Origin of the sequence: Brevibacterium limosum (assembly GCF_011617705.1) — a bacterium.
Taxonomy (GTDB): Bacteria; Actinomycetota; Actinomycetes; order Actinomycetales; family Brevibacteriaceae; genus Brevibacterium; species Brevibacterium limosum.
Window position 1 is genome coordinate 3,629,971 of sequence record NZ_CP050154.1, and the last position, 115,343, is coordinate 3,745,313.

91 protein-coding genes (2 of these 91 only partly in view) are annotated in these 115,343 nt (G+C 63.3%); 32 read left to right on the top strand and 59 right to left on the bottom strand.

Annotation, left to right across the window (positions count from 1 at the left end; translation table 11 throughout):
* The 4 genes in view from GUY37_RS16350 to GUY37_RS16365 are tightly spaced (each overlapping or abutting the next) and all read right to left on the bottom strand, a layout consistent with a single transcriptional unit that may run on beyond the window.
* Positions 1 to 633 carry the start of a glycosyltransferase family 4 protein gene (locus GUY37_RS16350; protein WP_166827765.1) on the bottom strand. The gene continues 1,110 nt to the left of window position 1, outside the view, so the window shows 633 of its 1,743 coding nt (coding positions 1-633); it begins with the start codon at positions 631 to 633; its stop codon lies off the left edge, out of view.
* Complete coding sequence (locus GUY37_RS16355) at positions 630 to 1,991, bottom strand: glycosyltransferase family 4 protein (RefSeq protein WP_166827770.1); 1,362 nt, start codon at positions 1,989 to 1,991, stop codon at positions 630 to 632. The genes GUY37_RS16350 and GUY37_RS16355 overlap by 4 nt, the downstream gene beginning before the upstream one ends.
* Positions 1,988 to 3,025 (bottom strand): MraY family glycosyltransferase, encoded by a 1,038-nt coding sequence (locus tag GUY37_RS16360; protein ID WP_166827773.1) that lies wholly within the window; start codon positions 3,023 to 3,025, stop codon positions 1,988 to 1,990. The genes GUY37_RS16355 and GUY37_RS16360 overlap by 4 nt, the downstream gene beginning before the upstream one ends.
* Positions 3,025 to 4,944, bottom strand: a complete 1,920-nt coding sequence (locus tag GUY37_RS16365) for a polysaccharide biosynthesis protein (protein ID WP_166827775.1) — start codon at positions 4,942 to 4,944, stop codon at positions 3,025 to 3,027. Before GUY37_RS16365 ends, GUY37_RS16360 begins: the two co-directional genes overlap by 1 nt.
* A gap of 272 nt (positions 4,945 to 5,216) precedes the next feature.
* Here GUY37_RS16365 and GUY37_RS16370 point away from each other — a divergent pair, with 272 nt between their 5' ends.
* On the top strand, positions 5,217 to 7,085 hold the full coding sequence (locus GUY37_RS16370; protein ID WP_228278222.1) for a glycosyltransferase family protein: 1,869 nt from the start codon (positions 5,217 to 5,219) through the stop codon (positions 7,083 to 7,085).
* Here the strand turns inward: GUY37_RS16370 and wecB are convergent.
* Complete coding sequence (gene wecB / locus GUY37_RS16375; RefSeq protein ID WP_228278223.1) at positions 7,073 to 8,251, bottom strand: non-hydrolyzing UDP-N-acetylglucosamine 2-epimerase; 1,179 nt, start codon at positions 8,249 to 8,251, stop codon at positions 7,073 to 7,075. The genes GUY37_RS16370 and wecB overlap by 13 nt on opposite strands.
* Before the next feature lie 177 nt (positions 8,252 to 8,428).
* Here wecB and wecC point away from each other — a divergent pair, with 177 nt between their 5' ends.
* The gene (wecC, locus tag GUY37_RS16380; protein ID WP_166827778.1) at positions 8,429 to 9,688 is read left to right on the top strand and encodes a UDP-N-acetyl-D-mannosamine dehydrogenase; all 1,260 of its coding nucleotides are present in this window, start codon (positions 8,429 to 8,431) and stop codon (positions 9,686 to 9,688) included.
* Positions 9,689 to 9,856: 168 nt separating this feature from the next.
* Positions 9,857 to 11,377, top strand: a complete 1,521-nt coding sequence (locus GUY37_RS16385) for a hypothetical protein (protein WP_166827780.1) — start codon at positions 9,857 to 9,859, stop codon at positions 11,375 to 11,377.
* Positions 11,378 to 11,453: 76 nt separating this feature from the next.
* On the opposite strand, the gene GUY37_RS16390 is transcribed toward GUY37_RS16385, so the two are convergent.
* The 3 genes from GUY37_RS16390 to GUY37_RS16400 form a co-directional block, all read right to left on the bottom strand.
* On the bottom strand, positions 11,454 to 15,275 hold the full coding sequence (locus GUY37_RS16390) for a glycosyltransferase (RefSeq protein WP_166827783.1): 3,822 nt from the start codon (positions 15,273 to 15,275) through the stop codon (positions 11,454 to 11,456).
* A 96-nt stretch (positions 15,276 to 15,371) separates the two neighbouring features.
* Positions 15,372 to 17,519, bottom strand: a complete 2,148-nt coding sequence (locus tag GUY37_RS16395) for a glycosyltransferase (protein WP_166827786.1) — start codon at positions 17,517 to 17,519, stop codon at positions 15,372 to 15,374.
* 251 nt (positions 17,520 to 17,770) lie between these two features.
* Entirely contained in the window at positions 17,771 to 18,337 is a 567-nt protein-coding gene (locus GUY37_RS16400; protein WP_166827789.1) for a hypothetical protein, read from the bottom strand.
* Between the two features lie 245 nt (positions 18,338 to 18,582).
* On the opposite strand from GUY37_RS16400, the gene GUY37_RS16405 reads away from it, so the two are divergent.
* Positions 18,583 to 20,556, top strand: a complete 1,974-nt coding sequence (locus GUY37_RS16405) for an acetoacetate--CoA ligase (protein ID WP_166827792.1) — start codon at positions 18,583 to 18,585, stop codon at positions 20,554 to 20,556.
* A 135-nt stretch (positions 20,557 to 20,691) separates the two neighbouring features.
* On the opposite strand, the gene GUY37_RS16410 is transcribed toward GUY37_RS16405, so the two are convergent.
* From GUY37_RS16410 to GUY37_RS16455, 10 genes are all read right to left on the bottom strand, one after another.
* Positions 20,692 to 21,939, bottom strand: a complete 1,248-nt coding sequence (locus GUY37_RS16410; protein ID WP_166827795.1) for an MFS transporter — start codon at positions 21,937 to 21,939, stop codon at positions 20,692 to 20,694.
* A gap of 547 nt (positions 21,940 to 22,486) precedes the next feature.
* The gene (locus GUY37_RS16415; protein WP_166827798.1) at positions 22,487 to 23,476 is read right to left on the bottom strand and encodes an NADPH:quinone reductase; all 990 of its coding nucleotides are present in this window, start codon (positions 23,474 to 23,476) and stop codon (positions 22,487 to 22,489) included.
* A gap of 4 nt (positions 23,477 to 23,480) precedes the next feature.
* A complete protein-coding gene (locus GUY37_RS16420) occupies positions 23,481 to 24,752 on the bottom strand; it encodes an amidohydrolase family protein (protein WP_208094704.1) in 1,272 nt (423 codons plus the stop codon).
* A 12-nt stretch (positions 24,753 to 24,764) separates the two neighbouring features.
* On the bottom strand, positions 24,765 to 25,757 hold the full coding sequence (locus GUY37_RS16425) for a YihY/virulence factor BrkB family protein (protein WP_208094705.1): 993 nt from the start codon (positions 25,755 to 25,757) through the stop codon (positions 24,765 to 24,767).
* Positions 25,700 to 26,452: an OBAP family protein gene (locus tag GUY37_RS16430; protein ID WP_166827800.1), complete on the bottom strand. Its 753-nt coding sequence runs from the start codon at positions 26,450 to 26,452 to the stop codon at positions 25,700 to 25,702. Before GUY37_RS16430 ends, GUY37_RS16425 begins: the two co-directional genes overlap by 58 nt.
* Positions 26,453 to 27,008: 556 nt before the next feature.
* A complete protein-coding gene (locus tag GUY37_RS16435; protein WP_208094706.1) occupies positions 27,009 to 28,637 on the bottom strand; it encodes an APC family permease in 1,629 nt (542 codons plus the stop codon).
* Positions 28,638 to 29,048: 411 nt separating this feature from the next.
* A complete protein-coding gene (locus GUY37_RS16440; RefSeq protein WP_166827803.1) occupies positions 29,049 to 29,945 on the bottom strand; it encodes a polysaccharide deacetylase family protein in 897 nt (298 codons plus the stop codon).
* A gap of 25 nt (positions 29,946 to 29,970) precedes the next feature.
* Positions 29,971 to 31,383, bottom strand: coding sequence for an MFS transporter (locus tag GUY37_RS16445; RefSeq protein ID WP_166827806.1), 1,413 nt, complete (start codon positions 31,381 to 31,383; stop codon positions 29,971 to 29,973).
* Between the two features lie 231 nt (positions 31,384 to 31,614).
* On the bottom strand, positions 31,615 to 31,992 hold the full coding sequence (locus GUY37_RS16450) for a cupin domain-containing protein (RefSeq protein ID WP_166827809.1): 378 nt from the start codon (positions 31,990 to 31,992) through the stop codon (positions 31,615 to 31,617).
* Positions 31,993 to 32,020: 28 nt separating this feature from the next.
* On the bottom strand, positions 32,021 to 32,734 hold the full coding sequence (locus GUY37_RS16455; RefSeq protein WP_166827813.1) for a FadR/GntR family transcriptional regulator: 714 nt from the start codon (positions 32,732 to 32,734) through the stop codon (positions 32,021 to 32,023).
* Between the two features lie 518 nt (positions 32,735 to 33,252).
* On the opposite strand from GUY37_RS16455, the gene GUY37_RS16460 reads away from it, so the two are divergent.
* Positions 33,253 to 35,046, top strand: coding sequence for an ATP-binding protein (locus tag GUY37_RS16460; protein WP_166827816.1), 1,794 nt, complete (start codon positions 33,253 to 33,255; stop codon positions 35,044 to 35,046).
* 92 nt (positions 35,047 to 35,138) lie between these two features.
* Here GUY37_RS16460 and GUY37_RS16465 read toward each other — a convergent pair whose 3' ends face one another.
* The 8 genes from GUY37_RS16465 to GUY37_RS16500 all read right to left on the bottom strand — a co-directional run bounded on the left by GUY37_RS16465 (position 35,139) and on the right by GUY37_RS16500 (position 43,631).
* Positions 35,139 to 36,548, bottom strand: a complete 1,410-nt coding sequence (locus GUY37_RS16465; protein WP_208094707.1) for an FAD-dependent oxidoreductase — start codon at positions 36,546 to 36,548, stop codon at positions 35,139 to 35,141.
* Between the two features lie 12 nt (positions 36,549 to 36,560).
* Positions 36,561 to 36,887, bottom strand: a complete 327-nt coding sequence (gene fdxA / locus GUY37_RS16470) for a ferredoxin (protein ID WP_166827819.1) — start codon at positions 36,885 to 36,887, stop codon at positions 36,561 to 36,563.
* Positions 36,884 to 37,693, bottom strand: a complete 810-nt coding sequence (gene cobA, locus GUY37_RS16475; protein ID WP_166827822.1) for a uroporphyrinogen-III C-methyltransferase — start codon at positions 37,691 to 37,693, stop codon at positions 36,884 to 36,886. The genes fdxA (GUY37_RS16470) and cobA overlap by 4 nt, the downstream gene beginning before the upstream one ends.
* Complete coding sequence (locus tag GUY37_RS16480; RefSeq protein ID WP_166827825.1) at positions 37,690 to 39,090, bottom strand: sulfate adenylyltransferase subunit 1; 1,401 nt, start codon at positions 39,088 to 39,090, stop codon at positions 37,690 to 37,692. The genes cobA and GUY37_RS16480 overlap by 4 nt, the downstream gene beginning before the upstream one ends.
* Positions 39,090 to 40,034 (bottom strand): sulfate adenylyltransferase subunit CysD, encoded by a 945-nt coding sequence (gene cysD / locus GUY37_RS16485; RefSeq protein ID WP_166827828.1) that lies wholly within the window; start codon positions 40,032 to 40,034, stop codon positions 39,090 to 39,092. The genes GUY37_RS16480 and cysD overlap by 1 nt, the downstream gene beginning before the upstream one ends.
* Positions 40,031 to 40,816, bottom strand: a complete 786-nt coding sequence (locus GUY37_RS16490) for a phosphoadenylyl-sulfate reductase (protein WP_166827831.1) — start codon at positions 40,814 to 40,816, stop codon at positions 40,031 to 40,033. Before GUY37_RS16490 ends, cysD begins: the two co-directional genes overlap by 4 nt.
* Positions 40,813 to 42,537: a nitrite/sulfite reductase gene (locus GUY37_RS16495; RefSeq protein ID WP_166827834.1), complete on the bottom strand. Its 1,725-nt coding sequence runs from the start codon at positions 42,535 to 42,537 to the stop codon at positions 40,813 to 40,815. The genes GUY37_RS16490 and GUY37_RS16495 overlap by 4 nt, the downstream gene beginning before the upstream one ends.
* A gap of 128 nt (positions 42,538 to 42,665) precedes the next feature.
* Entirely contained in the window at positions 42,666 to 43,631 is a 966-nt protein-coding gene (locus GUY37_RS16500; RefSeq protein ID WP_166827837.1) for a sirohydrochlorin chelatase, read from the bottom strand.
* A 429-nt stretch (positions 43,632 to 44,060) separates the two neighbouring features.
* Here GUY37_RS16500 and GUY37_RS16505 point away from each other — a divergent pair, with 429 nt between their 5' ends.
* Both GUY37_RS16505 and GUY37_RS16510 read left to right on the top strand, forming a co-directional pair.
* Positions 44,061 to 44,981 (top strand): sulfite exporter TauE/SafE family protein, encoded by a 921-nt coding sequence (locus GUY37_RS16505; RefSeq protein WP_166827840.1) that lies wholly within the window; start codon positions 44,061 to 44,063, stop codon positions 44,979 to 44,981.
* A gap of 498 nt (positions 44,982 to 45,479) precedes the next feature.
* Positions 45,480 to 47,321 (top strand): DUF5635 domain-containing protein, encoded by a 1,842-nt coding sequence (locus GUY37_RS16510; protein ID WP_166827843.1) that lies wholly within the window; start codon positions 45,480 to 45,482, stop codon positions 47,319 to 47,321.
* A gap of 301 nt (positions 47,322 to 47,622) precedes the next feature.
* On the opposite strand, the gene GUY37_RS16515 is transcribed toward GUY37_RS16510, so the two are convergent.
* Entirely contained in the window at positions 47,623 to 48,894 is a 1,272-nt protein-coding gene (locus GUY37_RS16515; protein WP_166827846.1) for an MFS transporter, read from the bottom strand.
* Positions 48,895 to 49,317: 423 nt separating this feature from the next.
* Between GUY37_RS16515 and GUY37_RS16520 the strand changes: the two genes are divergently transcribed.
* Positions 49,318 to 51,846, top strand: coding sequence for an excinuclease ABC subunit UvrA (locus tag GUY37_RS16520; protein WP_166827849.1), 2,529 nt, complete (start codon positions 49,318 to 49,320; stop codon positions 51,844 to 51,846).
* Between the two features lie 71 nt (positions 51,847 to 51,917).
* On the opposite strand, the gene GUY37_RS16525 is transcribed toward GUY37_RS16520, so the two are convergent.
* From GUY37_RS16525 to GUY37_RS16540, 5 genes are all read right to left on the bottom strand, one after another.
* On the bottom strand, positions 51,918 to 52,262 hold the full coding sequence (locus GUY37_RS16525) for a hypothetical protein (protein WP_166827852.1): 345 nt from the start codon (positions 52,260 to 52,262) through the stop codon (positions 51,918 to 51,920).
* A gap of 50 nt (positions 52,263 to 52,312) precedes the next feature.
* The gene (locus tag GUY37_RS16530; protein ID WP_166827855.1) at positions 52,313 to 53,143 is read right to left on the bottom strand and encodes an ABC transporter ATP-binding protein; all 831 of its coding nucleotides are present in this window, start codon (positions 53,141 to 53,143) and stop codon (positions 52,313 to 52,315) included.
* A complete protein-coding gene (locus GUY37_RS16535) occupies positions 53,136 to 53,993 on the bottom strand; it encodes an ABC transporter permease (RefSeq protein WP_166827858.1) in 858 nt (285 codons plus the stop codon). The genes GUY37_RS16530 and GUY37_RS16535 overlap by 8 nt, the downstream gene beginning before the upstream one ends.
* A 71-nt stretch (positions 53,994 to 54,064) precedes the next feature.
* The gene (locus GUY37_RS19275; RefSeq protein ID WP_228278225.1) at positions 54,065 to 54,493 is read right to left on the bottom strand and encodes an oxidoreductase C-terminal domain-containing protein; all 429 of its coding nucleotides are present in this window, start codon (positions 54,491 to 54,493) and stop codon (positions 54,065 to 54,067) included.
* On the bottom strand, positions 54,450 to 55,391 hold the full coding sequence (locus GUY37_RS16540; RefSeq protein ID WP_228278226.1) for an FAD-dependent oxidoreductase: 942 nt from the start codon (positions 55,389 to 55,391) through the stop codon (positions 54,450 to 54,452). The genes GUY37_RS19275 and GUY37_RS16540 overlap by 44 nt, the downstream gene beginning before the upstream one ends.
* 124 nt (positions 55,392 to 55,515) lie before the next feature.
* Between GUY37_RS16540 and GUY37_RS16545 the strand changes: the two genes are divergently transcribed.
* Both GUY37_RS16545 and GUY37_RS16550 read left to right on the top strand, forming a co-directional pair.
* On the top strand, positions 55,516 to 56,667 hold the full coding sequence (locus GUY37_RS16545) for an ImmA/IrrE family metallo-endopeptidase (protein ID WP_166827861.1): 1,152 nt from the start codon (positions 55,516 to 55,518) through the stop codon (positions 56,665 to 56,667).
* Between the two features lie 2 nt (positions 56,668 to 56,669).
* The gene (locus tag GUY37_RS16550) at positions 56,670 to 57,203 is read left to right on the top strand and encodes a DUF4411 family protein (protein ID WP_166827864.1); all 534 of its coding nucleotides are present in this window, start codon (positions 56,670 to 56,672) and stop codon (positions 57,201 to 57,203) included.
* 133 nt (positions 57,204 to 57,336) lie between these two features.
* Here GUY37_RS16550 and GUY37_RS19280 read toward each other — a convergent pair whose 3' ends face one another.
* Positions 57,337 to 58,482: a pyridoxamine 5'-phosphate oxidase family protein gene (locus GUY37_RS19280; protein ID WP_228278227.1), complete on the bottom strand. Its 1,146-nt coding sequence runs from the start codon at positions 58,480 to 58,482 to the stop codon at positions 57,337 to 57,339.
* A gap of 288 nt (positions 58,483 to 58,770) precedes the next feature.
* Here GUY37_RS19280 and GUY37_RS16560 point away from each other — a divergent pair, with 288 nt between their 5' ends.
* Complete coding sequence (locus GUY37_RS16560) at positions 58,771 to 59,100, top strand: rhodanese-like domain-containing protein (RefSeq protein ID WP_152345720.1); 330 nt, start codon at positions 58,771 to 58,773, stop codon at positions 59,098 to 59,100.
* Between the two features lie 477 nt (positions 59,101 to 59,577).
* On the opposite strand, the gene GUY37_RS16565 is transcribed toward GUY37_RS16560, so the two are convergent.
* Both GUY37_RS16565 and glsA read right to left on the bottom strand, forming a co-directional pair.
* Entirely contained in the window at positions 59,578 to 61,206 is a 1,629-nt protein-coding gene (locus GUY37_RS16565) for an MFS transporter (RefSeq protein ID WP_228278228.1), read from the bottom strand.
* The gene (gene glsA, locus GUY37_RS16570) at positions 61,206 to 62,219 is read right to left on the bottom strand and encodes a glutaminase A (RefSeq protein WP_166827868.1); all 1,014 of its coding nucleotides are present in this window, start codon (positions 62,217 to 62,219) and stop codon (positions 61,206 to 61,208) included. The genes GUY37_RS16565 and glsA overlap by 1 nt, the downstream gene beginning before the upstream one ends.
* Positions 62,220 to 62,537: 318 nt before the next feature.
* Here glsA and GUY37_RS16575 point away from each other — a divergent pair, with 318 nt between their 5' ends.
* Positions 62,538 to 62,834: a hypothetical protein gene (locus GUY37_RS16575; protein WP_166827871.1), complete on the top strand. Its 297-nt coding sequence runs from the start codon at positions 62,538 to 62,540 to the stop codon at positions 62,832 to 62,834.
* Between the two features lie 142 nt (positions 62,835 to 62,976).
* Positions 62,977 to 64,617, top strand: coding sequence for a phosphoglucomutase (alpha-D-glucose-1,6-bisphosphate-dependent) (pgm, locus tag GUY37_RS16580; RefSeq protein WP_166827873.1), 1,641 nt, complete (start codon positions 62,977 to 62,979; stop codon positions 64,615 to 64,617).
* A gap of 34 nt (positions 64,618 to 64,651) precedes the next feature.
* On the opposite strand, the gene fdxA (GUY37_RS16585) is transcribed toward pgm, so the two are convergent.
* Entirely contained in the window at positions 64,652 to 64,990 is a 339-nt protein-coding gene (fdxA, locus tag GUY37_RS16585; protein ID WP_166827876.1) for a ferredoxin, read from the bottom strand.
* A 606-nt stretch (positions 64,991 to 65,596) separates the two neighbouring features.
* Between fdxA (GUY37_RS16585) and GUY37_RS16590 the strand changes: the two genes are divergently transcribed.
* Positions 65,597 to 66,067 carry a hypothetical protein gene (locus GUY37_RS16590; protein WP_166827879.1) on the top strand — a complete coding sequence of 157 codons (471 nt, stop codon included), beginning with the start codon at positions 65,597 to 65,599 and terminating at the stop codon, positions 66,065 to 66,067.
* A 223-nt stretch (positions 66,068 to 66,290) separates the two neighbouring features.
* Here GUY37_RS16590 and GUY37_RS16595 read toward each other — a convergent pair whose 3' ends face one another.
* Positions 66,291 to 67,334, bottom strand: a complete 1,044-nt coding sequence (locus tag GUY37_RS16595; protein ID WP_166827882.1) for an LCP family protein — start codon at positions 67,332 to 67,334, stop codon at positions 66,291 to 66,293.
* 191 nt (positions 67,335 to 67,525) lie between these two features.
* On the opposite strand from GUY37_RS16595, the gene GUY37_RS16600 reads away from it, so the two are divergent.
* From GUY37_RS16600 to GUY37_RS16615, 4 genes are all read left to right on the top strand, one after another.
* Positions 67,526 to 68,767 carry an MFS transporter gene (locus tag GUY37_RS16600; protein ID WP_166827885.1) on the top strand — a complete coding sequence of 414 codons (1,242 nt, stop codon included), beginning with the start codon at positions 67,526 to 67,528 and terminating at the stop codon, positions 68,765 to 68,767.
* Positions 68,768 to 69,290: 523 nt separating this feature from the next.
* Positions 69,291 to 69,503: a helix-turn-helix transcriptional regulator gene (locus GUY37_RS16605; protein WP_025776737.1), complete on the top strand. Its 213-nt coding sequence runs from the start codon at positions 69,291 to 69,293 to the stop codon at positions 69,501 to 69,503.
* Positions 69,500 to 70,075 (top strand): hypothetical protein, encoded by a 576-nt coding sequence (locus GUY37_RS16610; RefSeq protein ID WP_166827888.1) that lies wholly within the window; start codon positions 69,500 to 69,502, stop codon positions 70,073 to 70,075. The genes GUY37_RS16605 and GUY37_RS16610 overlap by 4 nt, the downstream gene beginning before the upstream one ends.
* A 287-nt stretch (positions 70,076 to 70,362) precedes the next feature.
* Positions 70,363 to 71,124 (top strand): dienelactone hydrolase family protein, encoded by a 762-nt coding sequence (locus GUY37_RS16615; RefSeq protein ID WP_166827891.1) that lies wholly within the window; start codon positions 70,363 to 70,365, stop codon positions 71,122 to 71,124.
* Positions 71,125 to 71,723: 599 nt separating this feature from the next.
* On the opposite strand, the gene dld is transcribed toward GUY37_RS16615, so the two are convergent.
* From dld to GUY37_RS16650, 8 genes are all read right to left on the bottom strand, one after another.
* Positions 71,724 to 73,430, bottom strand: a complete 1,707-nt coding sequence (gene dld, locus GUY37_RS16620; RefSeq protein WP_166827894.1) for a D-lactate dehydrogenase — start codon at positions 73,428 to 73,430, stop codon at positions 71,724 to 71,726.
* Positions 73,431 to 73,518: 88 nt separating this feature from the next.
* The gene (locus GUY37_RS16625; protein ID WP_166827897.1) at positions 73,519 to 74,844 is read right to left on the bottom strand and encodes a replication-associated recombination protein A; all 1,326 of its coding nucleotides are present in this window, start codon (positions 74,842 to 74,844) and stop codon (positions 73,519 to 73,521) included.
* Between the two features lie 223 nt (positions 74,845 to 75,067).
* Positions 75,068 to 75,190: a hypothetical protein gene (locus tag GUY37_RS19360; protein ID WP_266096646.1), complete on the bottom strand. Its 123-nt coding sequence runs from the start codon at positions 75,188 to 75,190 to the stop codon at positions 75,068 to 75,070.
* Between the two features lie 74 nt (positions 75,191 to 75,264).
* On the bottom strand, positions 75,265 to 76,341 hold the full coding sequence (locus tag GUY37_RS16630) for an IS110 family RNA-guided transposase (protein WP_166824300.1): 1,077 nt from the start codon (positions 76,339 to 76,341) through the stop codon (positions 75,265 to 75,267).
* Between the two features lie 356 nt (positions 76,342 to 76,697).
* The gene (locus GUY37_RS16635; RefSeq protein WP_166827915.1) at positions 76,698 to 77,723 is read right to left on the bottom strand and encodes a CNNM domain-containing protein; all 1,026 of its coding nucleotides are present in this window, start codon (positions 77,721 to 77,723) and stop codon (positions 76,698 to 76,700) included.
* Positions 77,720 to 79,132, bottom strand: coding sequence for a hemolysin family protein (locus GUY37_RS16640; RefSeq protein ID WP_166827918.1), 1,413 nt, complete (start codon positions 79,130 to 79,132; stop codon positions 77,720 to 77,722). Before GUY37_RS16640 ends, GUY37_RS16635 begins: the two co-directional genes overlap by 4 nt.
* Positions 79,133 to 79,454: 322 nt before the next feature.
* On the bottom strand, positions 79,455 to 80,321 hold the full coding sequence (hchA, locus tag GUY37_RS16645; RefSeq protein ID WP_166827921.1) for a glyoxalase III HchA: 867 nt from the start codon (positions 80,319 to 80,321) through the stop codon (positions 79,455 to 79,457).
* A gap of 221 nt (positions 80,322 to 80,542) precedes the next feature.
* Positions 80,543 to 82,300 (bottom strand): L-aspartate oxidase, encoded by a 1,758-nt coding sequence (locus GUY37_RS16650; RefSeq protein ID WP_166827924.1) that lies wholly within the window; start codon positions 82,298 to 82,300, stop codon positions 80,543 to 80,545.
* A gap of 103 nt (positions 82,301 to 82,403) precedes the next feature.
* On the opposite strand from GUY37_RS16650, the gene GUY37_RS16655 reads away from it, so the two are divergent.
* Positions 82,404 to 83,357, top strand: a complete 954-nt coding sequence (locus tag GUY37_RS16655) for a LysR family transcriptional regulator (protein WP_166827927.1) — start codon at positions 82,404 to 82,406, stop codon at positions 83,355 to 83,357.
* Positions 83,358 to 83,403: 46 nt separating this feature from the next.
* Here GUY37_RS16655 and GUY37_RS16660 read toward each other — a convergent pair whose 3' ends face one another.
* The gene (locus GUY37_RS16660) at positions 83,404 to 84,390 is read right to left on the bottom strand and encodes an LLM class flavin-dependent oxidoreductase (protein ID WP_166827930.1); all 987 of its coding nucleotides are present in this window, start codon (positions 84,388 to 84,390) and stop codon (positions 83,404 to 83,406) included.
* Between the two features lie 203 nt (positions 84,391 to 84,593).
* On the opposite strand from GUY37_RS16660, the gene GUY37_RS16665 reads away from it, so the two are divergent.
* The gene (locus GUY37_RS16665; protein ID WP_166827933.1) at positions 84,594 to 85,802 is read left to right on the top strand and encodes a PQQ-dependent sugar dehydrogenase; all 1,209 of its coding nucleotides are present in this window, start codon (positions 84,594 to 84,596) and stop codon (positions 85,800 to 85,802) included.
* Positions 85,803 to 85,839: 37 nt separating this feature from the next.
* Here the strand turns inward: GUY37_RS16665 and GUY37_RS16670 are convergent, their stop codons facing one another.
* The 4 genes from GUY37_RS16670 to GUY37_RS16685 form a co-directional block, all read right to left on the bottom strand.
* A complete protein-coding gene (locus tag GUY37_RS16670) occupies positions 85,840 to 85,992 on the bottom strand; it encodes a hypothetical protein (RefSeq protein ID WP_166827936.1) in 153 nt (50 codons plus the stop codon).
* Positions 85,989 to 86,441, bottom strand: coding sequence for a helix-turn-helix domain-containing protein (locus tag GUY37_RS16675; protein WP_166827939.1), 453 nt, complete (start codon positions 86,439 to 86,441; stop codon positions 85,989 to 85,991). The genes GUY37_RS16670 and GUY37_RS16675 overlap by 4 nt, the downstream gene beginning before the upstream one ends.
* Positions 86,442 to 86,593: 152 nt before the next feature.
* Complete coding sequence (locus GUY37_RS16680) at positions 86,594 to 87,241, bottom strand: copper resistance CopC family protein (protein ID WP_228278229.1); 648 nt, start codon at positions 87,239 to 87,241, stop codon at positions 86,594 to 86,596.
* A 65-nt stretch (positions 87,242 to 87,306) separates the two neighbouring features.
* Complete coding sequence (locus GUY37_RS16685) at positions 87,307 to 87,885, bottom strand: low molecular weight protein-tyrosine-phosphatase (protein ID WP_166827942.1); 579 nt, start codon at positions 87,883 to 87,885, stop codon at positions 87,307 to 87,309.
* A gap of 76 nt (positions 87,886 to 87,961) precedes the next feature.
* On the opposite strand from GUY37_RS16685, the gene GUY37_RS16690 reads away from it, so the two are divergent.
* Positions 87,962 to 89,935 (top strand): M13 family metallopeptidase, encoded by a 1,974-nt coding sequence (locus GUY37_RS16690; RefSeq protein ID WP_166827944.1) that lies wholly within the window; start codon positions 87,962 to 87,964, stop codon positions 89,933 to 89,935.
* A 93-nt stretch (positions 89,936 to 90,028) separates the two neighbouring features.
* Here the strand turns inward: GUY37_RS16690 and GUY37_RS16695 are convergent, their stop codons facing one another.
* Positions 90,029 to 91,675 (bottom strand): DUF1684 domain-containing protein, encoded by a 1,647-nt coding sequence (locus tag GUY37_RS16695; RefSeq protein WP_228278230.1) that lies wholly within the window; start codon positions 91,673 to 91,675, stop codon positions 90,029 to 90,031.
* Between the two features lie 134 nt (positions 91,676 to 91,809).
* Between GUY37_RS16695 and GUY37_RS16705 the strand changes: the two genes are divergently transcribed.
* Entirely contained in the window at positions 91,810 to 93,114 is a 1,305-nt protein-coding gene (locus GUY37_RS16705) for a M18 family aminopeptidase (RefSeq protein ID WP_166827946.1), read from the top strand.
* A 95-nt stretch (positions 93,115 to 93,209) separates the two neighbouring features.
* On the opposite strand, the gene GUY37_RS16710 is transcribed toward GUY37_RS16705, so the two are convergent.
* Both GUY37_RS16710 and GUY37_RS16715 read right to left on the bottom strand, forming a co-directional pair.
* Positions 93,210 to 94,202: a TAXI family TRAP transporter solute-binding subunit gene (locus tag GUY37_RS16710; protein WP_166827949.1), complete on the bottom strand. Its 993-nt coding sequence runs from the start codon at positions 94,200 to 94,202 to the stop codon at positions 93,210 to 93,212.
* 16 nt (positions 94,203 to 94,218) lie between these two features.
* Positions 94,219 to 96,504, bottom strand: coding sequence for a TRAP transporter permease (locus GUY37_RS16715; RefSeq protein ID WP_166827951.1), 2,286 nt, complete (start codon positions 96,502 to 96,504; stop codon positions 94,219 to 94,221).
* Positions 96,505 to 96,738: 234 nt separating this feature from the next.
* On the opposite strand from GUY37_RS16715, the gene GUY37_RS16720 reads away from it, so the two are divergent.
* Both GUY37_RS16720 and GUY37_RS16725 read left to right on the top strand, forming a co-directional pair.
* Positions 96,739 to 97,530 (top strand): amidohydrolase family protein, encoded by a 792-nt coding sequence (locus GUY37_RS16720; protein ID WP_166827954.1) that lies wholly within the window; start codon positions 96,739 to 96,741, stop codon positions 97,528 to 97,530.
* A 31-nt stretch (positions 97,531 to 97,561) separates the two neighbouring features.
* Entirely contained in the window at positions 97,562 to 99,325 is a 1,764-nt protein-coding gene (locus GUY37_RS16725) for an ABC-ATPase domain-containing protein (protein ID WP_166827956.1), read from the top strand.
* A gap of 3 nt (positions 99,326 to 99,328) precedes the next feature.
* Here the strand turns inward: GUY37_RS16725 and GUY37_RS16730 are convergent, their stop codons facing one another.
* The gene (locus tag GUY37_RS16730; RefSeq protein ID WP_166827959.1) at positions 99,329 to 101,788 is read right to left on the bottom strand and encodes a thioredoxin domain-containing protein; all 2,460 of its coding nucleotides are present in this window, start codon (positions 101,786 to 101,788) and stop codon (positions 99,329 to 99,331) included.
* 91 nt (positions 101,789 to 101,879) lie between these two features.
* Here GUY37_RS16730 and GUY37_RS16735 point away from each other — a divergent pair, with 91 nt between their 5' ends.
* Both GUY37_RS16735 and GUY37_RS16740 read left to right on the top strand, forming a co-directional pair.
* A complete protein-coding gene (locus GUY37_RS16735; protein ID WP_166827961.1) occupies positions 101,880 to 102,878 on the top strand; it encodes a hypothetical protein in 999 nt (332 codons plus the stop codon).
* A gap of 190 nt (positions 102,879 to 103,068) precedes the next feature.
* Positions 103,069 to 103,521 (top strand): pyridoxamine 5'-phosphate oxidase family protein, encoded by a 453-nt coding sequence (locus tag GUY37_RS16740; protein ID WP_166827963.1) that lies wholly within the window; start codon positions 103,069 to 103,071, stop codon positions 103,519 to 103,521.
* A 46-nt stretch (positions 103,522 to 103,567) separates the two neighbouring features.
* On the opposite strand, the gene GUY37_RS16745 is transcribed toward GUY37_RS16740, so the two are convergent.
* Positions 103,568 to 104,428: a glycerophosphodiester phosphodiesterase gene (locus tag GUY37_RS16745; RefSeq protein WP_166827966.1), complete on the bottom strand. Its 861-nt coding sequence runs from the start codon at positions 104,426 to 104,428 to the stop codon at positions 103,568 to 103,570.
* 305 nt (positions 104,429 to 104,733) lie between these two features.
* Between GUY37_RS16745 and GUY37_RS16750 the strand changes: the two genes are divergently transcribed.
* The 6 genes from GUY37_RS16750 (at position 104,734) to GUY37_RS16775 (ending at position 111,946) form a co-directional block, all read left to right on the top strand.
* Positions 104,734 to 105,765 carry an Lrp/AsnC family transcriptional regulator gene (locus GUY37_RS16750; RefSeq protein WP_166827969.1) on the top strand — a complete coding sequence of 344 codons (1,032 nt, stop codon included), beginning with the start codon at positions 104,734 to 104,736 and terminating at the stop codon, positions 105,763 to 105,765.
* A gap of 143 nt (positions 105,766 to 105,908) precedes the next feature.
* Complete coding sequence (locus GUY37_RS16755) at positions 105,909 to 106,844, top strand: polysaccharide deacetylase family protein (RefSeq protein ID WP_208094891.1); 936 nt, start codon at positions 105,909 to 105,911, stop codon at positions 106,842 to 106,844.
* Positions 106,845 to 106,904: 60 nt separating this feature from the next.
* Complete coding sequence (locus tag GUY37_RS16760) at positions 106,905 to 108,212, top strand: MFS transporter (protein ID WP_166827971.1); 1,308 nt, start codon at positions 106,905 to 106,907, stop codon at positions 108,210 to 108,212.
* On the top strand, positions 108,209 to 109,081 hold the full coding sequence (locus tag GUY37_RS16765) for an SDR family NAD(P)-dependent oxidoreductase (protein WP_166827973.1): 873 nt from the start codon (positions 108,209 to 108,211) through the stop codon (positions 109,079 to 109,081). The genes GUY37_RS16760 and GUY37_RS16765 overlap by 4 nt, the downstream gene beginning before the upstream one ends.
* Entirely contained in the window at positions 109,081 to 110,169 is a 1,089-nt protein-coding gene (locus GUY37_RS16770; RefSeq protein WP_166827976.1) for a ketopantoate reductase family protein, read from the top strand. Before GUY37_RS16765 ends, GUY37_RS16770 begins: the two co-directional genes overlap by 1 nt.
* Before the next feature lie 283 nt (positions 110,170 to 110,452).
* Positions 110,453 to 111,946: an alanine/glycine:cation symporter family protein gene (locus GUY37_RS16775; RefSeq protein ID WP_166827978.1), complete on the top strand. Its 1,494-nt coding sequence runs from the start codon at positions 110,453 to 110,455 to the stop codon at positions 111,944 to 111,946.
* Positions 111,947 to 112,269: 323 nt separating this feature from the next.
* Here GUY37_RS16775 and thpD read toward each other — a convergent pair whose 3' ends face one another.
* The 4 genes from thpD to ectB all read right to left on the bottom strand — a co-directional run.
* The gene (gene thpD, locus GUY37_RS16780) at positions 112,270 to 113,178 is read right to left on the bottom strand and encodes an ectoine hydroxylase (protein WP_166827981.1); all 909 of its coding nucleotides are present in this window, start codon (positions 113,176 to 113,178) and stop codon (positions 112,270 to 112,272) included.
* Between the two features lie 203 nt (positions 113,179 to 113,381).
* Positions 113,382 to 114,086, bottom strand: coding sequence for a hypothetical protein (locus GUY37_RS16785; RefSeq protein WP_166827984.1), 705 nt, complete (start codon positions 114,084 to 114,086; stop codon positions 113,382 to 113,384).
* Positions 114,087 to 114,349: 263 nt separating this feature from the next.
* Positions 114,350 to 114,757, bottom strand: coding sequence for an ectoine synthase (locus GUY37_RS16790; RefSeq protein WP_135810511.1), 408 nt, complete (start codon positions 114,755 to 114,757; stop codon positions 114,350 to 114,352).
* Between the two features lie 171 nt (positions 114,758 to 114,928).
* Positions 114,929 to 115,343, bottom strand: partial view of a diaminobutyrate--2-oxoglutarate transaminase gene (gene ectB, locus GUY37_RS16795; RefSeq protein ID WP_166827986.1) — the 3' portion only. It continues 890 nt past the right edge of the window; 415 of the gene's 1,305 nt are visible here — the last part of the coding sequence; its start codon lies beyond the right edge, outside the window; it ends in the stop codon at positions 114,929 to 114,931.

Consider the following 115,343-nt stretch of genomic DNA (forward strand, 5'->3'; position numbering starts at 1 on the left):
AGTAGCGGCTGCCACCTGGTGCCCATTGTCTTTGAGAGTGGTGAGGATCAGGTGGCTGCGATAGGCATAGCCGGACCGCGTGTGAGGCAGCGAGTTCGTGAGCACGTGCAGAGCCCCGGCATTTTTTCCATCGTCCGTTCGGGCAGCGGGGCGAGCAATGAGATAGGCGTCGGTGTCGGGCCACCATCCGGGCGACATCGACTTGTATTCCGCACGGAGGCGTCTCTTGCGCCTGTTGTCCGGCAACACATGGATCGCCGCGTTGAGGTTGCCTTCGGTCCAAAGGATGCGCGAGCGCAGTGAGGCCGCGGAGTCGAGCGAGCCAGCAATACGCGCGGCCGTGTCGAGCATGCCGAGGTTGAGTGCGATCTCGCCGAGAAGCCGAGTCGGCTGAGTCGTTTCGGCCGCAGCGATGATGACCCTGGCGCGGCTCTCCTCCCCCAGCAGCCATGCCGAGGCGGCTTCCGCCGCGGCACCGGGAACTTTCCCGAGCAGCCGACCGACCGCCTCAGACGCTGGTTTCGGAAGCCTGCGTGCCAACTGCATCGAGAAGAACACCCGGTCGTCGTTGACGTGGACTGCGGTTGTAGAGACCACGTTTGTGATCTGTCGGGCGAGGAAGCGCAGGTTCACGAGACCACCTGCTTGAGCACGCGTTCGTAGGTGTAGCCCATTGCGGCCGCCGAAGCGTGCCGAATCACCCAGTCGCGCGGGTTCTGACCTGCCGGCGGATTCGCCCCGAATTCCTCTCCGGCTTCGACCCGTGCTCGCATGCGCTCCATCGCTGCTGCCACGGAATCGATGTCGCCTGGGATCGCCACCTCTCCTGCCGCGGTGTGCGTGATGATGTAGGCGGCCTCGCCGGCGACGACGCCGAGGACTGGGATTCGTCGGGCCATCAGAGAATAGAGCTTCGACGGCACTGTCCATTCATAGGATTCGAGTGAGCTGAGACTGACGAGCCCGGCGTCTGCCCATTCCCAGTGAGCGGCGAGTTCGGCACCTGAGATCTGGGGATGGAATTCGACCGGCGCCCCATGTGCAGCCGCTACGGCCTTGAGTTCGGCGGTGTCGACCCCGCCGCCGACAATGCGCAGTCGCACGCCGTCGGTGCGAGCCAAAGCACGGATCGAGGTGCTGAGATCCTGAGAACGACCGACTGTGCCTACATACAGTAAGTTGAGCCCACCGTGTTCGGGAGCCGTCCTGCGGCTGCCCTTGTCCTCGACTGCACCGGTCTCTTCGGCGGGAGGGATGAGTGGAATCGCCCCCGTGGCAGTGAGCCCGGAGGCGCCCTCCAGCTCTGCCGGTGAGACTCCGCTGCGGACGACCTCGGCGGTGACCCCACGCTGTTCTAGGCGACGTTTGAAACCCTCCGTCGTGACGACGACGACCGCTGCACGCCGTTGAGCACGAGTGAGCAGGTCCGGCAGGAGGCGATGTTCGAGGCTCTGTGCCAGCTTCCCTGGAAGATATTTCCCAACAGCACCCGTGACCAGGTTCATCTCCGAGATGAGGTCCGGCCACGCATCGCGCACCTCAGCGATATGCGGCACGCGCAACAGTCGCGACAGGGTGTCACCTGCAAGCAGAAACGGCAGCGCCGGAGTCGTGGAGACGATGACGTCGGGGCGCATTCTGCCCCGCAGTCGGTCGATGACTGCCGACACCGCGCCCGTCGCAGACACCGTCTGGTCGAGCAGCTGACGGGCCATGGACGATCCGCTGTGCAGGTATGGCACGCGGAGGATCCGTTCGCCGTCCACACCTGTGTCCCACGTGCCGCCGAGGCGCACGTCGACTCGGCGGCGTCCCCGTCCGACCTTAGATCCGAAGAATCCGTTCCGGTCGGAATACGGATAATGGGGGTGCGGTGCCACCGTGATGACCTCGTGCCCGACAGCTCGCAGGTGGTCGACGAGGATCCGCCACCGTCGCTGCGGTGCTCCGACCTCGGGATAGTAGTAATGGCTGAGCAGAACGATTCTCATGTTGTCACCGCCTCCGTACGGGCACGACGGTTCAACCACACGGGCAGCAACGCGTAGAGGGCGAGCAATCCGACCCAGAACACATGGGCAGGATAGGTTGTTGCCGTATTTCCGCTGATGAGGGTCGGAACGGCCATGATGCAGGCAAGGACACTCAGTGCGGCGTGGAAGAGTGAGACGAAGCTGTGTGGCCAGCCCGCCTGCTGGATCCGCTGGTAGATATGTTCACGATGAGGCAAGAGGATATTCTCTCCTCTGAACAGGCGCAGGACCAAAGTGAGTCCGACATCGAAGAAGACGAAGATCATCGGTGCGATGATGACGACGATCGGTACGCTTTGGACGAACAGCCAGACCGCGAGAGCGAAAACGGCCGCTCCGATTCCATAGCTTCCGGTGTCCCCAAGGAACGCTTTGGCCCGGCCGAGGTTGAACGGGAGGAACCCGACTGCAGCGCCGGCCAGCGCCAGAGCAAGCAGAGCGATATCGTTCTCGCCCACCCAGGAACTGACGAAGGCGAACCATCCTGCGGTGACGATGGTCCACTCGGTGACATAGCCGTTGAGTCCGTCGACGAAGTTCACGGCGTTGACAGTGGTCACTCCGATGACTGCGAAGGCGATGACGTGGGCGATTCCCTGTGTGGAGAACATCGCGATGATCGCGCTGAACAGCAGCGCCAGAATGACCTGCCCGATGAGTCGCCCGGCGGGACGCAGGGAGTCGAGATCGTCGCTCATCCCGATGGCCGAATAGCACCAGGTCAGCACCAGGAAACCGATGGGCAGGAGGGTGCCGCCGAGCCCGAACACCCCGTCTTCGCTGACGCTCCACACCATGGCGAGAATCGTGGCCAAGGTGATCCCGCAGCCGATGGCGATTCCTCCGCCGCGCACGGTCGACAGAGTATGCGACGAGCGATGAGAGGGGACATCGACGACCCCCGCTCGGCGCAGCAGCGGAAAGGCAATGAGGGCACTGATCGCCGTGACCACAGCGGCCACAACGAGGATCACCAGCGGCTGCAGACCCATCAGAGGCCGGCTCCGGTGTCATGCGGATCTGCTGCGTCGGGTTCGGGGAGCCCTGATGTTGTCGGGGCCGGGTCGAAGCCAGCCGTTGCGTCATCGGTGGCCGGGATCTCCTCGGAATCGAGAAGGCCCGTCAGGTGCTCCTCAAGGCTCGGTCGGTGAGTGAAGACCTGAGGGTCACGGGATTCGGCGACCAAGGCTCCGAGCTTCTCCAGGTCGATCGGGATGATCGGCACCTGAGTGATCAGCGGATGATTGGGCCGGCTGTCGACCTCACCCGGCGACAGAAGTGCTTCAGTGAGCTTTTCCCCGGGCCGCAGACCCGTGTAGACGATCTGCACATCGGGGCGGCCCGACAGCGCGATCACACGTTTGGCGAGGTCATCGATGCGGATCGGCTCGCCCATGTCGAGGACCAAGGTCTCACCGGCGCCACCGATCGCCGCCGCCTGCAGAACGAGTTCACACGCTTCATCGGCGGTCATGAAGTACCGAGTGACCTCGGGATCGGTGACCGTGACGGGATCGCCCGCCGCCACCTGAGCCACAAATGTCTCGAGCACGGACCCCCGGGAACCGAGTACGTTGCCGAAACGCACCGACATGTAACGTCGGCCAGTTGCCGCGGCCACGGAGGCGATCGCCCGTTCGATGGAGAACTTCGTTCGCCCCAGCACCGAGGTCGCTCCGGCGGCTTTATCGGTGGAGATGTGGACGAAGGAATCGACGTCATTGGCCACTGCAGCGTTGAGCAGATCGAGGCTCGCACCGACATTCGTGCGCACTGCTTGCTCGGGGAAGCGCTCGAGGAAAGTCAGGTGCTTGAGCGCCGCGGCGTGGAAGATGATGTCGGGCTCCGCCTCGGCGACGAGGGCATCGATGAATGCCGGATCTCGCAGGTCACCGAGGACGAGATCGTCACTGGTCAGCAGTGCTGAACCTTCGAGACCGAGCTCGGTGGCATGCAGTCCGGACTCGTCCCGGTCGGTCATGATGAGGCGGGCCGGGTCGAAACGGGCGACCTGACGACACAGCTGTGATCCGATGGAGCCGCCCGCCCCAGTGACGAGGACGACCTTGCCGGTGATCGCCGAGGCGATGTCGTCGATATTGGTCGAGATCGGCTGACGTCCAATGAGGTCTTCGAGGCTGACATCCCGGAAGCTGCGATGCCGCAGTGCGGCGACATCATGGGCATCCGGCTCGGGACGCGCCAATGCGGAGTCCGACAGCTTCGGCATGATCTTGATCTCGACGGGCCGGGATTCGAGATTCGATGCGATCCGGGAGAGCTCGTCTGGCGGCAGGTCGGCGATGGCGATGATGACGACCCCGGCACCTGTGCGGTCGACATGGGTCGCGATGTCGGCGATCGGTCCGAGCACTCTGGTGCCGTTGTAGCGCAGGTGTCGTTTGGCGGGATCGTCATCGAGGATACCGACGGCGACGTATTCGCTCATCGAATCCTGGGCGATCATGTCGAGAGCGAGCATCCCCTGGTTTCCGGCACCGACGACGAGGGTGGGGCGCGATGCGCCGGAGGCTGTGAGACTGCGCTGCCGCAGGTTGCGACGCACCCAGTTCTCGAGGCTCTTGACGACGACCATGAGCGCACCCGCGGCGATCGGCACACTGGTGGGAATGAGAAGTCTGCTGGCGAAGGCGAATTCGACGACCCACATGATCCCGACGCCCAGGGCGACGGTGCCGACGATCGCAGCGAATTGGTCGGTCGAACCGCGACGGTACCGTCCCCGGTAGATCGCCAGCGGTCCTCCGATGAGGAAGACGACCATGGCGATGGCCGAACAGACGAACATGCCCAGTGCATTGACGAGATGAGTGTGGAAGTCGTAGCGCACAAGCGTCATCGCCACGACGAGGAACGCGAAGACGAGACCATCGATGAGTGACAGCGCCATTGCTCTGCCGTTCCGCCTCATTGGGGTCCGTGAGGGAATGGGCCCTGAATTGCTTCCCACGGTCCTCTTTTCATCATGGTTCCTCGTCCGGCTGCGCCGAGTCATTTGCAACTTTCCGATTGTACTATTGGTTCTAACAGGTTTCATACAGGATTGACTTTGCGGACATTAGGATTTGGGCGCAGCCGGCCTTCTGCGGTTCGCTTCCCCGTTCCGTGACCCGGCCGCCGTTGAGAGGATTCACCCACGTGCCCCAGACACCGCTTCGCACCATGAGAACCGCCCTGTGGCACCTGCGCAAGGGCGGCTTCTCGCAGATGGCGAAGTGGCAGCGTCGCCGCTCGATCACTCAGGGCACTGCTGAGACTCCCGCCGAGGTCGCCACCGGCAGTCTCTCCGCCGAGGTGCTCGCCGAGATGTTTCCCGCCTTGCCTCTGCCACAGAGAAGGCCGGTGTTCTCCGACCTCGAGGTCGGAGTCATCCTCGATGAGTTCTCCACCGAGAGCTTCGGCTATGAGTGGTCGCTTCGTCCTCTGTCGTTCACGGACTGGTCGGACGAACTCGACGGTCTCGATTTCGTCTTCATCGAATCGGCGTGGAACGGAAACGACGGGGTCTGGAAGTTCAAGCTCACGGGTCCGTCCGGTCCCAGCCCCGAGGTCACCGAGCTGCTCAGCGCCTGCCGTCGACGGGGCATTCCGACGGTGTTCTGGAACAAGGAGGATCCGCCGCACTTCGAGGACTTCCTGCCCCTGGCCGAACTCTGCAACGTCGTGTTCACCAGCGATGTCAGGCTGGTGCCCGAGTACCGGTCCCGCTTGGGTCATGACCGTGTCGCGGCTCTGCCTTTCGCAGCCCAGCCGGCAATTCACAATCCGTCCCGACCGGCGAAGAACGTCGCGGCCCGGGACATCGCGTTCGCCGGCATGTACTTCGCCCACAAGTACCCTGAGCGCAGGGAGCAGATGGATCTGCTGCTCGGCGCCGCAGACGCGGTGTCGCCTCGAATGCGGCATGGATTGGAGATCTTCTCGCGCTTCCTCGGCAATGACGAGCGCTACCAGTTCCCCGGTACGCTGGCGAAGCGGGTGGTCGGTTCCCTGCCGTATCGCAATCTGCTCACGGCCTACAAGCATTACAAGGTCTTCCTCAACGTCAACTCCGTCACCGACTCCCCCAGCATGTGCGCCCGCAGGATCTTCGAGATCAGCGCCGCCGGCACACCCGTCGTCACCACTGCCAGCGCGGCGACCAAAGAGTTCTTCCCCACCGACGAGGTTCCTCAGCCGGAGACGGCCGAAGAGGCCCAATGGGTTCTGCGCGCCTATGTGCGCAGCCCTGAGCTGAGAGACCGCAGCGTCCACCTGGCCCAGCGACGTATCTGGGCCGAGCACACCTACACGCACCGGGCGATGACGGTGATGGAGTCGTTGGGGATCGACCATGCCCAGCCGTTTCCCACCACAGTGTCCGCGGTGGTGTCGACGAATCGGCCCGGCCATCTCGGCGAGGTTCTGCGGACCCACGCCACCCAGTTGCACGCGGATAAGGAGCTCGTGTTGGTGGCCCACGGATTCGAGGCACCCAGTGACCTGCGTGCGCGGGCCGCGAACCTCGGGATCGATCATTTTGAGATCGTCGAGGTCGACGCCGACGAGCCCCTGGGCACATGCCTCAACAGGGGAGTCGAAGCGGCCTCGGGGGAGGTCGTCGCGAAGATGGACGATGATGACATCTACGGTGCCCACTACCTCGGTGACCAGCTCGCTGCTCTGCGGTACTCGGACGCCGAACTCGTCGGCAAGCAGGCCCATTATCTGTACATGCGCGGTGCCGATATCGTCATCTGCCGCTTTCCCGAACGCGAGCACCGTTTCACCGACCTCGTCATGGGGCCGACCCTGATGGCGCGACGCACGACGCTGCTCGACAACCCCTTCGCCGAACGCACGCTGGGAGAGGACACGGAACTGCAGCAGCGCCTCGTCTACTCAGGTGCCCGGATCTACTCGGCCGACCGGTTCAACTTCGTCCAGGTCAGAGGCGACCATGTCCACACGTGGGCCGTCGAGGACAGTCACCTGCTGGCCAACGGAGACGTCCACGCCTTCGGATTCGCCCCGGAGCACTACTGCTTCTGAGCGCTGTGCCAGGGCGAGCGCTCGGGCGTGAAATCGTCGATGCGTTCGCCGACGGCGAGAAGCGCCTCGATGGCGGCGACGGAGCGATCTGCAGCCCGACCGTCACCGTAGGGGTTGACCGCCCGAGCCATCGATTCGTAGCCCCGGTCGTCGTCGAAGAGGCGAGACACCTCGGCGACGATGGCTGACCGCTCAGTGCCGACCAGTGCGACGGAACCAGCTGTGACTGCCTCGGGGCGTTCGGTGTTCTCGCGCATGACGAGCACGGGTTTGCCGAGGCTCGGGGCTTCCTCCTGGATGCCGCCTGAGTCTGTGAGGACCACATCGGACGCGGCCATGACCGTGGTGAACTCGCCATACGACAGAGGTTCGGTGACCAGCACATTGTCGAACTCGGCGACTCTGGGCAGCACGGCTTCGCGAACCAGAGGGTTGCGGTGGGCCGGGAGGAGGATGAGGAGCTCAGGGCGGGCAGCAGCGAGTTCTGCCAGCGCGTCTCCGATGCTCTCCATCGCCGAACCGAGATTCTCCCTCCTGTGGGTGGTCACCAACAGCTTCGGCCGGTCTGTGGTCACGTAGTCGGCAACTTCCGGGTCAGACGGTTGTACCTGCATGTCGACGGCAATGTGCAGGGCATCGATGACGGTGTTGCCGGTCACGACGACATCGGTCGGGTTGATCCCTTCGGCGAGCAAATTGTCCCGTGAGCGCGAGGTCGGAGCGAGATGGAGGCTCGAAACCTGACTCGTGAGTTTCCGGTTCGCCTCCTCAGGGAACGGACTGGCGATATTGCCCGACCGCAGGCCCGCCTCGAGGTGAATGACGGGAATGCCGCGGTTGAATGCGGCGATCGCGGCAGCCATGACCGTGGTGGTGTCGCCTTGGACGAGCACGGCGTCCGGGGCCACCTCGGCGAGGATGGCATCGAGTTCGCCGATGACACGGGAGGCGATCCCGTTCAGAGTCTGTCCGGCGGCCATGATGTTCAGGTCGAAGTCGGGGACGATTCCGAAGAGGTCGTTGACCTGGTCGAGCATCTCCCGGTGCTGGGCAGTGACGAGTGTGCGGAAGCGGAGATTGTCGCTGGCTTCGATGCCGCGGATGAGAGGTGCCACTTTGATGGCTTCCGGACGGGTGCCGAAGACGGTCAGGACTGTGGGTGTCACGGACGAACTCCTAATAGGGAGAATCGGGCTCTCACCGCGGCGGGCACGTTTCTCACATTTGGTATTGGCGCTTACACCAATGGTATGCCTGGTCATCTTTTGTTCACGTGAGATCTCCTGAGCCGCCACTCGGGTAACATCAATAGTTGTTCAGCCAGAGTTTGGAGCACCACTCATATGCCGCCCACTGCCACCGCGCAACGCCCGTCTGTCGCCGTCATCGGCCTCGGTTACATCGGCCTTCCGACCGCAGCCGTCTTAGCCAGCTCCGGAGCGGAGGTGGTCGGAGTCGATGTCAACGCCGATGCTGTGAACACTATCAACGCCGGCCAAGTTCCGTTCGTCGAACCGGACATGGCGACGACGGTGGCGGGTGTCGTCTCGCAGGGCTACCTCCGCGCCACAACAGATACCCCGCACGCTGAGAACTATATCGTCGCGGTGCCCACCCCATTCAAAGACGGACACGAACCGGACCTGTCCTTCATCGAAATCGCTGGCAAGCAGATTGCGCCGTTGCTCGAGGGCAACGAGCTCATCATCTTGGAATCGACCTCGCCTCCCGGGGCCACGGAGTTCCTGGCAGACACGGTCATCAGGGAACGTCCGGATCTCACGCTCAAACCCGGCAGCGCACAGACGGTCTACTTCGCCCACTGCCCGGAGAGGGTTCTGCCGGGTCGGATCATGATCGAGTTGCGCACGAACGACCGCATCGTCGGCACGCTCAACGGCAACGCCGGAGACCGGGCACGGGCTCTGTACGAGCTGTTCTGCGAGGGCGAGTTCCTCATGACCGATGCGCGGACGGCAGAGATGGCGAAACTGACCGAGAACGCCTATCGCGACGTCAACATCGCCTTTGCCAATGAGCTGTCGATGATCGCCGATGGCCTCGACATCAACGTGTGGGAGCTCATCCGGCTCGCGAACCATCATCCGCGTGTGAATATCCTGCAACCGGGTCCGGGCGTCGGCGGGCACTGCATTGCAGTTGACCCTTGGTTCATCGTCGCGACCGCGCCGCAGCAGTCCTCCCTGATCAGGACCGCACGCGAGGTCAACGATGCCAAACCCGGGTATGTGATCGACAAACTTCTCCCCCAGGCGCGGCGAATCCAGGACGTGCGGATCGCGGCCTTGGGTTTGGCTTTCAAACCGAACATCGATGACCTGCGCGAGAGCCCTGCCCGCCGGATCGTCGGCCAGCTGGCCGAGGAACTCCCGCAGGCGACCATCATGGCCGTCGAACCGAATATCGATGCACTGCCCGATGAGCTCGAGGCTCTGGACAATGTCACGCTCGCCGAGGTGAACGAGGCCGTCCGCGCGGCCGACATCGTGCTCCTGCTGGTCGACCACACCGAGTTCACGCGGCTCGATCAGACCCTGCTCACGCAGAAGATCGTCCACGACACCCGTGGCGTGTGGAATTGACCTATGAGTCTCTTTCTGGCCCGAATGCCGGATTCGGAAGAGCGGGAACTGAGGTCCAGATATACTTTTACCGCAAGTTTGACGTCGCTCCGCTCCAGAGGCGATTATCGCTCGGGCCATGGCGTTGGATGAGCGGCGAGGGAACAACCACCGACGATTGGAAGAGTAGTGTCCTACTTCATTGATGCACAGACTGTGTTGGAAGAGGCGACTTCTGCAAGAGCCGAACGTGTGTGCTTTCGTACGGCAGATGACTTCTCTTTTGCCGAGGTCAATCTCAGCTCCATCGAATCGGCGCTGAGCGGTGAAACACCGGAAAAGTACAAACTCCAACGCAGAGTCGATCGCCGCTGGACAGACATCGGCGGGTATGCCAAGGTATTCGATTCCACCAGGATGTTCGCCGATCTCTCACGAAGCGCCGACTCTGTTGCTGACGTCTCTCGAGCTGAACTTCTCACTGCAATCAGATCTTCACCTGGCCGATTTCATCTTTCACTCAAGAAGATCCTGGGCCGCCTCGGAGAGAGGCTGGCGACACGACCGAACGCACAGCTTGTAAGAGAATGGACGTCGTATTTCGCTGGAATCGAGGCCCACATAGACGACGATCATTTCACGTATTTCATCTCCACCATCAAATTGCTCGAAGTGGCCCTTTCCAATGGTCTCGAAGATTTCGTCGCGGAGCCGGACGCCACTTCGTTGAAGACGCTCGTTTCCCGAATCGATGGCTTTGCATCGAACTTCGAGTCTGCCCCTTCGCAGATTGCGGCTCTGAATCTTCTAGGCAAGATCTTCAGCTTAATTGATCGATCTGCAGCCGCGGACTACTTCTCTTTGATCGGGCAAAAGGATGACAATGACCTGATTTCGTACTTCTACACCGATGTGGGTGCGCTGACCTACTATTCTCATGGTCAAGTCGTCTCTCCCCAGACTTCGGCACGCACACGATCAGTCCAAGAGAGCATTCACGAGATCACAGTCAGTCAGACGGGCAATGAGCTGGGCATTCTCGTATCTGTCGACCCCAACTTCTTTCGCATCTACAGCTGGCTGATCTATTACTATGCCCAGCAGCTGCCTCATATTGATTTCAATTTCCTGATCTGCTGCGACCAGGACTCGGCAGAACAACTGATCTCCGACGGTGAGATGTATGCCGAGGCTCTCTCAACTCTGAACAAGTCGGGAATGCCCGAGAACGTCGGCTACTTTCGCATTCCTGTTCCAGACTTCGCCAACCAACAGAAGACGTTCTATGCGTGTGCACGCTTCTATGCCGTCGAACGTCTGCTGAAAGAATATCCCCAGGTCTACAGCATGGACGCGGATCTTATGTTCACAGAGGATCCGACGAAATTCTTCTCACGGGTCAGGAATCTTCGGGTCGCCGCTCCCGAGAGCGTCGGGCTCACCTATCTTTCGCCATGGCGACGGCATCTTGCTGGGAACATTCCTCTCAACAGTTCTGTGCTGAACACGGATTTTCTGTCCGACCTGCAGGACTACATATCCTATGGTCTCGCTGCGAAATCGAGTTGGATGCTCGACCAGAATGCTCTCACCTATTCCATCGAGAAGAACTTCCCGAACTCGTCCGTGTCGCTGAACAAATACAACAGACCGATCTACGGGCCGAAGTTCAGGTCAACATGGGAGCGGAACTATTTCTCCCGGAGCTGAGGTCTGCAGGGCCCAGCGAGGTTGCCCAACGGTCGTTCGTCTCTGAGACTCGGACTCGCTCCCATAGACTGTCCGCTTACCTCCGGAGGCGCAGTACCGTGTCGACGGAGGCCCGAGTCTCAATCGGAAATGCGAAGCCGAGCGACCATACCGGCTCAAGTTCTCGATCTTTTCGGGATCTCCATCCGCGAAGCGGTTCCGTCTGACCGAGAACCGGATCTACCAAACGACCGGGACCTTCGACAGTCAAAGTCAGGGCACCTTTCTCATCCCGCAGTTCGAATTCGACAGTTTCGTCCGCAGAGCTCAATTCGAACTCACCAGGCACGTTGAACCACAAAATGGCTTCTCTCTCCTCAGCCGCCTGAGAGAATATCGAGTCCTTTATGAGCAGCTCGCTGCCCGGTTTGAACACCAACCGTCGACGGTGAGCATAGTCCGAATGTTGAACGCGGCCTGACAGGTCAAACACGCTGCCATCATGAGTGCACAGACCAATTGCGCCGCCGAACGGTTCTCTCGTTCGACGTTCTTGATTGGCTCCATCCATCATCAGGGTGTTGTGCGCCATTGTGCCTTCGACATACTGTCGCTCCGGCGACGAATAGTAGAAACCCTCGCGGCGCAACGGTGAATCGGCAGGCAGCAATTCGCCGTAGCCGAAGCGCCCTGCATCCGTCAGGATCTGATGCCCCGCATCGAACCAGACGACGTTGAGGTCGTCGGCATGCTTATGGGCGCGCGAATGGAAGGCCGCGGCAAATGCGAGATAGCTGCATTCTTCGAGCGACTGGTCGGCTGATGGCTGCGGAGAACGGACGAAAGCGTAACCGCCTTCTTGGAACACCGCGAGCTCCTCTGAGGGGCCCGTCCCTCTCCGACCGCCACTGAGGACATACGCCGTCGCAGGATCGATCGAGTCGGCTTCCGCATCGACAATCATAGTCTCCGGGGAGTCTCCGAACTGCACCAGCGCACCGTCGGGCTGAACCATCCATCCCAGCACATGTGCCGCACGTCGCACCCGATTCTGAATCTCGGCGTCCTCAAGCAACCCGTCTTTGACTGCCTTCTCGAACGAAGACAGCAACATGCGATGATAATCCGGCGAATGTTCTAGATGAACACCATCGACCGCAAACTGCGAGTTCGCCATCTTCGCCAGTCGTTCCTGACCTTCCTTCCTCGCTTCGTCGGCGCCGGGGAACATCCAAGCGTATTTCGCAGCATGAGCTTGAGACACCGCGGTGTAGAAACCATGATTGTTGTTGGGGTTGAAAGCCCGTTCCTTGTGCAGTTCGACAAAATGCCATGCGATCCCGAATGAAAGAACTGCTGTTTCGTCCTTGAGATGAGGTAGACGCGATGCTCTCAGCGCGAGGGCGATCAAACGTGGCATACGAAGAGCCTGCGACATGTCATACCAGGCCATCGGGTCCTCGTATCCCGCATCACGGTGAAGCTCCAGCCAGGAAATCGCGATTTCGACAGCAGTTGTCAACCATTTCTGGTCACCGGTCTCATCGTATTCACGAAGCAGAGGATCCATGAATTCCCAGGCGTGCAGGTGGAATCCCCAGGAACGATGCTCTCTGCCGAACGATGACCAATCACTCAAAGTCGCTACCTTGACGGGAGCGAAGCTTGAGAATTTCCAGCCGGGTTCAACGATTCCTGCCGCTGACTGCCTAATCTCCTGGATACTGAACCAGCCGAAAAGAGAAGGCAATTCAGACGCATTGAGTTCTTCGACAATCTCTCCCGGGTTCGCGCCCATGTCCTCGAGATACAGCTCCGCATCGATCACAGGTCGCACAGATCCGGTGAAACCCAAAGCCTTGTAGACGCGATAGTATTCATTGACGTTGGCGTCCCATGAACGGTGATTGCGCACCCATCGCTGAGCCCGATTCCCGAGGAACCGACGATGGTCCTCATCGTTGATCAATGAGATCAGTACGCAAGCAAGGTCGTCTGAGGATCCAGCACGAAATGTTTCCGCGGCTCCGGACTGTTCGGCGATCTCCCGAAGTGCCGTCACATCGGAGAGTACAACTGCTCGGCCGGTGGAGAATGCTTCGAAAGGCTTCAACGGGGTCACCAGATCCGTCACAGTGCTCTTCTTTCTCGGCACGACGAAGACATCGATCAACCCGTAGAAGCGCAGCACGTCCTCGTGCGGAACACGTCCCGTGAATACAATGTTCTCGGCATTGCCAGCCTGGGCGTGCTTCTTCAATTCCTCAAGATGATCACCATCACCGACCAGAAGCAAACACAGCGGCTTCGCCGTCGATTTCGATACCGCAGTGTAGGCATCGATCAGCGTGTCGATGCCTTCGTATTCCACCATCGACGAAATATAGCCGATGGTGATCGCATCGTGGTGCAGTCCTATCTCGGCTGCCAAGTTCTCGTCACGGGCTTGAACGGGGAAGTTGGTGGCCTCGACGGCATTGGGGACCACACTGACCTTGTCGCTTCGAATGCTGCCACCGGACGAGTCGATGATGTGATCACGCATCACTTCTGCAAGGGTGAAAACATGATCGGGCAGCATGCGAACGCTCTCTTCCGAACGTCGTCTCAGCCGATATGCCGCCGGGGCACCGTACATCGCAAACAGTCGGTCACAGCCATCGTCCCACCCGTTGGCGGAGATCGTCCGAGAGAGCCACGACTCCTCCCAGAAGCCGCGGGCTTCGTAGACAGTCGGTATTCCGTATTGGCGGCCGACGGCAGTGACGATGAGCGCATTGAAGAAGTCAGATTGAGCGTGAAGCACGCTTGGTCGCAGGCCTCGGACCAGCGATCCGAGAGCCTCGATATTCTGGCGAAGCCAATCGTCCAAATGAACTTCGTTCCGTCGCGGGCCGGGCAATATATGGTAGTTGACGCCTTGGAAGGTGTACTCACCGCCGTGGTCGCCATACGTCTCATCGACACCAGACTGCGCAACGATCGCGACGCGAAGCCCCTTGCGTATCTGAGCCATGGCAGTGTACTGCGTCCTCAGGGTATAACCGGTCTGAGTCACCGGCAGTACGCGTCCTACTACGTGCAGAATCGGTCCTGTCGAGTCAAAAGCATTTCCCGCAGGCAGCTCAGCGTATGTAGCCTTCGGTTGCGTGAAAACTTCGATCTCGCAACGCAGCTTCTCCTGCGCCTGCAGATCCGAAACCCGACCAGTCTTGTTGCAGACGGTACTCATAACGAGCAGTGCGAGCTCCCAGTACCCGACACTTCGGAAGTACTTGTACAAGTGGCGCAGCGTCGTCAGACTTTGCGAACCGAGTAGATCGAATTCCTCGATCAAGGGTCTCAGCTGCAACAGTTTGCCTTCTGCGAGGTAGTCGTTGAAGAGCATTTCCGCCTGCTCATCCGAAATCGCCTCATGAGGTTGTCGACCGAGCTGGATAGCCGATTCGAATGCAACGCGAAGAGTCTTCTGCACTCCGTCATTGAGGCCGGCCAAGTCACTTTCAAACCGGTCCAAGAACCCTGCGGGAGCACGGCGACGCAGAATCTGCATGTCTTTGTGCAACAGCTGCGTACGCTCCTTCATTCGCAGCTGCTCACCGGCAAGGGACCTCTGCAGCTCTTGGATCTCAGCTTTGAGTTCACCGGATTCCGCTGTCAGGTTGTTAAGTCTGCTGGCAATGCGGTCGTTGCGTTCAACAGCCCTGTCTGATGCACGAATCGCGAGCCAACCCAGGGCCAGAATCCCCAGTGCCCCGAGGCCCGCAGCCAGCAGGTGAAAGATCATCAGACCTGTTGCGATCGCGATGACGTAGCACAGCAGCACTGCAAGAGCACCAACTGACATCAGCACTGTCAGCCCCACTACTCGTCGGCGAACAGGCCGGTTCATTCCAATGCCCACTGTTGCTCCCATCATCTTCGATTCCTCAGCCGGTCATTACTCGCAAAACAAATACTGGCACCGATCATCGCTCTTCAACGGAGAGCTCCAACGATGTGTCGGCTTGGTGGCTTATCGTGTTCGCAGTCCACCCAGCGATTCATAGATTCGTCCGACTCTCGCGCCCAGGACATCCCATCGTCGCTCGGCCTCCACCCACGAACGTGCCTTCTCCGACAGATCTGTACGAAGACGATCGTCGTCCATCACGCGGCGGAGGGAGTCGGCCAACGAAGAAGCGTCGTTCTTCCGATGGAGAATACCTGTGGTTCCGTCCGACACGATTTCGCCCATCGCCGCCACATCGGACGCGACAACCACCTTTCCCATGGCCATTGCTTCGAACGGCTTCAGCGGCGAGACCATTTCGCAAACGGGTACGGACAGTCTGGGGAAAGGCGTGATATCCACAATCGAGTAATATCTCTCGACCTGGCTATGGGGCACACGTCCAACAAATCGGAAGAATTTGTCGATGTCGAGAAGACGGACCTGCATCTTCAGATTCTCATACTCAGCACCGTCTCCAACGATCAGAACGACGAAGTCGCTCCGTTCCTCCGATAATCTGGCGACCGCCTCGACGAGTAATCCGAGACCTTCATAATCGACGATTGAGCCCACATAGCCGATGACGGTTTCGCTGCCGATGCCCAACTCTCGCGCCAAGGATGAGTCTCGAGTCATCGGTCTGAAGCGGGAGGTGTCCACCCCGTTGGGCACGACAGAGATCTTCTCAGCATCGACCCCTCGGTTGACGAGCTCCGCTTTCAGAGCGTCGGTCAAGGCGATGACCATTGAAGCAGCAGTAGCAGCCTCTGTTTCGAGCTCGGCAGCCAGACGATATTCCATACTCGCAGCCCACATCGGATCACGTGAGGCACGAGTGACCTCCCACAGGCCACGGACCTCATAGATCGAGGGGAGTCCGAGTCGTCGCGCAGCAGACACGGCAGCCAATCCGTTGAGGTGATTCGACGCGCCGTGGACCAGGGTTGCCCGACGATCTTGAGCGAACGCAGCCAGCTCTTCTGTGTAACGCTGGATATACGGAACAATCGGCCGTTTGGGAATTTGACCCGACCGTGTCCCGAGCCGGTGGTAGGGAACACCTTCGACGTAGGTCGATTCGGGCAAGTTTGATAACGTCTTGAACCCTTGGAGGTCCATCGGATAGCCAAGACGTGAAACTCCATCAACTCGCCAGCCCTGATCGCGCAGGGCCGACAGCAGGCCATGAGTGCGGGTGGAGTAGCCCGCCGAGTGGTACGGCAGTGAGTTGTGCACTGCGTAGACGATTTGGGCTCGATCTGCGGTTGCAGCAGGCGTCATCCGTTCCGGCGGAAACGGAAATCCCGTCTTCAACAGGTAATGGGAGGAATCCGACATGTTAAGGCTCGAGCTATGCTCCATTCGCTCCAGTTGCTGCTGGGCCCACCTGTCATTCGGACTGGCTCGAAGATATTCCTCAAGCAGCAAACTCGCGTTCGGGTCTGATTCCCTCATCGCTTGTCGAATTGCGAGTCGAATGCCCAACAGAGGGAGTTGATCTGGTTCGAGTCTGCTGATGGATTGCACCGCACCTGGTCGATCGTCGTTGCAAAGGTTGAAGACCGCAATTGCCAGCCGTGAATCGGCGTCGCTCAATTCGGCGGTGACTTTTCCTCCTTGCTGGAGTTCAACAACGGCTTCTGCAATGGCCGACCCGCCCTCGGCTACGACTGCCACCGCTTCGGAGATCTCATAAGGAATCGAAAAGTACAGGGAATCCAGATGCCGGTGCTGACGATCGGCTAACGCCGACGGAAGGCGTGAAAGAACTCGATTCACTCGGTGCGTCTCATTCCGAGACACCGCCATCTCCAGGAAGTGCTCAAGCGCACCGAAATTCCCCGGATCGATCTCGACAGCGTTGATGAAGCACTCATATGCCTCGGAATATCTGCCCAAAGACTGGAGTCGATAACCATAGGACATCCACAGCAAGCTGTCCCACGGTTGTTTCAACAGATGTCGTCGGAGCAGATCCAACGACTGCCCGACATCGCCTGAAGCCCAAAGTTCTCCTGCTTGGGTTCTAATCGCAAGCGAGTCCGATGGCTGGAATGACAGTCGCCCTTTCACTGTCTCTGCTGCTTGGCGAGGCATAACTGCTCGAGCAATGAACCGGCGTGTGCGCCAGATGGCCCGCCGCAGAGGCATGAAGATCTCGATGTTCATTTATAAGGTGCTCCGTAGCTGACGGAGACGACACGCATTGCTGGCATATTCACTTCGGTCACGAGCAGAAACTTACGAGCGGCTTTTCCATCACGATTCCAGTCAGAGGTCAACTGTCTCGCAACCTCTCAATCCCTGAAGACCTCCAGGCATCCAGCTTGTCATCATGTCCCAATGATACTTGAGCCCGAGATCCGGTACGCCTACGGATGGTACCGGTGACCATAGCCCAGCCACCGTTGGCTCTGATGTCAGAATGACGATGACGGTCTCGCGGATTGCTTCAATTCGTTCACGGCATGTTCGGTGAGCCCGGTACGGCCCTCGGAACCTGCGGTCTCTGCGCGGTGCTGATTCGTCCTGTTGCTGGTCGGCCACACCGAGCTCAACCGCCGCAATCGGACCCTGCTGACGCATGAGATCGACCACGATACGCGTGGGGTGTGAGGATGGAATGTTGGATTTGAGCGCACTCGGGTTGCGGCCCGTACGACGTCTTCGGCTACTCGGTCAGGCCGTCGATAAGCAGAGCATCGACTTCTGCCAATCGCCGCCTGCTGGGTGGTAATCTCCTGATCGCGGCGGAGCAGACTTGCCGATTGTCCTTGACGAAGCCCTTCTGCGGCCCGTTTCAGCACGTCGAACAGTTCTTCCGTCAACTCGACCCTGTCGATCCCGTCAAGTCCGGTCAAGTAGTAACGATCTAAAGCTCCGTCTTCGCGGCGCTGCTTGTGTGCAAGGAAATCCACGACGGCCGCCAGTTTGCCGGACTCGGCAATGTCCTCGGCCGGCGAGACAACAGCATCCGATTCGACCATGATCGCCTCTCCTCTACATCTCGTGACGCTATTCACGTGACGAAAGTCGAAACACAATTGCCGGCGTGCAGTTCGTAGGATGTATCGGCAATACACGAAGTCACCCAATGAGAGCGAGCTCGTCGGTTCAGCAGAACCCGAAAGCGTAAAGTGGACTCGACGCCTCGACTGCAGAATGAGTACACCTCATTCAACCTACTGAGGCCCCTGTCCGCCGCTGCCCACCGAAGTGCTGAGGAGACGACTTGACCGCTGAACCGATCTGGCACCCCGAGTCCGACCAGACCCCGAGACCGCAGATCGCCGACTTCACCGAATTTGCCAACCAGCGCACCGGCCAGACGATGACCGACTTTGACGATCTGTGGCAATGGTCGGTGAACGACCTCGACGGGTTCTGGGGTGCGGTCTGGGACTTCTTCGACGTCATCGCCGACGAGCCCTACACCGAAGTCCTCGCCGATCGGTCTATGCCCGGCGCCGACTGGTTCCCCGGCACCCGCCTCAACTACGCCGAACACGCCCTGCGGACCGGCCTCGACGACAAGCTCGCCGACGAGCCCGCCATCATCACGATCAAAGAAGCCGGTGAACGCACCGAGACCACCTGGCGCGAACTGCGTCGCCAGGTCGGATCCGTCGCCGCCTGGCTGCGCGACCAAGGAGTCGGAGAAGGCGACCGCGTCGTCGGCTACCTGCCGGACACCCACCACAGCCTCATCGCCTTCCTCGCCTCGGCCTCAGTCGGTGCTATCTGGTCCGCCTGCGCCCAGGACTACGCCGCCGAAGGCGCCGCGACGAAACTCGGCCAGCTCGAACCGACCGTGCTCTTCGCCGCCGACGGCTACCTGTGGAACGGTCAGGCCTTCGACCGCCGCGATCAGGTCGCGGATCTCGCCAACCGGATGCCGAGCCTGCGGGCCGTGGTCGGGGTGGGCAACCTCGGCGAGGAATTCATCGATGAACAGCGCCAGCTCACGAGCCTCACCACCTGGGACGATATCGCCTCCGGGGACACTGAGCCCGAGTTCGCGCGCGTCGATTTCGATACCCCGCTGTGGGTGCTGTACTCCTCGGGCACGACGGGGATACCCAAGGGGATCGTGCACAGCCACGGCGGGGTCGTCATCGATCACCTGCGGCTGCTGGGTCTCCACCTCGACATCCGGCCGGGTGACCGGTTCTTCTGGTACACGAACACGAACTGGATGATGTGGAACCTCGTCGCCTCGGCGCTGGTGGGCGGTGCGACCACGGTGTGCTTCGACGGCAGTCCCCTCTATCCGGGGCCGGGCCGGCTGTGGGAGATCGCCGCGGACACGAAAGCCAACGTGCTCGGGGTCAGTCCCGGGATCTTCCTCGCCGGGATGAAGGCCGGGCTTGAACCCGGCAAAGAGTTCGACCTCTCCGCGCTGCGGACGATCGGCGCCACAGGTGCCCCGGTGCCCGCCCACTGCTTCCCGTGGGTGCGCGATGCCGTCGGCGAGCGCGTGCAACTGGCGTCGACGAGTGGCGGCACGGACGTCGTCAGCGGCTTCGCCGGATCCGCACCGAACTGTCCGATCTGGGCCGGGGAACTCTCACGACCCATCCTCGGTGTGGCATTGGAGTCCTGGGACGATACTGGTCAGCCGTTGGTCGGCGAGGTCGGGGAGATGGTCATCACCGCACCGATGCCGTCGATGCCGGTGAAGTTCTGGAACGATCCCGACGGTGAGCGCTACCGCGACACATACTTCTCGATGTTCCCCGGAGTCTGGCGCCACGGCGACTGGATCACCATCACCGACCACGGCAGCGTCATCATCTCCGGCCGCTCGGACGCCACCCTCAACCGGCAGGGCGTGCGCCTGGGCAGCGCCGACATCTACGACGTCGTCGACGGCATCCCCGAGGTGGCCGAATCCCTGGTCATCGGCGCCGAGCAGCCCGACGGCGAGTACTGGATGCCGCTATTCGTGGTGTTGGCATCGGGGGTCTCGCTTGATTCTTCTTTGCGGGAGCGGATTGCTGGGGAGCTGCGTGAGAAGGCGTCGCCGCGGCATGTGCCTGATGACATCATTGCAGTGCCCGCGATCCCCCACACACGCACGGGCAAGAAGCTCGAAGTCCCGGTGAAGCGGCTGATTCAGGGCTACGGCCTGGATCGTGTGGCGAATCCGGATGCTGTGGATTCGTTCGAGGCGCTGGCGTACTTTGGGCGGTTTGCCGCGGAGTAGGTCGACGGCGGGTGGAGAAGGATCGCTTTGAAGGCTGAATAACCGTGCCGAGCTTCACCCCTGCATTGTCTCGAAAAGGAACACCTGCCTATTTGTGAAGCGGACATGGGCTCGGCCCGGTATTGACGAATACTTCTAGGTATTGCCTTCGATGTTCGTGTCCCGAGTCTCCTTTCCGAAGAAGACGAGGACGGCGATGATGACGGCGACACTGCCGGCTATGACCGACATCGGCAAGGAGAAGTTGCCTCCCAGGTGCTCAGCCCAGCTGGCCTGCAGAGTGGAGTTCGGGGAAGCGATGACGTTGCCCACCTGGTAGACGAAGCCGGTCAGCATCGCCCGAGCGCCCAGCGGCATGAGCTCGTTGAGGTAAGCCGGTATGACACCCCAGGCACCTTGGACCATGAACTGGACGATGAACGCGCCGAGGCCGAGCATGACCGCCGTATGACTGTATGCCCACAGAGGAATCGCAGGAAGGACGAGCAGCGACATAACGATCATGACCCAGCGTCGGCCGAACTTCTGTGACAGCGTTCCCGCAAGGATTCCCCCGAGAATCGCTGCGATGTTGTAGAAGATGGCGATGAGAGATTCCACTCCGTTGCCGAATCCGTGCTGTTCCTTGAGGAATGTCGGATACATGTCCTGCGTGCCATGGGAGAAGAAGTTGAACGCCGCCATGAGGACGATGGCGAAGACGATGATCTTCCACGACTGCTTGAAAGTCTCAAGGTAGCGCGGCTTCGAGTCCTTCGAGGTGCCTCTATCCAGCCAGACCGGAGACTCTTTGACGAAGATCCACATGTAGACGGCGAGGAGTATCGGCAGCCCTCCGAGCGCGAACAGACCCCGCCAGCCGATCGCCTCGCCGAGGAGACCGTAGAGAATCGCCGCGATCAGATATCCGGCCGGGTACCCGGCCTGGAAGACACCGGACACCCAACCGCGGGATCGATCCGGCACGGTCTCCATCGTCAGTGCCGAGGCCACACCCCAGATTCCACCCATCATGATGCCGTAGAAGATGCGCGTGACGAGGAAGAAGGCAATCGTCGGCGACAGGGCACTGATGAGCTCGATGACCGAATACAGCACGATGTTGAGTGCGAGGATGTGCTTGCGCCCGAACTTCTCCGCCAATGCACCGAAGACGATCGCGCCGATGGGCCGGAGCAGCAGGGTGAGCGTGATGGCCAACGAGGCAGTCGTCACCGTAGACTTCAGGCCGTTGGCAACATCGGTGAGGACGAAGACGAGGATGAAGTAGTCGAGGCCGTCCAGAGTCCAACTGCCGACACCGGCGAACAGCGCTCGTCGCTGCGGTGCAGTCCACGGAGTGCGATCACGTGACTGAGCCGATGCCGTGTGTTCCCCTGTCATGGGTGCCACTTCCTTCCTGAGACGCCAGCGCCGGAACGGGTTCGCGATTCCCACGCTAAACCCGCACACCTGATCACAACAGGGGTAATGGACGGCAGCGGTGCCTCGTGCAAAGGCCGACCGGCTCAGCGCTTCCGACAGCGGTTCCCGGAGCGGCACAGCCTTCGACCGCCGCAACCAGGTCGCGAACTTCGCGTCACGGTTCCCGTCGTTGCCTGCAGGCAGTCGTCGGGATCGGCAACCTCGGTGTCGGTGCCCTCGATGAGAGCCGTTCGCGTACGGTGAGGCTATGGTTGCTTTCTTCACCATCCCGGCGGCGGATATCCTGCTCGAAGAATTCGCCGCGGAGGCGCGGAGTGCAGGCGTCCGCGCGCGGGGACCGGCCATGGTGGTGCCGACCGGTAAGGGGAGGCAGTAGTTCCGTCGCCGTTCTCCCCGCCAGTCGGCGGTGACCGAACCTGATAGAGATGGCGTAGAGTCAATACTCCCCATGCGGCGCGACCGGAGCATTGGTCACGAGCACGCTGCTGGCGGCTGGCGACGCTGGTCAGGGAAGGATGAGTATCCGGCCGCGCACTCCCCCGGCCTCGAGCATTCGATGAGCTTCGGCCGCCTCGGCGAGGTGGAAACTCGCACCGATCCGGGCCTTCAGACGTCGGGCAGCAAGCATGTGGTTGATCGCCTGGGCCGCCTCGGCGAGGTCAGAGGCCGAGGCGTTGCTGATCGCGAACCCGAGCACGCTGGCGTCGCGGGTGTAGATCTGGCCGATGGGCACCTTCGGCGAGGACTGCATCCCAGCTATGACGACCACCCGCGCGCCGTGGGCGAGGAGGGGAACGGTCTTGTCGAAATCGTCGTCCCCGTTGGGGTCCCACCACACGTCGACACCGTCCGGGGCGGCACGCCCGACCTGGTCATAGAAGTCAGCGGCATGTTTGTCGATGACGATGTCGGCACCACGCTCGGCCACCCATGCTTCGTCACCGGTCGAGGCGCCGGCGATGACGCGGGCACCCATCGTCGCGGCGAGCTCGACGATCGCTGTGCCCACTGCCCCGCTGGCCGAGCCGACAACAATGATCTCTCCCGGTCGCAGCCGGGCCTCTCTGACCAAGCCGATGTGAGCGGTTCCGGCTGAGTGGAGGACAGGGGCAGCCTCGGCGGGGTCGATGCCTTCGGGCAGTCGGTACACACGATCGGCAGGGGCGGTGACGAATTCGGCGAACGAACCCTGTCGACTACCGTGGCCGAGACTGTTCGACCACACACGATCGCCGACTCTGAACTCGTCGATCGCCTCTCCGACGGAGACGACGGTGCCGACGAGGTCGCGGCCGATAACGAACGGGAAGGTCAGTGCAGTGGGGAAGGCGCCGGAGCGGACGAAGAGGTCGACGTGGTTGACCTCGCTGGCCTCCATCCGTATGAGCACTTCGGTGGCACCCGGTTCAGGCACGGGCAGGTCGCCTACACGGATGTTCCCGACCCCGCCTGTGGCCTTGATATAGGCGGCTTTCATCTGTTTCGGGCGCGTCATGTCCTCACCACCGATAGAGTTCGGCGGCGTTGCCGCCGAGGATCGCATCGACGGCTTTCCCATCGATCGCAGCGTTGCGGACATAGTCGAAGGCGCGCACGTACTTCTCGTTTTGGAAGTAGGGATGGTCGGAGCCTGCCATGACCTTGTCGCGACCATAGGCTTCAAGTGCCGAGCGCAGTGCGGGTTCGTAGAAGTTCGCCGCATCGAACCACATCGACCGCAGCGCCGCCTGGGGCGAAGAGGCGAAGGCACCCCAGTCCTCAAAATTGTCTTCGAGACGCTGGAACAGGACCGCGAGATCGCCGCCGAGGTGGGCGATGTGGAAGCGGATGCGCGGAAACCTTCGCGGCACATCGGCCTTGAGCAGGTGCAGAACTGCTGTGGCGTCCTCGACGGGAGCCCCGTTCACCCACGCCAGGCCGGCGTCGGCAATGAGCGACGAACATGCGGCCTGACCGGTCGGGTGAATGTTGACAACGGTTTCCTGCAGGTCGAGCTCGGCCCAGATCTCGTCGAGGCCCGGTTCCGACAGCGCAGTGCCGTTGGGGAACACCGTGGGCACCGAGGCCCCGAGGAAACTGGGCACCTCAAGTATCCGACGTATTTCGGCGATCGATTCTGCCACGTGTGGCAGAGGCAGGTGGGCGTAGGCGAAGAAGCGTCCGGGGTACTCCTCTATCAGCCGTGCATAGATGTCATTGACTGACGCTGCCGCCCCAGCGACCGCCTCGGCGTCGGAACCGAAAGCTCCTTGTGGCATGACCGACAGAACTTGAGCGTCGACACCGGCCCTGTCCATCCATTCGAGTCTCGCGGTCATGTCGGCTGTGGTCGCATCCGCATGCATCCCGCGGGCGATCTTCGTGCTCGCCGGGTCGACGCCCAGAGCTTCGATGGCGTCGAGATGTTCACTGGGGTAGACGTGCGCGTGTGTGTCGACGACTCGGACCATTCTCTCCTCCCTCATTTCTGCAGGCGGACCTCTCCGTGGGCCAGACCCGCAGACGACCGTGACCAGCCCTCCGATTCCCGCGATGACGTTGATCGCTGCGAATGCCGCGACCGATGTTGCGGGAGTCCCTGCTCCTGACACTGCCATGATCGACGCGATGGCCGCAATGCCCACGCTGACGATCGAGGTGCCGCACGCACGGACCAGAGCATTGACGCCATTCGCCTCACCGATCTGGTGCTCGGCACCGAAGACGAGGGATTCGGCCCCCTCGGCGATGACGTCGACGACATCGTCGATAACCGCGTCGCCCAGGCGCACGCCGACCGCGGCCTACTCTTGGCTCTGTCCTGCAGTCTTCCGCAGGTTGCGGGCACGCTCGATGTCCTCCTGGCTCTTCCGCTCCTTCTTGTCGCTGGCCTTGGTGTCGCGCGACGGCAGCTGGAGGTCCTCCTCGGCGGGAAGCCCGGCCTGCAGTTCGCGCCCGCGTTCGAGTTCACTGTCGATCTCGGCACCGAATAGTAGGATGACGTTGACGATGTACGTCCACAGCAGTAGGACGATGACCCCGCCGAGGACGCCGTAGGTCTTGTTGTAGTTGCCGAAGTTCGCGACATAGAAGAAGAAGCCTGCCGAGGCGATGACGATGACGACGATCGCGATGAACGCGCCGAGGCTGATCCAGCGGAACTTCGGCTGTTGGACGTTCGGGGTCGCGTAGTAGAGGAGAGCGAGGACGAAGACGACGATGAAGGCGAGAACGAACCACTTCGCGATGCTCCACACCATAAGCGCGACCGAACCCAGGCCGATCGCACTGCCTACAGCCTCGGCGATCGGACCCGAGAGGACGAAGATCACCAGTGCGACCGCCCCGAGGATGAGGATCAGAGCGGTCAGCAGGTACATCTGGAGGTTGAACTTGATGAATCCGCGTCCTTCGCGGATGTCGTGCAGGATGTTCATCGCCCGGCCGAAAGCCTTGACGTACCCGGAAGCCGACCACAGGGCGGCGAGCAGACCGATGAGGAGTCCGATGCCCGGTGCCGGGGCTCTCAGGCCAGCGACCCCTTGTTTCCTGACGTATGCTGGGTCTACTCCAAAGGTAACGGGGAATTCTCTGACATCGCATGCTCCTCTCGAAGGAAGATTCGGCCTCGCTGCTGCGAATCGTAGAGAAGAAGCTATCACCGGCGTCTGCCCCGGACAGTGAACAGAGGCCGCTCCGAATGGCTCACACGTTTTCGTCGGTTGTGCCGTTCGGCGTTCTACCGTTTGACGCGTGTCTCCTGCAGGGTCGTCTGCATCGCAGTCCCGCTCTCCCACGAGTTCGCGCCCGGGGCGACCTCCGGCATCGGGATGTCTTCGCGGCGTTCGCGGTTGCGCTGCGTCGAGACCCCGACTTCGCGGTCGCGCTCCCGGACCAGCTCGTCGCGGGCTTGCCCATCCTCGGTGAAGCCCATCATCAGCTGCGGGGCACCGTAGGGGAAGTCGTGAACGTCATACTGCCAGGTGTGGAAGGTCTTGCCGTAGGTCTTCACCAAGTCCTCGAAGTAGGCGTGTTCGGCGATCTCCGGAACGCCAGGGGCGGTGAGGATTCCGGACTTGATCTCATAATGGTGGCTGTGCCAGAGCTTCTTCTCCTCTTCGGGCAGGGCGCGGAACCGGTCTTCGCTAATGATGTACTCGATGCCGATCAGACGGGCGTCGTGAGCGTTGCGGTCGAAGATGACGCACTGGTGCAGGTCGTGTTCCAAGTGGATGCAGAAGTGAGCGGCATGGACTTGGCGTCCGGTGTCATCGGCATAGATGTGCAGGCCGTCGAGGTAAGTGCTCATCGCCTCCAGCGGATATTTTCGCTGGAGGAACGCGGAGCCCAGGTCCAACACGCGGTGCTTCCAAGGATGGCCCTTGCTGGTCTTGAGATTGCTGACGGCCCTGCGCCCGGCAAGAGCCGCTGCGACGCCGCCGATGCCGAGAGTCAGTCCGGTAGTGAAGCTCTTCAAATGTGTCAGTTCCATAATTCATCGTAAAGCGGATGATGACACGATTGAACCCCCGGCAGAACGGCTGCGGACTATCGCGGGAGCCAGTTCGTCAAACGACCCCGTCGTGGAACACTCTTCGAACTGCTCGTCCTCCGCCTGGTCAGTGACAGCTTCCCCGGCTTCCGTCTTTTCCTTGTCTTCCCGCGTGTTCCGATCGTCAGGATGCTCCACGGTGTCCGGAACTGCTTCTTTATCTTTCCCATCATCGACCTCCTCGAATCATGCCCCGAAGTATAATCCTTCCGCTCTCAACTGGCGCATGCCACCGAGCCACGACTTGATTTCACCTTGGGCTCCCGGCCGAGCACCGTCAATCACCCCAGAAGACTCAGACAGATTTCGCGTCACCACGCGCTTCACTTCCTTTGGCAGCGCAGAGAACACCACCAATGCTCCGCTGTCCGAAATCTCGGTATCGGACCGGGTTCGCAGGCACGAAACGTGTCGGGGCCGTCACGGGGCAACCAGGGGACATTGGCCGCAGCGTCAGTGAGATCCGACGCTGCGGCCCGTGTGGCTCGGACGACGGTCACTCCCCGTCGATGTGTTCGGCCGCGGTCTCCTTGGTGTTTTCGACGTTGGCAATGACTTCCTCCGACTTCAGGCGGGTCTTGATTCCGACGTAGAAGACGATGGCGGTGAATACAGTGCAGACCAGCTCGCCCCATCCGAACGTGAGCACGCCCATCGCGCCGTCGCCATAGTTGCTCAGCAGGCTGAGCACGGCCAGACCGCCGAGCCACAGGATCATCCACCAGCCGGACTTGAACTGCAGCGGCGGGATCTTGCTGCGGTCGCTGAAAGCGTAGTGCAGACCGAGGACCACGTAGCCGAGCACCATCGCCAGGAACAGCTTCCAGTTCGTGTCCCAGCCGGTCCAGAACACGATGAGGTTCGCGGCGAGGAACCCGAGGAACGGCAGGGTGTCTCCGCCTGGCAGACGGAACGGACGCTCCTGATCGGGCAGCTGACGGCGCAGCGCCGCCACCGTGACCGGGCCGGATCCGAAGGAGATGACGGTGCCGGAGGTGATGAACCCGACCATCTTCGCCCACGACGGGAACGGGAAGAACAGGAAGCAGGCGACGATGAACGTCACCACCAGACCGAACCACGGAATGCCCTTCTTGTTCAGCTTCGTCATCGCACTCGGAGCATTGCCCACGCGAGCCTGCGAGTACGACAGACGCGGGGTGAGCGCGGTGAAGATCAGACCGGTATCGGCAGGGGAGACGACGGCATCGATGTAGAGGATGATCGCCAGCCACATCGCACCGAGCATGATCGCGATCTCTGCCCACGGCCCTGCCGAGTTCGAGAACGACAGTCCGCCCCAGCCGTCCTTGAGCAGGTCGGTGGGGATGGCGCCGATGAACGCAACCTGCAGGAGGATGTAGATGATGCCGGTGAGCACGATCGAGCCGATGACAGCGAAGGGCACATTCTTCTGCGGGTTCTTCGTCTCGCCGGCGAACTCCACGCCCTGGCGGAATCCGAGGTAGGAGAAGACGATGCCCGCCGCAGGCAGGGCCGCGAAGATCGGTGCGATGCCGTTGGGGGCGAAACCGCCGAACTCGGGCATGTGGAAGTGACCGGGGTTGAAGGCCAGCAGCGCGAGTCCCACGAACACGAGGACGATGACGAGCAGCTTCCACCACACGAGCACGTTGTTGAACTGGGCGAAGAACTTCACTCCGAACATGTTGATGACGCAGAAGACTGCGACCATCGCGATGCTCACGAGGATGCCCGGCACCGTGAGGACGAGGACGCCTTCCTTCGACTCCATCAGCCACGGCATATAGCTCGAGGCGTACTGCACGGCCGCGAGCACCTCGATGCCGACAGTGCCCGCCGCCGACAGCCACGTGATCCACCCGCTGGTGTAGCTCGCGAACGAACCGAACGCATAGTGCGGGTAGCGCACGACACCGCCGGCGACGGGGAACATGACACCGAGCTCGGAGTAGTTGAGTGCGACGAAGATGATGAGGATAGCGCCGATGGCCCAGGACAGAATCGCGGCCGGGCCGGCCATGCTCGCGGCGTCGAAGGCACCGAAGAGCCATCCGGAGCCGATGATCGAACCGACGCCGGTGAAGAGCAGCCCGGTCTTGCCGATATCGCGCTTGAGTCCTTTGTCGTGGACGACTGTCACGCTCGTATGCGAGCCCGATGACAGGGAACTGTGTGAGGGCACCTTTGCCTCCGAGGGTTAGACGGCTGTGTTAACGCGGCTAGTTTTCTCCTGTGGCTACGTGATGTCAATTACATAGCCGAGTTATCGGTCGAGATCATGGACGCAGACGACCCCGAACACAGCTTTTGAGTGTCCGGGGTCGAATGGCGGACCTTTTCGGGTCACTATGTGAGGTTTGCGGTTTTTCAGCTGCCGGCGGTCGCCTCGGCGGTGAGGTGGGCACGCGTTTCGGCGCCCATGGCCTCCTGCGTAGTGAGCTTCACCCGCTCACGCCTCTCGGCTTCACCGAGCGCCTTCTCCGCGGCCTGCGCCTGTGACGGAGCATGACCTCGCTCAGTATCTGGGTACAGAAGCGATCGCCCGAGGAAATCATCCGAACTGCTCCATCCACAGGTTCGCAATGTCATCTCGGCGCGCGAACCAGACCTTGCCCTTGGCCTGACAGTGCTCGATGAACTCTCGCAGGGCGTTCGTCCGTCCTGCCTGTCCGATGAGACGCGGATGGAGTCCGACCGACATCATCTTCGGAGCGCCTCGCTCTCCTTCGAGCCACAGCTCATCGAAACCGCGGCGAGCGAACTCGAAGAAGTCGCCTGGCGCTTTCGTCCCCTGGATATCGTTGTAGGTCAACGAGTACGGAACGACGAGATGGCGCTTTCCGTGCACTTCGGTGAAGTACGGAAGGTCATCGTTGTAGGCGTCTGAATCGTAGAGGAAGCCGCCGTGCTCGACGACGAGTTCGCGGGTGTTTATGGAGGGACCGTAGCGGCAGTACCACCCATTGGGAGCTGTCCCCCAGGTGGTCTTAAATGATTCGACAGCATCATGAATGCGCTGCGCTTCTTCCTCGCGCGTCATCCGCCAGTGCTCTTCCCAGCGGTAACCGTGGGAGACGAGGTCGTGGCCGAGCTGACGCGCGGCAGTGGCGACGTCCGGGTTCATTTCGAACGCGCGTGCGCAGGCGAAGAAGGTGGCATTGATGCCGAACTCCTCAAATAGTCTCAGCAGACGCCACACGCCCACTCGAGAACCGTATTCGTACATTGATTCGGTCGCCAGATCACGGACTTCGCGTGGGAACGGGTAGGCGACTTCCGCGATCGAGTCGTTCTCGCCGTCGCCGAGGAAGTGACTGTACTCGGATCCCTCTTCGTAGTTGACGACAAGGTTGACGGCCACATTGGCATCTCCGGGGAACTGGGGATGCGGTGGATTCTCACCGTAGCCGACGAGATCGCGGATCGGGCCATTGGATTCGGTAGCCATGATTTCTCCTTGGAGTTCGGTGTGGTCAGTCGGTGGGGTCGAGCTCTTCGAATGAGCGGTTATGCGTCTCCGTGACAACACGGGAGATGATGAAAATGCCGATATAGATGATGACGACGGTGCCGAAGGTCATGTACTCGTTGACGTTCTCAAACAGCGCTGACGCAGCCAGCGGGATCAGGGCTCCCCCGACGAAGCCGATGTTGACGACGACTGAGGTGCCCAGCCCGCGGATCTTTGTCGGGAAGAGTTCAGGCGACCAGGTCCAGATCGTCGTGTTGACGACCATGACGCTGAAGTTGAACAGGAATCCGAGGAGCATGATGAGGAAGGGGCTCGTGGCGAAGAACGCGAAGAGGATGATCGTTACAGCCGCGAGGACTGAACCGATGGCGATCATACGTTTGCGCGGGAACGAATAGGCACCGATCGAAGCGAGGATCGCGCCGAGCAATCCGCCGATGTTCTGGACCATCGTGAAGGTCAGGCTGCCGCTGATCGAGTAGCCGCGCTCGACGAGGAGCAGTGGCATGACGAGCAGGATGCTGAACTGAGCGCCCCAGGCGAGGAACGCCACGATCGACAGACCGACGGTGCGCTTGCGCTGCCCGGAGATGAATAGATCGGAGACCCGACCGCTTTCCGAGACCTCAGCGGAAGCAGCATCCACTTCCGCGGCGCTGAAGTACTCGACCGCATCGCCTGTAGTCCTCAAACGCATCTTGCCCTGCTCGAGTCGCGTCAGCGATGCGTTGAGGTCTGGCGTCCGGTGCTTTTCCAGCAGAAACCGTGGCGTCTCGGGGAGATAGCGGCGGAAGAAGAAAACGAGCACTGCGGGTATGCCAAGCAGGCCGAATGCCCATCGCCACGCTTCATCTCCAGCTGAGATCATCGCGGCAAACGGTCCCAGAACGAAAATTGTGTAGGCGAACGCGATGAACATGCCGACGCCAGCGGAGATCGTGTTGAACAGAGAGACGAACAGTCCGCGAATGCGGGTGGGCGTCAGCTCTGATAAGTAGGTCAGTCCGACGGCGATCTCACCGCCGACGCCGATCCCTGTGATGATGCGGGCGACGGTGAGCATTTCGTAGTTCATCGAGAAAGCTGCGACGACTGATCCGAAAGAGTAGATGCCGACGCTGACGGCGAGAACCGCACGGCGGCCCACTCGGTCAGCGAGGTATCCCCCAGTGACTCCGCCGACGGCGATCGCCAGCAGGGTCGCGGTCGACAGCAGGGCGATGTCTTGGGCCGACGCGCCGAATGCTTCCTGCAGTGAGGGGCCAAGTGAGGCAAGGATGAGCTGTTCCATGACTTCGAAGAGTCCGCCGGTTACGACCAGCAGCAGCGCGAGGTAATGGACTTTCGTCAGTTTGATTCCATCGACTATGTCGCCTAATCGACTATGATTCTTATCGTGGTATGTCGTGTTCATGAGAACTCCATCGTTCGATTCAGTTGAAAGCGATATATCCTCCCCGGCGGTAACCGGGGTTCCCCGAATAGCGAACTGGCAGGTTCGCTGTTCGGGACCGGTACTTTCTTTCGATGTCCCGGCAGTCTGGGAATTCTGACGACCACTGGCGCAGTGGTCATCAATCGTTGCGATCTCGTGCGGATCCCCCGCACTGATCAGGTATGGTGCTTCTCCGCGGAGGAGAATACTTCAGTGTGGTGTGGTGCTGTCTGCTGGTCTGTTGGGGGCGGGAAAGCTGAAGACCGAGACGAGCACCGTCTCCCCCGTGTTCCGCAGCGCATGTTTAAGGTTTGCCGGGATGTAGATCGCGTCGCCTTTGGAGAACTCGACAGTCCCCTCTGACGTGATCAGTTCACCTCGGCCTTCAGCTACGAACATGACTTCTGCCGTGCTGTGAGCGAGTTCGGCCGTGGCTGGCTCACCTGGCTGCACTGCCGCAACGCCCAGGCATTGGTTGATGTCGGGAACGTTGGTGTCGCTGAGCAGCATCGCAGATTCGCTGACCTGCCCCGAGGCCGGGTCGAGTCTGACAGAAGTCCTGATGGGCTGGTATTGCTGGTTCGTCATCGAACCTCCTCTTGTATTGTGAAATCGATCAGGAGTGAGGCAGGATACGTAACTTGTTCCTGCTCAGGTGGGTTTTCATGGTCGCGTGGGCAAGATCGACATCTCCAGCAGCAACCGTGTCGAGTACCTGCTGATGTTCCTCGTAGAGCCGGTGTCGATGATCGACATCTTGAAGTGAGAGCTGGTTGATCAGCGCCCAGAGAGGCTGATTGTCGATGGAGATGACTTCGTAGGCGAGCTCTCCCAGCAGCTGGTTGTCGAGAGCAGCGGCGAGTTCGAGATGAAACCGGAGCGCGAGTTGAGTGAACTCCGGTACGCTCTCGGCGACCTGGAGGAGCGCTCCGGCGTTTTCGTGAACCTTTCGTGCCTCGTCGAGGGCGGCATGACTGCTCGCGAGTCCTCCGGCGATGCTCGGCTCGATCACTAATCGCGTATCGATGACATGTTCCGGGCGTGCACCGTACTGGAACTGTTCGGATGATTGCAGGCGCTCGACTCTCGTCGAGATGTAGGTGCCGTCCCCGTGACGGACATCGATGACCCCGATCATGTCGAGGGCGAAGATTGCCTCGCGAACAGTGCTCCGGGAGGCGTTATAGCGTTCGGCAAGGTCCCGATCCGATGGCAGCTTCTTTTCCGTCCGGCCGTCTTCGGCCTGAATCTCTCGCAGAAGATCCTGCGCGATCGGAATGTATCGCCGCTTCGGCTGCGCCGCCTTAGGCGAGTGGTCCGATGACTTCATGCTCAAAGGTTAGACCAGTTGCTTACTCGCCGTCAACGGCGGGCACCGAACTAGGTGACCACCTCTTCCAAAGCCCGCCCTATCTCGAGGCGATAGTCGCAGAAGGTTATGATCGGGGACGGCCAACGCCTTTGTCGTCGTCCCCGAACCAACAGCCGCGTCAGCTCCCGGCACCCGCCTCCGCGGTCAGGTGAGCACGCGCCTCGGCGAGCATGGACTCGCGGGTCGCGAGCTTCACGCACTCACGTCCCTCAGCCCCTAAGCCCCTAAGCCCCTAAGCCCCTAAGCCCCTAAGCCCCTAAGCCCCTAAGCCCCTAAGCCAAGCTACTAGGACGACCAGGCGTGCAACTTTGCATATTTGAAGTGATAGTCAGAAGGTCTTGCGCTTGAGCAGACGGCACCGGAAAACTTGCGGTTACTACCGGTCAGACGATTACTCGTGCAACCGATCAGCGAAGTCAAAACTTATACTTATACTTATACTTGCAAACCTACAATCACAAGTATAAGTTTGAAACATGGAATTGACTGTTGACAATCTCGATGCCGTCCTAGCCGACATGAGAAAACATCGGGGCGACACGATTGATGTCGAAGTCAAACGTGCATCTGGAGGGCTGCCTCAAAGCATCGGGACGACGATCAGCGCATTTGCGAATATGCCCGACGGCGGCCTGATCGTGCTGGGGGTCAATGAAGCCGAGGGATTCTCCATCAACGGTGTCACCGACCCTGCTGGGCTTGAGGCCGCTGTAGTCTCTGTAGCTCGGAACTTTGTGGAACCGCCTCCTTATATCGAGGCAGCAACAATCGACTATGAAGGGCTCTCCGTAGTTCTTACCCGAGTCGAGGGACTCCCGCCACGAGAGAAGCCGTCACGATACAAAGGAAAGGCATACTTACGACAGGCGGACGGCGACTATGTCATGAGTTCGGCCGATCTGCACATGTTGGAAGTCGCTAAACTCAACGACACGGAAAGAATCAACGGCGACACACAACAAGTGCCGGGCACAACACTTCAAGACCTGGATCAGGAATTGGTGTCGGCATTCCTCAGACAGATCCGATCCCAATCATCGAGGCTGCGCGACCAAGACGATCAAACCGTGCTGCGACAGCTTGGAGTCATCACACCAGACGAATCCCTCACCGTGGCAGGCATCTATGCTCTGGGAAACTTTCCGCAAGGACTCCTGCCTGCACTCCAAGTGACGGCAGCTGTTCAACTCCCCCGAGACGGTGGAAGCGCCCGAACTCAAAACCTCAGGCATTTCGACGGCCCCTTGCCGGTACTGCTGGACGAACTCATGGACTGGGTGACAGCAAACCTGACCACGCGCCAGCAGTATCAACCGAACGGCCATCTCCGTAACACTCTGGAAATTCCCCCAAGAGCCGTCAGAGAAGCTCTCGTTAATGCGCTTGTCCACCGCGATCTGAGTCCGGACACCCTTGGTCTCGGCAAGTCGGTCCAAGTGAGAATCAATAACCGAGTTCTGACCATCACAAATCCAGGCGGTTTGCGAGGACTGACACTGTCTCAGATCACGAGCAATTCACCCGCACAGGCGGCGGTCAATCAACGACTCTATGGCATCGCGAAGTATCTTCGCACCAGTGACGGAGAAAACGTCATCGAGGGCGAAGGAGGCGGCGTTAAGGAAATTCTGCGTGCGACGGTGGAATCCGATCTGCATCGTCCTCAGCTGGTCGACACCGGAGTCCAATTCACGGCGAATCTTTGGCGTGGGTCAGCATTTTCGCCCGAGGACTCTGCCTGGCTGGCAAGAAACTCGAGTGGACATGAACTCACGCATCTGCAGAAACAAGTGTTGCTGAAGGCTCGAGACGGAGAACATTGGGACATCAACACTCTGCGCCAAGAGTTCTCGCCGCTGTCATCAGTTGAAGCAGAAGATCAGCTCAGCGACCTCGTACGTTGGGGGCTTGTCGAAACCAGCTTCGAACAGAGCAACTCTATTGACTTCACCAACGAAAACGTGCCTGAAGTTTCGAAATTACCGCACGAAAGAGCCCCCAGCAGCAGTCTGTCGCCCAATGTCTCCCAAGCCCTGCCGGTGAAACAGCCTATCGCTGACTCGTCCGACAAGGAGCGAAAACTGTCGAAGAATGCCCCTCAAGTGTTGGCAGCAATTGAGCGGGGTAACGCAACCATTCCCCAGATCGCGGCGGCCGTCGGCTTGAACCACAATCAGGTGAGGTACGCCCTGAAGAGCCTCGAGGCACATCGTCGAGTCTTCATGGACGGCGGCCAGGGCAGAAGGGATACCCGGTACACGCTGCTCTAAAGCCCAACGATGGAGAGCGGTGGTAGGCAATTCAGTCGGAGTCTATCCAATGATGGAAAATCCGATCGGACCGCTCGCCAATTCCACGTCCCTCAGCTCCCGGCGTTCGCGTCCGCGGTCAGGTGGGCCCGCGCCTCGGCGAGCATGGCCTCGCGGGTCGCGAACTTCACGCGCTCACGTCCCTCGGCCTCGCCGAGGCTCTTTTCCGCCGTCTCCAGCCGGTGGTAGCCCTCCCAATCCGTGAAGTCGACGCCCTTGGATTCGAGCAGCTCGACGATCGACTCCTCCCCCGGGTACACGGGTTCGGTCAGCGCACCGGCATCTTGGTCGGTGAGGATGTGCCCGATCGTCTCCAGGGCATCACCCTTCGTGTGCCCGATGAGCCCGACGGGTCCGCGCTTGATCCACCCGGTCGCGTACACGCCGGGGATGACGTCCGCCTCGGCGGCCTGTGACTGATCGTCCGTGTCGACTACACGGCCCTCGTGATTGGGGATGACGCGCTTGGCCTCGTCGAAGGGCAGCTGCGGCAGCTGCGTGCCCGCATATCCGATGGCCCGGTAGACGGCGTCGATGTCCCAGTCGTGGAACTCCCCCGTCCCCGTGACCCCACCGGCCCCGTCGAGTTCCTGACGTTCCGTGCGCAGCCCGGTCACCCGATCCTCACCGAGGATGGCCACCGGTGCGTGGAGGAAGTGCAGGTGCAGGCGCCGCTTGGCTCCCGTCTCCTCGCGCAGCGCGAAGTCCGTGAGCGTCTTCGTCACCTGCTTGACCTGATTGCTCGACTCGATGGACTCGAGCGAACCCTGATCGAACTCAAAGTCCTCCGCATAGACGATGATGTCGACATCGGCGACCTGCCCGAGCTCACGCAGCTCCAGAGGCGTGAACTTCGCCTGCGCGGGACCGCGCCTGCCGAAGATGTGGACGTCGGTGACACGGGAGTCCTTCAGCCCCATATAGACATGGTCGGGGATCTCCGTGGTGTGCAGATCATCGGCCTGCTTCGCAAGCACCCGAGCCACGTCGAGGGCGACGTTGCCGTTGCCGAGGACGGCGACCTTCTCCGCCTCCAGCGGCCACGTCTGCGGCACATCGGGATGTGAGTCGTACCAGTTGACGAAGTCCGCGGCCCCATAGGAGCCGGGCAGGTCGATGCCCGGCAGATCGAGAGGTGCATCGACGAAGCACCCGGTGGAGAAGATCACCGCATCGTAGCGGTCGGTGAGCTCGCCGAGGTTGATGTCGGCTCCGTATTCGACGTTGCCGAACAGGCGGATGTCGCCCCGGTCGAGGACCTTGATGAGCGCGTTGATGATGCCCTTGATCCGGGGATGGTCGGGGGCGACTCCGTAGCGGACGAGTCCGAAGGGTGAGGGCAGGCGTTCGAACAGGTCGATGCTCAAGTCGAGGTCATGTTCGGCCTTCGTCAGCAGGTCGGCGGCGTAGATGCCGGCAGGTCCGGCGCCGATGATGGCGACGCGAAACGGTGTGGTGGTCATTTGTGTCCTCGTTCAGTCGTCGGTGTTCTGCGGGGGTAGGCCCGCGATGAATGAATGGTCTTTGTCGATGACCCCGTGGGCGGCGGCCCCGCCCGGGGAGCCGATGTCGTCGAAGAATTCGACGTTCGCAGCATAGTAGGCCTCCCACTCGTCGGGGACATCGTCTTCGTAGAAGATCGCCTCGACGGGGCAGACGGGTTCGCAGGCCCCGCAGTCGACGCATTCGTCGGGATGGATGTAGAGGGAGCGGGTGCCTTCGTAGATGCAGTCGACCGGGCATTCTTCGATGCAGGCGCGGTCCTTCACGTCCACGCAGGGCTGCGCGATGATGTAGGTCATGGGTTCCTCAGCAGTTCGGCTGTGTGCGTGGCGGGGTCGAGCGCCGAGTTGAACGCACCGTCGGCGTAGGGGCTCAGGGTCACGACGTCCCCTGCGACGATGATCGCCGGTGACCGGACGCCTCGGCGGGCGGCGTGGAAGGCGATCGTGCCCAGCGTCCCGATCGTCACCCGCTGCCGATCACCGAATCCGTCCTCGACGATCGCCACAGGGCAGTCGGTTCCGCGTTCACCGGCGGCGAGCACCCCGGCCGAGTGGATGAGGGTGCCCACGCCCATGAGGATGACGACCGTGTGGTCGCGTCCCCCTCCGATCTCGGCGACCTGGTCGTGACCGGTCGCGACCGTGTACGAGGTGGCCACGCCTCGGTGGGTGAGCGGGATTCCGGCGAGCGCGGTCACGGAGTTCGCGCTGGTCACCCCGGGCACGACGCGCACGTCGATGCCCGCGGCCCGGCAGTGGGCGATCTCCTCTCTCCCACGTCCGAAGACGAAGGGGTCCCCGCCCTTGAGGCGGACGACCCGCAGACCCCTCTGGGCCTGTTCGACGAGGATGTCGTTGATCCGATCCTGCGGCACCGGGTGATGCCCCGGCTGCTTGCCGACATCGATGATCTGGGCCGGCAGGGCCTCGCTGCGTTCGGCCTCGAGTTGGTCGATGACAGAGCGCGCGCCGAGGCGGTCGGCCACGATGACCTCGGCACGTTCCAATGCGCGCAGACCGGCGACGGTGAGCAGCCCGAGGTCTCCGGGACCGGCTCCGATGAGCAGCACGCTGCCCGGGGTCTGCGGTGGGAAATGCGTCATGAGACCGGCTCCTGTGCGTGGGCCTGGTTGTCTGCGGCTTCGCGTGCCTGCGGGTCGCCTGCCCCGGGCGTGTGGATTCCCGCGGCGAGCGTATTCCCCGACTGCGCGTCGATGATGACGAACGCTCCGGCCGAACCGTGAGCGCGGAAGTCCGGGACCGGCAGCTCGGCGGACAACTTCACCTCGGCCAGGCCGATGTCATTGCCGGCGAGCGCCTCGGCGGGTTCGATCCGTGAGGTCTCGAGGTTGCGGCGGGCGGTGACGGTGACGATGGCCTTCACCGTCGTCGTGCCCGTCTTCACGAGCACCCGCTGGCCGGTGCGCAGGCCGTCGGCGGTGAAGGGGAACACCTCGGAGCGCAGCTCCCGCCGCGGTTCGGGCAGGGTACCTGCGGCGGCGATGACGCTGCCGCGTGCCGTATCGACGTCGTCGGCCAACCGCAGCGCCACCGACAGGGGTGCGCTCGCGGTCTCGAGGGGACCGTCGGCGGTGTCGATGCCGATGACCGTCGACGTCACCCCGGCCGGGTGGATCTCGATCTCATCGCCGAGGCGGACCTGACCCGAGGTGATCTGTCCGGCCACGGCCCGGTAGTCGCGGTAGTAGTCGAGGTCGAGTCCCGGTGCCAGTCCCCCTTGCGGGCGCAGCACCGTCTGCACGTCGAGGCGGAAGGGTTCGAAGTCCGCGGTGTCCGCATCCGCGCTCGGCAGGGTCTCGAGGAGGTCGAGCAGCGCCGATCCCTGATACCAGGGGGTGTTGTCCGAGGTGGTGGCGATGTTGTCCCCGGCCAGGGCGGAGATCGGGATGAGGTGCGGGGTGTCGAGGCCGATCTCTGCCGCGAGGTCCTTCACATCGTTTTCGACGCTGTCGATCGCCTGCTGGTCGAAGTCGAGCAGGTCGATCTTGTTGATCGCGATGATGACGTGAGGGATGTTCAGCCGGGAGACGACGGTCAGGTGCCGGCGGGTCTGTTCGGTCGCGCCGGTGCGGGCGTCGATGAGGACGACGACGGCGTCGGCGGTCGAGGCTCCCGTGACCATGTTCCGGGTGTACTGCACGTGCCCGGGGCAGTCGGCGAGGATGAACGAGCGTTTGTCCGTGGCGAAGTAGCGGTAGGCGACGTCGATCGTGATGCCCTGTTCGCGCTCGGCCCGCAGACCGTCGGTGAGCAGGGCGAAGTCGAACTCGCCGCCTAAGAATCCGCGTTCCCGACTGGTCGCTGTGACAGCGCCGAGCTGGTCGGCCAGGATCGCCTTCGCATCGTGGAGGAGTCGGCCGACGAGTGTGGACTTGCCGTCGTCGACGGATCCGGCCGTGGCGAAGCGCAGCAGCGTCTTCGTCGTCGTGTCCACCGAGGCGGCTGTGTCGCTGGTGGTGCTGGTGGGTGTGGTCGTCATCAGAAGTACCCGTCTTTCTTCCGGTCTTCCATGGCCGCGGCCGAGATCCGGTCGTCGGCGCGTGTGGCACCGCGCTCGGTCACGGTGGTGGCGGCCACCTCGGCGAGGATGGATTCGAGGTCACCGGCGGCCGATTCCACGGCCCCGGTGCAGCTCATGTCTCCGACGGTGCGGTAGCGGACCGTCTTGCGGGTGAGCGTCTCGTCGTCGCGCGGGACGGAGAATTCGCCGGTCGCCCACCACATGCCATCGCGGTTGAAGACCTCGCGTTCGTGGGCGAAGTAGAGCTCGGGCAGGGCGATGTCCTCCCGGGCGATGTAGCTCCACACGTCGAGTTCGGTGAAGTTCGAGATCGGGAACACGCGGACGTGTTCGCCGGGCAGGTGGCGGCCGTTGTAGAGGTTCCACAGCTCGGGGCGTTGGCTGCTGGGGTTCCACCCGCCGAATTCGTCGCGCAGTGACAGGATGCGCTCCTTCGCCCGGGCCTTGTCCTCGTCCCGGCGGGCCCCACCGAACACGGCGTCGAATCCGCCGTCGGAGATGGCGTCGAGCAGCGGCTGGGTCTGGAGGGTGTTGCGGGTGCCGTCGGGGCGTTCGCGCAGCCGACCATCGTCGATGTAGTCCTGCACCTTGGCGACCGTGAGGTCGAGTCCGAAACGCTGGGCGGTCTCGTCGCGGAAGCGGATGATCTCGGGGAAGTTGTGTCCGGTGTCGACGTGGAGGAGTCCGAAGGGGATCTTCGCCGGCCAGAAGGCCTTCGCTGCGAGGTGGAGGACGGTCACGGAGTCCTTGCCGCCGGAGAACAGCAGCACGGGGTTGTCGAACTCGGCGGCGACCTCACGGATGATGTGGATCGCCTCGGATTCGAGGATGTCGAGGGTGGACAGGGTGTCTGTGGGTGTCCCTGTTGTCGTCGAGGTGGTCAGTAAGGTGTCGATGGTCATGTGTGGAGTCCGCATTCTGTCTTGTTCGTGCCTGACCAGCGGCCGGCTCGGGGGTCTTCGCCTTCGGCGACGGGGCGGGTGCAGGGTTGGCAGCCGATCGACGGGTAGCCCTGCGACAGCAGAGGGTTGACCGGCACATCGAAGGCACGGGCGTAGTCGGTGAGGTCGTCGAAGGACCATGCGGCCAGAGGGTTGACCTTGACCAGGCCGTTCTTCTCATCGAAGGTGATCAGCGGCGTGTTGATCCGGGTCGGAGCCTCGTCGCGGCGGACCCCGGTGAACCAGAGTTCGTAGCCGTTCAGTGACTTCTTCAGGGGCGCGACCTTGCGGCGGGCGCAGCACAGGCCGGGGTCGCGGGCGAAGAGGTCCTTGCCGAATTCGGCGTCCTGCTCTTCCACGGTCTGCTCCGGGAGGACGTCGACGATGTGGACATCGACCTTCCGGGCCACCTCGTCGCGGGTGTCATAGGTCTCACGAAAGTGGTAGCCGGTGTCGAGGAAGAGGACGTCGACTCCGGGCTGGTACTGGGCGACGTAGTGCGGCAGGGCGGCGTCGGCCATCGAGCAGGCCACGGCGCACGCGGCGGTCTCGAAGTTCCGGGACACCCAGCGGATAACGTCGGCGGGGTTGGCCTCGGGGACCCCGTTCTCCGGGTCACCGCCGAGTTCGCGGGCTCCCGCCTCGGCGAGGGCTTTCAGTTCCTCGATGGGTCGCGGTTCGGGACGCCGGCTCTGACCTGGGGTGTCTGCCCGGGTCGCGGTGGTCGTGTCGGTGCTGCTCATGTCAGTTCCTCCTCGTCGACGCGGTGGGCCCATTCGGAGAATGTCTCGGTCTCTGATCGTCCGGCGAGGAATCGGCGGACGAGTTTCTCGACGTAGTCGGTGAGGTTCTCGGCGGTGACCTTGAGCCCGCGGACGGTGCGGCCGAGTCCGGCTTCGTCCCGGTCCTTCGAGGCCAGGCCGCCGCCGACGTGGACCTGGAAGCCGGGGACCTGCTCCCCGTCGTCGGTGGTGACGATCTGGCCCTTGAGCCCGATGTCGGCGGTCTGGATGCGGGCGCAGGAGTTCGGGCAGCCGTTGAGGTGGAGGCTGATCGGGTGGGGCAGGTCGATGCCGGCGAGGTGCTCTTCGAGCTTCTCGACGGCGTCGGCGGCGGTCTGCTTGGTCTCGACGATGGCGAGTTTGCAGAACTCGATGCCGGTGCACGCGATCGTCGAGCGGCGGAAGAGGTCCTTGCGGCTGGACAGGCCCAGGGCGTCGAGACCGGCGACGACGTCATCGACATCAGCTTCGTCGATGTCGAGCAGCAGGACCTTCTGGTGCGGGGTGGTGCGCAGCCGGGTGGATCCGAACTTCTCGGCGAGGTCGACGAGCTGGCCGAGCAGGGTGCCCGAGGCACGGCCGGCGATGAGGGTGACGCCGATGAAGTAGCGGCCGTCGGCCTGTTTGTGCACGCCGACGTGGTCGCCTGCCGTCAGGGGTTTGGCCGGTGCGGGACCGTCGGCGAGTCTGTACCCGAGGTATTCGGTCTCGAGGATCTCGCGGAGCTTCTCCGGTCCCCAGTCGGCGAGCAGGAACTTCATGCGGGCCTTGTTGCGCAGGCGGCGGTAGCCGTAGTCGCGGAAGATCTGGGTGACACCGAGCCACGTCTCGACGACTTGGTCGGGGGCGACCCAGGTGCCGAGGCGTTCGGCGAAGCGGGGGACGACGGACAGGGCGCCGCCGACCCACAGGTCGTAGCCGATGCCGTGCTCGGGGTGTTCGACGGCGACGAAGGAGCAGTCGTTGATCTCGTGGACGACGTCCTGGCTGGGGTGGCCGGTGATCGCGGTCTTGTATTTGCGCGGCAGGTTCGACAGCGACTCGTCGCCGATGTAGCGCCGCGAGATCTCTTCGATCGCCGGGGTGGGGTCGATGAGCTCGTCGGCGGCGATGCCGGCCACGGGTGAGCCGAGGATGACGCGGGGGACGTCGCCGCAGGCTTCGGTGGTCTGCAGGCCGACGGCTTCGAGGCGCCGCCAGATCTCGGGCATGCTCTCGATCTCGACCCAGTGGAGTTGGATGTTCTGCCGGTCGGTGAGGTCGGCGGTGCCCCGGGCGAACTCGTTGGAGATGTCCGCGATGACCCGCAGCTGTTCGGTGGAGAGCTTGCCGCCGTCGATGCGGATGCGGAGCATGAAGTATTCGTCTTCGAGCTCATGCGGTTCGAGTTTCGCGGTGCGGCCGCCGTCGATGCCGGGTTTGCGCTGCGTGTACAGGCCCCACCAGCGGAAGCGGCCGTGCAGGTCATCAGGATCGATCGAGGAGAATCCGTGCTTCGAGTAGGTCTCTTCGATGCGGGAGCGAACGTTGAGGCCGTTGTCTTCGGCCTTGTCGATCTCGTTTTTGTTCAACGGTTCATGGCCGTCGACCTTCCACTGCCCATTGGACTTCTTCGGGCGCGCGGGCCGCTTTGCGGCTCGTTTACCTGCTGTTTCCTTGTTCTCTTCCACCTGAGTGGACATTGCTGTCTCCAAACGCTGAGGGGAACCAGTGATGAGTCACGCTACATGAATGCCGAATTGCTCAACAACTCTCCGGAGAAATTGTGTCATGGAGTGACATATGACGACACAGACCGCTGAGGGCGCGGTCAGGCGTTGAGCACTTGCGGGACGGGGTCGTGGGTTTGGGTGCGATTGTGAGCCTGGGCGCGATCGTGGGCGTCGCCTTCGGCATGGGCGGCGCCGAGGCTGCCGTCTTGCCCGCGGCCGCGGACGCCTTCGCGGACACGGTCGCGGACGTCTTCGCGCACTCGGTCGCGGACGTGGGGGCCTTCGCGGACGTGGGCGCCTTCGCGGACACGGTCGCGGACGAGATCGACGAGCCGGGGCGGCACGGCGGCAGCACTGCTGCCGCCGGTGAGCAGGGGCGGAGCAAGGACGCCCACCGGGCCACTGCCTGCAGCACCGCTCCTCGCGCCGCCACTCACACCGCCGCCCTCGACGAGTTTGCGTGCGAGGTCGTCGAAGAAGCCCGGGGCCAGCAGATAGTTCGCAAGCACGGGGCGGGCGCCGCGGCTCCGACTCTCCTCGACGAGGTCTTTCAACGGCACTCCCGCGCCGGCGAGGAATCCGACCTCGACGGGACGCTCGAGCTCTGCGGCCAACAGCCTGCCCATCTCACGGCAGGACTCGTTCGCCCGCTCGTCGCTCGAGCCTGCCGCGGCAAGGATCACCTGATCACTTACGCGCAGCGGCGGGAGGCAGTTGGCGAGAACTTCCGCGAGCCGGGGCTCGGGCCCGAGGGTGGGGGCGAGCCGAACGTCGCGGCCGGCACCTTCGGCACGACCGACCGCTTCGGCGAGGTCGACGTGGACGTGATACCCCGGCGAGAGCAGCAGCGGCACGAGGACGACCGGACGATCGTCGGGCAGGCGGGCGATCACCTCGTCGACATCGGGGCTCTGGACGTCCACATGGCCGAGCATCACCTCGCCGGCGAGCCCACGGATGCGCAGGTCCGTGGCGACCTCGGCCGCGAGCACCTCAATGAGGACCTGGCCCGTAGGCGATGAGGTTCCGTGGGAGATCAGGCCCACCGACGGCAGGCCCGTCATCGCCGACGCTCCTGGGCAGTTCCCTGCGCCCGCTCCCCCACGGGCCCCGGCGCCGCCGAGGCCACCGGGGCCCCCGAGGTCACCCAGGTCATCGGGGCCGCCGGGGCTACCGAACAGGCCGATTGCTCAACGACTGAGCGACCAGATCGAGCAGTGATCGTCACGAGTGAATGCATTCGCACAGCGTAACCCATCCACCTCGACACCGCACACAGCCCATTCATCTGCGAAATTTCGCCATTCTCCGTCATTTTTCGACACATCGCTACCGAGTTCGTAGGATTGCGCCCGGCTTTCCATTCTGCTCAACAGTTTCGCTAGTGTGTGCTGTCAACGCGCTTCTGCGTTTCTCACACCGTCCGCACCGTCGACGTCGTTCACATCGTCTGCGCCTCCACATCCTTCGCGTCATCCACGAAAGGCAAGCACATGCGTCAGCTCATCATCCTCGGAATAGTCGGCCTCGTCGCGCAGCTCATCGACGGCTCCCTGGGCATGGCCTATGGGGTCACCTCAACCACGCTGCTGCTCGCTGCGGGTACGGCACCGGCGGCTGCCTCGGCGGCGGTGCACTTCTCTGAGCTGGGCACGACTCTGGTCTCGGGGATCTCCCATCACCGGTTCGGCAATGTCGACTGGAGGACGGTCGGGGTCCTCGCCGGGCCCGGGTTCGTCGGGGCGATCGCCGGATCGACGTTCCTCGCCAGCCTCGACGGGGAGGCCGTGACGCCGTGGATCTCGGGAATCCTGCTCGCGCTCGGGGTCTATGTCATCTGGCGGTTCCTCGCTCTGGGCGGCAGGCGCCCGGAGTTCCGGTCACGGCCGAGCGCGGGGATGCTCGTGCCGGTCGGCTTCGTCGGCGGGGCCCTTGATGCCATCGGCGGTGGCGGCTGGGGTCCGGTCGGGACGACGACGCTGCTGTCATCGGGACGCCTGGAGCCGCGGAAGGTCATCGGGTCGATCGATACGAGCGAGTTCGTCGTCGCCGTCGGCGGTTCGCTCGGGTTCCTCATCGCGCTCGGCTCGCAGGGCATCGAATGGCAGATCGTGGCTGCGCTGCTCGTCGGCGGTGTCATCGCCGCACCCTTCGCCGCGTGGCTGGTGAAGTTGCTGCCGGCGAAGGTGCTGGCCGTCGCTGCGGGAGGCATCATCATCCTCACGAACGTCCGCACCATCCTTCTCACCTTCGGGCTCGAGAGCTCGTCGGTGTGGCTGGCACTCGGAGTCTTGGCTCTCGTGTGGTTCGCGCTGCTCGCTCACGTCGTGCGGGTCGAGCGGACTGCGGCGAAGGCACGGCGGGCGGAGGAGGACGCGGCGGAGGCCGGGTCGGAAGCACCCGTCGGCCGGTGAGGCCTCCGGCGGTGCGGCTTTCTGCCGGTGAGGCCTTCGGCCGGTGAGCGGCCCTCACTCCGCTGCCGCGGCACCCAGTCGCCTCAGCCTCACCGCCGCCTCAGCGCCTCGGGTCAGTTTCGCCCGGATTCCCCGCCGCCAAGCCACCCAACCGCCTCGGGTAACGCGAATCTCGAAAATCACGCCACCAGCGACGCGAAAAACGAGTTTCGCGTTACCCGAGGCCGCCGCGAGGCAACCTAGACCTCGATGCCGTTCGCTACGCATCGACCAACGTTCCACTAGTACTTGTCGACTTCCACGCAGCGAAAGACCGACATACGCGCTGAACGACGCTGAACACGCTTCCCTGCAACAGGTGACAAGTCGGGGATTAGAAAGGGTTTGCGGATGAGGCGCTGTCACTTTCAAGCGCGACCGCCATCATTTCTAAAAGGGAATGTACCATTCGACACGAAGATCTACTTTTCATTTAAGACCCAGTGTAAAGTGAAAGTCATGAGCGGATCGCGAAATGAGTTTCCCTTTGAGCCTGGAACTGAGTTGATGGCAGACCGTGCACGTTCTCGCGAGGCAGTGGAAGCTTGCCTGCGCTCGCTGAGGGCAGGCGTGTTACCAGACAGCGCAGAACGCCAGCGAGTAGATTTCAAAGAGGAAGCTGGTCGCCGAGGAGTTGCCGGAAGCTTACTGCCTGGAGTTTCAGAGAATACGAAGGCCGCCGATCAGCTCGCAGATGAAGTTGCCGCAATGGCCAATACGCCTGGAGGCGGGGCACTGATCATAGGCGTAGAAGATCGCTCAGGAGATCTTCTCGGCACAGATCTGGACATTGAGTGGCTTCGCCAGCAGATTTACAGGCGAGTCGAAGTTGCGCCAGAGATTCAAGAGCACATCGAGCAGGGAATCCGACTGCTTGTGATCTACACAGCCGAAGCACGCGAACCCGTGGACGATACAAGTGGACGTATTCGTTGGAGGGTAGGGGCTGCCTCAATGCCAGTTGACCGAGGCGAATGGTGGGCTCGGCGCCAAGACCGCAGCGGCTGGGATCCTATGGCCAGGCTTACGTCTTTCACCATCGATGACATCAAGCCTGAAGCACTTGCAGTAGCCAGGGACTATTTGGCTAGACGAGACGCCTCGGACGACGCTCAAGCTGACCTGGCGGCAGCCGCAACTGCAGATATGCTAAAACGTATCGGAGTGCTGAGCGTGGACGGCTACCTCACGGAAGCGGGAGCATTGCTGTTTTGCCCTGCGCCGCGCGCATGGCTGACTTGGACCAGACTGGATGTCGAAGGCGGCGACATTCTCGCATTTGACTCTGAGTACGAGGGGTTAAGCCTCCTGGAACAGATAGAGCGAGTCGAAGCACTGTTGGACGCGGCAAATGACAGGATCACACTTCCTGGCGAATTCTCGGAACGCGCGCTTCGGCAACTACCAACTCGTTCGGCTCGAGAGGCCGTGCTCAACGGAGTGGTACATCGGGATTGGAATTTGCAAGAGCCGACGACTGCGACATGGGTCGAAGCCGACGCATCACTGACGGTTCTCTCCCCAGGTGGATTCGTCGGCGGGATTTCATCGGAAAATGTTCTTACCCAGCGCTATAGTCGATATCCCGCTCTGGCCGATGCTTCTCGAGCGCTCGGCCTAGTTGACAAGCAAGGCGTCGGAGTCGACAGAATGTATCGTGAAATGGTGAGCCTTGGACACCGCCCACCATTGCTCGTCGAAGAGCCAGGGCCCCGAGTGCGCGTGCGTCTCGCTGGCGGACAACCACTTCTGCCGATTATTCGACTGACTTCGAAGATCCAACCTGCTGCCCGGCAACGGGACGTCCAGATTGCGCTCATAGTTCATACTCTTCTTCGGTATCCGTTCACCACAGTTCAACGAATGGCGAAAGTGCTACAACGAACTGTCGACGAGGCCAACGAGGCCCTCGAAATAGCGCACAGATGCGTAGTTGACGGGCACCCATTGATTACTCCGCTCAAGAATGTGTGGACGTTGTCGAAGGAAGCTCGACAAATCGTCGGAGGACAAACCACCGATAGAAAAATGCTGCATCGCCAAAGGGTTCTGTGGTTTGTGGCACCCGGCGCCGAAGAGGCTTCAGAGATAGTCAGCCAGTGGTTCGAGGTGCAGGACAGAATCACTTCAGGCGACTATTCCAAGTTGACGAGTATGACCCCGGCAGGCGCGCGAGGTGCGCTAGATCGACTCGTCCAGGAAGAACTTCTGATCCGGGGAGAAGCAGCGGGACGAAACGCTCACTATCTTCCTCCTGTATTCGCCAATCGCGCGTCCGCGAGTTCCTCAGACAGCAGATGAGCGGCTCCCCGACATCGATGGCCCGGCACCCCAAACCGACAGAAAGTTGACTGAAAGCGGATTGCTTTGCATTTAAGACCCATCAGAAAAGCAAAGCAAAATGGACAGTTCGAGAGAGCTTTCCTTTTACAGTTGCCGGTCGCTCATTGGCTGACTGCAAAAGCATCGAAGAGCGCGACCGGCAAGTAGCCCGATGCGGAACAACGGACCCGACTCTGCGAGCGTGCAGGGTCGGGTCCGTTGCATGACGGGGCAGGTCCGCGAGGAGGATGGGCCGTCTCGGCGAGGGTGAGCCGAACGGTCAGCGCTGGCTGTAGAGCTTCCGAGCCATGATCACGCCGATGAGGGAGAGCAGGGACAGCGCGGCGTAGTAGAAGCCGGGGACGGTCAGCAGGCCCGTCGCGCCGAGCAACGCGGTGAGGATGAGCGGGGCGAAGCCGCCGAAGATCGCGACACCGAAGCTGTAGGCGATGGTCATACCGGAGCTGCGGACCTTGACGGGGAACAGTTCGGACAGCAGGGCTGGCATCGGGCCGAAGTAGAAGACCATGAACAGGCCGACGATCGCCTCGCACAGGGTGAGGACGCCGATCGAGGGGTTAGCTTCCAGGAGGATGAACATCGGCCACGCGACGATGATGCCCACGATCGTCGTCGGGATCATCACGGTCGTCGGGCCCACTCGGTCGGCGAGGCGGCCGGCGAACGGTGCGCCGATGAGGGTGATGAGGCCGGCGACGACGGCGCCGGGGAACGCCGCCCACGCGTCGAGGCCGAGGTTGGTGACGGCGAACTGCGGCAGGAATGTGATGAGGTAGACCGAGATCGTGGCCATCGCGATGATGAGGAACGCTGAGAACAGGCGCCCGAAGTGCTCACCGAGGAGCACACGCAGCGGGTTGTCGGTCTTCTCGGCGGCCTTGAACTCGGGGGTGTCGTCCATCTTCGAGCGGATGTACCAGCCGACGGGGCCGATGAGCAGGCCGATGGCGAAGGCCACGCGCCAGCCCCAGGAGTGCAGGGCCTCTTCGCTGAGGGTCGAGCTGAGGATCCATGAGATTCCGGCGGCGAGGAACATCGAGATGCCCTGCGTCGCGGTCTGGAAGGAGGCGTAGTAGGCCTTGCCGCGCTTGGCGTTCTCGGTGAGGAAGGCGGTGGCCGATCCGAATTCTCCGCCGGCGGAGATTCCCTGGATGATGCGGGCGATGATGAGGCCGATCGAGGCCCAGATGCCGATCGTCGCCTCGCCGGGCAGGACGACGATGATGAACACGCCGAGGGTCATCAGACCGATCGTCAGCGACAGGGCCGACTTGCGGCCGTGCTTGTCGGCGTAGCGGCCGATGAGGATGGCGCCCAGCGGTCGGACGACGAAGGTGATGGCGAAGGTCGCCCAGGTCATCAGCTGCGCGGACAGGCCCTCGCCCGGGTAGAAGACCGCGGTGATGGATGTGGCCATGAACCCGAAGAGGATGATGTCATACCATTCAAGGGCGTTGCCCAGTCCGGCCGCGAGTACGGCCTTGCGGGCGCGGGACTTCTCTTCGCGGGACTCGACGGGTGTCTCAGTCATCGTGTGCCTTTGCAGTCGGGAATGTGTTCATTCTATAGAGGATGGGCCTCGTCGCTCGGCTTCCGAGCTCCCGTTACCCGATTGGTCGCGGCTCGGCCCGAGGACGAGCGTAGTACACACGTATCGAACTTAACGTCGCCTCTGTAGGAGCAACCGTGTCCTTACGCCGACAGCGCAGTGATCGATAGACCATCTCTCTCCTCAGAAGTGCGCGAATACGCGGATGGATAGCCGAACTGAACACTTTGCAGGGCTGAAACTGAACAGATTGCAGGAACTGGAATGAACACTTTGCAGGTTTTGAACTGAACAGATTGCAGGTGCTCCGCTGCCTCGACGCTTTCGGTGCGTAGGGAGATCCCGAAGACTCAGGGCGCTGACCGGGTCTGCACTCGTGTCACCCCCGCTTGTTACGATCACGATATGTCGACCGAAGCCCGGAATCCTGCCCCTGCCACAGCGGTCGAGGTCCGCGGTGCCCGCGTGCACAACCTGCGCAGCATCGACATCGACGTGCCCCTGAATACCCTCGTCGCCATCGCCGGCGTCTCCGGGTCGGGCAAGTCTTCGCTGGCCATGGGCGTGCTCTACGCCGAAGGCTCCCGCCGCTATATCGAAGCTCTGTCGACCTATACCCGCCGTCGCATGGCCCAAGCCGCCCGTGCCGATGTCGACACCGTCCGCCACATTCCTGCCGCCCTCGCCCTGCGGCAACGTCCCGGAGTCCCCGGGGTCCGCTCGACCTTCGGCACCTCCACCGAGCTGCTCAACGTCATCCGCCTGATGTTCTCCCGCCTGGCCTCCCACCTCTGCCCGAACGGACACCGGCAGGAACCGACCCTCAACGTCGCCGCCGAGGAACCCTTCGACTGCCCCGAATGCGGTGAGACCGTCCAAGCCCCCGGCGCCGAGGAGCTCGCCTTCAATTCCGGTGGTGCCTGCCCCCGTTGCGAGGGCATCGGCACGATCAGAGAAGTCGATGATGCCTCCCTCATCCGCGACCCCGACATGTCGATCGACGACGGAACGGTCATCCCCTGGCAGATGTTCGGCTTCAACGTCCAACCGCAGATCGCCCGAGAATTCGGGGTCCGCACCGATGTGCCCTGGCGTGACCTCCAGGAGTGGGAACGCGACATCGTCTTCGACGGCCCCGAGGAGAAGAAGCACATCACGGTCACCTCGAAGAAGGGGCTGCACGAGCTCGACTTCACCTTCCGCAACGCCCGCCTGACAGTGACCGAAGAGCTCAAACGCGCCGACAATGAGAAGCGCTTCGCCAGAGTCAGCCGGTTCCTCTCCGAACAGGTCTGCCCCGACTGCCACGGCACCCGCCTCTCCCCTGCAGCCCGGGCACCTCGCATCGGTGAACTCGGCCTCGCCGAGGCAACCGCGATGACCCTCGACGAACTTGTCGACTGGGCGGCAAGTGTTCCGGCCGGGCTCCCGACGCCGATGCAGTCGATGGCCAGATCATTGGTGGACGCGCTGCTCGGGATGGCCCGCCGGCTGCTCGACCTCGGCCTCGGGTACCTCGGACTCGACCGGGCCGGGTCCTCGCTGTCGACGGGTGAACGCCAACGCGTCCAACTCTCCCGGGCGGTTCGCAACGAGACCACCGGGGTCCTCTACGTCCTCGACGAACCCTCCATCGGGCTCCACCCCTCGAATATCAAAGGCCTGCAAGGCGTCATCGCCGACCTCCTCGACGAGGGCAACTCCGTCGTCATGGTCGACCACGATCCGCTCGTCCTCCGCGAAGCCGATCACCTCATCGAGATCGGTCCCGGGTCCGGCCGCGACGGCGGCACGGTCGTGGCCACCGGCACCGTCGCTGACCTCGACCGCCACCGCGAATCCCGCATCGGCCCCTACCTCACCGGACGCGCCGAAACCCTCGTGCGTACTCCCACGGCCGCCTCAGCGACCTTCGATCACGGTCGGATCCGGCTGCGCACCGCACCGATCCACACGGTCCACGCCCTCGACGCGGAGATCCCCCGGCAGCGGCTGACCGTCGTCACGGGAGTGTCCGGATCGGGCAAGACCACCCTCGTCCTCGACAGTCTCGTCCCCGCGCTCAAGGCCGCAGACGAGCGTTCGCGACCCGATCATGTGCGTGAGATCGACGCCGAGAGGATCGACCGCGTCAACGTCGTCGACGCCACCCCGATCGGCATCAACGTCCGCTCCACCGTGGCCACCTATTCCGGCGTCCTCGACGACCTCCGACGTGCGTATGCTCGCCTCGATTCGGCGAAGAACGCCGGGCTGACGGCCGGCGATTTCTCGTACAACACGGGCTCGCTGCGCTGCCCGAAATGCGAAGGCACCGGCGAAATCACCCTCGACGTGCAGTTCCTCCCCGACGTCGACATTCCCTGCCCCGACTGCGAGGGCCGACGATTCAGTCCCGACGCGGATGAGTACTGTCGTGCGTCGGATGCCGATGGCCAGCCGCTGTCGCTGCCGGATCTGCTGGCGATGACCGTCGCCGAGGCGCTCCCCCACCTCGGCGAGATGCGGAAGGTCCATGCCCGGCTGCGGGCACTGCAGGATGTGGGGCTCGGGTATCTCACCCTCCACGAGGCGACACCGGCACTGTCCGGCGGTGAGGCTCAGCGGCTCAAGCTCGCCACCGAACTCGGGAAGTCTCAGCAGCACACGCTCTTCGTCTTCGACGAACCGACCGTGGGCCTGCACCCCGAGGACGTGCGTGTGCTCGTGAGCGTCTTCCAGCAGCTGCTCGACCAGGGCGGAACGGTCCTCGTCATCGAACACGACCTCGACATGATCGCCAACGCCGACTGGATCATCGACCTCGGCCCCGGCGGAGGTCAGGACGGCGGTCAGATCGTGGCGACCGGAACCCCGGGGCAGGTCGCGGACTCCGCACACAGCGTGACCGGTGAGTACCTCAGCGCCCACCTGAAGCCGAACTCTGACGAATAGGGTCTGCCTGCCGAATAGAGACAGAGCCGACCTATGCGCCCGAGCGCACGTCCCTGCTCACCTGAGCGGCTTCAGGCCCCGCTTGCGGCAGCGCCCACGCAGAGGACGAGTCCGATGAGCGAGGCAACGGCCATGCCGATCATTGCTCCAGCCATGACCCACAGACGGACTCGGCCCGGTCGAAAGGCGAAGCGGGCGATGAGCAGGATCAGGTAGAGCACGGCCGCTATGACGATCGTGGTGATCGCTGTGGGCACCGCCGTGCTGCCGGAGACGATGATCGCCGTGAGCACGCCCGCGATGACGACGAGGAAAATCCCGCCGGCCACGATCCAGATGGTGCCCGACGAGCTGCGCAGCGCAGGCTGATCACTGATGCGCCGCGACTCGATCGGTTCGTGTGAACTGTTGTCCATGCGGTCGAATGTACCGAGCGAACCGTGCCTCGGCTAGGGGGTGCGGTGCCTCAGCCCGGCTCCTGCTCCACTTCCTTCGCCTTCTCGGCCTTGGTGAAGGCCTGGTATTCGCGGATGACCTCGAGGGCGGGCCCGTCGGCGCGCAGCTCGCCCTTCTCGATCCACAGCGCGCGGTTGCATGTGTCCTTGATCGTGCGCATCGAATGCGAGACGAGGAAGACGGTACCGGCGTTCTCACGGATGGAGCGGATGCGGCCTTCTGAACGGTCACGGAACTTCTTGTCACCGACGTTGAGGGCCTCATCGACGATGAGGATCTCATGCTGCACCGAGGTCGCGATCGCGAACTTCAGCCGCTGGGACATACCCGAGGAATACGTGCGCATCGGCAGGTCGATGAAGTCCTCGAGCCCGGTGAACTCGACGATGTCATCGAACTTTGCGTCGATCTCGGCCTGGGTGAGCCCCAGCGCAAGAGAGCCGAGGATGATATTGCGGGCACCCGAGAGATCGGGGATCAGCGCGGCACCGACACCGAGGAGGTTCGGCCGCGACGTCGCATAGATCGCGCCCTCCGAGGTCGGGGTCAGACCGGTGATCGATCGCATGAGCGTCGACTTGCCGGACCCGTTGCTGCCGATGACACCGATGGATTCGTTCTTGTGGGCGACGAAGCTGACGCCTTTGAGGGCATGGACCTCTCTCAGCTCACGGCGCTTCGACATGACGTCTTTGCTGCCCAGCTTGAGCTTCTTGCCCGTGGCTAAGGTCTTATAGCGGACATGGACGTTGTCGCAGACGACGACGGGCGGATTGTTCCGCGTCACCTCGGGAAGGCTGCCGGTGTAGATCGGGGTCTCTTCAGATGTCTCGTCACTCATCACGACCGAACCTTTCCTCGGCCTGCCAGAAGAACACGAAGCCGATGATGAAGATGCCGAAGGCCCAGATGGCCAGGTGCCAGAAGTAGTCGTACGGAATCACACCGTCCTTCATGAGGATGCCGCGAGCGATCGCCAGGACGTTGTTCAATGGCTGCCAGTCGGCAAAGGGCTGCAGGGCCGGGTTGATCTTCTCCACCATCACCTTGAGGTCGAAGAAGACTCCGGAGGTGTAGAAGATCATCCGAGAGATGAACGGGGTGACCTGGGACAGGTCGCGGAAATGGACGGTCGCGCGGGCGAAGATGAACGCCACTCCCTGGTTGAAGATCCAGAACAGTATGACCAAGGGGATGAAGAGGAACCATTCCCAGTTGGGGCGTGCCCCCCACAACATGACGAGCAGCGCCATGAAGATGAAGGTGGGGATGAAGTTGAGGAGGTTCTGGAACACCGTGGCGATCGGCAGCACGATGCGTGGGAACGGCAGCGATTGGACGAGAGACGCGTTGCCGATGATCGACTTCGCACCGCCGTTCATCGAGGTGTTGAAGAACTCGAGGACGAAGACGCCGATGATGACGAAGGGGGCGAAGTCCGGGGGTCGAGCCGTGGCACCCTGCATGATGAAGCCGAAGACCGTACCGTAGATGAGCGCTGAGAATGCTGGTCGCAGCAGCACCCAGAGCATACCGAGGCGGTTGCGTTCGTTCTCGGACTGCATCCGATACTTTGCGAGCGTGTACGTGAAGTCGCTGCGGCTGAGAAGCTGTTTGACGTATTGGGGCAAAGACGGCCGTCCACCCACTCTGTCGAGTCCGTGCTCGGCAGCAAGCCTGGCCATATCCATGAACAGAAAATTCTCTCGTCGGCGACTGGGGATAGAACAGAAAGAGTCTACGGGATGAGACTAGCGCAGACTCACAGTCGGCTGTGAGCCTTGAAGTCGAAGTCCGGGTCCTCGAGTTGGGCTCTCGTGGGGATGTGGTTACCTCCGAGTACCCGTCTGGCGGCGGCCTGCATCGGCGGCCAGTTGAACGTCTCGACGCCGACGAGTTTCGACTCCGGATCGGGCCCGTCGAAGTGGAATACCTGGAACTTCGCTCCGGTCGGGTCGTGTCTGATGATCATGTCGTCGGCGTCGGGGCTGGTCAGACCCGCCGTGAATACCTTCTCCGGGCCTTGGAAGCTCCAGTGCCAGGGCACGTCCGACCAGATTCTCGGACCGGCACCCGAGGCACTCCCTGCACCGTCCTGGCTGTCGGTGTGCGATTTCTCATCGACTTCCGCGACGTCTGTCGGAGTATCAGCGAGGAGTTCGGCGAGGAATCTTCCGTGGCTTTCGGCCACCGGTTCGCATGCCCAGGGGTGATCGATCGAGAGCATAGGGCCCGGCCGTGACAGTGGCGCAGTCGCCGGCGGCATAGACACCCGGATGTGATGTTGCCAAACTCTCATCCACGTCCCAGGCATAAGCAGGTCGGTGACCGTCGATCGGGATCAGCCGAGGACGAGCTCCGACGCTGGTGATGAACAGGTCGTGAACATCGGCGCGGATATCGTCCGGGCTCGCCGTGTGGGTGACGAATTCGACACCCGCGGTCGCGTGCTTTTCGACCAGGGCCCTCCGCACGGGAGCGGAGAGCTGTCTGCGCAGAGGTTCGTCCCCACGCAGGTAGACCGTGGCCTGATGTCCGGCAGCGACCGCCGAGGTGGCCACCTCCATTCCGAGATACCCGGAGCCCAGCACCCCGACGTTGAGCAGGTGTTCCGACTTCGCGACCTTATCGAGGATCCATTCGGCATCGCCGAGGTCGTAGACCGGCAGCGCGTCCGGATAGTCCGGGATCTGCTCCCGATTGGCCTCCATCCCCGTGGCGAGGATGCAGTGGGTGAAGTCGATGGACTCCCCCGAGGCCAGGTGGATGGTCCCGGCGGTTGCGTGATGGTCCGACAGCGAGTGGGGGTGCCGCTGGGTCTCCGCGGTGTAGCGGGAGTCGGCGGCCGCCTCGGCGAGGGTGATCTCCTCTGCCCAATCGCGGACGAAGGTGATGTGCTCTGTCGATTCGAGGTGGTAGGGCAGGTGATGGCGGGCGCCGTCGAAGAGGTGCTTCGACAGCGGCGGTCGCTCACAGGTCTCGCCGGCGCGCGGGTCGATGACGGTGACCGCCTGACCCCGGTCGCTCAGTTCACGAGCCGCCGTGGTCCCGGCCAGGCCCCCACCGATGATGACGATCCGCTTGCTCATGTCTCCATGCTATGCCTCGCCGAGGCGGTTCGCCGAGAGGTGCGGGCGCCCGGCGCGAATCGTGCCGAGCGGCTCTGCGTCAGTCCCTGCCGATACACTGGATCCACGTTGGAAGGTGAGGACGATGGCTGTACGCGTACCCGTGGCGCCTGAGGTCGTGGAATGGGCGATGGACCGCTCGCATGACGCGGCTGGCATCTCCGAATCCATGCCCAAGGTCCGGGAGTGGATCGACGGTGTTTCGCGACCGACCTTGAATCAGCTGTCGAACTTTGCTGCGCGAACTGGCACTCCGTTCGGCTATCTGCTGCTGCCTGAGCCTCCGAGACTCGAACTGCCGATAGATGATTTTCGCGATGGCTTCGATGCCGACGCTTACCGTGAACCGTCCTCTGACTTGCTCGCGGTAATCAACCAAAGCATTCGTCGGCAGGACTGGTATCGCGACTATGCCAGCGATCTAGATCTTCCTGAGGTTGAAGTCGTCGGGCGAGCAGCCGATTGGGAGCCGACTCGAACGGCTGCTGACATGCGGAAGGAACTCGGCTACGAGGTTGCTCAGCGCAGCGGAACTCGGCGTGATCAGCGAAGGTATCTGCTCCAAGCGTTTGAAGACCTCGGCGGTCTGGCTGTGGCGACATCGATGGTTGAGAACAACAACCATCATCTGCTTGACATCGATGAGTTCCGGGGCTTTTCTCTTATCGATGAGACAGCACCCCTCATCTTCGTCAATACCGGACAGACGCTCAACGGGCAACTCTTCACCTTGGCACACGAGTTCGCTCATGTCTGGCGTGGCATCGGCGGGGTGGGGGTCGAGGACCCAGGTCGAACTCCGCAGAGCACGATCGAACGATGGTGCAACAGAGTGGCTTCTGAGTTCTTGGTACCGGAAGCGGATCTGCACAGACATTTTCACGATGTTCACGATGAAGAACTGGTTGCCCAACTCGAGGCCCTGTCCCGGATATTCAAGTGCGGGACTCTGGTTGTTCTGCAGGCGATCGAGCGTGCAGAGCTCAGACGGTTCGACGACTTCCCAGCAGCCTACGAAGCCGAAGTCGCCAGGTTGAAAGGACTGAGTCCGCGGCAGAACAGCGGTGGAGACTTCTATGCCAATCAGCCATACAGGATCGGTGAGCGCTTGTCCCACGCGTTGATCGACGATGTTTTCGGTGGCCGCACCGCTGTTGCCGAAGCGATTAAGCTGATGTCGTTCAAGTCGCTGTCCACATTCGACAAATACGCAAGGCACCTCGACCGAGAGGGCTGACGATGTATCTCCTGGATGCCAATGCGTTTATGGAAGCGAGCCGTCTCTACTACTCGTTTCAGATTGCGCCGGGCTTCTGGCAATGGCTTTCGGATTCGTTCAGGGCAGGCACGGTGGCATCGGTCACCGCCGTGCATGATGAGGTTGCCGTCGGTGACGACGAGTTGGCGGACTGGGCCAAAGACCCCGAGCTGCGGCGGTTCTGGCTCCCGGATTCGGCAGAGTCTATTTCGGTTATGGCGGAGCTTGCGGTTTGGGCAAACAGTCCCGAACGAATCTACAAGCCGTCTGCCATATCCGAGTTCATGGGTTCAGCCGACCTTCGGCTGATTGCACAAGCGAAAGCAGTGGGAGCAACTGTTGTCACTCGTGAGACTTCGGAACCGCACAGCAGAAGGAAGATCAAGATTCCGGATGCCGCTCATTCGGCCCTCAATGACGAAATCCTGCATGATCTCGGACCAAGCGTTGATGCACACTTGCCCGGAAAGGAAGCCGCCGGGCGACCCTGCGCGACGTGCGTCGGGCCCGCCTAGAAGAGAGGCGGGTCTCTTCGGCGGGCCCGTTCGACTGTTACGTGGTCCTGTGCAGACACTGCGACGGCAAGCGTCTCGGGTACTCGGCGCACTCCTTCAGAGCGCGCAAGCGACGCGCGGACGCCTCCCCTGCTCAGAGTTCCGTGGTCTGAGTGCCGCCGGCCGGGCGGTCCCCGGTGATCTTGGACTTGACCATGCGGAACAGGCCCGAGGCCTTTCCGCCGGGCAGACCCCAGTGCTGAGCGGAGTGCGTGATGACCTTGATCAGCCCGAGATTCGGATCCCGGCGGTCATCGAACCATGCCTTGTCGGAATCCGACCACAGATCATCGACCTTGGCGTCATCGTCGACGAACTCGACGCGTCCGGCCACCGACAGCCAGTTGCCCGCCTCGGCGATGCTGATATTGACCTCGGGGTTCGTTCTCAGCGCCTTCGCCTGGTCGCCGTCGAGGGCGAGGAAGAACCAGACATCGGCGTCCTCAGTAACCTCCTGAGGTGCCATCGGGTGGGCGAGGATCTTGCCGTCGGCCAGCGCGGTCGCGAGCATGACGGAATCGCCGCCGCGCAGGATCTTGGCGACATCGGCCTGGTCGAGCTCATCCGTCGCCGCCTCGCCTGCGGGCTTCTGCCCGTCGCCGGCGGCCGAGACCTGGCCGGCTTCCGTGTCGTCGGTGGCGTTGGCTGACGCGTTGCCGGATGAGGTGCTACCGGTGGCGGACGCGTTGCCGGCGGAGGAGCTGCCGGTGGCAGACGCGGCAGCTGCCGTGCTCGCGGCACCGCCTTCCGCGGTGCTGCCGACCGCGTTGCCCATCCCCGGTACGCTGTCGACGTCATCGGGCTCGGACGTGGTGCCGACCGACGCGCCCATGCCCGGCGCTACGGAGGCTTTGGACTTCCTGTGCGAGTCGTCACCGGCACCGGCCGTGCCTCCGACCGCGGCGCCGGGACCCGGCGCCGTGCTGGATGGAGCGCCGCCGGGAGCTGTGCTGCTCGCGACTCCGGAATCCTTGGAGCCGGAGCTCGGGGTGACCTCGGCGGCTTTCGATTCGTCGATCGCCGTGTGCGAGCCATCAGGATTGCGATGCAGTGTCACGCCTTCTTCCTCGGCGGCATTCTGGGCACGTGCCTCAACGTTCTGCTCGGTGTAGCCGACTTCGGCGTGAGATTCCATGTCCGAAGTCCCGGCCAGCGGCTCCGCCGTCTCGTCCAGTTTCGCTGCGACGTCACGGGCCTTCTCCTCGGCCGGTGACTCGTCACTCTTGTCTCTGTTGTTCATGACCATTTCCCTTCGCAGACGGTTCCTGGCGCCGCAGTCGTTCACGCCAGCCGTGGTCCGTTCACGCGGACCGTGGTCGGCTGGCACATCAACGACTACACGGTCATTCTCACACGGCTCTCCAGCCGGCAACAGCCCCCTTGGAATTGGAGCCGAGACGCCTGACATCCGGTCGTTCGGGTTGCGCGCACGGGTATGGACACAGTCGCGAACACGGTCGCGGGCGTGTGAGGATTCGGAGTCTTCGAGCAGGTGCGAGCACCTGGCTTGCGTGCCTACACTGAAGCCATGGATGAAGAAACGACCGTCACCGTCAACGACATCCCCGAAGGGGCCGCCATCATCGACGTCCGTGAGGACGACGAATGGGAGGCCGGGCACATCGAAGGCGCTGTCCACGTGCCGCTGGGCGAACTGCCCGGCCGCCTCGACGACCTTCCCCTCGATGACGATATGTACGTCATCTGCCGTACCGGCGGACGCTCGAACCGCGCCGTGGCCTGGCTCAACCAGAACGGCTTCGACGCCTTCAACGTTCAAGGCGGCATGGGGTCATGGAACCTCGACAACGGCAAGCCGATCGTCTCCGAGACCGGCGAAGAGCCTTGGGTGAAGTGAGAGTGACGATTCGCTTCACCAGTTGAGGTCCGTCGGCCTCTTCCCCACCGGCTCGACCGTTCGTACCGTCGCGATGACCTACAGGCGGTCGAGCCGATTCAGCTGCGGATGCCGTCTCCATCAGCAGAACGGACACCCCCGTCGCGGTCAGTTCTCGTCGTTTGGAAACTTGGCGTCAGGCCAATCGCTGGTCAGGTAGGCGCCGATCGCGCGGTGCCGGAAACTGTAGGCGCTTCCGCGATTGATGATCCCTCGAGTGATATCCAGCCTCTGGGAAGTGGCTCCAGCCATATCGGCGAACTCCGGAAGCCCTGTCCAATCTGGTTGATAAAGTTATCAAGCTAAAGAATCTGCTCAGATAGCAGTCTTCGAGATTCGGTCATCTCGACACAATCTTCATTTGGACGCCGCAGAACCAGCATGCCCAGCCAGGCTGCCTCATCACGCGATGCCGGCCCTTCCTGGTTGAACGGAACTCTAGTCCGCCTCGGCCGGGTCGGGGATCTCGTCGGGCCGGTACTTCGGCAGCCTCGAGGCCGGCACTGCCGCGACCAGGCTGACGCCGGCGAGGATAAGGAAGCCGAGCTTGAGCGTGCTCAACCGCTGCTGGGAATTGAGTTCGACGGCATGCTCGACCTGCTCCGGTGTCGCCGTCGTCCCCGCGAGGACGTCGCGCAATTCGTCGTTGCTCACGAAGTTCGCATTGTCGAGGTCGACCTGTTCGACGAGTTCCGGCGGCAGATCGGGATGATCATCGGCGGCAGACGCCAGCCCGGCCGAGAGCACCGTGACCAGCAGCGCCCCCATGACCGCGGTGCCGACCGCCGAGGCGAGGTTCTGCGCGGTGCCGCGGATCGACCCGACGTCACCGGCCAGATGCTTCGGAGCGGCGGTGACCAGGACATTGAACACCAGTGTCACCAGCGCACCCTGTCCTATGCCGAAGACGATGAGGCCGAGGATCGTCGGCAGAGTCTCCCAGTTGTTCGTCACGACGAACGCCAGCCAGACCAGCGCCGCCGTCGTCAGGCCGAAGGAGAACAGCGCAATGGTGCGCGGGGAGTAGCGCTTGTAGAAGCGGACGATGAGCGTGGCGGTGACGAAGACCGTGAGGTTGAACGGCAGCATCGCCAGCGACGTGTCGAAAGGGGTCCGCCCCTGGACGACCTGGATGTAGGTGGGCACGGTGAAGTTCACGGCCGCCTCCATCGCCACGATGACGAACATCGCGTAGACCGCCGCCCGTTCGCTCGGCCGACCGAGCACGCTGATGTCGACGAGCGGCACCTTGCCTGCCGCCTTCCGCCGCTTCGTCCACATGAAGAACAGCTGCCCGAGGACGACGCCGACGACGATGAACACCGGCGCCGGTGACAGCCCGGCGATCGAGAACGGCGCCCCGTCCTCGGCGCGGACGATGCCCCAGGCGTTGAGATTGTTGAATCCCATCGTCAGCAGCACGACCGCAGCACCGATGAGCGCCGAGGCGACGAGATCGATCCGAATCGCAGGATCCCCCTTGTCCGACTTCAGCGTGAACGTCAATGCGAAGACGATGACGGCCAGGCCCAGCGTGATGAAGAAGATCGGTCGCCATCCGACCAGCGTGCCGAGGGTGCCGCCGATGAGGAAGGCGCTCATCCCGGAGAAGGCACGTGCCGACCCGAGCGAGCCGACCGCCGCCGCCTGCTGCGCTCCACGGTAGTTCTCGGCGATGAGCGCGACCAGGGCGGGCACGATGATCGCTGCGGCGGCACCGGCGAGCAGCTGACCGGTGATCACCCAGGTCACGGTGCGGGAGAAGATCATGAGCAGCGAGGAGGCTGCGAAGACGACGAGGACGACGCGGAAGATGAGCACCCACCCGATCCGCTGACCCAGCTTCGCGCCGGTCATCACGAGCGCGGCCACGGCGAGGCCGTAGACGACGATCGTCGACGAGGCGACCGTGGGCGGAACACCGAAGTCCTCGACCATTCCGCCGAGCGAGATCGGCAGTGCGGCGACGTTGAACGACATGAGGACCTGGGCGAGGAAGAGCCCGATCATCGGCGCCCAGGATCTGCGCTCCTCGGCGAGGTCGTTCGGTGCGGTTTCGGCGCTCATCATTGTCCTTTCCGTGGGCGTTCGACGGCCGCGTTCGAGGCGAAGAGATTCATACCCAGCACCCGGGAGATGTGGAAGCACGCGCGCTGACCGCGCACGCTGTTGCCCGCGGAGTCCAACCTCGGCGAGAAGGTGCCCAGCGCTCCCTTGCCCGGGGCGATGGCGACGATGCCGCCGGAGACCCCGGATTTGGCGGGCAGTCCGATCTCGAAGAGCCACTCGCCGCTGTTCTCGTACATTCCGCACGAGGCGAGCAGCGCGAGCGTGTCACGGGCCACCTCGGCGGAGACGACCTGCCGACCGGTCAGCGGATTGATCCCACCGTCAGCGAGGGTCGCTCCCATCACCGCGAGGTCGTGCGCGGTGACCAGCAGCGAGCACTGCCGGGTATAGATGTCGACGGTGTCGAGCGGATCCGTGATGATCCGCCCATAGCTCTCGAGCAGCCGAGCCAGGGCCTTGTTGCGCTGATTCGTCTTCATCTCCGATTCGTATACGCGGCCGTCGAGGCGAAGCGGCCGACCGGCGAAGCGGGAGAGCCCGGTGCGGATGTTCTCCCATTTCTCCGCCGAGGTGGCCCCGGGCATGAGTGCGGTCGTGGCGATGGCACCGGCGTTGACCATCGAGTTCAACGGTTTGCCCTCGTTGAGTTCGATCGCCATCACCGAGTTGAAGGCGAGCCCCGTGTTGTTGACGCCGACGCGTTCGTGGACGAGTTCGGAGCTGCGGGCATGGCAGACGAGCGCGAAGACGAAAGCCTTGGAGATGGATTGGATGGAGAACTCGATGTCGACATCTCCGGCCTCGTGCACGGCCCCGGCCGATTCGATGAGGCTGAGTCCGAACCACCGGGGGTCCGCCTCGGCGAGGATCGGGATGTAGTCGGCGACCTCACCGTCGTCGAGTCCGCCGTAGCGTGCGTGGATGTCTGCCAGGGTCGCGTCGATGAAGCTGTCGGAGGGCAAGCCGCCGGTGAAGGCTCGCTGTCTGACCGATTCTTCGGGCCCGACCATCTCTGATCCTCGTCTCGTTCGTGTGGGGCAGTCCTCGGCGCCCGTCCGCAGAGTGATTTCACTCTATCTCAGGGATATCCTCTTGCACAGGTCTCTGACCAGGGGTGATCACCGAGATTCTCAGTCGGCAGTCGGGGCACCCGGCTTCCGTGGCGAGCCGGCGGGCTGGGCCACGGATGAGCCGCGGAGACGAGCCCCCTTGCTCCGTTTCCACGATGGGTCTACCGTCGAGACCACGGATCACTCCCGCACCTCTTGTGATCCTCAATCCTCCGTCGAACGGCGTGAGCGTGTTCAACTCCGAAGGGAGCAGAAGTCATGAGTGACGAGAAGAAGAACCTGCCGGAGAACGCAGCAGAGCAGCAGACCGAAGACGAGCAGGAGGTCGAGAGCTCTGCCGTCGGAGTCGGCGCCGAGACAGACGCCGAAGGCAGTTCCCAGTCTCCTGAAGAGAGGCTCGAGCGCATCGCCGCCGAGCACGATGTTCCGATCGATCGGGACCCTGAGGAAGCCCAGGCCAAAGCCGAAGGGTCCTCCTCTCCCGACAAAGACCGGGATATCAGCGGTGGAGACACGAAGGAAGAGGACGACGACTCCGTGGAGCCGCCGGACTGAGTCTGCGACGGCGTGGGCTCGGTGTCTGCGACGGCGAGGGCTCGGTCGTGGAATTCCGATCCGTCATGTCTGCCGAGTCCACGATGCAAGAACTCCGTGGACACAACTGTGACAGGTGGCCCGGATTTGGCAAGGTAGAAGAATGACTACTCGCGCCGGCCAGTTGGCCCAGGACAAGGATCTCGTGGACATCCCTGCCCTTCTCGATTCCTATCACGACCTGGTTCCCGACCCGTCGGTGCCTTCGCAAGCAGTGAGCTTCGGGACCTCGGGCCACCGCGGTTCGAGCTTCAACCGTTCCTTCAACGAGGCGCACATCGCTGCCATCACCGCAGCCATCGTCGACTTCCGCCGCGACAAGGGCATTCGCGGACCGGTCTTCCTCGGCCGGGATACCCACGCGCTGAGTGAGCCCGCATTCCTCACCGTCCTCGAGGTGCTCGCCGCCGCCGAGGTGCCGGCGCTCATCGACGAACGCGACGGCTTCACCCCGACCCCTGCCGTCTCCCATGCGATCCTCGGCTTCAATGCCGGGAAGTCGCGCGACGATGCGCAGGCCGACGGCATCATCGTCACTCCCAGCCACAATCCGCCTGCCGACGGCGGCATCAAATACAACCCGCCGCACGGCGGGCCTGCCGGCACCGAGACGACGACATGGATCGCCGAACGCGCGAACAGCTACCTCCGCGACGGCTGGGAGAAGATTCCGCGCACTCCCTTCCAGCGGGCCTTCCACCTGGAGAACACCGAGAACTTCGACTACGTGTCGAACTACGTCGACGACCTCGAGTCCGTCATCGATCTCGACGTCATCCGCTCCTCCGGGCTGAAGATCGGCGCCGACCCGCTCGGCGGCGCCAGCGTCGACTACTGGGCGGCGATCGCCGAGGACTACGACCTCAACCTCGACGTCGTCCATCCGGACGTCGACCCCACCTGGTCGTTCATGACCCTGGATTGGGATGAGAACATCCGCATGGACTGCTCCTCTCCCTATGCGATGGCCGGTCTCATCGCCTCCCGCAACGACTACGACATCGCCACCGGCAACGATGCCGACGCCGACCGCCACGGCATCGTCACCCCCGATGCCGGGCTGATGAACCCCAACCACTACCTGGCAGCGGCCATCGACTATCTCATCGACGCACGCACCGATTGGCCGGCCGGCGCCGGGATCGGCAAGACTCTGGTCACCTCGTCGATCATCGACCGCATCGTCGCCGCCCACGACCGGCCGCTGTTCGAAGTGCCCGTCGGCTTCAAGTGGTTCGTCCCCGGCCTGCTCGATTCGACGCTGGCCTTCGGCGGGGAGGAATCGGCCGGTGCGTCGTTCCTGCGTCGGGACGGCAAAGTGTGGTCGACGGACAAGGACGGCATCATCCTCGCCCTCCTCGCAGCCGAGATGACTGCGAAGACAGGGCAGACTCCCTCACAGCGCTACGCCGGGCTGGCCGCGAACCACGGCATCAGCGCCTACGCCCGCCAGGACGCCCCGGCGACCCGCGAACAGAAGGCCCGCCTCGGTGCCCTTGACGCATCGCAGGTGAGCGCGAAGTCCGTCGGCGGTGAATCCGTGACGGCGGTCCTGACCTCGGCGCCGGGAAACAGCGCGCCGATCGGCGGGCTCAAGGTCACCACGGAGAACTCCTGGTTCGCGGTGCGCCCGTCGGGCACTGAAGACGTCTACAAGATCTACGCCGAATCCCTGCGCGACGAAGACCACCTGCGCCAGGTCCAGCACGATGCCCGGACTCTGGTCGACGGGGTGCTGAAGTAGCGCTCGGGAATTCACCGACGGGTCCGCGCCGCTTTCACTGCCGCCCGACGTAGTCCTGGTTCTGGGGAGGCAAGGCAGCAACCTGCGGGTGGTCAGTGCCGATGTTGCCGAGCTTCGCGGCACCTCCGGGTGAACCGAGGTCGTCGAAGAACTCGACGTTGTAGCTGTAATAGGCCTCCCATTCGTCCGGGACGTCGTCTTCGTAGAAGATCGCCTCGACGGGGCACACCGGTTCGCAGGCACCGCAGTCGATGCACTCATCGGGGTGGATGTAGAGGCAGCGTTCACCCTCGTAGATGCAGTCGACGGGGCATTCGTCGACACAGGCCTTGTCCTTGACGTCCACACATGGCTGCGCGATCACATAGGTCATGAGCACCTCGATTCCTGGAGCTTCGTCACGTCCCTTCCACAGTCGCCATAGGTCTATGCGCCGACCGCAGACTGGGACATCTCCACCATAGTCAGATGCGGCGGCCCGTCACATGATCTGCGTCACGCTCGCGCCCGTGGATTCGTTTCCCGCCGAGGCGGTCGGGTTCGTGCACCTGCCCACTTCAGTCAGAGGTCACCGCCGGAGAGTCGCTCTCGCGCCCGAATGCTCGAGCCGCTCGGCGAGAGGCCGCGAAGAGAGGTGCGCCCTCGACGCGACGCCGCGAAGATCACGATCGCATATCGCCGAGCAATAGGAATCGTCGTAAACCCAGTCGGTCCCGAATGCCGACGGGCCCGAGAGCTCCCACGAAGCGACGTCGTCACCACCGGATTCGCACGCAAGAGCTGCTGCTGTAAACCGATCGCCCGCGCATCTGAGGCGCCACTGCCACACGATTGCAATGGTCCTGTCGTCGAGCTGTTATCGGTTCCGATTTCGTTCCCAGCGACCGTTGTCGCCGCCTCAGATTCGGTCGGGATACTGGTCCTCGTCAACGGCATGCCACCTTGAGGTGACAGCACAGGAGAAGAAGGGATCGACACAATGAAGTCCACCATCCGCAATCGCGCAGCAGCTCTGGGAATCGCGACCGTCGCCGGGCTCACCGGCGTCGGGCTCGCAACAGGACCGGCCATGGCCGCCGAGGCTTCTCTCGCGGACTCATCGAGTCAGTCAGCCGCCTCGGACGTCGGCACGCAGTCCATCTACTATCCGATCGAAGCCGGCAAGTATGCAGATGAACTCGTCATCGCCTGGGGCCAGGACAACACCGACCGAGTCGAAGCGTTTGCCACCGACGAAGTCGCCGAGAAACTGGCAGACCACGGCGATGAGAACGGTTCTCATTGGAGGAACTCCGGGGCGGAAGGCGCCGCGGGCACCACGTACATCACCTATCGGAACACAGAGACCGGCGAGAAGATGACGCTCGGCGTCTCCAACCAGGCCATCGGCGACCAGGACGAATGGGGTGCAGCACCCCACGCTGTGTACAGGGTCGACTTCGACGGCTGAAGCGGCTGGACCGACAGTGAGACCGCCTCTACGAGGCGACCGATGAGAGGCGCTATCGACCCAGATGCACCGAGCCCCGCTCCAGGAAGCTTCTGGAGCGGGGCTCGGTGTGCGACTCAGCGGATCTGGGCCGTCGCGGCTGCGGCGAGCCGCCTCGGCGAGGGATGCCCGGGGAAGGGCCGCCTCGGCGGAGGTGTCAGCGCTTCGCCGCCTCGGCGAGGTTTCAGAGGTGGGCCTCCGGGGCGTTCTGCACGTAGTCGGCCACGGTGTCGTTCTTGAACGCGTCGCGGACCTTCTTCAGCTCATCCTCGTCGACATTGACGATCGACTGACCGTCCGGGGACGTGCCGACGCCGGCGACGGGGGCGGTGAAGAACTCGATGTCGCCGGGGCGGACGTCGCGCATATTGAACGCGGTCGAGGAGATGTACTTCGCGTCCATACCCGAGTCGACGTACATGTACGGCGCGAAGTTCTTGACCATGTCCTGGATCTTCTTCGGGTTCGAAAGGGTGTCGGCCGAGATCATCTCGTTCGTCAGCCCGCGGATGAACGCCTGCTGATTGCGCGCACGCTGGAAGTCGCCGTCCTGGAACTGCTTGCGCTCACGCACGAAGGTCAGCGCCTGATCGCCGTCGAGGACGTTCTCGCCCTGGGTGAAGGAGTAGCCGTTCTTCTCGAACGCCTGCTCGGAGTTCACGGTCACCCCGCCGAGGCTGTCGGTCAGAGCCTTGAACCCTTCGAAGTCGATGATCGCCACGTGATCGAGGTCGGTGCCGATGAAGTCCGAAACCGTCGACACGGCGAGCGGCAGACCGCCGTAGGACAGGGCGGCGTTGATCTTCGACTTGCCGTGGCCGTCGATGTCGACGTAGGTGTCGCGCGGGATCGACATGATCTGGACGTTGCCGCCGTCCTCGGGCAGGTGCATGACCATGATCGTGTCCGAGCGCAGTCCGCGCGAATCGTTGACGTCGACATCGCTCATCGGCTCGTCCGAGCCCAGCAGCAGAATGTTCGTGCCGTCGCCTTCCTTGCCGCCGGCGCTGTCCTTGCCGAAGACCTGTTCGTCGCTGAGCTGGTTCGCGTTCTTGTCGAAGGACCGGCCGACGCTCCAGACGTAGAGCCCGATGCCGAGCACGCCGAGGATGACGATGATGAGCAGCGCGACGAGAACCTTGCGCCAGACGCGCTTCTTCTTGCGCGGTCGCTGCTGCTCGTCGGGCTGGTGGTCGAAGAGATCGTCGAAGGTGGTGTTGTCCGTCATCGGCACTCCGGGGTCATGTCGGTGCGGCACTCACGCCGACGGGAAGGAAAATGCAATCTCGGCAATTATATAGCTTTTGTTACAAACCCCAGGACACCTCGGCAGCACTGCCTCCCCGAGGTGAGGCGACTCACCAGTAATAGCGCAGGATTCGCCTGGCTGTCGCTCGGGGCGCTCGGTAGACTTTCCTGGTGTTCAACAACTATCGGGAAATTCTGTCGCTTCCCGGTGCTCTCAAGTTCTCCTTGGCCGGTCTCGTCGCCCGGATGCCCATCGCAGTGCTGGGGCTGGGCATCGTCCTCTTCATTCAGGGCGTGACCGGGTCATACGGCATGGCGGGCATCGTCTCCGCCGTCTACATGATCGTCCAGGCACTTGCCGGCCCCGGGATCGCCCGCCTCGTCGACCGCCTCGGTCAGGCGAAGGTCATGGTGCCCATCGTCATCACCCACCTCATCGCGTTGGCCCTGCTCATCGTCTCCGTGTACGAGGAATGGTGGACGGGATTCGTCTTCGTCTTCGCCGGCATCGGCGGCGCCACCGTCGGCTCCGTCGGTTCGCTCGTGCGCTCGCGGTGGTCGCATATCGTCGACACGCCGAAGAAGCTGCAGACCGCGTTCTCGTGGGAATCGGTCGCCGATGAGCTGATGTTCGTCTCCGGGCCGGTGCTGGCCACGGTGCTCGCAACAGCCGTGTGGCCGCCGGCGGGAATCATCCTCTCGATGATCACCGTCGGCGTCGGTTCGCTGCTGCTCTACATCCAGAAGTCGACCGAACCCCCGCCGGTGGAGCGGACCACCGAGGCGAAGGGGCACGTGTTCTCGAACCCGGGCATCTTCGCAATCATCATCGTCAACATCTTCCTCGGCGTGAACTTCGGCGCCATCGACGTCATCGCCGTCGCGTTCGCCGACGAACTCGGCGTGAAGTCCACGGCCGGTGTGCTGCTGTCGTGCCTGGCGCTGGGATCGCTCATCTCCGGAGCGCTGTACGGGGCCAGGAACTGGCAGGCCGCCGTCCACCACCGCTACGGCATCGCGGTGGCCGGCCTGGCCGTGGGCGCCTACATGATGCTGCTGGCGAATTCGATGGTCACCTACGGCATCATCCTGATCCTCGTCGGATCGGCGATCGCCCCGAGCCTCATCGGCGCGAACTCGGTCATCGAGCAGCTCGCTCCCCCACGCAGGCTCACCGAGGCGTTCGCCTGGCTGGGCACCTCGCTGGGCTTCGGCGTCGCCTTCGGATCGGCCGTCGCCGGCAACATCATCGACGCCTTCGATGCGAAGACCGCGATGCTCCTGCCCGCCGGCTGCGCGGTGCTCGGAGCGATCATCGCGCTGTCGCTGCTGAAGCTTCTGAACCCTTCGCGCTCGAGCCACGAGGCCAGGCTGGAGAAGGATCGCCGGCGCGAGAAGGTTGTGGAGGCGTAAAGGGCCGACGCGGTTGTCGCGGCGAGGGCGACGGGGTTGTTGCGGCGAGGGCGACGGGCGGTGTGGGCTTGGTCGCCGCCACTCACCCTGCCGTACAGAATTCTCCGGTAGATAAACGTTGATTTCCGACGCAGATTTCTACAGAAACCTCCCTCAGAATTCGAGCCGCACCGAGACCAGCTCCGGGCAGCGTCGAGATCACCCGCTGCCTCAGCGTCCCTCGCCGTTAGCGCTCTGCCCTCCCGCTATTCCGATACTGCACGGTCACTTGCGCATCCCTCACCTTTAGCGCGAAAACATCCCGTTGCAACAGGGTGTTTTACTGTTTGCGACGAGGGGTGCGCAAGCTCGGCGCCCATACCCGCCTCGAGGCTCGCTCGCTGCACTGCTCCACCGCCCCGCGATCGGTCCCGCCTGCGAACGACACTGCGAGCCACCTCGGCGATGTCAAAGATCATTGACACACTGATGTCAAACATGTTTTACTTTTAGATGTAAAGAGAAGTTGACATCAAGGAACGTCATGGAAGTTCAGACCTCGGACCTCAAGCAGGTTCGCAAGGCTGCGGGGCTGACGCAGGCGCAGCTGGCCCAGCTCACCGGGGTGTCGCGGCAGACGATCATCGCGACCGAGCGCGGTGACTACGCCCCCAGCGTGTATCTGGCGCTGCGCATCGCCCGAGCCTTGAACACGACAGTCGAAGAGATCTTCTCGCTCCAGGAGGAATCCCCATGAACAACGTCAGCGACAAGAAGAGCCGTCCCAACGAACTGGCCGACAGGATCGCCGGTTTCGATGACCCCTCGATGGGAGACGAACGCGAACGCGACGTCATTCTGCGTGCGTACACGTTGGGAGCCGTCGTCTCCACCTACGTGTTCTTCGCGCTCGGCCTCATCTTCGCCGTCCTCGGCGCGGGATTGTGGAGTGTGTTGATCGTCCTCGGATCCATCGTGACCAGCGGTGTCATCTCGGGGTATTGCAAGCGCGCGAACGTGGACTTCTCCATGGCTATGGCCCGTGTTTCGCCGAGGCGGCTGATCGTCGGCAACATCGTCGGAGCGGTGTTCGCGATCGTGTGGGTCGGTGCGATCGTCTTCCACATGAGTGAGGGCTATCCGCTCATCGATGCCGGCATGGGAGCAAGCGCCACACTCGGTGCCTCAACCAGCACCTATGCCATCGTGGTCGGCGCGGCCTTCGGATTCGTCATCACGATCACGATGATGACGATCTCTCGTACACGCAAGATCAAACAGGCCCGCGCCGAGGCGGCCGCCGCCGCTGAGATCGAAGACGAGGACTGATTCGACTCAACGCTTGAGGCTCGGCAGTTGAGGGTCGGTGCTTGCCGCTCGGTGCTTGGGCATCCATCACCGATCGCAGCGAAACACTCCGGTCCGCCGGGGTGTTTCGCTGTCTGCGGTGTGGGATGCCGCCCTATTTCCCCTGCTACTCTTAAGACGCCGTGAATGCTTGTGAGGAGGTGGTACCCGTGAACGCAGTAACAAGGGTGCTCCCCTGCGGAGTCACGGTCGGACTGTAGGTCGTCCGGGAGCGCCGATCATTCATCACACTCCCGAAAGGCACGACCATGCATTTCACCACCGAACAGCACCTCGGCGAGGATCTCGTCGAACGGCGATTCCGCCTCTGCGATATCCCGGGGATCCTGTGGACTCCCGCAACTGCGGATGCGGCGGATCCGGTTCCGATCATTCTTATGGGCCAGCCCGGCAGCATCGGCATGGAGCGCATGTATCCGCGCCTAGCCGCTCGCGCGCGCGGTGCCGCCGCACACGGTTTTGCGTCGGCCTGCCTCGAGGCCCCCGGCTCGGGCGGGCGCCCGCCGCTTCCTGGGGTGGACCAGGCACGAGACCAGCTGCGCTCGGCTGTCTTTGCCGGTGAGAAACCCTCCGACGACGTCATCGATGCGCTCATCCTGCCGCTGGTCAACCAAGCAGTCCCGGAATGGCAGTCTGCGCTCGACGAACTCCTGCGGCTTCCCGAGATCGCCGACCGTGTCGGATTCTCCGGCGGGGTCATCGCCATCGCTGTGCGATTGGCGGCTATTGACCCACGGATCGAAGCAGCCGGGCTCTTCGCCGGCAGCTACGTTCCCCAGTCGACCAAGGAAGAAGCCCGTCGGGTGACTATTCCGCTGCATGTCCTCCTGCAGTGGGATGACGAAGGCAATGACCGTGCGGCCGCTCTCGAACTCTTCGACGCCTTCGCCTCCAAGGAGAAGACGCTCTACGCCAATATGGGCGGGCACACAGGAGTGCCGGATTTCGCGGGCGAGGATGCCGCCCGGTTCTTCACCCGGCACTTAAAGAGGGGAACAGAGTGCCCCTGATTCGCTGACGCGCCGTCAACGTGATGGCGCGGTCAATCTGATGAAGCCTTCGGGGGTCGCCGATCCAATATGCCGGGGACCTTCGATCGGCTCCGAAGCATCTTCTCTGCCTGCGCATCGACGTACCGAGCTATCAAGTAGATGTCGCCGAGGTACCGCGCCGACGAACGACTGTAGACAGGCTCATGGTGAGCGACTCTATTTCGGAGGTCGTTGATTCGCTTGGCAGCAGCTTCGAGTTCAGATCGACTCCGTTGGTGCCGGGGCACTCCTTCGAAACCCGGTGAGACTTTCGGCCAGATCGTTGCGGAATAGTGCGAACTGAGGAGGAACCGCCAGAACCCGAAGGATAACTCGGCAATGACTTTTCCCGGTTTTTCAGGAGTCTCTCCATCTGTCGTTGCCCACCGAACCGCAATCCTGATGTCTCTGTCGGCTTGCCTGGTAAACGGAAACTGCGAGTCCAAGTACCATCTGCCCTCATCACTCAACGGGTAGAGGCTGCTGTGAAAGACGTTGCGGAGGAACACTTCCACGTGTCCGATCAGCTCAAAATATGCAGCGCTGAGTGTCCACCAAGATTATGGGATCCGAGATATTTACGCCCACTCCTTCTTCGCAGACGTCTCGCCGACCCCGGCATTGAAGACGTTGTGCGGGTCGAGGTCCTTGAAGTGGGCTTCCATCTCCGGCGGCACGGGGTAGAGCCGACCGTAGTTGTGCTCGGCGGGCACGGCTGCACCGCGGGCCTCGAGCAGCTCGGTCATCTGCTTCTTCAGCGCCACCGGGTCGACGCCCTTCTTGGCCACATGGTCCTGGTGGAAGACGTGGCAGAAGAAGTGCCCGTAGTAGGAGCTGATGTGCAGCTGATCGGCGATCTCGTCGGGAAGCACTTCGAGCCAGTCCTCGTCGTCGCGGCGCAGCGCCACGTCGAAGGTGATCATGTCCGAGGAGTCCTCGCGGTTGAGGTTGAAATAGCGGGTCGCCGCACTCGCTGCACCGAAACGATGCAGCATCGCGGACTGAGCCTCATCGCCGCTGCACACGAAATATTCACCGTCGTGGGCCGCCTCGGCGAAGAAATCGTCGAGGAATCGACCCATCCGCGCTTTCTCCTCGCCGCTGACGACGAGCAGCAGGTGGTGTTCGAACCGGTCGCGGTATTCGAGCATCCGCTTGGGCAGCTGCTGCGGCAACAGACCGAACGCGTTCTGCGCGATCGTGTCGGCGACGGTCTCGCCGAAGAACGGCAGCTTCGCGAACACGCCGTTGGCCCAGTTCTTCAGCGCGAAGAGTCTGATCTGCTCCCGGCTGCCGGCGTGCTTGATCGAGACGAACGTGTCCTTGCCGTACTTCTCGGCGAGGTCGAAGGAGGGCCGGCCCATGTATTCGCCCGAGATCGGCAGCGGCATGTCCGAGGTCAGAATCGCCCGCCGCAGGTCTTCGAGCTCGGTCGGGCTGTTCGTCCCGACGTAGAAGGTCGTCGCGTCGTTCTCCTTCGGGAAGGTGCGGGTGCGCACGGCGAAGACCATGAGCTTGCCGGCCGAGCCGGAGGCTTCGAACAGGTAGTCGGAGTTCGCGTTGAACCGGGCGGGAGAGTCGACGATCTTTCGGACCTGGGTCCCGTATTCGGTCTCCGTCGTGTCCTCGGGCGGAGCAGTGACCTCGGCCGGGTCCCAGTCACCGCGCTGGAGTCTGTCGAGGAGATGCGCGGGGTCATCACCGAGCTCCACGCCGAGGTGGTTGACCAGTTGGAGTCGCCCCTCCTCGGTGACGCGGGCGAAGATGGCGTGCTTCGTGAACGCCGGGCCCTTGCGGATCTGGGATCCGCCGGAGTTGTTCGCGATCCCGCCGATGACCGAGGCCCCGATCGAAGATGAGCCGATGACCGAGTGCGGTTCGCGGCCGAACGGGGCGAGCGCCTCGTCGAGTTCGTACAGCGTCGATCCGGCCAAACAGATCGCTTCGCGGGCGTCGTTGATGAGGTAGATCTGGTTGACGCGCAGGGTCGAGATGATGACGATCTCGCGGTCGTAGTCCTGCGCACCGGGGCCGGAGCCGCCGGTCAGGCCGGTGTTGGCCGACTGCGGGATGACGATGAGGTCGTTGTCGACGCAGACCTGCAGGGCCCGCCACATGTCGACGAGGCTGCCCGGGCGCAGCACGGCCAGCACATTGCCGCCGCCGAAGCGGTTGCCCTTCGTATAGGGTGCGGTCGCCCGCGTCGAGGTGAGCACGTGGCGTGGCCCCATGATGTCGATGAACGCATTGACGGCTGGTGACTGTTGGCGTGATGTGCCGGGCATGTGGTCGATCCTTAGAGGTCGTTGGGAACTAGTGTCATCGTAGAACGTCGTCAACTTGCGCGACGAGGCTGTCCGCAGGGCTCAGGGCTCATTCCGGCTCGCCCTCCGGATCTGCCCGCGTCCGCTTCTCGGTGCGTATCCGTTCCCACTCGGCGAGCTTGTCGGCGATGACCCTTTCGTAGCCATTGCCTGTGGGCCGGTACATCTTCTCAGGCTCCATGTCGTCGGGGAAGTAGTTCGCGCCCGAGAACCCTCCGGGCGTGTGGGGATCGTACTCGTAGCCTTCCCCGTAGCCGAGGTTCTTCATCAGCTTCGTCGGGGCGTTGAGGATATTCGCGGGCGGCATGAGGGACCCGGTCTTCTTTGCCAGCCGCGTCGCGGCGTTGAACGCCGAGTAGACTGCGACGGACTTCGGCGCGGTTGCGAGGTAGACGACCGCTTGGGCGATGGCGAGTTCTCCCTCCGGAGATCCGAGGCGCTCATACACGTCCCATGCCGCCAGAGCCTGGTGGACGGCCTGTGGGTCGGCGATGGCGATATCCTCATTGGCGAACCTCACCAGACGTCGGGCGATGTAGAGGGGGTCCTCTCCGCCGTCGAGCATTCGTGCCAGCCAGTACAGTGCGGCGTCGGGGTCGGAGCCGCGCATGGACTTATGCAGCGCAGAGATGAGATTGTAATGTCCCTCCTGCCCCTTGTCATAGATCGGTGCTCGCTGCTGAACGAGATCGACCAGGCCCGAGGTGTCCAGTGTCCCGGTGACGGTCTGGAGCTGTTCGATGAGGTTGAGCAGATACCGGCCATCGCCGTCTGCCATCGCCACCATCGCCTGTCGGGCCTGGTCGTCTACCGGCAGCGTCCTCCCTATAGCTTCTTCCGCACGTTCGATGATTGTGGTCAGAGCCCGCTCGTCGAGGCGCTTGAGGACGAACACCTGACAGCGAGACAGCAGCGCAGAATTGAGTTCGAAGCTCGGATTCTCCGTCGTCGCGCCGACGAGCACGACCGTTCCATCCTCCACGTAGGGCAGGAAGGAGTCCTGCTGAGCACGGTTGAAGCGGTGGATCTCATCAACGAACAGCATCGTGCCCTGCCCGACCTCGCGCCGTTTGGCAGCCGCTTGGAAGACCTTGCGAAGTTCAGCGACGCCCGAGAAAGTGGCCGACAGCGGCTCGAACGCCAGCCCGGTCTGATCCGCCAGCAGACGCGCGATTGTGGTCTTCCCGCAGCCCGGCGGCCCCCACAGCACCAGCGAAACCAGTCGACGTTCGTCGACCATCCGTCCGATCGGTGCGTCCGGACCGAGCAGGTGCTCCTGACCCACCACATCTTCGAGAGCTTTCGGACGCAGACGGTCGGCGAGGGGACGACTACCGTCATCAGGTTCGAACAGTGACGGTGGTTCCTGACTCACTGTGTCACCTCGGCTCCTCCGGCCCTGCGACTGCGGCTTCTCGTGCTGTCACGGTCGGTCAACGGGTATTTGCTGCTGGTGCCCGGCGAGTCGCTGGCGGCCTCCCGGGGCCTGCGTTGGATGTCCTGTCCGTTGGATGTCGTGTCCGCTGAGACTCACGTCTGCTCCTGTACGAATCGGCTTCTCCCAGAGTCGCAGAGTTTTCGGCTCCCGGCCAGACCCGTCACCACGGTCGAGTGATGGCCCGTGCCACGACGCCGAGGCACCCCAGGCAGACGACGGCCAGACCGAGCAGAGACAGGCTGTAGGGCAGCACGGGCAGCAAGGCGGCGAGCACGGTGGGCAACAGGAACCCGGAGTAGGTTCTCTTCCCGGAACTACCCGACGGCGGCCCAGCAACCTTGATCCTTCTATGTCTTGTCAAGCGGGTTGAGGAACGGTATCTAGCGCGTTAAGGATCTTGTAGACCCGGCGCGCTAGATACCATTTGAGTTTGCGTCGGATTTCCTTCTTCGACTTCTTCGTCGGGTCTTCACCGTAGTGCCTGGCAACGTAGTCTCGGGTCCGCTCATCATGGACCATCCGGTTCATGATCACCGTGTGTAAGGCCCGGTTCAACTGCCGGTCACCACCCCGATTCAACCGGTGACGATGCGTGTTGCCCGATGACGCTGGAATCGGATTCACCCCCGCCAGGGCGGCGAATGCCGCCGCGTTGCGAACCCGGCCGGGATGGGACCAGGCGGTGAAGCACACCGCGGCGCTGAAGGGCCCGAACCCGGGCTCATCCAGCAAGGCCGCAGCCGGGCTGGCTTTGAGGAGTTCGGTGAGTTTGGCGAGGTTGCCTGCCAGCTCCTCGTCGAGGGTGAGAACTCGTTTGGCCAAACGGACCGCTTCAGCCCGGGCAGTGGCCAGGCCGATGTCTTCCTTCCGGTCCCGCCACCTGGCGATCTCAGCGAACTGCTCAGCCGTCAGCGACTTGCGGGCGTCGAGTCCCAGATCGTTGGTGCGCACCAGCGCGGTCAGAGCATTGATCTGCCGGGTGCGTTCGGTGCTCATCGAGTTCCGCGCTGCCAGCAGGACACGCAGTGCCTGCCGCACGCCTTCGCCCTGGCGCGGCCACCTCAGCTGGTCGGCATCCAACCGCAGCACGGATTCTGCGATGCGGCGGGAATCGAGCTCATCGCTCTTACCCACCCCGTGGCGGGCTTTGGCGTCCATGCGGGCGGCTTCGACGACGGGGTATCCGGCTGCGGCGATGTGGCCGGTCAGCATCGCCCCGTACGAAGCAGCACCTTCAACGACCCAGAGTGTGTCGAGGTCGCCGTCGGTGCGCCGGCCGACCCAGCTCAGTGCTCGTTTGATGCCAGCAGCAGTGGTCGGGAAGGTGCCGGTGTCGATGAGGACACCGGTGCTGGTGATGATCGTGTAGACGTGGTTTCTGGCGTGTGTATCGACGCCGATGAAGAAACTGTATAAGTGCGCGACAATGGACATAGCGGTTCGAAGCTCCTTGTTTGACCGATAGGTTGTGTGGCCGCTTGCGGCCGGTACCGGTCCGGGTTAGAGGTCACTTCGGAACAACACTGTGATGAGTCACACCCCCTGGTTTCAGGGGGTGGACAACCTTCTGATCAAGTTACCGAGGTGGGCCGGGCAGGTGCCGGCCGCACCATCCATGTGATCGGACAAATCGAGGTCAAGACACCACTGTGTGGGTCAGCGCGAGGTGGAGTCACGATCACTGGACGGAGAGGCCAACACCTACTCTGCCAGCCAGTCCCAGACCAGCCACTGTCAATACTCACAGCGCGAGGTTGCTGGGCCGCCGTCGGGTAGTCCTGGGAGGGTGGTCAGCTCGGTGCGGTCAGCTCGCCGGTGGTGAGCAGGTGCGTGAGCACATCGGTGACGGTGACGACTGCGTGGCTGGCGTCGGCTCTTTCGACCAGTGCCAGCTGCGTGCTCTCCTCCCGCATCGCCTCGAACGCCCGCACGACGGTCATCGTCCCCGGCAGGACGGTGACGGAGCGCGCCGCCGCGGTGATCGGGTCCCCATCGGCGAGTCCGAGCACATCCCGGACATGCACCACGTGGCTCAGCGGCCCGGCGGGTTCGGCGCGCACGAGGATGCGACGGTGACGGTCGCGGCGTGAGGCCTCCCTCACCGCACCCGCGGTCGCGTCCGGCCCGACGGCCGTCGGCTCCGGCCGACCCGCCACGAGTTCGTCGAGGCTGAGCTGGGTCAGTTCGAGGGCTCCGAGCAGCGCAGCCGACGACTCCTCCTCCAGGGTTCCGGCCTGCGCCGAGTGCTCCAGCAGCTGCTGCAGATCCTCGGGAGTGTGCGCCTGGTCGACCTCTTCGACGGGCTCGACCTTGACCATCCGCAGGCAGGCATTCGCCGCGTTGTTGAGCACATGCAGCAGCGGACGGGTGAGGAACATGAACGCGCGTATCGGCACCGCGAGCAGGATCGCCGACCGTTCAGGATGTGCCACCGCCCATGACTTCGGCGCCATCTCACCGACGACGAGGTGGAGGAACGTGACGACGATGAGCGCGAGGACGAAGCCGGTGATATCGGCGATCCACAGCGGCAGGCCGAGCGTCTCGGCGACGGGAGTGATCCAGTGGTGGACGGCCGGTTTCGTGATTGCGCCGAGCGCCAGGGTGCAGGCCGTGATGCCCAGCTGGGATCCGGCCAGCAGCACCGACAGCTCGGTCGAGCTGCGCAGGGCGGCACGGGCCGACCGGCTGTCTGCGGCTGCGTCCTCGAGGCGGTGGCGCTTGGCGGCGATGAGCGCGAACTCGACGGCGACGAAGAAGGCGCTGAGTCCGATGATGGCGATCGTGATTGCGATGATGACCCAGGGATCGCTCATCGTGCCACCTCGATTCCGATCCGCAGCGCCGAGGGCACGTGCGTGGCCACCTCGAGAACGTCGATGACGAGATGCTCAGACTCCGGAGTGTCGGTTCCCGCGAGGTCGGCAGGGTCGAGCGGCAATTCGATCATGATCCGGCCCCCGACCGCGGGGAATCCCTTCGCATGCTCGATGACGAGGCCCGACAGCGTCTGCGCCGAGGTGGACGGCAGTTCGCGCTGGAGGACGCGGGCCACCTCGTCGAGAGGGATGATCCCCGGTGCCGTCCAGGCGCCGTCGCCGTCGTCGATGAGCTCTTCGACGGTGTGGTCGTGTTCGTCGGCGACGTCGCCGACGAGTTCCTCACCGAGGTCCTCCATCGTCAGGATTCCGGCGAAGCCGCCGTATTCGTCGACGACGCAGGCCATCTGCTCCCGGTGTTCGAACAGTGCCGCCACCGCGTCCGGCAGCGTGAGGGATTCGGGCACGAAGACCGGCAGACGCAGGAGGGTGCGCACCGTGGAGGCGGTGGCCAGTCCCCCGGTGGCGGACTCTCCGGTGGCGGAGGCCTCGGTGCGTGACTGCGAGGTGTTCGGTGCCGCCTCGGCGAGGACGTCGAGGAGGTCGATCGTGCCGAGCACCTGATCGTCGGCGTCGACCACGGGGTACCGGGAGTGGCCGGTGCTCATGAGGTCGCGGACCACGGCCAGGGGCGTGTCGATGTCGATGGCGTCGACGCGTGAGCGCGGCACCGTGGCGTGGGCGACCGTCTGCTGCGGGAAGTCGAGGATGCGGTCGAGGATGAGGGAGTCGTCATCGGCGATCTCGCCGCCTTCCCGGGATTCGGCGACGATGTGCTTGAGGTCGCGCCGCGTGGCCGAGTGATCGACGTCGTGGACCGGTTCGATGCCGAGGATGCGCAGCAGGGCGTTCGAGGCCTTGTCGAAGATCGTGATGAGCCAGCCGAAGACGGCCAGGTAGATCGAGGTCGAGCGGGCGAGCCACGTGGCGAGTGCCTCGGGGCGGGCGATGGCCAAGTTCTTCGGGAACAGCTCGCCGAAGAGCATCTGGATGAGTGTCGAGACGAGGAGGGCGAGGACGGTGCCGATCAGGATGCCCGTGCCCTGCGGGATCGGGGCGGCGCCGAGGGCTTCGCCGACGGCGGTGCCGATGAGCGGTTCGGCGACGTAGCCGACGAGCAGCCCGGTGACGGTGATGCCCAATTGGGCGCCCGAGAGCATGAACGAGGTGCGGCGGGTGATCGACAGGGCCCGGTCGGCGGCGCGGTCACCAGCGGCGGAGCGGGCTGCGAGGCGGGACCGGTCGACGGCCATGTACGCGAACTCCTGTGCCACGAAGTAGCCGGTGGCCACCGTGATGAGGAGGACGACGAGGAGGCCGGTGAGGAGCGAGAGCAGCCAGGTCAACGGCGACCACCTGCCCGCGCATTATGAAGTTGTCCAAAGGTGCTGAAGTTGATGTCCCAACCGGGACTTCGATAGTCGTCCATGGTCCTTCCGAAAGTGATCAAGTGGGCGGCTTGTCACGATTATTCCGGCCCCGGCTGGCAGAACGCTGAACCCGCGCCCCTCCCAGAACTACCCGACGGCGGCCCAGCAACCTCGCGCAAGGTTGCTGGGCCGCCGTCGGCCGCGTCACTGAATCACCGTGACGTCGCAGAATGCGCCCAGAGCAGTGCGCATTCAGTGACGTCGCGGTCGTCTGGCAGAACGCTGAACGGCGAAGGTCTCAGTTGCCGAAACTGTCGAGGAGCGCGGTCACGGACTCTTTGCCGAGCTGATTCGCCGCGAGCGGGCTGTCGCCGGTCAGGAGGTTGCGGTCCCGTGTCGTGGCACCGGTCATCTCGTCGTTGATGATCTCGATACCGTCCTTCTTCAGCTTCTCGCCAAGAGCCCACGGCATCTCGCCGGGCAGATAGCCGATGTCGATGTTCGCTCCGAAGTCGAGTGCGTCCGGAAACGCCGTGATCCGGTAACCGGCAAACGGATTCGCCGAACGGCCGAGGCCGGCGGTCAACAGCGCTGCCGGACCGTGGCAGAGGGTGATGATGAGCCTGTCGTTTTCGAGGAAGAAGTCCAGGGCGGCCTTTACGTCCCGGTCGAAGGGAATGACGTTCATGGCCCCGTGACCGCCGGGAATGAAGATTGCGGCGTAGTCGTCGAGACCGTCGGCGATGACGTCGGAGAGCCTCAGCGGAGACTTGAATTTCGCCTCGGCGCTCGACCATGCGGAGGCGATGGCCTTGTCCTCCCCCGGGTAGGCCCACCACTCGAATTTTCCTGGCCCTCCGCTGACGGTGGCCACATCGATCTCATAGCCGGCCTCGGCCATGTGGTGGAGTGGCAGCAGCGTCTCGACGGGATGGTTGCCGGTGGAGAAGAACGTATCGTTCTTCATGAGCATGTACCGCTCGTCGGTGGCGATCGTGAGGATCTTCCACTTCCCGCCCGTGTATGTCTCCTCGGTAACGGGGCCGTCGAAGTCGGTCCTGCTCGACGTGTACTGGGAGAGCGAGTACGGGCTCGGGAAGTAGGCGTTGTCCTCCGCCTGATCGGGCGCCGGGTTCCGATCCTGGGAATTGTCGTTGTCAGTCATGTCTTCACCTTTCGCTCGTGTGGCTCACTTGCATGTCGGTGTCGTTGGTGCATCGACTGGCCAGCCAGCATACGACACGCGGAGAGTCGCCGCCAGCGATTCGGCCCGACGGGCACAGGAGCATCAGCCGATCGCTGAGCCCATCCCTCCCCGAACTACCCGACGGCGGCTCAGCAACCTTGCGCCAGGTTGCTGAGCCGCCGTCGGGTAGTAATTGGGGGTTATTCGACGAGTTTGCCTTCCTGGCTGATTTCGCCTGTGTGCATGAGGGCCGCCACGTCCGCCGAAACCTCGGGGATCGATTCGCGGACCACCCCGGTGCTCGGCGACCACACGAGGTTGACCTGCAGGCTCGGATCCTGCTCCGCGTAGTCGCTGCGGTTGTGGCAGCCGCGGGTCTCTCGCCGTTCGAGCGCGCACTCGAGCGTCGCCCGGGCCGCGAGCACCGAGGACTTGAGGTCGAAGGCGTGTGCGAGGTCGGAGAATCCGGCGATGTCCGGGTGGATGCCGACGAGTTCGAGACGCGCCTCGATCGCCGCGAGCTTCTCCAGTCCAGCCAAGAGTCCGGCCTCATCACGGACGACTCCGGCGTGTTCGGTCATGAGGTTGCGGACCTCGCGCTGCAGGGCACGCACGTTCTCCGTGCCCTCGGATGCCAGCAGATCGGAGATCTCGGCTCTGGCCTCGGTCACCGCGGCATGCGACCGCACCTGCGCCTCCAGCGAATCGGAGTACGCAACGGCGGACCGTCCGACGATGCGGCCGAAGACGAGGAGCTCGATGAGCGAGTTCCCGCCCAACCGGTTCGCCCCGTGCAGACCCGACGAGGCCTCGCCGATGGCCCACAGTCCCTCGACGTCGGTGCTGTGATCGACCGGGTCGACCCACACTCCGCCCATCGAATAGTGCGCGGTCGGGGCGATCTCGATCGGCGTGGCCGTGATGTCGAGCATCTGCGTCTCCATGAGTGTCTGGAACACCCGGGGCAGCCGGCTCATGATCGTCTCGCGCGGCAGGTGGGAGACATCAAGCCACACTCCCCCGTTCTCGGTGCCGCGGCCCTCGGCGATCTCCGTGTAGGCGGCCAGCGCCACCCGGTCACGGGTGGACAGCTCCATCCGCTGCGGGTCATAGCGTTCCATGAACCGCTCCCCCAAGCCATTGCGCAGGATCCCGCCCTCGCCGCGGGCCGCCTCGGAGACCAACGTACCTGCCGCGTTCTCGGGTTCGAGGATGCCAGACGGGTGGAACTGGACGAGTTCGGCATCGCGCAGCCGAGCCCCGGCTTCGACGGCCAGGCGGAAGGAGTCGCCGGTATTCTCGTCCCGGCGCGAGGAGGTCCGCCGCCAGATCCGGTTGTGTCCGCCGGCGGCGAGGATGACGGCGTCGGCGTAGATGCGGTAGCCGGTGCCGTCGATGACGTCGAAGCCATAGGCGCCGAAGATGCGGCCGTCGGCCACCAGCAGCTTCGTGATGTAGACGCGGTCGAGGATCGGAATCTCTAAGGCTTCGGCGCGACGAATGAGGGTGCGCTGAATTTCCAGCCCCGTGTAGTCGCCGGCGAAAGCGGTGCGACGCCAGGTGTGGGCGCCGAAGAAGCGCTGAGAGATCCGACCGTCGTCCTCCTTCTGAAAGTCCATTCCATATCGCTCCAGGTCAGCGATGCCTTCGGCTGCTCCCTGGGTGACGATTTCGACGGTGCGGGGGTTGGCGAGGTCATAGGATTCCTTGATCGTGTCGGCCGCATGCTGGGCCCACGTGTCGTCCGGGTCCATCGTCGCCAGGGCCGCGTTGATGCCGCCGGCGGCCAGGGAGGTGTGCGCGTCCTCTTTCGGACGTTTGCCGACCGCGAGGACGTCGGCGCCTGATTCGGCGACCTCGATCGCGGCCCGCAGACCCGATCCGCCGGTTCCGATGACCAGCACCGAGGTGGAGATGGAGTGTTCTTGTCGGCGGGATCCGCCCTGTGTGGTGTTCATGAATTCCACTATGGAACCGCCCACTCCATACGTCCAATGCATTGTTCGAGTCAACTCGATAGAGATATGCTATCTGCATGTCTGACCTGCAGAGAGAGCGCTCATGAACCTCGAACAGCTGCGGAGTTTCGCCGAGGTGGCCGCCACCGGCCATTTCACGAAAGCCGCCGCAACGCTTCACCTGGCCCAACCGTCACTGTCGAGGCAGATCTCGACGCTGGAGAAGGAGCTCGGGGCCGAGCTCTTCCACCGCGCGCATGGTCACATCACGCTCACGGATGCCGGAGCGACCCTGCTGCCGACGGCGAAACGCATGCTCGCCGACGCCGAGGCGGTCCGCCGTGACATGGATGAGCTCGCCGGTCTGCGGCGCGGTCGCGTCCGGCTGGGCGCGACCCCGACCCTGTGCGTGAGCCTCGTGGCCGAGGCGATCAGTCGGTTCCACACCGCCCATCCCGGCGTCGAACTCGAGCTCGTGGAGAAGGGGTCCCGTGAGCTCATCGAGGCCCTGGCCGGCGGCGAGCTCGACCTCGCGCTCATCACTCGCACCTTCGACCTCGCCCCGCAGATGCCCAGGCTCAGCCTGCGCGGGATCCTCGCCGAGGATCTCGTCGTCATCGCCGCCGCCGGTTCCGATCTGCTCACCTCGGGCCGCGCGCAGACCGATCGGATCACCCTCGCCGAGGTGGCCGACCGCCCCCAGGTCCTGTTCCATCACGGCTACGACCTCAGGGAGGCGACCTCCTCAGCGTTCGACTCAGCCGGGCTGAGCCCCCGGGTCGTCGTCGAGGGCGTGGAGATGGATGCGGCGCTGCGGTTCGTCGAACGCGGTCTCGGGGTCGCGATCGTCCCCGCGATGGTCCTCGTCGACCGGCCCCTGCTCGCTTCAGTCCCACTGGTCGACCCGCGGCTGCCGCGCACGGTCAGCCTCGCCACGCGCGCGGACGTGCGAGCGACGAGGGCCGCCTCGGCGATGGAGTCGACGATCCTGTCAACCGCCCACACGCTCACCGACACCGAGCCCGGACTCTCCAACTATGTCCGGGTGCTGGAGTAGGCAGTTCCCAGCTCAGCGCGCCGCCACGCGGACACGGCTCCGAGCCTCAGAACCAGGCGTCGGCGAGCAGCGTGAGCGACCGGCGCTGCACCTCGGGGTCAAACGCGTAGGTGACGGTGATGAGTTCGTCGGCGCCGGTGCGTTCGACGAATTCGGCCATCTGCGCAGTCGCGGTATCCGGTGAGCCGACGGCGCTGATGGACAGCATCGGGCTGGTTCCGCCCTGCGCATCGATCTCGGTCGGGTCGACCGGGGGCTGCAGATTGCGGCGGCGGCCGGTGCGCATGTCGTTGAACATCTGCTGGACCGAGGTGAACTGGCGGGCCGCCTCGGCGTCGGTGTCGGCGACCATGACGTTGATCCCGGCCATGACATAGGGCTGATCGATCTGCGCGGTCGGGGCATCGGTGGTGAACGAATCGCGGTAGGTCTTGATCGCGATGTCGATCTGGTCGGGCGCGAAGTGCGAGGCCAGGGAGAACGGCAGACCCAGCTGACCGGCGATCGAGGCGCCGTTCATCGTCGATCCGAGCACCCAGATGGGCACGTTCATCCCCGCCGAGACCGCCGACTTGATCGGCATGGTGTGCGCCTGACCGGTCTCGGAGAACCAGCCCTGCATGTCATAGATGTTCTGCGCGAAGTCCTGCGGTTCGGCCGAGGACCGGGCGAGCGCCTGCGCGGTCATCCCATCCGTGCCGGGGGCACGGCCGAGGCCTAAGTCGATGCGCTCACCGTGGATGTTCGCGAGCGTTCCATACTGTTCGGCGACCATGAGCGGGGCATGGTTGGGCAGCATGACACCACCGGAGCCGACCCGGATCGTCTCCGTCACCGAGGCGGCCTGCGAGATGAGCAGGGCCGTGGCGCTGGCGGCCAGGCCCATCGTGTTGTGGTGCTCGGCGAACCACAGGCGCTGATATCCCAATTCGTCGGCGAGCTGCGCGTTCGTCATCGATTCGGCGATGGCGTCGCGGGCGTTCGATCCTTCCCGGATGGAGACGAGATCGAGGATGTTCAACGGAACGGACAAGGCGGGGGCTCCTTCGGTGGGTATGCAGTGCGACCGCAGAGCGCGATCACACGACTTCATTCACCTGTGGCAACAGTCCGGGCAGACGGTTCTATTCCTGGTCTATTCCTGGGCAGACGGTCACAGTCGGCGGCAGACGGTTCAATTCGAGGGCTGCCGACGGATAGTCTTGTGCAACCGGACTCCCCGATGAAGGAGAGAGCATGACCACCTCACCACAGCGCCGAACCGGGCGGCTTCTCACCGGTGCCGCACTGTCCCTGGCCGTCGTCCTCAGCGCCTGTTCCTCGGATTCGGACTCCGACGAGACCAACGGTCGGGGCGGGTCGGAGTCGGGGGCCGCCTCGGCGAGCGCTGGTTCCGGATCAGCCGACGCCGGGTCCACGGCGTCCGCTCCGGGGGCGGACTCTCCCGAGGTTGTTGCCACCGGGCTCGAATCCCCGTGGTCGATCGCCTTCGTCGGGCAGACCATGCTGGTCAGCGAACGCGATTCGGGTCGTATCCTCGAAGTCTCCGCAGGTGGAGACGTTCGTGAGGTCGGCCGGATCGATGATGCCTCGGCCTCGGGTGAGGCCGGCCTCCACGGTCTCGCCGTCGACGATGACCGACTCTATGCCTTCTTCGCCGCTGGGACAGAGAATCGGATCGTCAGGTTCGACCTCCTCGGCGAGGCCGGGGACCTGTCCCTGGGTGAGGCGGAGACGATCCTCGACGGACTGCCGACGGCGAACTTCCACAACGGCGGGCGGTTGGCATTCGGCCCCGACGGGATGCTCTATGCCACGCTCGGCGATACGGGCGATCGCGACAGTGCCCAGGATGAGCAGGCGCTGTCGGGAAAGATTCTGCGCATGACACCCGATGGCGAGGCACCCGACGACAATCCGTTCGGCGATTCGCTCGTCTTCAGCATGGGACACAGGAACCCGCAGGGCATCGGGTGGGACGACGAGGGCACGATGTATGCCTCGGAATTCGGGCAGGACACGTGGGATGAGCTCAACGTCATCGAAGCCGGCGGCAACTACGGCTGGCCCGAAGTCGAAGGCATCGCCGAGGATGGCGGCGCGGGTGACGGCGACTCGGGCGGAGGCGAGGGCGGCGGTGACTCGGGCGGCGGAGCAGGCGATTTCATCGATCCGGTGCAGCAGTGGTCACCCGACGAAGCGAGCCCGTCCGGGCTGGCCGTCACCGACGACAGCATCCTCATCGCCGGACTCCGCGGGCAGCGACTGCACCGGGTGCCACTTGATGACCTGGCTTCATCGTCGCAGCTGTGGACCGGCGATTACGGGCGACTGCGCGATGTGGTCGAGGCACCCGAAGGGTCGCTGCTCGTACTGACGAACAACACCGACGGCCGCGGAGATCCCGGCCCGGACGACGACCGCCTCCTGCGCTTCACGCCCTGACGGCGTACACTCCTGACTCAGTCCACAAGAGAGCTACTCACTCACCGGTGCGGAAGATTTCGCTCGGCATCGAATGCCTGCCTTCGGCCAAGACCCGCCAGTGGTCAGCCTCAGCCAGGCGCAGAAAGACGTCACATAAGTTGATCGGAATCAGCACGCAGGCGTCAATCAACACCTTGACTGTGGTCACCGCGTCTCCGAGAATCCCGCGTCTCGAACCGGTCGATAGTCGTCAACATCGTCCTCCATCGCGTCGAGGCGCTCTCGCCGGCGAATACGGTTCCTGCTTTGAAAATCGAGGACATCCCGAAGCAGCACTCTCCGGTGCCGCCCTCGCATCTCATACGGAATCTCGCCTTGTTCCAAATACTTGATCAACGTCGGCCGTGAGATTGCCAGAGTCTCGGCCGCCTGCTGGGTGGTCAGGGACTGACTCCGATGCGATACGGCGACAGCGTCACCGTTCTCAAGCACTGAAAGCACACTGTCCAATATCTCGGCGACTTCGTCAGGGACGGCCACGAAGTCCGCTCCTCCGGCCCCGAGAGTCAGAGATGAATTCGACCGAAGCATCTCCCGCATTCGGGCATACTCCGAATGCTTCGCGGGAAACGTGGTCTTCTCGTCGGAGGCCGTCATGTGTCAATGATATTCGCAATAACCGAAAATCTCTAGGGTCTTATGTTCCGCAGCCGGGCTCGCCCGCGCCGCAGGTACGACCGAGGCCCCGAACGCTCTTCGCGTTCGGGGCCTCGTGACAGACGTGCTGCGTCGGTCGCCGGACTGCTCGCTCAGTTGTCCTTGGTTCCGGGCAGGCCCTGGGACTTGCGGCGCATGAGCAGGACGACGATGACGATGATGGCCAGGCCGCCCACGGACAGCAGCACGATCATCGGCGTCGACATTCCGGAATCGCTGCCGGTGGACTCGCCGATCTCGCCGCGATCCTCGGTGTCCTTGCCCGGCTCGTCGACGACTCCGCCGCCGAGCCCGGCCTTCGTCGACTCTCCGGACGACTCCTCGACCTCACCGCCGGCCCCTTCGGAATCCTTGATCGCGAACGAGTAGTCGCCGGAGATCGGGTGCCCGTCCTGCGACACCACGCGCCAGGTGACCGTGTAATCGCCGGGCTTGAGGTCATCGGGCAGGGCGACGCTGAGCTTCTTGCCCTCGACGGTGAGCTCACCTGCGGAGACGTCCTTGCCGTCGACGACGACGGTGACCTCGGAGCCGACTTCCTGGATCTCGCCGGAGAAGGTCATCTCGAGCCATTTGGGCTGCTGGTCGAGTTCGGCACCGTCCTCAGGATTCGACGACACCAGCTGGTCATGGGCGCTGGCGGCGGGAGCGAACGCGAACACGCTCATCGCAGCCACCAGCAGGGCGGCGAAGCCCAGCCTGAGAGCGGACCAGTTCTGTCGTGTCATGAGTCGAGTCATGAGAGTTTCTCCTTCGAGGCGTACCTGCGATATCGGTCGTGTCAGCAAGCTTGTGCCTACCAGTATCACTGAGTTTTCGCGGCCAGCGCGCGCAGACGATCCGTGATTCCCGGCACGGACACTTCAATTGTCTCAAGAGTTTCTTCGAAATGCTTGAATTCCCCGTACCAGGGGTCCGGCACGTCGGGTGCTGGTGCACTGTCGGACCTCGCCGAGGCGGCCCGTCCGTCACCGCCCCCGGCCGCGGTGGCGTCCCGTCCCGCGCTTTCATGGACCCCTGACACCCGCGGATCGAACTCGCGCAGCATCCGCAGCTCCGGGGCCGCCTCGGCGGGAAGACCTGAGATCATCCGCTCCAGGGCACGATAGTGGCGGGCGGTCATCGCCACCGCCAGATCGCGTTCGGCCAACCATTCGGGCGTGATCTGCCGGGCGACGTGATCGTCGGTGCGGTAGCCGGCGTCGGCGAGCACACGCGCCTGACGTCGGTCGATGGGGTTGCCGGCCTCCTCGTCGCTGATTCCGGCGGAATCGATGATCGCCTCGGCGCCGGTGCCGGCAAGGTGATGCTCGAGCACACGTTCGGCGGCGACGGACCGGCAGATGTTGCCGGTGCACACGAACACGACGGACGCCAGACTCATTCGCTGCTCCTCATTCCACGACAGGCGGGTGCGCGACGACGATCGCCGCCGGCACTGATCACGATACTGTTGGGCCATGACTTCTGAAACCTCACAGACCTCGATCAGGCCTCAGGACGACCTGTACCAGCACATCAACGGCGAGTGGATCGACTCGTTCACGATCCCCGACGACCGGGCCGGCGACGGAGCCATGCGTGAGCTCTTCGACACCGCCGAGACCAAGGTCCGCGACATCATCACCTCCGTGACCGACGCCCCGCAGGAGCCCGGCTCCGAAGGGCAGAAGGTCGCCGACCTGTTCACCTCATTCATGGACGTCGAGCGCATCGACGAACTCGGCGTCGACCCGCTGAACTCGACGTTCGCGGCTATCGACGCCGCCGAGGACAAGTCAGAACTCGCCGCTCTGCTGGCCCGGTTGGAGACCGAAGGCATCGGCGGAGTCCTCGGCGGGTACGTCACGGCCGATGCGAAGGACTCCGACGTCTACGCCCTCTACCTCGTCCAGGCCGGCATCTCCCTGCCCGACGAGGACTACTACTTCAACGACGACCACGCCGAGGTGCGCGCGAAGTTCCTCGCCCACGTGCAGAAGATCGCGGCCTTGGCCGGGATCGGTGAGAAGTCCGGGATGATCTCCGACGCCGAGGTGGCCGCCAAGGTGATGGCGTTCGAGACCGAGCTCGCCCGCCACCACTGGGACCGGGTGGCCTGCCGTGATGCGGAGAAGACGTACAACAAGTATTCGATCTCCGAGCTGCGTGACCTCGGCCCCGAGTTCGACTTCGACTCCTACTTAGGCCTCCTCACGGCCGAGGCGGCCGACCTGAAGTACCTCGTGGTCTCCCAGCCCTCGTTCGTGACCGGCATGGCGAAGGTGTGGGCGGAGACCGACATCGAGACCATCAAGACCTGGCTGCGCTTCGTCGTCGTCTCCGACACCGCCTCGCTGCTCTCCGACGAGTTCGTCGAGGAGAACTTCGACTTCAACTCCCGCACCCTCTCGGGCACGCCGGCCCTGCGGGAGCGCTGGAAGCGCGGAGTCAGCCTCGTCGAGGGCTACCTCGGTGAGGCCGTGGGCAAACTCTACGTCGCCGCCGAATTCCCGCCGACTGCGAAGGACGCGATCGACCACCTGGTGGGCATGCTCATCAAGGCCTACGACAAGTCGATCCGCGAACTCGACTGGATGAGCGAGGAGACGAAGGAACGCGCCCTGGTCAAGCTCTCGAAGTTCACACCGAAGGTCGGCTATCCGGAGGTGTGGCGGGAGTACCCGGCCGCGATCGACTCCGCCGACCTCGTGGGGAATGTGCGCCGCTGCTCGCAGGCCGAGCATGTGCGGCAGGTGAAGCGGATCGGCGGACCCATCGACCGCACGGAATGGCTGATGACCCCGCAGACGGTCAACGCCTACTACCACCCGGTGATGAACGAGATCGTCTTCCCCGCAGCCATCCTCCAGCCGCCGTTTTTCGACGCCTCGGGTGACGTGGCTGCGAACTTCGGGGCGATCGGCGCGGTCATCGGCCACGAGATCGGGCACGGCTTCGACGATCAGGGATCGCGCTATGACGGGGACGGCAACCTCGTCGACTGGTGGACCGAATCGGATCGGACCCTGTTCGAGGAGCGCACGAAGGCACTCATCGCCCAGTTTGAGGAGCTGGTTCCGACCGGTCTCGAGCCGAACCAGCACGTCAACGGGGCGCTGACGGTCGGCGAGAACATCGGCGACCTCGGTGGTCTGTCGATCGGGTGGAAGGCGCTCGAGCTCGAACTCGGCGAACGGGCGGGCACTCCGGGCGTGCCGGTGACGCCGAGCCCGGAACAGGCGAAGGCGTTCTTCGAAGCCTGGGCGAAGGCATGGCGGTCGAAGATGCGCACCGAGGAGCGTGTGCGCCGCCTCTCGATCGACCCGCACTCGCCGGAGGAGTTCCGCTGCAACCAGGTGGTGAAGAACATGACTGCCTTCCACAACACCTACGGAGTGAGCGAGGACGACGGCATGTACCTGCCCCCGGAATCGCGAGTCACCATCTGGTAACCCTCCCAATTACTACCTGACGGCGGCCGAGCAACCTTGCGCGAGGTTGCTGAGCCGCCGTCAGGTAGTTCTGGGAGCGTGGGGCGGCTGGGCTCAGCGGTGGTGGCGGATGAGGGCGACCATGCGGTAGTCGAATTCCTGCCAGCTCGTGATCGAGTCCCCGGATTCCATCGCCGCCTGGAAGTCCTCGACCTCGGTGCGATCGGATTCGAGCGGAATGTCGAAGGGCATCTCCACGTAGATCAGCCCGCTGGCGTCGGTGTGGACGATGTCGAAACCGGCCTGCTTCGGGTCGAGCTCGTTGTTCATCACGATGAGCAGACGGTCCTCGGGGGCCGAGTATTCGGTCTCGATGCCATCGACATAGCCTTGCTGTGAGCGCAGCTCCCGCTGGGCCTGGATGACGAACGCGGAGTACGCGCCGATGCCGATGACCGGAATCCGCGAGGTCATTGCCTCGGTGGCGACGTCGATGAGCCGCGACCGGGCCTTGCGCCCCAGCGGAGACAGATCCCCGCCGGACATGGCGACTCCGTCGAAGCCGACGAGGGAGACCCGCGCATCGTCGTGGGTGGGGTTGAGGATGGTGATGTCGAGGCCGAAGCGCGAGTACCAGGGGCGGGTCACCTCGGCGCTCTCCTCGTCCCACCACACGTAGAAGAGGAACGGCACGTTGATCCCGGCCTCCGAGTAGAAGAACGGAGGACGGCGCTCACCTGCGGTGACGTCGAAGGGCACGACGTTGCCCTCGATCGGGGCGGGGCAGGTGGCGAACGAGGTGAACGCGAACGGGTAGTTGACCGCACGGTTGAAGTCGATGACGAGCGACCCGTCCTGGTTCGGCACTCCGAGGTCGATGGTCCGCCACGCCGAGGTGGTGCTCCCATTCGTCGAATCGTGGAAGTCCAGCTGGAGCCCGGTCTTCGGGCACCCGGTGGCGAGCAGGCTGACCTCGCCGTGCTGGGTCTCAAAGGTGACGATTCCCGCCGCCTGCGTCTGCAGCTGCAGGTCCTCTTGAGCGGTTTCGATCGTAAAGGTCCTGAAGGGGTCGAATCGGGTGAACCGGGCGAGGAAGACGAAGTCCGGGTCCGGGTCGAAGACCGGGACCTCGAAGAACTTCCCGAGCAGCGGCGACTTCGAATTGCGCACACGCACACCGAGGCGGCCGCCCCGATCGATGAGTTCGTAGAGGACGTTGCCGACGGTGAACCAGTTCAGCGATCCGCCGGCCGGAAGCTTCGCGCTGAACCCGTTCTCCTCGACGCGGACCTGAGGTCGGGCGGGCACGGCTTCGTGTCCGCCGGATCCAGCATCCGATCCGGCGACAGACTCGGCGGAAGAATCGGCATCTGCAGCGTCGGCCCCAGCCGCGCTGCCCGCACCGGCATCGGCTTGGTCCGTCACCGTCGGCAGGGTCGAGGTGTCGCTGGGCACTGCCGGGCTGGTCGCCCGGGTCGGCCCTGCACCGTTGACCCCAGCACTGCCGAAGGTCCCGGCTCCGCTGTTGTCGACCTTGCTCAGCAGGTCGAACGTCTCGGCCGCGGGGCCGGCTTTGATTCCGGAATTCAACGACACAGTGACCCACCCGTCCTTGACGGTGAAGGTGCCGGAGGCGTCGGTCCAGGTCGATTCGGTGTCGAGCCAGTGCAGTCCGACGACGCTGAGCCAGCCGAACGGTTTCGCCAGTGCCGAGTTCCGTGAGTCGCGCCAGGTGTTCCACTCCGTCACGAACTGGTTCACGTCGAACACTCCTTGCCGTCGCTGGTGCGGTCGCAGGGTCGCTGCCCCCGCCTGTCTCTCAGACCCGGTGGCAACCCGAGTCTGAGACCTGATCTTCTTCCCCTCCAAACTACCGCAAACGATAGGCTGGGGAAATGAATGGATCACTCCCGAGACCGGACGCGGCCGCGACGACAGCGGCCGACCTCGGCGACTTCGTCAGCGCCTCTCCCAGCTCCTACCATGCCGTGGCCACTGCCGCGAAGCGCCTGGAAGAGGCCGGATTCTCCCGCCTCGAGGAGTCCGTTCCCTGGGCGCTGACGCCCGGGACCGCGCACTACGTCATCCGGGACGGCGCGCTCATCGCGTGGATGAATCCCACTGTCACCGAGGCGGCTCCCCGGTTCCGGGTGTTCGGTTCCCACACCGATTCTCCTGCGTTCAAACTCAAACCCGGTAGCGAGTACTCATCGGAGGGCACCCGTCAGGTCGGGGTGGAGATCTACGGCGGTCCGCTGCTGAATTCCTGGCTCGATCGTGAGCTCTCCTTCGCCGGTCGCCTGAGCCTCGCCGATGGCAGCGTCGTACTCGCCCGCACCGGGCCGATCGCCCGCATTCCGCAGCTCGCGATCCACCTCGACCGGCAGGTCAACGAGGGCCTGGCCCTGGACAAGCAGCGTCATACCGCTCCCGTCATCGGCCTGGCCGAGCTCGCCGAGGCGGACATCATCGAGCTGCTCGCCGCATCTGCCGGTGTCGATGCCGAAACCATCGTCGGTCACGATGTCTACACCATTCCCACACAGGAGCCGGCCCTCTTCGGCGCCGCCGAGGAGTTCTTCGCCTCGCCGAGGCTGGACAACCTGCTGTCCGTCCACGCGGGTGTCACCGCGCTCACCCATCTCGATGCCGACGGGCTCGACGGCATCCCCCTGTTCGCGGCCTTCGACCACGAGGAGATCGGGTCGAATTCGCGTTCGGGTGCGTGCGGTCCGTTCCTCGCCGATGTCACCGAGCGCATCATCGCCTCCTTGCTGCCGCAGTCGACGCGCAGCGACTATCTCGCGTCGATGGCCACCTCGGTGTGTGTCTCCTCCGATGCCGGGCACGCCGCCCACCCGAACTATCCGGAACGCCATGATCCGCATGTGCGGCCCCGCCTCGGCGGCGGGCCCCTGCTCAAACTCAACGCTCAGCAGCGCTACGCCACGGATGCGGTGGGCACGGCGGTGTGGTCGCAGGCGTGCGCGGCCGCCGGCGTCGAGTACCAGGATTTCGTGTCGAACAATGCGATGCCGTGCGGGTCGACGATCGGGCCATTGACTGCCACCCGTCTGGGCATGACCACTGTCGATGTGGGACCGGCCCTGTACTCGATGCACTCGGCCCGCGAGATGGTCGCGGTCTCCGATGTCGTCGCACTCGGCGCCGCTGCGAAGGCGTTCCTCCAGGGCTCCTGAAGCCAGCTTGTCGTTCAAGGCGCAGCGCGTCTATCGAACGGTGCACGAATCGACAGACGCGCTGCGCATTGAACGAGCGAAAGGACGGGTCGGAGCTACTTGTTCAGCTCGTCGAGCGCCTTCTGCGAACCCGGGTGCAGCGTGATCGGCTCCGGCGGTTCGGCGGTGTCGAGGTTGATCTCCTTGGCCGCTGCGTGCACCTTGACCAGTTCATCCTTCTTGTCGAAGATGAGCTTCGTCAGTGCACAGGCGGTGCCTTCATCCATATCGTTGCGGACCATGAGCACATTCGGAGTGACAATCGTCTTCACCGAGTCGACGCCTTTGTACGTGTCACTGGGAATCTCGGCCACCTCGTAGACGGGGTTGATCTCCTTCATCTTGCCTTCCATGTCGGAGATGTCGAGGATCTCGACGTCCTTGCCGTTCGAGGTGAACAGGTCGGTGACACCGGCAGTGGGCAGACCTCCGGACCACACCATGCCGTCGATGGTGCCGTCCTTCATCCCGTCGACGGTCTTCGACAGGTCGAGGCGCTGCTTGGTCACATCACCGTCCTTGAGACCGGCGGATTCGATGAGACGGTTGGCGATGACCTCGGTGCCGGACTTCGGCGAACCGGTCGAGATCGTCTTGCCCTTGAAGTCCTCGACTGAATCGATCTTCGCGTCCTTGCGCACGACGACGTGAGTGTAGTTGTCGTAGATGCGCGAGAGCGCCGAGATGTCCTCGGCCTCCTTGAAGTCCGCATTGCCGGAGACCGCATCGGCTGCGGTATCGGCCAGGGAGAACGCGATGTCGAAGTCGCCGCTGGACAGCTGCTGGAGGTTCTGCACGGATGCGCCGGTCTCCGAGGCGGTCGCCTTGAGATCGGAATTATCCGAGATCACCTGCGCCAGCCCGCCGCCGAGCACGTAGTAGACACCTGTCGAGTTGCCCGTGGCGATGGTGATCTGCCCGGACGCCGCCGTGCAGCCGTCCCCGCCTTCGGCGGCGGGTTCGGCTTCGCGTTTCCCACCGCATGAACTCATCGTCAGCACCGCGGCCAGGGCGACCGCAGCGACCGAGAACGTCTTTGTTCGCTTCATGGACTTCGTCCCTTTCTCAGTTGGTCCCGGCCGGTGTTCCGGTCGAGGGTGGTTCGTCGTCGGATTCGCCCGTGCCGATTTCGGTCGTTGCAACCTCGTCCTTCGCCGAGGCGGTCGTTCGTACCGCAGTCCCCGTCGCGGAGGCGGCCGCCGGCTTGCGTCGGAGGATCAGGTGAATGACGACGGCCAGAGCGAGGGCCGCGAAGCCGACCATCATCGACAGCGGCTGGAGGTAGAGGAGTGCGCCGGCCGCGAGGAAGCACAGGATCCGCTCGGGCCAACCGGCACGGCGGAGGATCCACCCGCCTGCGCCCGCCGCCAAGGCTGCGACTGCGAAGGCGGAGACGAGGAAGGTCCAGACCGCACCGATGAACCCGCCCTGGGCCACCAACGCAGCACCTTCGGCAGTGAAGGTGAAGGCCAGAGGTACGAGGAACGCAGGAATCGCATACTTGCAGGCCTGCCACATGGTGGCGATGACACGGCCCCCGGTGATCGCCGAGGAGGCGACCGCCGCCAGAGCCGTCGGCGGGGAGACCTCGGAGAGGACTGCGTAGTAGAAGATGAACATCGCGGCCGCCGCCTCGGGGACGCCGAGGGTGATGAGGGCAGGGCCGACGATGACCCAGCTGATGATGAACGAGGCGGTCACCGGCACTGCCAGACCGAGCACCGTCACGGCCACTGCGGCGAAGATGCAGGTGAGGATCAGGATCACCGTCGGGTCGTCCGAGAATGCCTGCGCTCCCTTGATGAGGATGTCGGAGATGACCTGGCCGAGTCCGGTCTTCGTGATCGTCGAGACGATGATGCCTGCGGCCGCGCATACGCTGGTCACCGGCAGCACGGAGCGGATGCCCGTCGACAGCGCCCCGTAGAACACGTCCCAGACGGCGCGGAGGATCGTGGCGGGTTCGCCGAGGCGGGCGAGGATGATCTCGATGATGCCGAATCCGATGCCGACGAGTGTCGCGTAGACGACGGCTTTGAACGGTGCCATGCCGAGGGCGAGGAACACGACGATGATGCCCAGGGAGATGAAGTGGTAGAAGCCTCTCTTGAAGATCGGCCACGAACGCAGCCCCGGAGGCGGAACGTAGTCGACTTCGATCTTCCGGGAGTCGATCTCGATGGCGAGGAAGATGCCGAGATAGTACAGCAAGGTGGGCACGACCGCCCACAGAAGGACGAGTCCATAGGAGACGTTGAGCAGCTCGGCGATGATGAAGGCCGCGGCGCCCAATGTCGGCGGGGATAGGATCGCGCCGATGCCGGAGGCGGCGAGCATGCCGCCGGCGTTCTCCTTCGGATAGCCGGCTTTCTTGAGCACCGGCCAGGTCACCGCGCCGAGGGAGACTGCCGTGGCCGTGCCCGAGCCGGAGACCGTGCCGAGTAGAAATCCGGACAGGGCCACGGTGCGTCCGGGCGCCGCCTTGGACTTCTTGAACAGGGAGAAGCTGAGGTCGATGAAGAAGCTCGCGGCGCCGGTCTTGTCGAGGACGGCTCCGTAGATGGTGAACAGCACGATGTAGGTTGCGGCCACGTCCAGTGGGATGCCGTAGAAGCCGGAGGCGTCGTTGTACAGGGCGTTGACGATCTGGTCGAAGTTCTGCCCGGCGTGCGAGCCCGGCCAGTTCACGGGGATGTAGGCACCGTAGTAGCTGTAGAGGAAGAAGACGATGCAGAAGATCGGCAGGATGAGGCCCGTGGTGCGGCGGGTGGCTTCGAGGATGAGCAACAGCAGGACTCCGCCCATGACGACGTCGAGCGTCGTCAGAGATCCCTGCCGGTTGAGGAACTCGTTGAATCCGCCGGAGAAGAACGGCAGCACCGGGTAGGCGCAGGTGAGGAAGGTGCCGACGACGAGCACCCAGTCGATGATCGAAGGGTTGTCATTCTTCGCCCGTTTTTTCTTGCCCGATGTCGCCGAGGTGGCCCCCGCCGAGATCTTCGCGTCCGCACCGTCTCCCGGTGAGGCGGCCCTTGCCTGCTCAGTCGCTTCCGCGGCCCTGTCGGCCGCTTCCGCTTTGCGCCCGAACCCCGGACGGTAACAGATGAAGACCAAAGGCAGCACGAACGCGAGGAACCACATGAGGTAGAACTGGTTGCCCTGCCGCAGCGGGAAGAACACCTGGTTGAGCACGAACAGCGAGACGACGAAGCAGACGATGCCGACCCCGAGGTCGAGTCGTCGCGTCAGAGTGCGCTGCGGCAGCTCCTCATCGTATTGTGCGATGAGCTCGTCGACGTCGGTCTGCTGCGCCCGGCCTGTCGGAGCGGCCTCGGCAGTGCGTCCGGACATCCTCATCCTTCCAAATGTTCGGAGAGAGCAGGCACGATCACCGTCGATCGGCTCTGCCTCGTTCACCTCTATGTGAACTCCCTCACAATATACCGAGGCAATGACATGACCAGGTCGATCGACCGTGAGTTCGAGACCCTTGATGGGATCGTTATCCGCAGTACCGAACAATGAGACTCCGAGAGCCGCTCTCCACCTACGCCACGGCAGAGCCGGGCCGGGTAGATTGACGGTATGAGCAAGCTTCAGCGTGCCTTCGACGCCCATCTGCATATCGTCGATCCGAACCATCCGCTGATCGAGAACAACGGGTATCTGCCCGATCCGTTCACGGTCGCCGACTACCGGGCGCGGCTGCAGAGCCTGCCCGAGGTCGGAGTCGAGGTCGCCGGAGGTGCCGTCGTGTCCGGATCGTTCCAGGGCTTCGACCAGGGGTACCTCATCGAGGCTCTGCGTGAACTCGGCGGCAGCTTTGTCGGCGTCACCCAACTGCCGACCGAGACCACCGATGATCAGATCCGACGCCTCGACGAGGCGGGGATCAAGGCACTGCGGTTCAATATCGCCCGCGGCGGTTCGGCCACGCTGGATGCTCTCGACAGCTTCGCCCGGAGAGTCCATGATCTCGTCGGCTGGCATGCCGAGCTCTATATCGACGCCCGCACCATCGACGAGGATCTCGCCGAACGCATCGCCTCACTGCCGGCGGTGAGCATCGACCATCTGGGCATGCATGAAGACGGCCTGCCCACCCTGCTGCGCCTCGTCGAAGCCGGGGTGAAAGTCAAGGCCACCGGTTTCGGCCGGGTGGAGCTCGACCCCGCCGAGGTGGTCCGCCGCATCGTCGACACCGACCCCAGTGCGCTGATGGTGGGCACGGATCTGCCGTCGACTCGGGCTCGCCGTCCCTTCGTCGACGCTGATTTCGCGCTCCTTCGCCAGGTGCTCACTCCTGCCGAAGCGAATGCTGTGTTCTGGTCCAACGCGGCCCAGTTCTACGGCCTCGAACCCGAAGCGACCGAGTAGGCAGTCATCTGCACCAAGTAGCATGTGTCCAATGAGTTCACATCAGTCGAATCTCGCCTCCACTCTGCACAATCTCGACGGTCGCAGCTACGGCAATCTCAAACAGATCCGCGGCCGCTACAGCTTCGGACCGGTCACCGTGTTCATCGACCGAGTCCAGGCCGACCCGTTCGCCTCCCCGTCGAAGGTCCGGGTCCGGATCGACCGCGCTGATGCGCAGTTCCCCCTGGATCTCACCACCGAGCGTGCCGATCGGATCGCCGCGTCCGACTATCTGCTCCGTGCCGGAAACCAGGTGCTCTCGGAGCTCAAGCAGCGTGCGCTCATCCTCGGCCACCCCGGGCAGGAGATCCTCGAGAGGACGAACATCCTCATCGACGACGCCGGTTTCGAGGCACGACTGCTGGTCAATCTGCCCGCCCGCGGTCGCCGCATCCTCGGCCACCAGGCAGCCGACATCCTCACCCGCGATCTGCCCGAGTTCGCCGAACGGCTCTTCCTCTTCGACCGCTGGTCCGACGCGGACGCGCACAACCCGACTGCCCACCGACTCGCCGACCACGTCCGACTGCACCGGGATCAGCTGGAACTGCGCAGCCACCTCGGCGAGGCGGGACTCATCGGTTTTGTCGGAAACGGTGCGGTTCTGCCGCGGACGTCCGGGGATTCGGACTTGCCGATGAAATCCTCGGATGCGATCGCCTTCACCTCCCCTCCCGAACTCGAACACACGGTCGATCTCTCAAGCGGTCGCAGCGTCACCGGTATGGGCATTCCACGCGGAGTCACCGTCATCGTCGGCGGCGGCTATCACGGGAAGTCGACGATTCTGCGCGCGCTCGAACGCGGCGTCTACCCGCATATCGCAGGCGACGGGCGCGAATGGGTCATCAGCGACCCGACTGCCACCTCCATTCGTGCCGAGGACGGTCGCGCCGTGGCCGGCGACGACATCTCGGCGTTCATCAACAACCTACCGTCGGGCACTGACACGAGATTCTTCTCGACAACGAATGCCAGCGGATCGACCTCGCAGGCGGCCAACCTCGTCGAAGCGGTCGAGGCCGGGGCACGTACTCTGCTCATCGACGAGGACACCTCGGCGACGAACTTCATGATCCGCGACGAGCGTATGCGCGCGCTCATCCCTGCGAAGCGGGAACCGATCACCCCGTTCGTCGACCGCGTCCGTCCGCTGTTGACCAGGCAGGGAGTGTCGACGGTGCTCGTCGCCGGCGGCTCGAGCGCGTTCTTCGAAGTCGCCGACCACGTCATCGCCCTCGACGCCTATGTGCCCAGCGAAGTCACCGAACAGGCGCACGACCTCGTCGGGGTCACCGCCGCCGACCTCGACCCGGCTGCAGCCGACTCAGACACCCCTGCCGACCTCAACCGCGGCACCGAGACCGTTTCAGACTCCCCGGCTTTCACCGCCGCACCGCGTGTGCCGACGCCGAAGGCGCTGCGTCCTGCGTCGAAGACGAAGTCGGCCCGCGCAAAGGGGTCCGACCGGATCCAGTTCGGCCGCGATTTCATCGACCTCATGGCCATCGCCCAACTCGTCGACGCTCAGCAGGCATCGGGAGTGGCCGAGACCCTCGAGTACCTTGCGGAGATCTTCGACGGACGGACTTCGCTCACCGAAGCGTTGGCGGAGGTCGAGGACATGCTCGATGCTCAGGGCCTCGACGGAATCACGGGGCATCGCGATCACCCTGGCCATCTGACCCGGCCACGCCGGCAGGAGATCGCCGCCGCTCTCGATCGGTACCGGGGATTGAGCCTCGAACGCTGAGCCCTACCGCCCCAGCAGCTCCTCCAGCTCCGCGGGGGCTCCCACCGGCAGTGAGCACGAGGTGCCCCGGCACACGATCGCCGTCCCCGCGGGGACTTCGACCTCACGGCCGTCCGGTCCCGGCACCCCGGTCGAGGTCGTGAGCAGAGTCAGCGACGGATGCTTGGCGGCGATGTCCCGCAGCGCATCGTCGGCGGTGGCGACTCGCACAGGCGACAGGGCTCGCTCGGCCTGCCACAGAGCGTGGCCGCACCCGCGCGGAGCCTGTCCGGCGAGGGCCCGGTAGACCCCGAGCAGCCGATCCCGGACCTCCATCAGCCGCCCGGTATCCAGCGCGGCGCCCTGACCCGATCGCTCTGCCCCACCGGGTTCCGAATCACCGGTTGCCGCCGTTTCGACGCCGAGTTCGGCGAGCAGCAGCACCGCCTCGGCGGCCGCCGATCGTCCCGACGGCACGGTGTTGTCGACGGGGTCCGCGGACTTCACATCGATGATGCCGTCACCGAGCGAATCGACCGCCTCGAAGACCCCGTCCTCCTTTTCGGAGGTGAAGAGGTGCAGCATCGTCGCACCGAGGTCGACGAGGTCCTCCACCGTCACCGAGGCGGCCCCGCCCGACAGCTGCCGGACCGTGATCCCAGCGGTGATGAGTTGCGCCCAATCGGCGAGCCCGCCCCGCCCGGGCCCCGGCTCTCCGTCGGTGAAGCTGCGCCGCACCTCGAATCCGGCTGCGTCGGCCGAATCGGAGGCCCCCGCCGAATCCGGTGTCCCAGCATCCTCGAACCGGTCATGCATCGCCGTCCAGAACCGCACCGCGGTCCTCCCCCACGCTGCCCCCGTGGCGTTGCCCACCGTCGACTGTGCAGCGTCGTCCGGATCCGCGGCGTCTTCCGCCGCCGCGGCAGCATCATCCGCACCACTGGATTCCTCTGCTTCGACACCCTTGTACAGGGCCGCCTCGGCGAGGGCAATGATGGCCAGGGAATTCCATTCGGTGATGATCTTGTCATCCCGGGCCGGCTGCGGACGGCGAGCGCGAACGGAGTCGAGCACCTCGCGTTGCCGCCGTGTCTCCTCGATGGCCCAGGGCGCGGGATGGTCGGCGTCGAAGGGGACGTCCTCCATGCCGAGCCAGTCGATGATGCGCACGGCCGCGACCACCTGGCCGGACAGCTCGCCCCCGGCCGGCGAATCGACGAGCCCGAGCAGGCCCGCCTGCCCCGCCTCGGCGAATTCCTCGGGGGTGAAGACGTAGGCCGCGCCCTCTTCGGAGACTCCCGAAGAGTTGAGCGAATCCGCGTCGAGAGCGGCGATGAACCCGTCATCGGTCGACAGGTCGCTGATCAGGAAGTTCGCGGTATCGGCGATCTCGCGTTCGGCCAGGGCCAGCCATTTCGAGCCCGGGTCGAGGGCGCGTTCCACCTTCGCCCACGCGACGACGGCGCGCAGATAGAGGGCGTTGTCGTAGAGCATCTTCTCGAAGTGCGGCACGAACCACTGCCGATCGACGCTGTAGCGGGCGATCCCGCCGCGCACCTGGTCGCGCATGCCGCCGCTGGCGATCCGCGCGAGCGTGCTGCGCACCGCGATGAGGCAGTCGAGGACGAGGTCGCCGGTCAGGTGGCCGTCGGCGCCGAGCCAGTCGAGCCGGCCCTCGGCCCGGACCCGATCCACCGGGTGTTCGTCGCCCGATTCCTCGTTCGCCGAGGCGGTTCCAGCGCTTCCCGAGCTCGCCGAGGCGGCGTTGCCCGCTCCCCTGTTCGCCGAGGTGGTCCCGCCCAAACGCACGAACGCGGCCAGAAGCTGAAGGACGTTCATCATCGGCGGGAACTTCGGGGCACCGCCGAATCCGCCCCACGCCGGATCATAGGAATCGAGGAGGGCAGCGGCGGCGGAATCGAGCTCATCGGGGCTCAGGGACTCCGCGGCCGCCTCGGCGGGGAGGGCGCTGGTCACGGCATCGGCCATCTCGGCCAATCCGCGGTCCATGCGCGCGGTCATCTGGTCGACTTCGTCGCGGCGGTCGGTCCACGTAGCGGACACGGCCGAGAGCACCTGCGTGAACGCGGGCAGGTTTCCCCGCGGTGCGGGCGGGAAGTAGGTGCCGGCATAGAAGGGACTGCCGCTCGGGGTGGCGAAGATCGTCATCGGCCATCCGCCCTGACCGGTCATCGCCTGCAGCGCGTTCATGTAGTAGGCGTCGACGTCCGGCAGCTCCTCCCGGTCGATCTTCACCGGAACGAAGCGGTCGTTCATCAGCGCCGCGACTGCTTCGTCTGCGAAGGATTCGTGTGCCATGACGTGGCACCAGTGGCAGGTGGAGTACCCGATCGAGATGAGGAGGGGGACGTCACGGCGGGCCGCCTCGGCGAGGGTCTCCTGTGACCACATCCGCCAGTCCACGGGATTGTCGGCGTGCGCGCGCAGGTAGGGGCTGGTCGAGGTGGCGAGTTCATTCGGCATGCCCCCCAGCGTCTCACTTCGCGCGACGACGTGCGAGGGCAACCGCAGCCCGCACAACAAGGCAACTGGTTTTCATGGAAGTATGGGGGCCATGAGTTCGACCCCGAAAGAGCCTTCCGATACCGCCGCTTCGCAGGCTTCTCAGGCCGCACCCGCGCCACAGCCAGCGCCCGCACCTATGGATGACAAGGGCCTGAACCTCACGGTCGCCGCCTTCGTCGTATTCATCGTGACGTGGGTCGGCGCGAGGTCGGCAGGCGCAGCCGAGTCGTCTGCGGATCTCACCGGACCCGATCTCGGCCTCCTGCAGGTCGTGCTCATCCTCGTGGCCGGCGCAGCCGCTGTCGCCGTCGGCCGGAGCCTGAAGTCGATTTCGCGTGGCGTCTTCATCGTCATCACGGTCGTCTACTTCACGCTCGCGGCTCTCACGTCGATCTTCACCGACCAGTTCACGAGCCTCGACATCGAATCACGATTCTTCGCGATCCTCCGACTCGTCCTCTATATCGCCGACGTGGTCTACCCGCTCGTCATCGCCCAGGTTCTCGCCGTCACGGTCTCACGAGTCGTGACTCCACCCGGAGACTCGGACGACGCCGTTGCCGGACTCGCCGCGAGGACGGCCCGCCGCGGCAAAACTGCCGCAATCGTCCTGTTCGCGGCGGTCGCCGTCGTCATCGTCGCCTGGATTCTGCGGCTGCCGATCACGACGGCACCGCTGCTCATGAACTTCGGTGAGGTCGTCTTCGCCGTCGCCGCAGCCATCGGCTCGGTCGCAGCGGTCTACGCTCTTCGAGCGGTCGCGGTCGCACGTTCGCTGCCGGCCCCGGCGCCGGCTGTCGGGCCGGACCCACATCGCCGCCGTCCCCGGCTGGCCCACGTCCTCACGTTCCTCGCCATTGCCGGCGGCCTCTGGTTCTGCCTGCAGTATACCCTCGTCGCGGTCGAGTTCGGGGCCGCGCTCGACCTCCCTTACCCGTCCGGTCCTGCAGGCATGCTCCTGTTCACGATCGGAAGCTTCGTCCTGGCGATCGTCACCGTCGATGCCGTGACCTCCCGACGATCGAAGCCCAGCAGACGCCCGGCATGACCTTTCCACCCTTCCCGGCGGCACAACGATGAGCACATGGCGGCGTCAGTCCTCGTCACTGCCCGGCGAGACTGCATCGCCCGCCCTGCGGTCCCTCTTCCCCCGCGCCCGACATTCTTCTACACTATGTAGAACTCAGCGGGGAGGGAACCGATCCCGGTGACCGCCGCTGCGGGACAGGAGAACGACAATGAGCGCCGAACCATCATGGACTCTCGATGCCAAGGACTGCTGGGAGCTCCTGCGGTCCACCTCCCTCGGCCGCCTGGCCGTCATCGGCGTCGAGGGCCCGGAGATCTTCCCGGTGAACTTCACCATCGAACATTCCGCACTCGCCATCCGCACTGGAGACGGCACCAAGATCGAAGCAATCCGCGACCATCCACGCGTCGCCTTCGAGATCGACGGCGTCGAGGATGAGACCGCGTTCAGCGTCGTCGTCAAGGGCGACGCGAAGGAGATCAACGCTCCTGACGAGCTGCGCGACACCGTCTCCCTCGACCTCTCCCCGCTGCAACCAGGAACGAAGAATCACTTCGTCCGAATCCTCGCCGAGGAGGTCACCGGCCGCCGCTTCCCCGTGACCGATCCCTCAACCTGGAGGTCAGCGCTCAGCGACGCATCACGCGCCCCGCACGAGTGACCGGTGCTGCCGGTTCACGGTCGGCGGGGAGACTCACACTCGGTCGTCAGAGGGCTTCGACGACTTCGACGAGGCGGTCGGGGGCGTTGGTGATGATGCCGTCGGCGCCGACGTCGATGGCCCGTTCCATCTCGCCGAGGTCGTCGACGGTCCACACCAGACTCGTCATTCCGAGCTCGTGGATGGCGGTGAGGAAGTCCTCGTCGGCGGCGCAGAATTCGGGGTTGACCTGGTCGACCCAGTCGGCGAAGTCCTGGAGTTCGTCCGGGCAGGGGCGGCCGAGCACGCCGACCGGGATCTCCGGGGCGAGCGTGTGGAACTCGGCGACGAATGCCCAGTTCGCGGACTGGACCACGAGCATGCCCGCGGCCAAGGCCCGGTCGAGATAATTCGGCACGGCACGCAGGGCGGCCACGATCGCCTCGGCGATTCCGGGATACATTTCGGGATGTTTGACCTCGAGCAGCAGACCGGTGCGGGTGTCGTGGGCGAGGGTGAGCACCTCGGCGAGGCGGGGTACGCGGACACCTGCGAATTCCTCGCCCCTCCAGCTCCCCGCGTCGAGCGTGGCGATCTGGGCGGCATTCATGCCCGCGATGCTGCGGTCTTCGCGATTCGGGTACAGGGCGCGGGCGTCGGTGGTGCGGTCGACGGTGGTGTCGTGCATGATCACGAGCTCGCCGTCGGCGCTCATGTGGACGTCGGTTTCGATCATGTCCGCGCCCTGATCGATGCCGGCAATGAACGCAGGGATCGTGTTCTCCGGCCAATCGGCCGACGCACCACGGTGTGCGATGACCAGGGGCGGGACCCGGACTCGGGCAGAATCGATGACATTGTCGGCGGCGCCGGCGTTGAGGTCGCGGGATGAGGGATCGGAAGTGGGTGTGGCGAGGGTGATGGGCATTTCAGAACTCCTCCACGGAGACTGCGGGTGGCGTTGCTCAGCTGCTGCTTAGGCGACCGAACGATGAGTACTAGGGCGCCCAGATTAGGCGGCCTGTGCAAGTTCCGGGTGATGCGCGGGTAGACGGGACGTGAATCCTCGCGGAGTCCGCGCGGGGACTGCGATCATCCGGTACAGCCAACGGCTTAGATTCATGAAGTTCGCATCAGGTAACCCTCAGTAAGTCTCGTTTACCGTCATCAGCCGTATCTCTCTTGAAGCAAATGAGCACTTGAATTAACGATTATGACGGATATGATCATCTTGTGAACCAACGCACAACGCCGTCGACATTTCTCGATCCCATCGACCGCACGATCATCGACATCCTTCACCGGGACGGTCGAGCACCGTGGTCCAGAGTCGCCGAGCAGCTGGACGTTTCCGCCGCTACGGTCCGCCGCCGATACGAAGCAATGCATTCGACAGGCACCATTCGCGTCGTCGGGGCCACCGATGTTGCCCGACTCGGAATGGGGATGCCCGTCTTTCTGCGGTTGTCCAATGCCCACGCGGACCTCCCGGAGCTCGTCTCACGCCTCCGCACTCGGCCAGAGGTGCGCTTCTTCGCGACGCTCCTCGGAAGCGTCGACATCACCGCGGAGATGGTGTTGCCCGAGGGGACGGACTATGGCCGGCTAGTCGGCGAGATCACCGAAGGCACTTCTGCGACTGCTGAAAGCCTCCTCATCACTCATGCCTTCGCTTCGGGCCAAGATTGGGCTCCTCCGCGTGAATCTGCCGACCCCACACGTCTGGCTCCGATCGAAACCGAGCCGGCGCCCCACATCGACCTGACGGATTCCGAGGCCAAGGTGCTCGGGATGCTCATGCATGACGGCCGGACTGGCCTCGGCGCTCTGGCCACTGCGATCAGCAAGTCGGAGAACACCGCCGCTCGCATCATCGACCAACTGCATAGGTCCGGGGTTCTCGACTTCCGTATCCTCGTCGAACCGGTTCACTATGGCTTCACTACCGAGTTCTTTCTGTGGCTGGAAGTCGAACCACGCTTCCTCATGGAAACTGCATCAACTCTCGCCGAACACCCTGCGACGAAGTACCTCACCGCCACCACGGGCCGGTCAAACCTGGTCGGTCAGTTCATCGTCCGCGATCGAGCCGAGCTTTTCCGGTTCTCCACACAGGTACTCGCCTCAATGCCAGGCATTCGCACGGCAGACATCTGCGTCCAGACAGCAGTGCACAAACGGGTCTGGACAACACTCGAGAACGGCCGGTACGCAACCGATGGACAACCGCTCGACCCCCTTGAGTATCTCCAACCCCGTCGGTGAGAGATGGGGCCTGCAGTCGCGGGAAAATGCGCCGAGCCTCAGCGCTGCCACAGCGCCATCCATTGGCACCCGCCTCAAACAGCTGCGAAGCACAACCAAACAACAAACCAGAGGAGACGGAAATGACCTCACTACCTACTGATATGACAACGACAGCGCCCTGGCAATGGCCTGAAGAGACTTGGCGGAGAGAGGTCAACCGTGTTCGCGCAGGACGCAAGCTCGTCCACGGCGATCCTGCTCGACGTTGGCCGAACGCTGCGAAGTGCGCCGTGCTCATCTCTTATGACTCTGACCACGAAACTCCATACCTTCGCGACGGCCAGACCTCACCGGGTTCGTTAGCACAGGGAGAGTATGGCAGCCGCTCGGCAGTGCCGCGAATACTGGAAATGCTCGCGCGCCACGAGGTGCCGACAAGCTTCTACGTACCCGCCGTCTCCGCCCTGCTGCACCCTCAAGACATCGACGCCTACGTGGCAGGCGGACACGAGGTCGCCGTACACGGATGGATTCACGAGCGCAATACACAGTTGCCCTATGAGGCAGAGCTCGACCTCATGGGGCGAGCAGCTGACACACTCGAGAAGCTCAGTGGCACTCGGCCGATCGGCATCCGCACCCCGTCCTGGGACTTCTCACATTCGACGCTCCATGTCATCAAAGAACTCGGCCTCGTCTATGACTCCTCTCTTATGGCCGATGATGAACCTTACGAACTCGACGCCGACGGCACACCGACCGGAATCATCGAGATCCCCGTCGAGTGGGTCAGAGATGATGCACCCTACTTCATGATGGATCGCTTCGGGGGCCTTCGACCCCATCTGTCGCCCTACGAAGTCGAGCGGATCTGGATAGACGAATTCGAAGCCGCCTATACCGCCGGCAGCATGTTCGAACTCACTCTGCATCCGCATATCAGCGGTCATCGTTCAAGGTTAGCGATGGTCGACCGGCTTCTCAGCCACATCCGGTCCTTCGACAACATTTGGTTCGGTACCCACGCTGACCTCGCCCAACACATCATCGACATGGCTCCTGGTTCCACCACAGATCTGCCGTCTGGTCGATCCTGACTTCTGTCCCCGACGGCATCAACGACGTGCCGTCACTTTCGCGAAAGCATAGGCCCAGAAATGTCCACTGCACCACAGACCAATCAACCACACGAGACAAAGCTGTCCCCAAAGGGCCGCAAGGCGCTGCTCGCTGGAGCCGTCGGCAACACTGTCGAGTGGGTCGATTGGGCAATCTATACGACCTTCTCGTCCGTCTTCGCCGTGCACTTCTTCCCGGCCGGCGACCCAGCGGTCGCTCTCCTGTCTACCCTGGCGGTCTTTGCTGTCGGCTTCATCATGCGGCCGATCGGAGCTGCGGTTCTCGGCAACTTCGCCGACCGACACGGTCGAAAGAAGGGAATGGCACTGACCATCGGCCTGATGGCGGGCGCCTCGGCCATCATCGCCATCACCCCCGACTACTCGATGATCGGTATCTTCGCACCGATCATCCTCGTGCTCGCTCGTATGCTCCAAGGGTTCTCCGCCGGAGGCGAATTCGGTGCTTCCTCGGCTTTCATGGTCGAGGCCGCTGCACCTCAACGCCGTGCATTCGCTGGTTCATGGCAGCAGGTTTCCGTGGGGGCGGGCAGCCTCTTGGCCGCCGGAATCGGAGCGGTCATCACTTCGGCGCTCGATTCTGAGGCCCTCGACTCTTGGGGATGGCGTCTCGCTTTCGCCCTCGGTGCGCTACTGGGCTTGTTCGGCCTCTGGCTGAGGTCCAATGTGGCCGAGTCAGAGTCTTTCGAAGCGGTCAAAGCCGAGAAGTCGACAGATGAGCCGAAGCGCTCATACCTAGCGATGTTCACGCAACACCCCGGTGCTGTCGCACGCGTCTTCGGAATCACGATCGCCGGCACGCTGCTCTACTACATCTGGGTCTCCTACCTGCCTACCTACGCGCATGTCGCGACAGGGTTGCCGCTCAATCAGGCGCTGACCGCGAATTTCATTGCCATCGCCTATTTCATCTGCGCGCTTCCTTTCGTCGGTCTCCTTTCGGACAAAATCGGTCGGAAACCGACGATGTCGGCTTTCGCTGCTGGATTCCTTGTTTTGGCGTTCCCCTTGCTCAATTTCCTCGACAACAATTTCTGGATCTTCCTTGTTGTCGAACTCATCGGTATGACGCTGCTGCTCGGATATTCCGCCAACTGCGCCGTGATCATGGCGGAACAGTTCCCACCCGAGGTCCGAGCCACCGGTATCGGCCTCCCCTACGCCCTCGCAGTAGCTATCTTCGGAGGCACCGCTCCATACATCATCACGTGGATGAACGACATCGGAGCTGGGGACAAGGTATGGATCTACTGTGCTGTCGCCGCTGCCATCGGCCTCGCTGTCTATCTCACAATGCCTGAGACAAAGGGAAAGAAGCTCGTATGACACCGTTCGCACCACATGTTCTGATCACCGGTGCCGCCAGCGGCATCGGCCGGGAGATCGCCCGCACCTACGCCACTCGTGGGTCTCGCCTCACCCTCGTCGACTTCGATGAGGCTGCCCTGAGAGCATTCTGTGACGAGCTTCGCCGAGGAGGCACAGAAGCCACCCCGATCATTGCAGATCTGCGCGACCCATCTGCCCTCACCTCGGTGGTGGAAACTTCGTTCGCGATCGCTCCGGTACATGTACTCGTCAACTCCGCAGGTGTCTATCCTGCAGTTCCGTTTCTCGACATCACCGCAGAAGTATGGGACGCCGTGCAGGCGATCAACGTTCGCGCTCCTCAACTGCTGACTGTCGAGTTCGCCAAACAGGTACGCCGTCTCGACCAGGAGATGCCTCCCGGTCTTCCTGCCGTCGTCAATATCTCCTCTGGAGCGGCACTGCGTGCACGCCCTGGAGCCGCACCGTACTCGACGTCGAAGGCGGCCGTCGAGATGGTCACCCGAGCAAGTGCTCTCGAACTCGGTGAGTTCGGCATTCGCGTCAATGCCGTCGCGCCCGGCTTCGTCGTCGTCGACAGCGAGCTCAACAGACTCACCGACGACTATGTCGAAGCAGTATCCATCAACCCACTGGGGCGTAAGGGACGGGCTGATGACATCGCGCGAGCTGTACTCTGGCTCGCGTCCGCAGACGCCAGCTGGGTGACCGGAGAGATAGTGCGCGTCGATGGCGGCTCTGCAGCCGGCGCACTCCACCTCCCTCTGCACTGGCCTGAGACTCGCACGGAGATCGAGTCCGAACTGCACACAGCGAATATCTCCCACTTCGGTGGCAGTGATAATGAGAAAGAGGACCGCAACTAGTGACCACAGAAACACCAGCGCCATCTGAAATCTACACAGTCGTCGGCGGCGGCGCGATTGGCGGAACGCTCGCCGCACACATCGCCTTGGCCGGTCATCCGGTCCAGATCGTCGATGCGGACACCGAACACGTTGCTGCAATCCGCAGCTCGGGACTGAAGATCGAGGGGCCCGAGGAATCTCTGAGTGTCGACCTTCCTGCGTTCGACCCCGTCGATGCACCCGAGGAACTCGGTCCCGTTCTGCTGGCCGTGAAATCCCAGGCAACTTCTTCGGCAATGGAGTGGATTGCGCCTCGACTGCGAGAAGACGGTTACGTCGCCTCACTGCAGAACGGCCTCAACGAGGCTGCCATCGCCGAACACATCGGGATCGAACGCACTGTCATCGCCTTTGTCGACCTCTTCGCCGATGTCCTCCAGCCTGGCGTGATCAAGGACGGTGGTATCGGAACCATCGCTTTCGGAGAGTTCTCCGCGGAGTGCGCCGATAGGGAATGCAGTTCGCGTACTCCAGAGAGAGCTGAAGCGAACCTCCAAGCAGACGGAGTCATTCGGCCGAGGGTCGAAAAACTCGCTGCCGACCTTGCACATTGGGGCAGGCCGATTGTCAGCGGCAACGTCTCCGGCTTCCTCTGGTCCAAGCTCGCCTTCGGGGCGATGCTCACCGCAACTTCGCTCGTCGACGAAGACATGGCTTCGGTCGTGGATTCGAATCGTGCCACGATGCTCGGTCTGGCACGTGAAGTGTATGCAATCTCCGACGAGCTCGGCATCCGGCTCGAGAGCTTCGACGCCTTCACCCCCGACGACTACCGGGATGGAAGGCCCGAGCGAGTCGTCGAATCGGCGTTCGACTCCCTCTGTCGATGGCTCGAGGGACAGACAAAGACACGCTCGGGGATCTGGCGCGATATCAACGTCCGCAAACGCCCGACCGAGGTGCCGTCGCAGTATGAACCGGTCATCGCGATCGCGTCAGAGCAGGGAGTTCTTACCCCGCGACTGAGAACGTTGGTCGATGTCATCGGGGAACTCGAACGCGGCGAGGTGCTTATGGGCCCCGAGCTGCTCAAACGGATCTCTTAGGCTCAGACACGATCCGCTTCCAGGCAACTGAACTGCAGAAGAAATCGGTGGTCGCGGAGCCGAGGGCCTCGCCCGAGCGGTTGCGCGGCCACCGATTTGCGCTTTTTCGCAAGTACGCGGGTTTACAAAGTTCCCGGCCTTTCGGCACCTCGGGTTGCCTGAACAGGCCCCGCACTCCCACTGCTCGGTGCCAAGTGGCAGACTGGGAGTAACCACGGACGGAGTTCTCGCGTTCCGCACCTCCGATCCTCTCCAGCACAATTGCCGAAGGAGGCGCAGTTCGATGGAGTTGCTCCAAAGTGTGTTTGACAGTGTCAGCGGAGTGTCGTCATACGTCCTCGTCGCTGTTCTCATCCCCACTGGTCTGTATTTCACTATCCGCACGGGAGCGGTGCAGGTCCGCCTGCTGCCCGAGATGTTCCGCACCCTGACCGAGCCGGGCGGACGGGATTCCGAGGGCAACCGGAACATTTCGCCGTTCCGCGCCTTCTCGATCTCCGCGGCCTCGCGGGTGGGAACGGCAAACATCGCCGGTGTTGCTTTGGCGATCTCGCTCGGCGGACCGGGTGCGATGTTCTGGATGTGGCTGACGGCCATCGTCGGCGGCGCCACGGCCTTCGCCGAATCCGCCCTCGGCCAGCTGTACAAGCTCAAGGACGGCCCGAACTTCCGCGGCGGTCCCGCGTACTACATCAAGCACGGGCTGAACATGAAGTGGCTCGGGCTGGTCTTCGCCGTCATCGTCGCCATCACCTACGGCATCGTGTTCAACTCGGTGCAGTCGAACTCCATCGTCGACGCTGTCGGCGCATCCTTCGGAGTCGAGAGTTCGGACGGCGTCTTCGCCGCGGTCGCGGGTGCGATCATCGCCGTCGCCGCGTACCTCATCTTCGCCGGCGGCGCCAAGCGCATCTCGAACATCTCTGCCTATCTGGTGCCGATCATGGCCGGCCTCTACCTCATCGTCGGCATCATCGTCGTGGTGATGAACATCGGTGCCGTGCCGTCGATGATCGCCACGATCGTCACCGACGCGTTCAGCATGGATTCGATCGCCGGCGGCACGCTGGGGTCGATCATGCTCATCGGTGTTCAGCGCGGCCTGTTCTCCAATGAGGCCGGTATCGGTTCGGTGCCGAACGCCGCGGCCACCGCCTCGGCGTCGCACCCGGCCAAGCAGGGCTTCGTGCAGGCGCTGGGCGTGTACTTCGACACGATCCTCGTCTGCTCGATCACCGCGTTCATCATCCTGCTGTCGAACCCGGAGTACGGCAGCTCCGCCGAGGGCATCCAACTCACGCAGACGGCGTTGAGCGGCCAGCTCGGGCAGTGGGCGATCCACTTCCTCACGCTGGCAATCTTCCTCTTCGCGTTCTCGTCGATCCTCGGCAACTACTACTACGGCGAAGCGAACATCGAGCATCTGACGACGAACCGCGTCGCCCTGCGCGTATATCAGGTCATCGTCATGGTCGCGGTGTTCATCGGCGCGATCGCCGCCCTCGACCTGGTGTGGACTGCGGCCGATATCTTCATGGCGATCATGGCACTCATCAACCTCTTCGCCCTGCTCATGCTCTCACCGCTGGTGTTCTCAATGCTGAAGAACTACCAGCAGCAGCGCAAAGCCGGCTTCGAACCGGTGTTCCGCCGCGGGGATCTGCCGACGTTCAAGCGCATCAACACCGAAGTCGCCGCCTGGGACGGCACCGATGAGGTGACCACGACGAAGTTCTGGCATGACCGCGGGAAGAAGGTCCGCTCCGACGACGAGTGAGGTTGCCGAACAGCAGTCGACAACGCACATCGGGCGCTCCCTGTCGGGGCGCCCGATGTGTTTTCATTCCCCAAGGTCCGCAAGCAGTCCCCCGACCCTCAGGAGGTCCCGTTGAGTATCGATCGCGCTGAGCTGGCGAACGCCCTCGCCGAGGCGACCGGATGGTCGGTCACGGCCGATCCCCACCGAGGTCTGTGGAGACGCAGAAGGGGTCCGGCGGCGCGACTGCGGCACCGGACCCCTTCTGTGCTGATGCGCTCACTCCGCAGGGAGTATCAGACGGGCACAAAGCATCAGCGACCGAATTCATTGCGTATGGGGAGTCACCGACCGGCTGGAGTGAAGTCAGTGCTGCCGACGAACTCCGGACGCGGTTTCGGCGCTGCGAACGGTTCCACACACGTGTTCTCCAACGAGTTGTACACGATGAAGATATTCGAGCGCGAGAACGGAGTGACGTTGCCGTTCGACGCATGCATGCAGTTGGAGTCGAACATGATCGCTCCGCCGGCCGCTCCTTCGAGCACGTCGATGCCGTATTCGTCGGCGAAGTCACTAAGAGTCTGACGATCCGGGGTGCCCGCACCCTGCATGATAAGTGACTTCCGGTAGTTGTCCTCGGGAGTGCCTCCCACGCAGCTGATGTAGCGCTTGTGCGAACCGGGCATGATCATCAGCGGGCCGTTGAATGAGTAGTTGTCCGTCAGCGACAGCGAAAGACTCACCGCGCGCGGAGTGGGCATTCCGTCCTCAGCATGCCAGGTCTCGAAGTCCGAATGCCAGGAGAACTCCTTGCCGACGAACCCCGGCTTGTAGTTGATCCGGCTCTGATGGATATATACATCAGTACCGAGGATCTGACGTGCACGATCGACTAAGCGCGGATCGTTCGCGATCTTTCTGAAGATCTCATTGGTGCGATGAATGTCGAATATCGACCGGACCTCGTCGGACTCGGCTTCGACGACGGTACGCTCATCGGCCTTCACCTCCGGGTCGCGTGAAAGCCTTTGAAGCTCGTCGGTGAAGAGTTTGAGCTCTTCGCTTGTGATGAGCTGATCGATAGTCAGATAGCCCGTGTCCTCGAAGTGCTTGAGATCAGCCGCCTCGAGGGGGCCGCCTTCGGGAGAGCCGAAGACGATCGGACCCGTGCGCGGGAGAACCTCTGTGGTCTCACCGGAGCGAGTCGGATAGAGATCTGTAGTTGCGGTCGCAGCTGACACTGCTGTCATCATTTCTCCTTCCTTCGCTATGTGCCGTCTGCCGGGGCGGTGCCGAGACTGCTCATCGCCTCCGCAGATCGGGCTGTGCGACCACCGTAACAGGAGGACATAGTCCCCGGTACCCCGGCCAGAGCCAGGACAGAGAGACCGGCACCGCGGAGCCATCCACCAGCGATGGATCGTTCCGAAAGTGCCGGTCTTTCATGTGACGGTCAGCGTTTGACCGATTTCGAGGTGGCCCCGGTCGCCCAACTTACCTGGCTGAAGGTCACACGGTAGGTCTTCTTGCTCTTCGACTTCACCTTGTAGGTGGCCTTCCCCTTCTTCGCGGAAACCGTCTTGAGCGTCTTCCACTTGCTGCCGGACTTGACCTGGAACTTCACCTTCGGGTTGTACTTGATCTTGCCGTAATGCCCCGGGTGATAGACCTTCGTTGATGAGGTCAGAGAGACAGTCTTGCCGATGCGCTTCGACGAGAGCGACGCGTACGTCTTACCGCGAACGTAGAAGTAGCCCTTGGTGTAATCCGTGCGGGCGTACCAATAGTTGTCATACTTGTAATCGGTATAGTCTGCGTCGATTTCGGACGGCCCCATTGTGTACTTACCGAGACCCTCCGGACAGATCATTGCTCTGTCTTTGGCGGCAGGCGAGGAGTAGGTGCCGAAGTATGCCGTTGTGGAGTCTCCACTCGGACCAGCAATTTCCGTATCGACAGACCAAGAATCGACATTCCGCTTCTTATACTTCATGTAGACATCGAAGTACTTGCAGTTCGAATTTGAAATCACCATGCTGCTGGCTGAAAGTTTCGTAACGTCAAATGACATAGTCGCTGCCTCGGCGGATACTGCGGGACCGACGGCGAGAGCAAGAGCGGCAACAGACGCCACGAGGGCGCGCTTGAGGAACTTCATGGAGACTCCAACTGAAGATGGGATGGAAGGGGATGCCTGAGTCGGAGTCAACGATTGTGCAGTCGGCAATGAGAAGTCACGAAACTTGAAAGTTGTATGACCGAAGATTATCACACCTGCAGTCCGTTCGGCTACTGCTTAATCGTGCCGTTCAAGCACGCAACTCAACCACGCGCAAAAGACGGCCCGAGCGATAACGCTCGGGCCGCCTCGGCGAGGTGGTGCTCAGCCGGTTTACACCGACTCAGCAACAGGGTGCCGTATCAGTTCGCGGGTGCCGCTTCATCCTCGAGGATGAGCGGGTACACGCCGTTTTCGTCGTGGACCTCACGGCCGGTGACCGGCGGATTGAACACGCAGGCCATGCGCAGCTCTTCCTCCGCCACGACGGTGTGCTTCTCATTTCCGTCGAGCAGGTACATGACGCCATCGTGGAGCGGGTAGACCTTGCCGGTCTCCTCATCGGTCAGCGTTCCCTTACCCTGCACGCAGTACACGGCCTCGACGTGGTTCTGGTAGTGGAACGTCGAGGTGGTTCCGGCGTAGATCACGGTGTCGTGGAACGAGAATCCGACGCGCTCCTTGCCGAGCACCATACGGCGTGAGCGCCAGGTCTCGGACTTCACATCGCGGTCGGTGTCGTTGAGGTCATCGCGGTTGACTACGTACATCTGTGGTCCTTTCGCAAAAGGTCGGTGAAAGTGTTCAGGGTGGACCGCGGGCCTCCGTCTCACTTCAACGGCTCCCGTCGGCCCGGTTGGGCGATCGAGCAGGTGAGCTCGATTCCGCCCAAAGCTCGGGCCGGCGCCACTCATTGCGACGCCGGCCCGGCAGAGGTGGGATCAGGCCAGTGCGGCCTCAGCGGCGGCAGGAGCGAACTTGAGCACTCCGGCCTCGATGATGTCCAGGCCGGCCTGCAGATCGCGCGAGTCGATCGTCAGCGGCGGCATGATCTTGATGACTTCGTCATCGGCACCCGAGGTCTCGAGCAGGAGGCCGTTCTCGAACGCATAGGCGGCGACCTTCTCGGCCACCTCGATGTCTTCGAAGCAGAGTCCGGCCAGCAGGCCTCGTCCGCGGATCGATGCGCCCTCAGCCTTCTCGACGATCGTGTCGAGGCGCTGGTGGAGTTCGGCGATGGTGTCGGCGAGCTGGTTCTGGAACTCGTTGTCGGCCCAGAAGTTCTTGATGGCGGCGGTCGCGGTCACGAATGCGGGGTTGTTCCCGCGGAAGGTGCCGTTGTGCTCGCCGGGCTCC

Coding starts and splice junctions, on each gene's coding strand:
- GUY37_RS16355 (WP_166827770.1), bottom strand. CDS start 1,991: ATGAGAATCGTTCTGCTCAGCCATTACTACTATCCCGAGGTCGGAGCA.
- GUY37_RS16360 (WP_166827773.1), bottom strand. CDS start 3,025: ATGGGTCTGCAGCCGCTGGTGATCCTCGTTGTGGCCGCTGTGGTCACG.
- GUY37_RS16365 (WP_166827775.1), bottom strand. CDS start 4,944: ATGGCGCTGTCACTCATCGATGGTCTCGTCTTCGCGTTCCTCGTCGTG.
- GUY37_RS16370 (WP_228278222.1), top strand. CDS start 5,217: ATGAGAACCGCCCTGTGGCACCTGCGCAAGGGCGGCTTCTCGCAGATG.
- wecC (WP_166827778.1), top strand. CDS start 8,429: ATGCCGCCCACTGCCACCGCGCAACGCCCGTCTGTCGCCGTCATCGGC.
- GUY37_RS16390 (WP_166827783.1), bottom strand. CDS start 15,275: ATGATGGGAGCAACAGTGGGCATTGGAATGAACCGGCCTGTTCGCCGA.
- GUY37_RS16395 (WP_166827786.1), bottom strand. CDS start 17,519: ATGAACATCGAGATCTTCATGCCTCTGCGGCGGGCCATCTGGCGCACA.
- GUY37_RS16400 (WP_166827789.1), bottom strand. CDS start 18,337: ATGGTCGAATCGGATGCTGTTGTCTCGCCGGCCGAGGACATTGCCGAG.
- GUY37_RS16410 (WP_166827795.1), bottom strand. CDS start 21,939: ATGACAGGGGAACACACGGCATCGGCTCAGTCACGTGATCGCACTCCG.
- GUY37_RS16415 (WP_166827798.1), bottom strand. CDS start 23,476: ATGACGCGCCCGAAACAGATGAAAGCCGCCTATATCAAGGCCACAGGC.
- GUY37_RS16430 (WP_166827800.1), bottom strand. CDS start 26,452: ATGGAACTGACACATTTGAAGAGCTTCACTACCGGACTGACTCTCGGC.
- GUY37_RS16440 (WP_166827803.1), bottom strand. CDS start 29,945: ATGGCTACCGAATCCAATGGCCCGATCCGCGATCTCGTCGGCTACGGT.
- GUY37_RS16445 (WP_166827806.1), bottom strand. CDS start 31,383: ATGAACACGACATACCACGATAAGAATCATAGTCGATTAGGCGACATA.
- GUY37_RS16450 (WP_166827809.1), bottom strand. CDS start 31,992: ATGACGAACCAGCAATACCAGCCCATCAGGACTTCTGTCAGACTCGAC.
- GUY37_RS16455 (WP_166827813.1), bottom strand. CDS start 32,734: ATGAAGTCATCGGACCACTCGCCTAAGGCGGCGCAGCCGAAGCGGCGA.
- GUY37_RS16460 (WP_166827816.1), top strand. CDS start 33,253: ATGGAATTGACTGTTGACAATCTCGATGCCGTCCTAGCCGACATGAGA.
- GUY37_RS16465 (WP_208094707.1), bottom strand. CDS start 36,548: ATGACCACCACACCGTTTCGCGTCGCCATCATCGGCGCCGGACCTGCC.
- fdxA (WP_166827819.1), bottom strand. CDS start 36,887: ATGACCTACATCATCGCGCAGCCCTGCGTGGACGTGAAGGACCGCGCC.
- cobA (WP_166827822.1), bottom strand. CDS start 37,693: ATGACGCATTTCCCACCGCAGACCCCGGGCAGCGTGCTGCTCATCGGA.
- GUY37_RS16480 (WP_166827825.1), bottom strand. CDS start 39,090: ATGACGACCACACCCACCAGCACCACCAGCGACACAGCCGCCTCGGTG.
- cysD (WP_166827828.1), bottom strand. CDS start 40,034: ATGACCATCGACACCTTACTGACCACCTCGACGACAACAGGGACACCC.
- GUY37_RS16490 (WP_166827831.1), bottom strand. CDS start 40,816: ATGAGCAGCACCGACACGACCACCGCGACCCGGGCAGACACCCCAGGT.
- GUY37_RS16495 (WP_166827834.1), bottom strand. CDS start 42,537: ATGTCCACTCAGGTGGAAGAGAACAAGGAAACAGCAGGTAAACGAGCC.
- GUY37_RS16500 (WP_166827837.1), bottom strand. CDS start 43,631: ATGACGGGCCTGCCGTCGGTGGGCCTGATCTCCCACGGAACCTCATCG.
- GUY37_RS16505 (WP_166827840.1), top strand. CDS start 44,061: ATGCGTCAGCTCATCATCCTCGGAATAGTCGGCCTCGTCGCGCAGCTC.
- GUY37_RS16510 (WP_166827843.1), top strand. CDS start 45,480: ATGAGCGGATCGCGAAATGAGTTTCCCTTTGAGCCTGGAACTGAGTTG.
- GUY37_RS16515 (WP_166827846.1), bottom strand. CDS start 48,894: ATGACTGAGACACCCGTCGAGTCCCGCGAAGAGAAGTCCCGCGCCCGC.
- GUY37_RS16520 (WP_166827849.1), top strand. CDS start 49,318: ATGTCGACCGAAGCCCGGAATCCTGCCCCTGCCACAGCGGTCGAGGTC.
- GUY37_RS16525 (WP_166827852.1), bottom strand. CDS start 52,262: ATGGACAACAGTTCACACGAACCGATCGAGTCGCGGCGCATCAGTGAT.
- GUY37_RS16530 (WP_166827855.1), bottom strand. CDS start 53,143: ATGAGTGACGAGACATCTGAAGAGACCCCGATCTACACCGGCAGCCTT.
- GUY37_RS16535 (WP_166827858.1), bottom strand. CDS start 53,993: ATGGATATGGCCAGGCTTGCTGCCGAGCACGGACTCGACAGAGTGGGT.
- GUY37_RS16540 (WP_228278226.1), bottom strand. CDS start 55,391: ATGAGCAAGCGGATCGTCATCATCGGTGGGGGCCTGGCCGGGACCACG.
- GUY37_RS16545 (WP_166827861.1), top strand. CDS start 55,516: ATGGCTGTACGCGTACCCGTGGCGCCTGAGGTCGTGGAATGGGCGATG.
- GUY37_RS16550 (WP_166827864.1), top strand. CDS start 56,670: ATGTATCTCCTGGATGCCAATGCGTTTATGGAAGCGAGCCGTCTCTAC.
- GUY37_RS19280 (WP_228278227.1), bottom strand. CDS start 58,482: ATGAACAACAGAGACAAGAGTGACGAGTCACCGGCCGAGGAGAAGGCC.
- GUY37_RS16560 (WP_152345720.1), top strand. CDS start 58,771: ATGGATGAAGAAACGACCGTCACCGTCAACGACATCCCCGAAGGGGCC.
- GUY37_RS16565 (WP_228278228.1), bottom strand. CDS start 61,206: ATGAGCGCCGAAACCGCACCGAACGACCTCGCCGAGGAGCGCAGATCC.
- glsA (WP_166827868.1), bottom strand. CDS start 62,219: ATGGTCGGGCCCGAAGAATCGGTCAGACAGCGAGCCTTCACCGGCGGC.
- GUY37_RS16575 (WP_166827871.1), top strand. CDS start 62,538: ATGAGTGACGAGAAGAAGAACCTGCCGGAGAACGCAGCAGAGCAGCAG.
- pgm (WP_166827873.1), top strand. CDS start 62,977: ATGACTACTCGCGCCGGCCAGTTGGCCCAGGACAAGGATCTCGTGGAC.
- fdxA (WP_166827876.1), bottom strand. CDS start 64,990: ATGACCTATGTGATCGCGCAGCCATGTGTGGACGTCAAGGACAAGGCC.
- GUY37_RS16590 (WP_166827879.1), top strand. CDS start 65,597: ATGAAGTCCACCATCCGCAATCGCGCAGCAGCTCTGGGAATCGCGACC.
- GUY37_RS16595 (WP_166827882.1), bottom strand. CDS start 67,334: ATGACGGACAACACCACCTTCGACGATCTCTTCGACCACCAGCCCGAC.
- GUY37_RS16605 (WP_025776737.1), top strand. CDS start 69,291: ATGGAAGTTCAGACCTCGGACCTCAAGCAGGTTCGCAAGGCTGCGGGG.
- GUY37_RS16610 (WP_166827888.1), top strand. CDS start 69,500: ATGAACAACGTCAGCGACAAGAAGAGCCGTCCCAACGAACTGGCCGAC.
- GUY37_RS16615 (WP_166827891.1), top strand. CDS start 70,363: ATGCATTTCACCACCGAACAGCACCTCGGCGAGGATCTCGTCGAACGG.
- dld (WP_166827894.1), bottom strand. CDS start 73,430: ATGCCCGGCACATCACGCCAACAGTCACCAGCCGTCAATGCGTTCATC.
- GUY37_RS16630 (WP_166824300.1), bottom strand. CDS start 76,341: ATGTCCATTGTCGCGCACTTATACAGTTTCTTCATCGGCGTCGATACA.
- GUY37_RS16635 (WP_166827915.1), bottom strand. CDS start 77,723: ATGAGCGATCCCTGGGTCATCATCGCAATCACGATCGCCATCATCGGA.
- hchA (WP_166827921.1), bottom strand. CDS start 80,321: ATGACTGACAACGACAATTCCCAGGATCGGAACCCGGCGCCCGATCAG.
- GUY37_RS16650 (WP_166827924.1), bottom strand. CDS start 82,300: ATGAACACCACACAGGGCGGATCCCGCCGACAAGAACACTCCATCTCC.
- GUY37_RS16655 (WP_166827927.1), top strand. CDS start 82,404: ATGAACCTCGAACAGCTGCGGAGTTTCGCCGAGGTGGCCGCCACCGGC.
- GUY37_RS16665 (WP_166827933.1), top strand. CDS start 84,594: ATGACCACCTCACCACAGCGCCGAACCGGGCGGCTTCTCACCGGTGCC.
- GUY37_RS16675 (WP_166827939.1), bottom strand. CDS start 86,441: ATGACGGCCTCCGACGAGAAGACCACGTTTCCCGCGAAGCATTCGGAG.
- GUY37_RS16680 (WP_228278229.1), bottom strand. CDS start 87,241: ATGACTCGACTCATGACACGACAGAACTGGTCCGCTCTCAGGCTGGGC.
- GUY37_RS16685 (WP_166827942.1), bottom strand. CDS start 87,885: ATGAGTCTGGCGTCCGTCGTGTTCGTGTGCACCGGCAACATCTGCCGG.
- GUY37_RS16690 (WP_166827944.1), top strand. CDS start 87,962: ATGACTTCTGAAACCTCACAGACCTCGATCAGGCCTCAGGACGACCTG.
- GUY37_RS16705 (WP_166827946.1), top strand. CDS start 91,810: ATGAATGGATCACTCCCGAGACCGGACGCGGCCGCGACGACAGCGGCC.
- GUY37_RS16710 (WP_166827949.1), bottom strand. CDS start 94,202: ATGAAGCGAACAAAGACGTTCTCGGTCGCTGCGGTCGCCCTGGCCGCG.
- GUY37_RS16715 (WP_166827951.1), bottom strand. CDS start 96,504: ATGTCCGGACGCACTGCCGAGGCCGCTCCGACAGGCCGGGCGCAGCAG.
- GUY37_RS16720 (WP_166827954.1), top strand. CDS start 96,739: ATGAGCAAGCTTCAGCGTGCCTTCGACGCCCATCTGCATATCGTCGAT.
- GUY37_RS16725 (WP_166827956.1), top strand. CDS start 97,562: ATGAGTTCACATCAGTCGAATCTCGCCTCCACTCTGCACAATCTCGAC.
- GUY37_RS16730 (WP_166827959.1), bottom strand. CDS start 101,788: ATGCCGAATGAACTCGCCACCTCGACCAGCCCCTACCTGCGCGCGCAC.
- GUY37_RS16735 (WP_166827961.1), top strand. CDS start 101,880: ATGAGTTCGACCCCGAAAGAGCCTTCCGATACCGCCGCTTCGCAGGCT.
- GUY37_RS16740 (WP_166827963.1), top strand. CDS start 103,069: ATGAGCGCCGAACCATCATGGACTCTCGATGCCAAGGACTGCTGGGAG.
- GUY37_RS16745 (WP_166827966.1), bottom strand. CDS start 104,428: ATGCCCATCACCCTCGCCACACCCACTTCCGATCCCTCATCCCGCGAC.
- GUY37_RS16755 (WP_208094891.1), top strand. CDS start 105,909: ATGACAACGACAGCGCCCTGGCAATGGCCTGAAGAGACTTGGCGGAGA.
- GUY37_RS16760 (WP_166827971.1), top strand. CDS start 106,905: ATGTCCACTGCACCACAGACCAATCAACCACACGAGACAAAGCTGTCC.
- GUY37_RS16765 (WP_166827973.1), top strand. CDS start 108,209: ATGACACCGTTCGCACCACATGTTCTGATCACCGGTGCCGCCAGCGGC.
- GUY37_RS16775 (WP_166827978.1), top strand. CDS start 110,453: ATGGAGTTGCTCCAAAGTGTGTTTGACAGTGTCAGCGGAGTGTCGTCA.
- thpD (WP_166827981.1), bottom strand. CDS start 113,178: ATGACAGCAGTGTCAGCTGCGACCGCAACTACAGATCTCTATCCGACT.
- GUY37_RS16785 (WP_166827984.1), bottom strand. CDS start 114,086: ATGAAGTTCCTCAAGCGCGCCCTCGTGGCGTCTGTTGCCGCTCTTGCT.
- GUY37_RS16790 (WP_135810511.1), bottom strand. CDS start 114,757: ATGTACGTAGTCAACCGCGATGACCTCAACGACACCGACCGCGATGTG.